Genomic DNA, 112,908 nt, shown 5'->3' on the forward strand with positions numbered 1-112,908 from the left:
GGGTCAGCTGCATCTGCACCGCCGGCCGATCATAGGTGCCGTGGCCGCTGGTCGGCAGCAACCGATAACTCTGCGCGATGGTGGTATTGGCCGCCGTTCGGAACTGCCGTTGCGGCGGCACCGATTCGATTCGCTCCAGCAATTCGCCGGGATCAGCGCCCTCGGTTTGCAGGGTGGCGTCGAGGCCGCAATTCAGCGTCAGCGTCCGGGTCAGCCGGTACAGATCGGGCCGGATATGTTCGAGTCGCAAAATCTCGTGGGCGTCGATCTGGTCGGCGGTCTGCCAGCTGTGTTCGATCGGCTTGAACACCAGGCATCGCTTGGTGCGATCGCTCGCGGCGAGATCGACATGGCGATCCCGCCGCGTGAAGGGTTCGATCAATCGGAGAATGTCGTGATGGGTGAGAGGATGGGCGGGCTTGTCGATACGCCCCGCCGCTCCCGTCAACAAATTTGCATAAGTCATTCCTGTTCACCGAATTCCAAAAGACCGCCTGAGTTGTATCTCCGGCCGGCCCGATCGATCAAATCATCTTAAGCTTTCTTTCGGGCCCGGGTGCAGCAGCCGCGTGCGATGCGGCAGATGTATCGGCCATCGTCGTCAGGGCGCCCAGGAACGAGTCGTATGAGCGTGTCACTTGATCGAGTACCTCAAAGTGTGGGAACGCACCTGTTTCGAATTGCTCTATGTGCCAATTGGCGCGATTCGCCACCCGGTCTTTGTGATGGTAGTCGACGAAATCGCCGCGCACGCCATGCGCCATCCACACCGGCAGCTGCAACGACTCGTAGACGCGAAGCGCGTCGGTGCTGAACAGATAGCCGGCCACGAAGTAATACGGGGCGTGACGCGCGCCGGGCTGTTGGCCGGTCTCGTAGTCATAGGCGAGCAGGGCTTCGTCGATGTTCTTCGAGCCCCAGGCCTTCTCGAGGAATTTGCGGATCACCGGACGCATCGTCAGCAGCCGGAAGATGCCGCGGTCCCACACCGACCAGTTCAGCGCGTTGAGCAGCCACGGCTTGCCGCGATTGCCGGGCACGCTGGCGTCGCGCGCCTTGCCTTCGAATCCGGTGGGACTGATCAGGGCAAGCGACCGAAACGCCGCCGGATTTTCCATCGCGGCGCGGGCGATAAATTCGCACGACAGCGACAGCGCCACGGCGTCGACCGGCTGGCCGCCATTGGCCTCTTGCAGCTTGGCGACGGTGGCGTGCACCGCGTCGGTCATCATCCGCGCGGTGTATTCGCGATCGTGGCGGTCGGATTGGCCGAAGCCCGGCAGATCGAGCGCATGGACCGGGCGCTTGTCAGCATAGTGATCGTAGAGCGGCTTGACCTCGAACGCCGACCCCACCGCATTGATGCTGTGGATTAGCAGCAGCGGATTTGCGGGGCCTTCAGCGGTCGCGGTGCCCGACGTATAGGTCGCGATTCGGCCGGCCGTGCTGGCGATGTCCGTTCTCGATCCGTGCAGCGGATTCGCCAGTCCTGGTCGCACATCGCCTCCGTGAGAAATGATCGATCGGTCAATTATCCGATCTGCCGAATCCGTCATCGCTTAACCTCCTCCAAGTGTGATCTGACTAGGTAATCAAATGTCAGCGATCTCAGATGGTTCCGTAAGGTTCCGCCGGCTCGGAGCGTGGCGGGCGTCGCGATTACTTGACGTCAGTTTCGAACTTCGCTGGTAGCTAGATACGCTTAGTTAGCGCGTGCGCGGCGTCCAGGATGTTTTGCGGCGAGGCAACGGTTACCGGCCACCGTATCGGCGGGCCAAAGCCGATCAATCGCGCGCGTGGCGGGCGCGGCGCGGGCGAAAATGAGCGCGATTGACGTCAAGCGCCGTGGCGGCGTTGACGCCGCGGCCGCGCCCCGTGCGATTGCGAGGTGTGGATAAATCGTCTGAAAAGTTAGAACGCCGGGCCGTTGGGCCTGATTCGCATGCCGCGGCGCAGCCTGGTCCAGGGCAGCGCGGCGGTGTCGGCGGGCATCGCGCCGGGCGCCGCGCAGATCAGCAGCGTCTCGGCGATCGGCTGGAAGTCGGCGCGGAAATGCACCGAGCTCTTATTGACCAGGATCGCTTGTTCGGTCGGCTCGATGCCGACAAAGCGGTACATCGCCTGGTCGGCGAGCTGCGCCTTGTGCGACGCCACGACAACGCGGACATCGCCGATCCGCAGGCAGGCCGACGGCCCCATCTCCATGTCGCGGCCGCCATAATACGGACCATTGGCGACGAAGCGGCCGTCGGACAGCGCCTCGACCACGAAGGATTCCTCATAGGGCGCGTCGCCCTTGATGCCGGACTTGCCGCCGAGCGCGAGCGCAACGGTGGCGCCGAGTCCGGCCGCATGCGCGGCCGCGGCCGAGGCCGGATCATAGATCGCGCCGATCGCGGCGCGCTGCGCATTGTTGCGCACCAGCGCCCGCAGCATCCCGGTGGTGTCGGAATCGCCGCCGGCCCCGGGATTGTCCTGGGTGTCGGCGATCACGATCGGCCTGGTCGCGGTCGTCGCCAACGCCATGGCGTGACGCACGCCGTCATCCGGAGTGTAGATCCGGCCGTCGAAATCGTCTTCGTGGCTGATCACCAGCGCGGCGACGCGATCGGCCGCGGCGTCGGCGTCGGCCTGGGTGCGACCATAGGCGAACACCGCGGGACCGCAATCGGGAAAGTCGGCGGCCGGAAAGCCCGGCGCGAAGGACAGCGTCGGCACCGCGTCGCTCTCCAGCGCCGCCATCTTGTCGTAGATGCCCTGGCAGGGCTGGTCGAAGGTGCACATCCAGCTGATCGGAATCAGGAACGGCAATTGCCGGAACGCCTTGGCGAAGCGCTCGCCGGATTGCAGCAGCAGGGCCAGATGCCGGGCGGCGGCGCGGCCGGTGTCGGCCATGTCGACATGCGGATAGGTGCGGTAGGCGATCAGCGCGTCGGCGTGCTGCACCATTTGCGGCGTCACATTGGCGTGCAGATCGAGGCTGACCACCAGCGGCATGTCAGGGCCGATGACGGCGCGGACCCGCGCCAGGATCTCGCCTTCGCCGTCGTCGAGATGTTCGGTGACCATGGCGCCGTGCAGGTCGAGATAGACCGCGTCGAGCGGCAGCGCCGCCTTGATGCCATCGACCATGACCTTGGTGATGCGCTCGAAGGCGTCCTTGGTGACATGGGCGGAGGGGCTGGCGCCGCAGGCGATGGTTGGGATCAAGTCCCAGCCGCGCGCTTCGGCGTCCTCGACAAAGCCGGCCAGCCCGACATTGATGCCGCGCATCACGGTGAGCATGTCGGGGCCCTGCGTCATCCCCGGCCAGCCACCGCCATGGACGAAATCGTCCCAGGTCGCCTTGGTGGGTGCGAAGGTGTTGGTCTCGTGCAGGAAGCCGCCGACGGCGATGCGGGTCATGATGGTGATCTCATGTTGATGTTTTCCGTTCGTCATTCCGGGGCGCGAGCAACGCGAGCGAGCCCGGAATCCATACTCCGCAGCATCTCGTCTTGGCCACAAGGGTTGAGGCGGCGGCCTACACGCAGGCCAGCGAATATGGATTCCGGGCTCGCTCGCAGCTATCGCTGCTCGCGCCCCGGAATGACAAGCGATGGTTGGTTCGAGCGGTCAAGTCGCCAACGTCGCCTGCGCGGCCGCATGGATCGGTCGGAAGTTTGCAAAATCCCAGTTGCGCCCGGGGGCAGCTTCGAGCAACTGGCGCGTATAGGCCTTTTTCGGATTGGTGAGGACGTCGGCGGCGGGGCCCTGTTCGACGATGCGGCCATGCTGCATCACCGCGACGTCGTCGCAGATCTGCGCCGCGACGCGCAGATCATGGGTGATGAACAACAGCGCGATGCCGAGCCGGGTCTGGATCTCGTCGAGCAGTTCGAGCACCTGCGCCTGCACCGAGACGTCGAGCGCGGACACCGCCTCGTCGGCCACCAGCACGTCGGGATCGAGGGCCAGCGCGCGGGCGATGGCGATGCGCTGGCGCTGGCCGCCGGAGAATTGATGCGGGAAGCGCGAGATCGCGTCGGCCGGCAGGCCGACCAGTTCGAGCAGGTCGCGGGCCTTGGCCAGCGCCTCCTCACGCGACATGCCGTAATTGATTGGGCCCTCGGCGATGGTCTCGCCGATGTTGATCCGCGGATTGAGCGAGCGATAGGGATCCTGGAAGATGATCTGGATCCGCTTGCGGTGCGGCTGCAGCAGCCGGCGCGACAATTCGGAGATCTCCCGGCCCATCAGGCGGATGCCGCCAGAGGTCGGGTCGATCAGCCGCACGATGCAGCGCGCCACGGTGGATTTGCCCGAGCCGCTTTCGCCGACGATGCCCAGCGTGCGGCCCTTGCGCAGCGTCAACGTCACCTCCTGGGCGGCGACGACTTCGCGGCCGCGGCCGAACATCGCCCGTTCGCGATAGATCTTGCCGAGCTCGTTGGCCTCCAGCACCACCGGCAGCTTCGCGTCGGTGCGCGGCGCGCGCGGCACCAGGCTCGGCACCGCCGCGAGCAGGTTGCGGGTGTAGTCCATCGTCGGCTTACGCAGGATGTCGTCGAGCGCGCCGGTTTCGACCAGCCGGCCCTGCCGCATCACCGCGACGCGATCGGCGATCTCGGCGACCACGCCCATGTCATGGGTGATGAACAGCACCGCGGTGCCGTGCTCCTGCTGCAATTCGCGGATCAGCGCCAGGATCTGCTTTTGCGTGGTGACGTCGAGCGCCGTGGTCGGCTCGTCGGCGATCAAGAGCTTCGGCTCCAGCACCAGCGCCATCGCGATCATGATGCGCTGGCGCTGGCCGCCCGAGAGCCGATGCGGATAGGACGAAAAGATCCGCTCGACATCGGGCAGGTGGACCTGCTCCATCATCGTCAGAATGCGCCGACGCCTGGTGCGGGGGTCGAGATCGGTGTGAACGCGCAGCACTTCGTCGATCTGGCGGCCGACCGTCACCACCGGATTGAGCGCGGTCATCGGCTCCTGGAAGATCATCGCCATGGTGGTGGCGCGCAACTGCCGCAGCCGGCGATCGCTGGCCCCCAGCACGTCCTCGCCGGCGAGCGTGATGCTGCCGCCGGCGACTCGCAGCGCGCCCTTCGGCAATAGGCCCATCACCGCCAGCGAGGTCACCGACTTGCCGGAGCCGCTCTCGCCGACCACGCACAGCGTCTCGCCGGCGCGGACACCGAGCGAGATGCCGTCGATCACCCGTTGACCGCCGGCGTTCCTGCCGAGTTCGACCACAAGATTTTTGATGTCGAGAACATTGCCCGTCACGTTGCTTGTCATCCCGTTTGTCACTTGGCGCCCTCCCGCTGCTTCATCCGCGGATCGAGCGCGTCGCGCGCGGCGTCGCCGATCAGATTGACGCTGAGGATCGCCAGCGAGAGCAACAGCCCGGGCCAGAAGATCAGCGACGGCTTGAGTTGAAAATAGGAGCGTCCCTCGGCCATGATGTTGCCCCAGGTCGGCGTTTCCGGGCTGATGCCGGTGCCGAGGAACGACAGGATCGCCTCGGTGAGAATCGCCGCCGCGCAGATATAGGTGCCCTGCACGATCAGCGGCGCCACGGTGTTGGGCATCAGGTGCCGCCACAGGATTTTCGGCAGGCTGGAGCCGACCGAGATCGCGGCCTCGACATAGGGCTCCTCGCGCGCGCTCAGCACCACCGAGCGAACCAGACGGGCGACTCTGGGGATTTCCGGAATGGTGATGGCGATCATCACCGTGGTCAGGCTGGCGCCCGACAGCGACACCACCGCGATCGCCAGCAGGATGCTGGGGATCGCCATCAGCCCGTCCATCACCCGCATCAGCACCGCGTCGACCCATTTGAAGAAGCCGGAGATCAGGCCGATGACGAGGCCGATGGCGATGCTGGCGACCGCGGCGCCGAGCCCGATCAGCAGCGAAATCCGTCCGCCATAGAGCACGCGGGACAGCACGTCGCGGCCATAGGCATCGGTGCCGAGCAGGAATTCCGCGCTGGCCGGCTTCAGCCGTTGCGACGGCACCAGCAGCATCGGATCGTGTGGTGCGATCAGCGGCGCGAAAATTGCCGATGCCACGATCAGCGTGAGGCAGATGGTGGCGGCGGCGATGATCGGCGTCGCGGTGAGAAATCCGAGCCCCGCGCGCGGCGATGCGGCGACCGGGATTACGGGCTCGGTATGGGTGTCGATCGCCATCAGCTTTTCACCTTAGTAACGGATTCGAGGGTCGAGCAGGGTATAGGCGACGTCGATCAGCAGATTCACTGCCACATAGATGCCCGAGGTCAGCAGGATCATCGCCTGGATCACCGGATAGTCGCGCGCCAGCACGGCGTCCACGGTGAGCCGGCCGATGCCCGGCAGATTGAAGACGCTTTCGGTAACGACGACGCCGGAGATCAGCAGCGCGAAGCCGGTGCCGATCACGGTGATGACCGGCACGGCGGCGTTGCGCAGCGCGTGGCGCAGCAGCACGCCGCTTTCGGCGATGCCCTTGGCGCGCGCGGTGCGGACGTAATCCTCGCCGAGCACGTCGAGCATCGCCGCGCGGGTCATTCGGGCGATCAGCGCGATATAGATGAACGACAGCGTCAACGTCGGCAGGATCAGCCGTTCGAAGAACGGGCCGAAGCCGGCGGCGAATTTGCGATAGCCCTGCACCGGCAACCAGCGCAGCTCGATGCCGAAAATCTGGATCAGCACATAGCCGATCACGAACACCGGCACCGAGAAGCCGATCACCGACAGCGCCATCACGAAGCGGTCGATCCAGGTGCCGTGCTTCCAGGCCGCGATCACGCCGAGCGGCACCGCGACGACCACCGCAAGGATGATGGTCGACAGCGCCACGGCGACGGTCGGCTCGATACGCCGGCTGATCATCTGCAGCACCGGAACCTGCGAGATCAGCGAGATGCCGAGGTCGCCGTGCAGCAGCCGCCCGATCCAGGTGAAGAACTGCGTGTAAAGCGGTTCGTTGAGCCCGAGCGTGGTGCGGATGCGGTCGAGCTGTTCGGGCGTCGCCATGTCGCCGGCGATGATCGCGGCGGGATCGCCGGGCGTGAGCCGCAGCAACAGAAACACGAACAGCGCGACCACGCCCATGACAGGAATGGCGGCCAGCACGCGGCGGATGAGATATCCAAGCATCGGATCGCGGTTCCTTGATCTTCAGTAAATTGACGAACGCGTTGTGAACTCAGCAAATCCTATGCCACGCCGGCAGCGTTGCGCTGTGCCGTTGGGACCAGACGAGTCCCAACCTTGGTACCAGAGCGGCGCCCTTGGCCGCGCCGAATGAGATTCGCCGCCTCATTCCAGCGTCGCCAGCAATCCGGCCATCAGGCGTCCGCGCTCGACCAGGCTGGCGACCTCGATGTGCTCATTCAAGGTGTGGGCGTCGGCACCGCGCACGCCCAGACCGTCCAGCGTGGGAATTCCCATCGCGCCGGTGAAATTGCCGTCGGAGCCGCCGCCGGCGCTGACATGCGGCAACTCAAGTCCCATCTGCTGCGCCACGCCGCGGGCCTTTTCATACAGAGCCATGGTGCCGGCGTCGGGCTCCCAGACCGGACGGGTGACGCCCCGCGTCACCTGGAAGGTCACGTCATTCGATGTGCCCGACAAGGCCAGCATGCGCTCCACCCCGCGGTCGAGATCGGCCTGGCGCTTGGCCATGCTCAGGGCTTCTCCGGTGCAAGTGGTGGCGACGCAATTGACCCATTGCCCGCCATGGACGATGCCGACGCTGAAGGTGCAATCCTCCGTCGTCAAGGCGTCGATCGCGATGATCTGCCGCGCCATCTCGCGGATCGCGGAGCGGCCCGACGACAGCGTGGCGCCGGCGTGGCTGGGTTTTCCGATCGCCTCCAGATTGAATCGCGCGATGGCGTAGCGGCCGGTGACGACGCCGTTATTGGGCCGGCCCGGCTCCGGCACCAGCACGTATTTGTTGCGCGCGGCCTCGGCTTCGACGACATCGCGCACGCTCGGCGTGCCGACTTCCTCGTCCGGCGTGAACAGCACGGTGATCGGCAGCGGCGTGGTGAACGACGCCCGCGCCAATTGCCGAATCGCTTCGAGAGACAGGTAGTTGCCGCCCTTCATGTCGAAGATGCCGGGGCCGTAGCATTTGTCGCCGTCGCGGCGAAAGGGCAGCTTTTGCAGCGTGCCGATCGGATGCACGGTGTCGAGATGGCCGGCGATCAGAATCCCCGGCTCGCCCTGGCGCGGATGCGGGAAGCGGGCGCGGACGCAACCGGCGAAGCCTTGCCGTCCGGCGATGCGCTCGATAGTTGCGCCCATGATCGCCATTTCGCGCGCCGCCAGATCGAGCATGCGTTCGACCGCGGATGCGTCCCAGGTCGGGCTCTCGCATTCAACCCAGGTGCGCAGCCCCTGCAACATAGTTTCGGAATCGAACGGGAGGTTGGTCGGATTCATTGCTCTCTCTTTTTTTGTGATCGCACTACGAGACTCACTGCGACGGGATTTGTAAAGCGAAACTCGCCACGCACCCGATACGCGGAAACACGATTGACGCCTGCTACGCGAGATGCAAGTCTCGATTACCAAGGACTTACAGCGTGTTAATCACACTGTAGCGCCTAAACTTCTGTCGTGATGCACAACCATTGACCGGCAGTTGATCAGTTTCCAGCCAGGAGAAAAACGAATGTTCCACAACTCACGTTGGCTCGGTTCAACAATCGCGTCCAAATTCGGCTTGCCCGCATTGGCGCTCGCGGCGGCATTGTCCTTGCCCGCGACGATGGCTGAGGCCAAGACCATTCACGCGGTGATGCATTCCAATCTGCGTGTCATCGATCCGGGCCTGACCACGGCATATATCACCCGCGACCATGGCTACATGGTCTACGACACCCTGCTGTCGATGAATTCCAAGTTCGAAGTGAAGCCGCAGATGGCGGACTGGAAGGTGTCCGACGACAAGCTGACTTACACCTTCACGCTGCGCGACGGATTGAAGTGGCACGACGGCAAGCCGGTGACGGCGGAAGATTGCGTCGCTTCGCTGCAGCGCTGGGGCCAGCGCGACGGCATGGGCCAGAAGCTGATGTCAGTCACCGCCAGCCTGGTGGCGACCGACGCCAAGACCATCACGCTGACACTCAAGGAGCCCTACGGGCTGGTGTTGGAATCGATCGGCAAGCCGTCGTCGCTGGTGCCGTTCATGTATCCGAAGCGAATCGCCGAGACACCCGCCGACAAGGCGATCCCGGAGCAGATCGGGTCCGGTCCGTTCAAATTCGTGCAGGCTGAATTCCAGCCCGGCGTGAAAGCGGTGTACGTCAAGAACACCGACTACGTGCCGCGCAAGGAGGCGCCGGATTGGACCTCGGGCGGCAAGGTCGTCAAGGTCGATCGCGTCGAATGGATCACGATGACGGACGCGCAGACCGCGATCAATGCGCTGCAGTCCGGCGATATCGATTTTCTCGAGGTGCCGTCCTACGACATGTTGCCGGTGCTCGCCCAGGATCCCGAGTTGAAGATCGAGATTCTGAACAAGCTCGGATCGCAGACCATCGGGCGGATGAATTTTCTCTATCCTCCCTTTGACAACGTCAAGGTGCGCCGCGCCGCGCTGCTGGCGATGAACCAGAAGCCGGTTCTCGATGCGATGATCGGCAATCCCGAATACTACAAGCTGTGTGGCGCGATGTTCGGTTGCGGCACGCCGCTGGAAACCGATGTCGGCTCTGCTCCCGTGCTGACGGGCGACGACATGGCCGAGGCCAAGAAGGAGCTCGCGGCCTCCGGTTATGACGGGACCCCGGTGGTGCTGATGGCGCCGACCGACGTCGCCGCGCTGAAGACCCAGCCGGTCGTCGCCGCGCAGCTGTTGCGCGAGGCGGGCTTCAAGGTCGATCTGCAGGCCACCGACTGGCAGACCGTGGTGTCGCGCCGCGCCAGCCAGAAGCCGCCGAGCGAGGGCGGTTGGAACCTGTTCTTCACCACCTGGGTCGCGCCCGACATCATGAACCCGGTCGCTAATGTGATGTTGAGCGGCAAGGGCAAGAGCGGCGGTTGGTTCGGTTGGCCCACCGATGCCAAGATGGACGAGATGATCGACCAATATGCGCGCGCGACCGCACCCGACGCGCAGAAGAAGATCGCCACCGATATCCAGGCCCGGGCTTATGAGCAGGTGACCTACATGCCGCTCGGTGCCTTCACCGCTCCGGCGGTGTGGCGCAAGACCCTCACCGGCGTGCTCGACGGTCCGGCGACCCCGGTGTTCTGGAACATGGAGAAGTCGGAGGACTAAAGCATGATCCCGAAAACCGGATCGCGGTTTTCGGAAAAGATCATGCTCAAATGACAGGCTGGAGCGGGATGACGATTCGAAGAGACGATTCGAAGATTAGTCATCCTGCTTTCGCCGACGGCGCATTGCGGCACGGCTGTCCAAATCAAACAAGAGGTCGGCGTCTCGGGAACGAGACGCCGGCCTTCTGATTCGCAGGATCGCCGATCGCGCCGATCGCGCCGATCTGCTTCAGGCGACGGCGCGCAGATCGGCCGATTTGACGGTTTCGAACTCGACCGTCGCGGCCTGCTTGGCGGCCTTCAGCACCGCGACCGCTCGGGCGATGTTGTCCTCGGAATGTCCCGCCATCACCTGCATCCGGATTCGCGCGGCGCCCTTGGGCACCGCCGGGAATTCCACCAGATTGGCGACCAGGCCGAGGTCGGGCAGACGCCGGCTCACCAGCCGGGCCAGGCCCTCGCTGCCCATCTTGACGCAGACGATCGCCGACGGGTCGCCGTAAAAGTCCATTCCGGCCTCGTGCAATTGCCCGCGCAGGCTGAGGACATTGCTCATCAGCGCCTTTCGCAGCGCCAGCCCTTGATCGGAGTCGATGATCTCGAACGCTTTCAGCACGATCGCTGACTGCACCGGCGACAGCGCGTTGGAGAACGTCGCCGGCGCGCTGTAGAAGCGCAGATATTCCTTCACGGCGCGGCTGTTGCAGGCCACGAAGCCGCCATTGGAGGCGAATGTCTTGGAGAAGCTGCCCATCACGATGTCGATGTCGCCCAGCATGTTCTGGATGCCGAGCTGGCCACGGCCGTCGTCGCCGAGGCAGCCGAGATCGTGGGCGACGTCGACCACCAGCGTGGCGTTATATTCGCGGCACAGCGCCTGTAGCCCGGCCAGATCCGGCGAGTCGGAATCCATCGAGAACAGTCCCTCGGTAATCACCAAAATGCCGTTCTCGGTGTCCTTGGCCCTGATCTTGGCGAGGATCTTGCGGCAGTACTCATTGTCGAGATGCCGGAACTGATGGACGTTGTGGGTCGCGGCTTGGGCGCCTTCCTGCAGACAGGAATGCGACAGCATGTCCATCACCACATGATCCGCCGAGCGAACCAGTCCCTTGATGACGCCGAAGCCAGCCGCCCAGCCGGTCGGATAGAGCACGACTTCCTGCATCTTGAGGAATTCGGCGATCTTGCGTTCGAGTGCTACCGAGTAGGTGGTGTTGCCGACCAGCGCCGGCGAGCCGGCGCTGTGCACGCCACAGCGCGCGATGACGTCCTGCGCCGTCGCCTTGATCTCGGCGTTCGACGCCATGCTGAGATAGTCCTGTGAGGCGAAATTGACGCCGCTCATCCTGTTGCCACGATCGTCCTGGGCCTCGCACACAGCCCCTGCGCCACCCTCCGTGGAACGGGAGAACGGCCAAAGGCCATTCTGGCGCCGCAGATCCTGCCACTTGAAAAAGCCCTCGGTGCGCGCCAGCAGATCGGCGCCGCCGGGCATGCGGAAGTCCCTCATGCTACCTGTGAGCGCGGCGGGCGGAATGGGAGGGCGCGACGACATTGGCATGATCACTCCTGTCAGTTGTGACTTGGTTGAAAGTGAGTGTTGGTCGACGCGATCATGCGGTATCAGTATTAATACGAGATAGACAACAAGGTTCGAATAGCACGCATTGTGGAACCATTTGGTGACTTGGTTAGCGAGAAATTTGGCCGCGCCGCGGATGACAGAAACGTGACGGTGCGGTGCTGATCAGCACGCTCGATAGATCTTATGGCCTTTGGTCGAGGATTCAGCCTTGCGGCGGGGCCGCGGCCTGCAGAACGGCATGGCCGGGCTCGGTCAATGACGGAACCAGGGTCGCCTCGGCGCGGCCGTCATCGTCGCCTGCTTGCGGCGCGGGCGGCAGCGGCAGCCGGATCGTGAAGCGGCTGCCCTTGTCGATTTGGCTTTCGACGATGATCTCGCCGCCCATCAGCCGGCAAAGCTTCTGACTGAGAGCCAGCCCCAGGCCGGGGCCGCTATATTTCGTGGTGGTGCTGTCGTCGATCGCGGTGAACTTCTCGAACAGCCCGGGGATCTGGTCAGCCGCGATTCCGATGCCGCTATCGATGATGTGAATCGTCAGCTCGTCGTTCGCCTTGAGAGCTCCGATCAATTCGATGGTGCCGTTCTCGGTGAATTTTGCGGCGTTGTGCAGAAGCTGGTCGAGCACGCTGCGCAATTTGCCGGCATCGAGCAAGGCGGTTCCGAGATCGTCGCCGACGCTGCAGGAGATTTGATTTCCGTTGTGCTCCGCCGCCGGCGTCGCGCGGTGAACGGCGTCGGTCAGCAGGCCCGCAACATCAGTCGGTTCCAGATGCAATTCCATCCGGCCGGCCTCGATTTTCGACAGATCGAGGATCTCGTTCACCAGCTTGAGAAGGTGCTGGCCCGCGCCGTGGATCTTGTTCAGGTCGGAGATGTCCTGGACGTCATCACCGGCGTCTTCGAGCAAGATCTGGCTATAGCCGATCACCGCATTGAGCGGGGTGCGCAGTTCATGACTCATTCGCGCCAGAAACTCGGATTTGGCGGAGCCGGCCCGTTCGGCCTCGATGGTCGCCAGCCGCAATTCCGAGGCGGTGGCGACGTGCTCGCGCATTTCGCTTTCGAGTTCGGTCTGCGAGGCCAGCACCTTGGCGTAATAGGTCGCCATCATCGCCACATAGATCGACGCGGCGATGGTCGAGACAATGCCGAGGCCCTGCATGCCCGCGCCCGGCAGCGGGTTCTTCACCACCGCGCCGAACTGATAGAGCGAGATGAAGATCGCCAGATTGACGGCGAACATCGCGATCACGATCAAGCGGAGCGATGCCGATGAGCCCAGATAGAAGAACGCCAACAGCGGAATCGTCAGCACCCAGGGCAGCGTCGGCGAGGTCACGCCGCCGTTGAAGTAGCAGCTCCACAGAATGCAGAAGATCAGATTCTGCACTGAGATGAGCGCCAGCGGATTGTAGGGCACGCCGGCCTTGAGCAGGAACGGAAACAGCCAGAACGCCGTGATCGACAGCGCCAGGATCGCGATCTCGAAGCCGGGATGCGGATCGAAAAAATAGATCGCGGCCGGGACGACGTTTCCGATGAAGGGGCCGAGAATATGACTGACGAGGAACACGTGGACGCGGTTGCGGGTCTCGCGGTCGGCCCGGAGCGCGGGTGGAATGAAATAGTTCACCAATCGATCGAATTGCGCGACAAACCGAGAAGACTTGTCTTTCACCATCAATTCCACCAGCGGTTGAATGTTCGAAAAGCAGATGGTCTTTGCCGGGCCCCAACCGTCGGGAACACCGTCTGCGCTGCCCCATATACTCAGTATTGGTTTAAGTTCATCTTAAGTGGGTGATCGCTAAACCCAAAATTAAAGGCAACTCATTAGCTTGTCTGGAACAAGTGCGGAGACTGATCGAGTGCTGGTCGTAAATATCCTGGTCAGTGTGATCGACTGGTTCATTCCGGAGGCAGCCAAGGCCGAACGCTCCGAGCGCAGCCTTGCGCGCAATTTCGTGTTCACGCACATCTTTGGACCCCTGCTGTCGCAGGGCATCAGCCTGTTTCTCTATCTGAGCGATCCGAATCCCGGCTATGCCTGCTGGACCATCATCATTGCGATCTGGCTGTTCTGGACGCTGCCCTTTGTCTACAAATTTACCGGCGACCTGCAGCTCGCCGCGGTGATCTCGACCGAGATGCTGGCGCTCACCTCGTTGTTCGGCGCTTATTTCTACGGCGGAGTCAGCTCGCCGTTCCTGCCCTGGCTGATCGTCAGTTTGCTTCTTGGTTTCTTTTATCTGTCCGAGCGCCCACTGCTGATTGTCGGTCTGTTCTCCTGCAACGTGTTCGGGTTTTGCGCCGCCTATGTGCGGTGGGGTTTCCCGGAACTGGTGCCGCCCGAACAGCTGGCGACGGTGGGCTGGATTTCGATCCTCTCGGCCACGACCTACATGTCCTGGATGGCGATCTACTACGCCCACATGATTTCGACCCGGTCCGATCTCGAGCGAGAAGCCGAACGACACCGTGAGACCACCGCCCGCATGCGCGAAGCCAAGCGCATGGCCGACGAGGCGAACCGGGCGAAGTCGATCTTCCTGGCCAAGATGAGCCACGAATTGCGCACGCCGCTGAACGCGGTGATCGGCTTCAGCGAGATTCTGCTCGAGGGCGTCGAGCCCGGCGAGCGCAATGCGCGCAAGAAGACCGATCTCGAACGCATCAATGCCGCCGGCAAGCACCTGCTGTCGCTGGTGGCCGACGTGCTCGATTTGTCGAAAATCGAATCCAACATGATCGAGCTGAAGATCGAGTCGTTCGATCTTGCCAAGATGGTTCAGGACGTGGTCGGTAATGTCGAGCCGATGCTGGCGGGCAAACACAACCGGCTGGTCGTGGATTGCCCGGCGGACCTTGGAATTGTCTCGACCGACCAGACCAAATTGCGGCAGGCCGCGCTCAATCTGCTGAGCAACGCGGCGAAGTTCACCGAGGCCGGAACGATCACGCTGTCGGTGCGGCGTCAAAAGTCCCTCGGCGCCGATTGGGTCGAGATCGCGGTGCGTGACACCGGCATCGGCATTTCGGAATCCGAACTGCCCCGCTTGTTCAAGAATTTCGGCCAAGCCAATCGCGAGACCGCGAGCAAGTATGGCGGCACCGGGCTCGGCCTGGCGATCAGTCAGAAGCTCTGCGCGCTGATGGGCGGGGGCATCTCCGCTGTCAGCGAACCGGGGCGCGGATCTTGCTTCACCATCCGGGTGCTTGCCGGGGCGGACGCCACCTCGGATGAGTCCGCGGCGATTCTGGCATTGTCGCCGGCCAATCGGCTGGCGCTCGGAAGGGCGATGTGATGTCGAGCGCGCATTCAGCGTCACATTGGTCCGCGCTATCGCCAACACAGTCGGGTGCCCACATCGGAACCGAAGGAAAAACTCAGCTGGCGCCGCGGATTTTGGTCGTCGACGACATCGAGGACAACCGAACCATCCTGACCCGCCGCTTCGAGCGGCGCGGCTTTCGCGTCGCCGAGGCGGTGAGCGGGTTGGAAGCGCTGGCCATGATCGAGAGCGAGCCGTTCGACCTCGTCCTGCTCGACGTCATGATGCCGGGGATCGACGGCTTCGAGACGCTGCGCCGAATCCGGCAGACCAAATCGCTGTCGGCCTTGCCGGTGATCATGGTGACGGCGAAATCCGAAAGCCAGAACATCGTCGACGCGCTGGATTTCGGCGCCAATGACTACATCACCAAGCCGGTCGATTTCGCCGTCGCGCTGGCCCGCGTCAATATCCAGATCGGCCGCAAGCAGATCGAGGAGCAACTCGCCGAGCGCACCGTCAGCCTGATCGAGGCCAATCAGACGCTGAAGGCCGAGATCGCCAACCGCGAGAAGTCCGAAGCCCATTCCAAATACCTCGCCTATCACGACTCGCTGACCGGGCTCGGCAATCGGCTGATGTTCAGGGAACAGCTCGAGCAGGCGATCAATGACGACGTCGCGGGCGACGTCGTGACGGATGCGGGTGAGTTCGCGGTGCTGTTCGTTGATCTCGACGGCTTCAAGGGCGTCAATGACAGCCTGGGGCATTCGATCGGCGATCTGCTGCTGAAGACCATCGCCAGCCGGCTGCGCGACCTGCTCGACCCGCAGGATAGGATCGCGCGGCTGGGTGGCGACGAGTTCGCGATCCTGCAAATCGGCGTGGCGCAGCCCGGTGCGTCGATCGCGCTGGCGGAAAAAATCATCGCCGCGATCGGTCTTCCCTGCAATATCGACGGCCATGACGTGTCGGTCGGCGGCAGCGTCGGCATCGCAATCGGTCAGTCCGGCACCAGCGACGCCGAGCGCTTTCTGAAGAGCGCAGATATCGCGATGTACAAGGCCAAGTCCGACGGCCGCGGCACCTACCGGATCTTCGATCCGGAAATGGACGCGATCGTGCAAGCGCGGCGCATCCTGGAGCGCGATATGCGCCAGGCGCTGGCGCAAGACGGCTTCCAGATGCACTATCAACCGCTGGTCAATCTTCAGAATGGCAATGTCAGCAGCTTCGAGGCGCTGATGCGCTGGCAGCATCCCGAGCGCGGCATGGTCTCGCCGGGCGAATTCATTCCGGCGGCGGAAGAAATCGGCTTGATCGTGCCGCTCGGCGAATGGGCGCTGCGGCAGGCCTGCGCCGATGCGATGGGATGGCCGGCCGAGATCGGGGTTTCGGTCAATCTGTCACCAATTCAGTTCGCCAAGGGCAATCTGGTGTCGACGGTGGTGAGCGCGCTGGCGAGGTCGGGACTGCCGGCATCGCGGCTGGAGCTGGAAGTCACCGAGTCGGTGGTGCTCGAGCGCTCCGATCGGAATCTCGAGATCCTTAGCCAGTTGCGTCAGCTGGGCGTGCGGATCTCGATCGATGATTTCGGAACCGGCTATTCGGGGATCGGTTATCTGCGCAGTTTCCAGTTCGACAAGATCAAGATCGACCAGTCCTTCGTCCGCGATCTGAACGAGGATCATGGCAGTCTCGCCATCGTGCGGGCGGTGATCGGCCTTGGCAACAGCTTCGGAATCACCACCACCGCCGAGGGCGTCGAGACCGAGGAACAGATGCGGCGGCTGAAGGCCGAAGGCTGCATCGAGGCGCAGGGTTATCTCTACAGCAAGCCGGTGCCGCCGGACGCGATCGCGCAACTGCTCGAGAGCTTGGCGGCGCGGCGCACGATGTCCCAGGACGCGGCCGGGCTGGACCTCGGAAGCACAGTGGGTAAAGGCTGAGTCGTCGTCGCGATCTTGGGCGCCCGGATCAGGCGGCCGCGATCACTGTCGCGCGCAGGACGCGACGATGCTGTTGGACGTCGCGTCGCAGGCTGCGGTCACCACACCATTGGTTGCCTGGAGCGAGCCGGACAGGCGTGCATTTTTGCCAGCGATGCAGAACGCCGAGACCATGGCCTCATCGGGTGAACAGCGCACCGGACAGCCGTCGCTGGAACAGGACGCCGACGTCACCAATCGGATCGGTTTGACGACCGGCGGGGGCGAAGCCGGCGCCGACGGGGCAGGCGGGGCAACCAGGGTTGCCACCGCCAGCGTTGCGCTCTCGGCGCGATCGCTTTGCAACCCGCCGAAAGTTGCGACCAGATACACCGTCGCTGCGGCCACGATGACCGCGATCACCATCACTGCCGTCTGCCACGACACGGAACCAAGTCGCGCTTTGGTCCGATCAAACAGGCCGGACCATCGCGAGAACTCGACAGGGCGGGCATCGTCCCAGATCAGATAGATCATGATGAGTCCGCCAGCGCCGAGTATCAGCGTGATGACCAACCCACCGATCGCGGATAGGTACTCCATATCGTCCTTTCCATCTGTTCCGAGCGCGGCGAAATACCATAGGTTTGCCGCGCCATTCGCTGCATTGTCGGAAATCAAAAGAACCCACGCCAGCAATGTTGCGTTGAGGTATATCAAAACCTCGCGAGTGAGTGGCGGCCCGATCGAGCCCGGCTTACGGCAGTTTCGGCACCTTGGCGTGATAGTCGGTGGCGCGCTGGAACGCGGCGCCGATCCGCAGCAGCATCGCCTCGGCAAAAGGCCGGCCGATGATCTGCATGCCGATCGGCGTGCCGAGGCGGGTGAAGCCGGTCGGAAACGCCAGCGATGGCAGGCCAAGATAGTTGACCGGCCGGGTGAAGCGAGTCAGCCGCTGGATCGCCGCTTCGGCGTCGGGGCCGTTGCCGACATCGGTCTCCTTGATGGTCGGCGCTGCGACCGGCGCTACCGGCGCCAGCACCGCGTCGACATCGGCGATCGCCGCCAGATAGGCCGCCAGCGCCGGGCCGCGCCAGCGCATCGCCTCGAGATAGCTGACCGCCGGAACGGCGAGGCCGTTCTGCAGCCGCATCAACACCTGCGGGCTGTAGTCCTGCGGCCGTTCGTCCATCCAGCGCTTGTGGAAGGCTGCGGCCTCGACCGCCAGCACCAGCTGGCAGGCCGCGCTCAGCAGCCGCTGATCGGGCAATTCGACGCTGACCACGCTGGCGCCCTCGCGCTTCAGCGTCGCGATGGTCTGTTCCAGCGCGCGGGTCACCTCGGAATCCAGATCGTCGACATAAAATTCCGATGGAATCCCGATCCGCAGGCCGGCGATCGATTCGCGCGTCGCCGCGTTGTAGTCGGGTAGTTCGCCGCGGATGCAGGTCGGATCTTCCGGATCGGCGCCCGCCATCAGCGACAATAGCAACGCGCAATCCTGCGCGGTCCGCGCCAGCGGCCCGACGGTGTCGAGCGATTGCGACAGCGGCATCGCGCCGGCGCGGCTGACCCGGCCGACCGTGGTCTTCAAGCCGGTGACGCCGCAGAAATTCGCCGGCATCCGCACCGAGCCGCCGGTGTCAGAGCCGAGCGCTGCGAAGGTCATCCGGGCGGCGACTGCGGAGCCTGAGCCCGACGACGAGCCGCCGGTGATCCGGAAGAAATCCCACGGATTGCACACCGGGCCGTAATGGGCGTTGTGGCCGGTCGGCCCATAGGCGAATTCCGCCATCTGCAGCGAGCCGGTGCGGATGGTGCCGGCGTCCTTCAGCCGCTGCAGCGCCGTCGATGTGGTGGTGGCGACCCAGTTGCGGCGAATGATGGAGCCGCAGGTGACGACATGGCCCTCATCGTAGAACATGTCCTTGTGCGCCAGCGGCACGCCGTGCAGCACGCCGCGGCTTTTGCCATTGGCCAGTTCGGTGTCGGCGGCGGTGGCGTCGGCGAGCGCCTGCTCGGCTTCGATCGCCATGAAGGCGTTGAGCCTGGGCTGCCAGCGCTCGACGCGGTCGAGGCAGGATTGCGTCGCCTCGCGCGAGGAAATTCTTTTCTTGGCAATGGCCTGGGCCACTTCGGTCAGCGATAGCAGCGCCGGTTCGATCGAGCTCATTTGCCGGCCCCGATGCTCTGCACCACCAGGAAGGTCGCGGGTTCGAGATCGAACGGCAGCGATCCGGCGACCGCCGCGAAGCCCGCGAAGGCCGGGCCGATCGAATTGGCGATCCGCGCGGCGACCTCGTCGTCGACCGGCAATCCCGCCAACGCGGCCATCTCCTTGATGCCCGCGGGCGTCGGTGTCGTGGTCATTCGGTCTTTGCTCCCTTTGCCGGCCCGCTTGGGTGATTCGATCGCGGGATCGTCATCCAACATGCCGCCGGATCGGCGATCCAACAAGATCACGCAGTGTCGGCGAGCCCGCGGGCTTCGTCAAATATCCAGCGCCCGGTAGACCGAGACTTCGCGCTCGCGCGCCAGACGCGCGTCGTCGCCGGCCCGGATGCCGCGCCAACCGTCGAAGAACACCACCAGGGTCGAGAACAATCCGGTGATCTTGCCGAGCAGGAAGCCGAACGGGAAGATCAGTCGCTCCACCGGGATGATGAATTGGGAGCCGAGAAAGATCGTGGCGGCGTTGAAGAAATAGCCGGAGCGATACAGCGTCTTCTCTTTCCAGGCGCTGCGCGCATAGGGGCGGGAGCTCTTTTTCACCGCCTTGTTGTAGCGCGGATTGGCAAACAGCCCCCAGAACCGGCGTTTGCGCGGCAGCGCATGGGGCCCCGCCAGCAGCGCGCGGAAATTCGCGCGCATCTCCGCATGGGCGATCGCGGCGAGGATCAGATTGCCGGCCACCAGCGCCAGTTTCAATTCCGGCAATGACAGCAGCAATTGCGCGCCGACATCGACGAACAGCAGATGGGTGGCGGCGTTGAGCACGAAGGCCGAGCGATGAAACGCGGCGCGGTTGATGTTGCCGACCTTCTCGTCGATGAATGGCGCCCCGTCCTTGGTGCGGCCGCGCTCGAGCAAAGCGTGGCGCTGCCGGTCGGTCAGGGTCCAGCGCTTGCCGAGTTCGGCAATGGTTTCCGACGGCGTGCCGCGCTTGATGCGGAAGGTCGCCTTGCCGACGACAGCCGATACCCGCGAGAACCAGCGCCGCGTGATCGCAAAGCGCGACGTCGCGGTATCGACCAGGCGGACGGGCTCTGCTTGCAATGGGTCCATGCGGGTCAGCTCGAGGGCTCTCAATCTGCGAAAAGCGGCGTCCGCGCAAGCTTGCGGCCGGCCTTGGCGGCGGATTTCAGCAACGCCTTGCTGTCCGCCCGGTTCTGCTCGGACAGCGATTCGATCGCCCGCGTCGCCGGCGGTGTCGGCGCATTCGGGGCATCGGCGAGCTTGCTGGCCAATCCGCCCTGCACCGCGATATCGTTGAGCGCGCCGAGCGCGTCAAGCAGCGCCTTCAGTTTTTTCTTGAAAGCGGTCAATTGCCTGGCCGGTTTCGGGTCCCCGAACAGGGTCTCGAAGAACCCGGTGGCGTAATACAGCTTCTTGGCCGCGATGCGTAATCTGTGGCGCTTTTCCACGCTCATCTGGTCGAGCCGCGCGGCCTTGTCGATCACCTGCGCGGCGCGTTTGGCCAGGACCCGCTTGGCGAACCGCTTGGCGTTGCGGCGTTTGCCGGGCGGCGGCGCGGCCCAGGCCCCGTGATCGATCCAGCGTGCGATCTCGCGCAGCAGGGCGCGGAAGCGCGGTTGCTCGACCGCGGCCCTGGCCTGGTCGAAGGCGGCGATCCGGCTCGCCGCCAATTGCTTCTGCAGCGCCCGCGCGCCGTCCAACTGGGCGACCTTCATCTGCATGACATGAAGGTCGCGCGCCGGCGCCAGGCGACCGGCCAGCCATTTCAGCTCCGCCTTGATATGGTCGGTCTGGTCGTCGTCGAGCAGGTCGCCGAACAGCGAGATCGCGGCGCGCATCCGCCGCAGCCCAATCCGCATTTGATGCACGCCGACCGGCTTGCGCTGCCGCACCGCCTGCTGCTGCGCGGCGATGGTCTGCAGCGTCCACCGGCAAATCGCCTGCAACGCCTCGACCGTGCCGGCATCGGGGTCGAGAACGAGCGCGCCAGGCGGCTTGGCGTTGACCGGCCGGCTTGGCCTGCGCAAGGCCGTTTGGGAGACTTTCGACGAGGCTTTTGCCTTGGAAACACGTTGCGGTGCCGTCCCCAGCCGCCGCTTGATTGCTTTACCCATCAGGTCCCCTTGGCCCGTCACCTGACCCGCAGGATAGCAGATTTCCTACGACCACATTATGCCGATTGGCATGACAGCCAGCCTCAAGGCCAGCGCTGGGCGACGGGGCAGTCGCCGCGCTGACATGCTGACGTGATGTTGTCAGGAGCGGCTCAGGCCCGTTTCAGCACCTGCAGCGGATAGCCGATCAGTTTCGCCGCCGCATAGGCGATCGCCATGCCGATCAGCGCGGCGACCGCCTGGCTGCCATAGAACCACATCGCTGAGTCCGGGAACGGCATCAGCCGCGTCGCCAAATCCAGGCACCACAGGATGGCGGCGACCCCGACGATCGTCACGACAAACAGCTGCATGCGCTGCACCGCCGCTTCGATCCGAGCCATTCGCGCTTCGAGATGTTTGTCGGGCGTGGTCATTGCGTCCTCACTCTGCGTCTCGCATTCAGCCATATCAAGATCGCGTCGCGATCAGTTCTATTTTGCTGTAATCGCCGCCGCATGGCGCCGAATTGACTCAGCACAAATGACAGAGGCAAATCCGTCGCGATCGGCGATCGTGCTGATAGCGATCCGGCGGTCCGTTGACGTAGCCCAAATACGTCCGACGGTAAATTTGGATTGGTGGTGGCGGCCGCTGGCCCCGGTGGTCTGCCGGCGATATGCCGCGCTGCGCAAGGCGGCCGCGTCGGCAATCTGCGCTATGTCGGGCAAAAACGTGCGGGTCAGCCGCGCCGTGATCCGGCAGATTTGATTTTCTGGCGAGCCCGATCCATGCGATAGCATCGCGAGCAGTTCCCTGTCGCCGAAGGATGCCGATGCCGCCTCACCGAATCCCCGCTGTTTGCCGTCATGCCATGAGGGCCGCGGCGCTGATCGCGCTCTGTGTCGTCGTCCTGCCGGGCGCCGGTCATGCCGCCACCGACACCGCATTGTTGCCGCGCAATCTGTCGCCCTGGGGCATGTTCGTCGGCGCCGACATCGTGGTGCGCGCGGTGATGGTCGGGCTGGCGGTGGCGTCGCTGGCGACCTGGACGGTGTGGCTGTCGAAATCGATCGAGCTGCGCCGCGCCACCAGGCAAGCGCGGCAGCGGTTGACGCTGCTGGAAACCGACACCACACTGGCGCAGGTTGCCGATAACAGCGGCGAGGCGCGCGACGCGGTGGCGCAGCTGGTGCAATCGGCGGCGCGCGAGGCCACCCTGTCCGCCTGGCAGCTCGACGATGATTTCAAGCAGCGCGTGGCATTGCGGCTGGAGCGAGTCGAGGCGGCGATGTCGCGGCGGATCGCGCGCGGCACCGGCATTCTGGCGACGATCGGCGCGGTGGCGCCGTTTGTCGGGCTGTTCGGTACGGTGTGGGGCATCATGAATGCCTTCATCGGCATCTCCGAGGCCCATACCACGAATCTTGCGGTGGTGGCGCCCGGCATCGCCGAAGCGCTGCTCGCCACCGCTTTGGGTCTGGTCGCGGCGATCCCCGCGGTGGTGATCTACAATGTGCTGGTGCGTCAGATCGGTGCCTATCGGGCGCTGCTGGGCGACGCTTCGGCGCAGGTGCTGCTGCTGGTCAGCCGCGAAAGCAGCCGGCCGCAGCGCGGACGCGTGCGGGCGGCGGAGTAGGGCGATGGCGATCAGGCTGGGCGGCGGGGCCGGCCGCGACGACGATCTGGTCGAGGCCCATGAGATCAACGTCACGCCATTCATCGACGTGATGCTGGTGCTGCTGATCGTCTTCATGGTGGCGGCGCCGCTGGCCACCGTCGATATCGGCGTCGACCTGCCGGCCAGCGCCGCGCAGCCGCAAAAGCGGCCGGACCAGCCGGTGTTCGTCACGGTGAAGCCCGATCTGTCTTTGGCGGTCGGCGAGGACGTCATCGCGCGCGACGCGCTCGGTGAGACGCTGGCGACCGCCACCAAGGGCAACAAGGACGAGCGGATCTTCCTGCGCGCCGACAAGGTCGTGAGCTATGGCGACCTGATGGAGGTGATGAACCTGCTACGCGACGCCGGCTATCTGAAGATCGCCCTGGTCGGGCTCGACGCCCGCAGCGCGCCGCAATGAACGCCTTTACGCTGCATCGGCCGAGCGATCAGTCCGGGGTGGCGCATTGGACCGTTTCCGCCATCATCATCGTGGCGATCCATGTCGGGGTGATCGCCGCTGGCGTGGCCTGGTATCAAGAGACGCCGCAGGCCGGGGTGGAAATTCCGGCAATCATGGTCGATCTGGCGCCGGCGGCATCGGCGTCGGCCGCGCCGGCGACCGATGCCGCGCCCGGCCCCGACATGCAGCAGGCCGACGACAATTCGCCGCCGCCCGAACCGGTCAAGCCGCCGCCAGTCGAGCCCGAACAGATCCCCTCGACGCCGGTGCAGGAGAAACCGGAGGTCGAGGCGCCGCCGGAACAGAAGGTCCAGCCGACCCCGCCCGAGCCCGCCAAAACCGAGCCCACCAAAGTCGAGCCTGCCAAGGTCGAGCCGGTCGAGCCCGAGCCGGTGGTGATGCCGAAGCCGAGACCGAAGCGCGAGCCGAAACCGCCGTCGCGGCAGCCGCCGGCACCGCGCACCAGCGCGCCGCCGCCCGCCGAGCGGCACGCCGCATCGGCCTCGCTCGCGACCAGGGGCGAGACCGCGGTCGCGGTGCTGCCGTCCTATCGCGACCGGCTCGCCGCGCATCTGCAGCGCTTCAAGCGCTATCCGTCCGGCGCCAAATCCAGCGGCGCCCAGGGCACCGCGCTGCTGAGTTTTACCGTGGGGCGCAACGGTCGTGTGCTCGGCAGCCGGCTGGCGCGTTCATCTGGAAATGCGGCGCTGGACGCCGAAACCCTGGCGATGATCCGCCGCGCCGAACCGCTGCCGGCGTTTCCGCCGCAGATGACGCAGTCTTCGCTCAGTTTTACCGTGCCGGTGCGGTTTTCGCTGCGCTGATCGTGGGCTGCCGCCCGCCAGCGGTTAATATCACCGATGAACGCCGCTTCTGGGCCTGATCTCACGCGACATCGCAGATCGACCGTCTGATCGGAAACCGTCTGATCAGAAAGAGACTCGGCATCCTGTTGGGTCGTCGGCAAGCGCCCTATATCGCAACGCGCGGGCGAGATTCCGGCTTTTGCCGCGAAAGTGGCGAAAGCGAGGAACCTAGCTGTTCCGAGCGAGTTGCTCGTATACAATTACCGGAGATTGATCATGGCAGACGACGCTCGTTCAATGGAAGACATCAAGCGGGACACCGAGCGTGCCCGGGCCGAACTCAGTCAAACCGTCGATCAGCTGCGGACCTCGGTCGAGGCCACCGCGAGCGACCTGCGTCAACGAGTCTCGCCCAGCGCCATCAAGGCCGAAATGAGCGAATATTTCGAGTCGCGTGGCGAGGAGCTGGTCAGCCGGGTCAAACATGCCGTGCGCAACAATCCGGTGCAGGCTGTCGCGGTCGGCGCGGCGCTTGGTTATCCATTGCTGAAGCTGCTGCGCGCCATTCCCACGCCGGTGCTGATGGTCGGCGCCGGACTATATTTGGCCGGCTCGAAATCGGGGCAGGCGGTGACGCAGCAGGCCTCTGACGCCGCGGTCGATTTCGCCGGCGAGGTCGAGCGGCGCGCCCGGCAATTCGGCACTGACGCCTCGGAGACGGCAACGGCCGCCGCGCAATACACCTCCGGCACGCTGCAGGCGGCCTCCGAAGTGGCCTCGTCGCGTGCGACGCAATTCCGGCAGGCCGCGGCGTCCAGCGCAGCCGAATTGCGGGACCGGGCCGATCAGCTCGGGAAGACGGTCGCCTCCAATGTCGACGATCTTCGCCGCAAGGCAGTGTCGGCCGGCGAAACCGTTGCAACCCAGGCCGGTGAGGTCGCCGATCGCGGCGCCGCGTTGTCCGATGCGGTGACGGGCTCGATCCGCGATGCCGCCGACCAGGTCCGGGACGTGGCGGCTTCGGCGCGCGAGGGCGCGGCCGATGCGGCCGCGAGGGTCCGCGAGGCTGCCGCCGCCGGTCGGGATGCTGCCGTCAGGGCGCGATATCGCGCCGAAGAATTCGGCGATCAGGCCGGCAAGACTTTCACTGCGACCGTCAGCAATCATCCGCTCTTGGTGGCGGGAGCGGGGCTGGTTCTCGGTGGGCTGCTTGCCAGCGCCATTCCGCGGATGCGGCGCTCCAGCGACCCCGTCGATGATGGCGAAGGGCGTTCCAGACGCGCCGTCGGTGGTCCGGACGACAACATCCGCTCGGCGCAGGATCCGGAATCTGCGCTCGATCGTGACAGCGGAAATGTTCGCGACATCGGTCCGCGTAGCCGCAAATTATCCGAAGCCACAGCGTCGTCATACGAGACGCCGTCGCAGAACAAGCACTGATAGTCAGGGACGGAGAACGAGTGATGGCCGAGCACGACACAACCAGCAATTTGAGCTCCGACGCCGGGGCGAAGTCCGCCTCCGGTGGCGGCCGAACCAAGCGTCAGCAGGTCAATGAAATGGCCGATCAGGCGGTCGAGGCAGGACGCGATCTCAAGGACGAGATCAAAGACCGTGTGGCGGATTTCAAGGACCAAATCGGCGATGCGGCCCAGGCCTCGAGCGAGAAGGTGAAGTCGCAAGCGGCTGACTTCGTCGAAACCGCCAAGGAGTTCGCGTCGCAAGCCGGCGAGACCATCAAGGACAAAGCCAACGCCCAGAAGAATGTGGGTGCGGATTATGTCGGACATCTGGCCGAGGCGATGCGCCGCGCAGCGCGCGAATTCGAAGGTGATTTGCCGATTGCCGCGGTTTATATGCGCAAGGCGGCCTCGCGCGTGGAAGAAGTGTCGGATGCCGTGCACCAGGGCGAGGTCCAGGACCTGGTCAAGGGGATGCAATCCTTCGCCAGGCGGCAGCCGACCGCGTTTCTCGGCCTGGCGGTGCTGGCCGGCTTCGGCGCGGTGCGCTTTTTGAAGAGTTCTGGCGGCTACGCAGCCGACGATCAGGACACGACGTCGCGCCGCGACATGGCGTCCAATTCCGACTAACGGGGATATCGTGATGAGTTCACCAAGTAATCGATCGATCCCCGACCTGATCAGCGACGCGTTTGGCCAGCTGGCCAAGCTGGTCAGCAACGAATTCGATCTGGCGCGGGCGGAAATGTCCGACAAGGCCAGTCAGGTCGGCCGTGCGGTCGCGATGATTGGCGCCGGGGCGGTGATCTGCATACCGGCGCTGGTAATGATCCTGTTCGCGATCGCGGCGGCGCTGGTCGACAACGGTTTGTCGCAGTCCATCGCCTATCTGGTCACCGGCGCAGGCGCGGCGCTGATTGCGCTGATCCTGATCTGGATCGGTCTCAATCGGCTGTCGGCCGGCGGTCTCGCCCCCGCGGTGACGCTTGACCAATTGCAGCGCGACAAGGTCGCCGCCAAGGAGATGGTTTCATGAATGACGAATCGTCAGCGGGGCAAAAGGCCACGCATTTCGTGCACGATCTGGGTGACGCCATGCGCCGCAATCCAGTCTCCACGGCGCTGATCGGCGCCGGACTGCTGTGGTTGTTCACCGGCGGCAAGACCGTCGATCGTGCTACCAGGCTGGCGCATGATGCCGGACTCGACCGCCTCCCCGATCGGGCCGCCGACGCGTTGTCGAAGGGCCGTTCGGCGGTGAAGCAGGGCGTCGATGCGCTCGGCGAGCGGCTGTCGGAGGTGTCCGGCGAGGCCAGCGCCATGGCGGATTCCGCGACCCGCGTGGTGCGCGAGAGGGGGGCTGAAGCCATCGACCGCGCCTCTCGTTACGGATCCGAATTCGCCGAGTCGGCCGCGCATCTTGGCCGATCGATCCCCGACAAGAGTGCCGGCCTGGCGTCCGATGCGCGCTCCCGTCTGACCGAATTGTTCGATGAGCAACCGCTGCTGCTCGGCGCAGTCGGCGTGGCGATCGGCGCCGGGATCGCGGCGTCGCTGCCCGCGACCAAGATCGAGGCCGAGGTGTTCGCCGCGGCCGGCGACCAAATCAAGACCGGAGCCAGCGGCTTGGCGATGCAGCAGGTGGCACGCGCCGCCGTGCATGTGGCGGAAGAGGCGCGGCGGGATGACGAAGCCCGGCCGGGCTGACGACGGCTGGATGCGATGAAGCGCCGTCATGGGTTTTTATCCTCGCTCACCCTTTTGGGCGTGGTCAACGCTGCCCGCCTAATCGCGCGGGCAGCCGATGGCGGCAATCCCATCGCGGCGTCAAGTCCCACCGCGGCACCAAGTCAGGCGCCAAGTCATACGACGCCACGGCAAGCAGCGCCGGCCGAGGACCGGCCGGAGTCGCCCGTCGATTCGCCGCTCCCGGTAATCCAGCGCCGATGGCAGGATGTGCTGCGCGGCATCTATAAACGGATCAATGACGACCGGCTGATGCTGGTGGCTGCCGGCGTGGTGTTTTACGGGCTGCTGGCGCTGTTTCCCGCGATCAGCGCGCTGGTGTCCTCCTATCTGCTGTTCGCCGATGGTGCGACCATCAACCAGCATCTGTCGACCCTGGCCACGCTGTTGCCGCCGGGCACATTCTCGGTGATCCAGGACCAGGTCGACCGCGTGCTGGCCAGAGGCGGGGCCAATCTCGGGACCGCCTTCCTGTTCAGCATGGTGCTGGCGTTGTGGAGTGCCAATGGCGGCGTCAAGGCGATCATCGATGCGCTCAACGTGGTCTATGACGAACGCGAGCAGCGCGGCTTCCTGATGCTCAACGCGGTGTCGCTGACCTTCACCTTGGCATCGCTCGCCGCCGTGCTGTCGGCGATCGGGCTGGTGGTGGCGGCGCCGATCGCGCTGTCCTATGTCGGGCTCGGCAGCCAGGTCGCGATGGTGATCGAGTATGGCCGCTGGCCGGCGCTCGCTTGTCTGACCTTGCTGGGGCTGGCCGTGCTGTATCGCTACGCGCCGAGCCGGCGCAATTTGCAGTGGCAATGGGTCTCGGTGGGAAGCGTGTTCGCCACTCTGACCTGGATCGCGGGCTCGGCGCTGCTGTCCTATTATCTGTCGAACTTCGCGGATTATGATGCGACCTATGGCTCGCTCGGCGCGGCGATCGGCCTGATGATCTGGATGTGGATGACGACGATCGTCATTTTGGTCGGCGCCGAACTGAATTCGGAAATCGAAGCCCACGCCACCGGCATCGGCCGGATTGAATCCGACAAAGCCTAGCCTTGGCTGTTGCGGCGCACAGCGACAAATTGCCCTCGCACCGCCGGCGCGCGTTGATGTCGGGCCGGCCGCGCCGCATCATGGGCCGATCCATTGTGCGGAAAAACCCGATGATCCCGCTTGCGCGTCTATCGGTCGTGGTTGCGTTGATGATGGCGACGGATGCCCATGCGGTCGATCGCGGCCAGTTCGGCGATGTGCCGGATGACATAAGGGCCTGGTTCAAGAGCATGCGCAGCCCGGCCGGGGTGCCGTGCTGCGACGTCTCCGACGGCCATCGCACCACATACGACGTGCGCGGCGGGGCCTATTGGGTGCCGATCGACGGCACGTGGTGGGAAGTGCCCGCCAAGGCGGTGATCCGCAACGCCGGCAATCCGGTCGGCGAGGCGATCGTCTGGTATGTCCATTACCGCGGCAGCATCGTGATCAACTGCTTCGTGCCGGCCGACGAGGTGTGAGGTTCGCACCCCAACGACACCGGCGATCCCCGACGATGTCATTCCGGGGCGCGAGCAGCTTTGCTGCGAGCGAACCCGGAGGACGATCTGGTACTCAGCTCAAAGTCTGACTGAAGGAGAAACCAATCCCATCAAACGTGATTTCGTCATTCGTGATTTCGTCATTGCGAGCCGAGGACGGCGCATCGCGCCGTCCGACCGCGAAGCAATCCAGGGGCCGCAAGCGAAGACTGGATTGCTTCGTCGCAAGAGCTCCTCGCAATGACGACCGTGAAGACTTGAGACGGCGCCGCTCAATTATCGCGCCGGCTGGTGGCGATGGCGGCGGCGGCGGTGCGGTTCTCGACGCCGAGCTTGGCGTAGATCTGCTCCAGATGCTTGTCGACGGTGCGCGGGCTGAGGCCGAGAATCTGCGCGATGTCGCGGTTGGTCTTGCCCTTGCTCAGCCATGACAGCACCTCGGCCTCGCGGCTGGTGAGGCCGAGCTCCTTGCTGAAGGTCTTCGGCGAATCCGAGCTGGTGTCGCGCGCCAGCCGCAGCAGGAATTCGTCGGGGCCGAGCTTGCCCATATATTGCAGCCGCAAATCGTCATTGCGCAGCAGCGAGGATTTCAGCGGTGTCTTCGGCTGGGCCAGGCCGCTATGCACCTGCTCCAGCCAGTCGAGCCAAGGCTTGGGCAGGTCGAGCCAGACGCCTTCCTCCGAGGCGGCGTCGCCGGCCAGCAGCTTCTGCGCCTGCGGCGTCGCCCAGATCACCTTGCCGCCGCGATCGACCGCGAGCAGGAAGCGGCCGGATACGTCGAGCGCGGCGCGGGCGCTCTGGCTCACCCTGGCATTGCCGAGATGGACTCTGATCCGCGCCAGCATCTCGACGATGACGATCGGCTTGGTGACGTAATCGACGCCGCCGGCCTCGAGGCCGCGCACGATGTGCTCGGATTCGGCAAGCCCGGTCATGAAGATCACCGGCACGCCGGAGAGGCCAGGATTGCGCTTGAGCCGTCGGCAAGTCTCGAAGCCGTCCATGCCCGGCATCATCGCGTCGAGCAGGATGATGTCGGGCGTGATCTGCTCGACGATCCGCATCGCCGCGGCGCCGTCCATCGCCACCATCACCGTCATGCCGGCGCCATCCAGCGCGTCGGTCAGCATCCGCAGCGTCTCGGGCGAATCGTCGACCACCAGGGCGATGTCCCGCTTTTTTGCGTCAATGTTCATGCTGATACAGGCTGTTCAGGGTTTTCATATATTGATCCAGATCGAACTGATCGATCAGCGCGCGCATTCGGGTGACGAACAAGGCGGCCTCCGGATAGTCGTTGTCGATCTGATCGAGCTTGGATTCGATGCCGCGGATGTAGCCGATCTGGCCGAGCTGGATCAGCTCCTCGACATGCTGCATCGGCGGCCCTTCGAAGTTCGGCGTGATCCCGGGAGTGTCGGCCGGGTCGTCCTTGTAGCGCCAGCTCAGCTTGAGCAATTGCCCGATCAACTCCAGCAGCCGCGGAATGTCGACCGGCTTCATCAGGTAGCCGTCGTGGAACGGTTGCGCCAGCGGCGTACCATGGGCCTCGATGGCGCTGGCCGAGACCATCAGGATCCGGGCGTGATGATGGCCGTTCATCCGCAGCGTCTCCGCCACGGTCCAGCCGTCGATCCCCGCCATGGTGATGTCGAGCAGGAACAGATCCGGTTGGCAGTGCTGGGCGAGATCAACGCAGGCATGGCCGTCCGGCGCGCTCAGCACGATGAAGCCGAGCGGCGCCAGCACCTCTTGCAGCATGTCGCGCTGGGTCGGGTCGTCGTCGGTGATCAGGATGGTCCGCCGTGGACCGTAATAGCCCAGAATCGGCGCCCGGATCGCCCTGGTGCGGGTCGGGTTGGTGACCTCGGACAGCAGCATCTTGACCGTGAAGGTGCTGCCCTGGCCGATCGTGCTGGTGACCCGCAGATCACCGCCCATCACCCCGGCCAAGAGCTTGCTGATCGTCAGCCCCAGTCCGGTGCCGGTGTGAGGCTGCGAGATGCCCAGCGCGCCGCGCTCGAACGGCGCGAAAATCCGCTCCAGATCGTCGGCATGGATGCCGGGGCCGGTGTCGCGGACCTCGAGCTCGGCGACCGGGTTGCGATAATGCACGATGAAATGCACGCTGCCGGACTGGGTGAACTTGATGGCGTTGGACAAAAGGTTGATCAGCACCTGGCGCAGCCGCTTCTCGTCGGCATAGATCACCGGCGGCAGATAGCTCGGCCGCTTGAACACGAATTCGATGTCCTTGGCGGCGGCCTGCAGCCGGAACATGCCGACCAGCTGATCGAGGAATTCGCCGAACCGGACCTCGTCGCGCGACAGATACAGCCGCCCGGCCTCGATCTTGGAGATATCGAGCAGCCCGTCGATCAGCCCGGACAGATGATCGGCGCTGCGGCGCACCAGCCGGATCTGGTCGCGCGGCCGCGGCGGCAGGCTGGTGTCCTGCTCGAGCAATTGCGCATAGCCGCTGATGGCGTTGAGCGGCGAGCGCAGCTCGTGGCTGAGCCCGACCACATAGCGGCTCTTGGCGAGGTTGGCGGATTCGGCGACTTCCTTGGCGCGCTGCAATTCGATGTCGGTGCGGTGATGGGCGGCGATCTCCTGCATCAGCAGCGTGGTCTGTCGTTTGGTCTCGGCCTCGGCGGCCTGCCGGCTCTGCCGCGCCAGCACGAACAGCCAGGTCACCACCCCGATGATGATGGTCAGGGCGAAGAACAGCTTGATCAGCACCTCCGACAGCAGCACCTCATCAACCCGGATCGCCGTCGCGGCCTGCAGATAGATCAGGCTCAGCGTCAAGCCGACCGATCCCGTCGCGATCAGGAAGACGCCGAGATAGCGGCCGAGCTGGGAGTTGATCCGGGCGTAGACCGGCTGCGGCAAAATCCTGCCGAGCACGTCGGAGACCTGCGCGTTGATCCTGGCGTGCGGCTTGCACAAATCGTGGCAACGGGCGTCGAGCGAGCAGCACAGCGAGCAGATCGGCCCCGCATAGGCCGGGCATGACGCCATGTCTTCCGGCTCGAACGAATGCTCGCAGATACAGCATTTGATCGCCGCCAGATTCTGCCAGCTGCGTTTCGGCTTGCGGGCGATGTAGTATTTGCCGTCGGTGGCCCAGGCGATCAGCGGCGCGGTGACGAACGCCACCAGCAGCGCCACGAACGGCGCCAGCGCCTTGGCGGTCGGCCCGAACATGCCGTAGAAGGCGCTGATCGACACCACGGTGGCGATCGTCATCGAGCCGACGCCGACCGGATTGATGTCGTAAAGGTGGGCGCGCTTGAATTCCATATGCTGCGGCCGCAGCCCGAGCGGCTTGTTGATCACCAGGTCGGACACCAGCGCCCCGACCCAGGCGATCGCCACGTTGGAATACAGCGCCAGCGTCTGCTCCAGCGCCTTGTAGACGCCGATCTCCATCAGCAGCAGCGCCACCATCACGTTGAACACCAGCCACACCACCCGGCCGGGATGGCTGTGGGTGAGGCGGGAAAAGAAATTCGACCAGGCGATCGAGCCCGCATAGGCGTTGGTGACGTTGATCTTGAGCTGCGACAGCACCACGAACACACCGGTCAGCGTCAGCGCGATCTCCGGCCGCGAAAACACATAGCGAAACGCCTCCGCATACATGTGGGCGGGTTCGGCGGCGTGCTGCGGGCTCACCCCGTGATTCAGTGCGAAATAGGCCAGGAACGAGCCCGCCAACAGCTTCACGGCGCCCGGCACGATCCAGCCCGGGCCGGCGCAGATCAGGGCGATCCACCACGCCCGTTTCGAGGTGCGGCGATCACGCGGCAGAAAGCGCAGGAAATCGACCTGCTCGCCGATCTGCGCCACCAGGGAAAAGATCACCGAGGCGGCGGTGCCGAACAGCAACAGGTCGAGGTGGCCGTCCGGACTGCCATGCGCGCCGGCAAAGCCGGTCCAGTCGTGGAACGACGCTGGGCTTTTGATGGCGATGGCGACGAATGGCACGATGTGGAGCAGGATCCAGAACGGCTGGGTCCAGACCTGAAACCGGCTGATCAGGGTGATGCCATAGGTCACCAGCGGAATAATCGCCACGGCGCTGACCAGATAGCCGAGCCATAGCGGGATTCCGAAGCACAGTTCCAGCGCAGTGGCGAGAATAACAGCTTCGATGGCGAAGAAGATGAACGTGAAAGAGGCATAGATCAGCGAGGTGACGGTCGATCCGATATAGCCAAAACCGGCGCCGCGGGTCAGCAAGTCGATATCGACGCCACAGCTGGCGGCATAATAGGCAATCGGAAGCCCGCAACAGAAGATGATCAGGCTGACGACAAGGATCGCTGCCGTCGCATTAGTCACGCCGTAATTCAGCGTGATGGTGCCGCCGATCGCCTCCAGCGCGAGAAACGAGATCGCACCCAGCGCGGTGTTGGCGACGCGGGCGGCGGACCAGCGCCGCGCGCTCTTTGCGGTGAAGCGCAGCGCATAGTCTTCCAGCGTTTGGTTGGCAACCCACTGATTATATTGGCGCCGAACGCGGTCTATGCGCTGCCGCCCTGCCACCTGCGTCTCCCTGATTGCCGTTCCGGTCCAGTGCCGAAAACCTACGTCGCGGTCTTGCGGTGCAACATACGTGATCTTGCGTATCGGTCCACCGCAATAATTCGGCAATCGTCACCGCACTGGAATTCGTCCTCGAAAAAAGCATGAAGGGGTAGTTATGGCAGACGATAAGAAGCGGGGCCTCGATTCACCGTTGCGGCGCAAGCTGCTGATGGGAATAGCGGCCATCCCGGCGATCTCGTTGATGGGACGTCCCTCCTTTGCCGCCGGACCTGCAACCTCGGCGGTCAACGCCACCGGCCTTGCGGTGACTGATACTGAAGTGACCGTGGGCATTCTGCATTCGGCCACCGGCACGATGGCGATTTCGGAAACCGGCTCGATCGAAGCCGAAAAGCTGGCGATCGCGCAGATCAACGAGGCCGGCGGCGTGCTCGGCCGCAAGATCAAGATCATCCAGGAAGACGGCGCCTCGGATTGGCCGACCTTCGCCGAAAAGGCCAAGAAGCTATTGGTCAACGACAAGGTCGCGGCGATTTTTGGCTGCTGGACCTCGGCGTCGCGCAAGGCGGTGCTGCCGGTCCTCGAGCAGTACAATGGCATGTTGTACTACCCGACCTTCTATGAAGGCCTCGAACAGTCCAAGAACGTGATCTACACCGGCCAGGAAGCCACCCAGCAGATTCTGGCCGGCCTGAACTGGATCAACAAGGAGAAGGGCGCCAAGTCGTTCTTCTTCGTCGGCTCGGACTATATCTGGCCGCGCACCTCGAACAAGATCGCCCGCAAGCACATCGAGGAGCATCTGACGGGCTGCAAGGTCGTCGGCGAGGAATATTACCCGCTCGGCAACACCCAGTTCAATTCGGTGATCAACAAGATCAAGCTGAAGAAGCCGGACGTGATCTTCGCCGACGTGGTCGGCGGTTCCAACGTCGCGTTCTACAAGCAGCTCAAAGCGGCCGGCATCGACCTGTCGAAGCAATTGCTGCTGACGATCTCGGTGACCGAGGACGAAATCGACGGCATCGGCGGCGAGAACATCGCCGGGGCCTATGCCTGCATGAAGTACTTCCAGTCGCTCAAGAACCCGAACAATGAGAAGTTCGTCGCCGCGTTCCACAAAATGTGGGGCGACAAGACGGTGATCGGCGACGTCACCCAGGCCGCCTATCTGGGCCCGTGGCTGTGGAAGCTGACCTGCGAGAAGGCCGGCTCCTTCGACATCGACAAGATCGCCGCGGCCTCGCCGGGGATCGAATTCAAGGGTGCGCCGGAAGGTTATGTCCGGATCCACGAGAACCACCATCTGTGGTCGAAGACCCGGGTCGGGCGCGCCAGGCCCGACGGCCAGTTCGATCTGGTGTTCGAAACCAAGGATCTGGTCGAGCCCAATCCGTTCCCGAAGGGCTACCAGTGAGTCCACGCCGGTCCTAGCGCGGCTCGCGCCGGCAACTCTCCCTGGCGTGGACGACCTATCCCCGCCCGACGACCCCGCGTCGCAAGCGTCTTTGCGACGCGGGACTTCCCGCGACTTCACAACGACAGAGGACGGATCGATGTTGGGCGACTATTCGATTGGTGATCTCGGCTCCATTTTCGTCATGCAGGGCTTCGCGGGTCTGATCCTGTTCTCCGTGTATGTCCTGATGGCGCTCGGTCTTGCGATCATTTTCGGCCAGATGGGGGTCATCAACATGGCCCATGGCGAGTTCATGATCCTCGGCGCCTACGTCACCTGGATGACGTCGAATTTTTTCCAGGCGTTTCTGCCTTCGCTGTTCAGCGGCTATTTCTTCGTCGCGATGATATTGGCCTTCATCGCCTCCGGCCTATTGGGAATGCTGGTCGAATGGGTGCTGATACGCCATCTCTACAAGCGCCCGTTGGATACGCTGCTCGCCACCTGGGGGCTGAGCCTGATCCTGCAGCAGGCCTATCGCTCGATCTTCGGCGCCCGCGAGGTCGGCGTGGAATTGCCGCAATGGATGCTCGGCTCGCAGAAGGTCACCGATAGCATCGAAGTGCCGATCAACGGCATCTTCGTGATGTGCCTGACAGTGCTGATCACCCTGGGGGTGGCCTACATCATGTACAAGTCGCGCTTCGGCCGCCAGGTCCGCGCCGTGGTGCAGAACCGGGTGATGGCCGGCGCCGTCGGCATCAACACCGAGAAAGTCGATCGCTACACTTTCGGGCTCGGCTGCGGCATCGCCGGCATCGCAGGCAGCGCCTTCACGATGATCGGCTCGACCGGGCCAACCTCGGGCCAGCTCTACATCGTCGACACCTTCCTGGTCGTGGTGTTCGGCGGCGCCGCCAGCCTGCTCGGTACCATCGCCTCGGCCTTCAGCATCTCGCAGACGCAATCGACGCTGGAATTCTTCCTGTCCGGTTCGATGGCCAAGGTGCTGACGCTGCTCGCGGTGGTCGGAATCCTGATGCTGCGCCCGCAGGGTCTGTTCGCCCTCAAAGTCCGCAAATAGAGGCTCACGCTCATGACCGACAATGCGCGCTTCGTTAATCGCAAAGAGCTGATGGGCATTCTGGTTCTGGCCGCCCTGCTGGTCGTCATCCTGCCGCTCAGCCTCGACGTGTTCAGGCTCAACCTGTTCGCCAAATATCTCACCTACGCCTTCGTGGCGCTCGGCCTGGTGATCTGCTGGGGCTATGGCGGCATTCTCAGCCTCGGCCAGGGCGTGTTCTTCGGCCTCGGCGGCTATTGCATGGCGATGTTTCTCAAGCTCGAAGCCTCCAGCATCGAGAACACCAAGATCCAGTCGACCCCGGGCATTCCGGACTTCATGGACTGGAATCAGATCACCTCGCTGCCGCTGTTCTGGAAGCCGTTCCACAGCCTGACCTTCACCATCATCGCCATCATCGCGGTGCCGGCGTTCTTCGCCTTCATCATCGGCGCGGCGATGTTCAAGCGCCGCGTCGGCGGCACCTATTTCGCCATCATCACCCAGGCGGTCGCCGCCATCCTGACCATCCTGATCGTCGGCCAGCAGGGCTACACCGGCGGCATCAACGGCATGACCGATCTGCGCACCTTGAAGGGCTGGGACATCCGGCCCGACCACGCCAAGATCGTCCTGTACTTCGTCGAGGTGGCGCTGCTGTTCGGCTGCATCTTCATCGCCCAGTTCATCCGCCGCTCCAAGCTCGGCCGCATCCTGGTGGCGATGCGCGAGAAGGAGGACCGGGTCCGCTTCTCCGGCTACAGCGTCGCCAATTTCAAGATCTTCGCCTTCTGCGTCGCGGCGATCTTCGCCGCGATCGGCGGCGCGATGTTCGCGCTCAATGTCGGCTTCATGTCGCCGTCCTTCGTCGGCATCGTGCCGTCGATCGAGATGGTGATCTACACCGCGGTCGGCGGCCGGCTGTCGATCCTCGGCGCGGTCTACGGCACCTTGCTGGTGAACTTCGCCAAGACCAGCCTGTCGGAATCCTTCCCCGAATTGTGGTTGTTCGGCCTTGGCGGGCTGTTCATTGCGGTGGTGCTGGCATTCCCGAATGGCCTTGCCGGAATCTGGAACGATTACATCCAGCCGCATATCGATCGCTTCTTCGCCAAGCGCACGCCGGGCAGCGACTCCAGCAGCGGCAAGTCGTTCGGACCGGTCGTCGACGGCGCCCCGGCGGAATAGGAGAGAACCATGCTGATCGGTCATCAACCCAAGGACTTCCTGCTCTCCGTCGAGGGGCTGACGGTGTCGTTCGACGGCTTCAAGGCGGTCAATGACCTGTCGTTCTATGTCGAGGAAAACGAGATCCGCGTCATCATCGGCCCCAACGGCGCCGGCAAGACTACGGTGCTCGACCTGATCTGCGGCAAGACCAAGGCGACCTCCGGGGCGATCCATTTCCGCGACAAGGATCTCACCAAGATGACGGAGAACCAGATCGTGCAGGTCGGGGTCGGCCGCAAGTTTCAGAATCCGTCGATCTATGACGATCTCACGGTGTTCGAGAATCTCGAGGTGTCCTATCCGCGCGGCCGCACCGTATTCGGCGCGCTGACCTTCACCCGCGACGCCGCGGTGCGCGACCGGGTCCACGAGGTCGCCGAGGCGATCTTCCTGAAGGACAAGCTCAACATGAGCGCCGACCTGCTCAGCCACGGCCAGAAGCAATGGCTGGAGATCGGCATGCTGCTGATCCAGGACCCGGACCTGTTGATGCTCGACGAGCCGGTCGCCGGCATGAGCGTCAGCGAGCGGGTGAAGACCGCCGAATTGCTCAACACCATCATCAAGGACCGCTCGGTGCTGGTGATCGAGCACGACATGAAATTCGTCGAGGACATCGCCCACAAGGTCACCGTGCTGCATCAGGGCCAGATCCTGTCGGAAGGCACCATGGAGCAGGTCAAGAACGATCCCAAGGTGATCGAAGTCTATCTGGGGCATTGAGGAGACTTCGGTGAATACGACCACGACTTCGTCATTGCGAGCGAAGCGAAGCAATCCAGGGGCGGCACGCGAAGCGCTGGATTGCTTCGTCGCTACGCTCCTCGCAATGACGCCTCGTTTCGCGTCGTCGGCAATTTGAGGAGCACGTCATGCTGTCAATCTCGGACCTACACGTCGCCTACGGCCAGAGCGAGGTGCTGCACGGGCTCAACGTCGCGGTGGCGCCGAACGAGATCGTCGCCATCATGGGGCGCAACGGCATGGGCAAGACCACGCTGATGAAGTCGCTGATGGGGATCATCCCGACCAAGAGCGGCTCGGTGGCGATGGAGGGCGCCGAACTCTCGGCGCTGAAGAGCTATGAGCGGGTCGCCAAGGGCCTGGCCTATGTGCCGCAGGGCCGCATGATCTTCTCCAGCATGACGGTGAAGGAAAACATCGAGACCGGGCTGGTCGCCTCCGGCGAGCGCGAGGTGCCGGGCGATATCTACGAGCTGTTTCCGGTGCTGCTGGAGATGAAGGGCCGCCGCGGCGGCAACCTGTCCGGCGGCCAGCAGCAGCAGCTGGCGATCGCCCGCGCGCTCGCCACCAAGCCGAAGGTGCTGCTGCTCGACGAGCCGACCGAGGGCATCCAGCCCTCGATCATCAAGGACATGGCCCGCACGCTGAAGCAGATCCGCGACACCCGCGGGCTGTCGATCATCGTCTCCGAACAGGTGCTGAGCTTCGCGCTCGACGTCGCCGACCGGGTGCTGGTGATCGAGAACGGCGAGATCGTCCGCGACGATCCGCGCGCCGCCGTCGATGCCGATCAGATCTCGAAATATCTGTCCGTCTAACCGCACGACCCGACCGCACGACTAACGTCCAAGTTCAACGACACGGCCACTGGTAACGAAGGGGAGCTCACAATGGTAGATACACTGATCAAGGTCGACCTCACGCAATCGGCCTACGACAACGAGAACATCCACAATCGCTGGCACCCCGACGTTCCGATGGTGGCCTGGGTCAATCCCGGCGACGATTTCATCGTCGAGACCTATGACTGGACCGGCGGCTTCATCAAGAACAATGATTCCGCCGACGACGTCCGCGATATCGACCTGTCGATCGTGCACTTCCTGTCCGGTCCGATCGGCGTCAAGGGCGCCGAGCCAGGCGACCTATTGGTGGTCGACCTCTTGGACGTCGGCCCGATGAAGGACAGCCAATGGGGCTTCAACGGCTTCTTCTCCAAGCAGAATGGCGGCGGCTTTCTCACCGATCACTTCCCGCTGGCGCAGAAGTCGATCTGGGATTTTAAAGGCATGTACACCTCGTCGCGCCACATCCCGGGCGTGAATTTCGCCGGGTTGATCCATCCCGGCCTGATCGGCTGTCTGCCCGATCCGAAATTGCTGGCAACCTGGAACGAGCGCGAACAGGCGCTGATCGACACCAACCCGACCCGCGTGCCCGGCCTCGCCAATCCGCCATTCGGCCCGACCGCCCATATGGGCCGGCTCAAGGGCGAAGCAAAGGAGAAGGCCGCGGCCGAAGGCGCCCGCACCGTGCCGCCGCGCGAACATGGCGGCAATTGCGACATCAAGGATTTGTCACGCGGTTCGAAAGTCTACTTCCCGGTCTATGTGCCGGGCGGCGGGCTGTCGATGGGCGATCTGCACTTTTCGCAGGGCGACGGCGAGATCACCTTCTGCGGCGCCATCGAGATGGCCGGCTGGCTGCACATCAAGGTCGATGTCATCAAGGACGGCGTCAACAAATACGGCATCAAGAATCCGGTGTTCAAGCCGTCGCCGATGACGCCGAACTACAAGGACTTCCTGATCTTCGAGGGCATCTCGGTCGACGAGGCCGGCAAGCAGCATTATCTCGACGTCCACATCGCCTATCGCCAGGCCTGCCTCAACGCCATCGAATATCTGAAGAAGTTCGGCTATTCCGGCGCCCAGGCCTATTCGATCCTCGGCACCGCGCCGTGCCAAGGCCATATCTCCGGCGTCGTCGACGTCCCCAACGCCTGCGCCACGCTGTGGCTGCCGACCGAGATCTTCGATTTCGACATCATGCCGAGCTCGGCCGGCCCGATCAAACACATCAAGGGCGACATCCAGATGCCGCTGTCGCAGGACAAGTAGTCGACGCGTCATTGCGAGCCGAGGGCGGCGCCATGCGCCGCCCGACAGCGAAGCAATCCAGGGGCCACGGTCTCAAACCCTGGATTGCTTCGTCGCTTCGCTCCTCGCAATGACGCGCGAGGGCTTCGTCAAAACTTCGCCGAAATGGAAAATCATCATGCCGGTCTATGAATATCTCTGCGACGCCTGCGGTCCGTTCACCGAGATGCGGCCGATGGCGGAATGCGACGAGCCGAATGACTGCCCGCAATGCGCGGTGTCGGCGCCGCGGGTGATCCTCACCGCGCCGAATTATTTCTGCATGGCGAGCGACAAGCGCAGCGCTCACGCCACCAATGAACGCAGCGCCAACGCGCCGAAGACGGTCGGCGAATACAAGGCCTCGCACGGCCCGGGCTGCGGCTGCTGTTCCTCGGGCAAGCCGTCGCGGCTGCAGAGCCGCAGCAAGAGCGGCGCCAAGGGGTTTCCCACCGCGCGGCCGTGGATGATCAGCCATTAGAGCGTTTTCGAGCGAAGTGGATACCGGTTCGCGTGAAGAAAACGCGTCAAAACAAGAATCTAGAGCTCCGGTTCTGATTCTATCAGAACCGGAATTGCTCTAGCCCGGTGACGGCGATCTGATCGGCTCACCTTAAAGTTCCCGGTTGCAAATTTCGGGGCGCGCGCAGCGAAGGCTGTGCGTGCCCCGGATTCGTTGGCGTCGACAGACCGCAGCTCCATCAGGATTCGACATCGAAAATCGCCGCGATTGGTCCTGCGCCGACCGCCCCGTGTCGCTCGAGGAAGATGTATTATATATCATAATAGCTATTATAGACATCAATGATGGCATTGAAACGTTAATCATTGATATGTACCTCTGGTTTCGGCTATCGATGCGCCAGGCCTGCCGGCACAGCCGCGGTCGATGACATCGCGACGTTGCGGCGACGCGATGCCAGAATTTCGGCACAGATGCCGGCCTGTCGGCGCCCGAAGCCGGCCAGGCGAATGTTCGGGATCGATGTGATGCAGTCAGGGCGAGGGTGATGGCGGCGGTCGCGGTGCAGCTTTGGTGCGTCGCCGCGCTGCTCGGCTTGGCGGTCTTGGCGATCCTGGCCATCGCGCTCGGCCGCTCCCGCGAGCTTGCCACGGCGGCGACCTATGGCGCCACGATGGCGGCCTGCGCCGTCGCGCTGCTCGGCGCCGGGGCCTTTCTGCTCGCACATCCCTCCGGCTCATCCGAGCTGACCCTGCCGGTCGGGCTGCCCTGGCTCGGCGCGCATTTCCGGCTCGATGCGCTGGCCTCGTTCTTTCTGGTGGTGGTCAATCTCGGCGGCGCGATGGCGAGCCTCTATGGCCTCGGCTATGGCCGCCACGAATCCGCGCCGCAGCGGGTGCTGCCGTTCTTTCCGGCGTTTCTCGCCGCGATGAATCTGGTGGTGCTGGCCGCCGACGCTTTCTCGTTTCTGTTGTGCTGGGAATTCATGTCGCTGGTGTCGTGGGCGCTGGTGATGACCCATCATCGCGTGCCCGGCAACGCCAAGGCGGGCTACGTCTATCTGGTGATGGCGAGCTTCGGGACGATGGCGCTGCTGCTGGCGTTCGGCTTCCTGGCCGGCCCCGCCGGCGATTATGGCTTCGCGGCGATCCGCGCCGCCCAACATACGCCGGCCGCCGCGACGCTGGTGCTGATCCTGATGCTGCTCGGCGCCGGCTCCAAGGCCGGCCTGGTGCCGCTGCATGTCTGGCTGCCGCTGGCGCATCCGGCCGCGCCCAGCCATGTCTCGGCGCTGATGAGCGGGGTGATGACCAAGGTGGCGGTCTACGGTTTCATCCGCGTGGTGTTCGATCTGCTCGGGCCGCCGATCTGGAGCAGCAGCGGCATCGTGCTGGTGCTGGGCGGCGTCAGCGCGGTGATGGGGATTCTCTATGCGCTGATGGAGAAGGATCTGAAGCGGCTCTTGGCCTATTCGACGATCGAGAATGTCGGCATCATCTTTGTCAGCCTCGGCCTGTCGCTGGCGTTCCAGGCCAATGGCATGGCGCTGCCGGCGGCGCTGGCCTTCACCGCGGCGCTGTTCCACGTGCTCAACCATTCCTTCTTCAAGACGCTGTTGTTCTTCGGCGCCGGCGCGGTGTTGACCGCGACCGGCGAGCGCAACATGGACCGGCTCGGCGGCCTCATTCACCGCATGCCGGTGACCAGCGTCGTGTTCCTGGTCGGCTGCGTGGCGATCTCGGCGCTGCCGCCATTCAACGGCTTCGTCTCGGAATGGCTGATCTTCCAGGCGGTGCTGCAATCGCCCAGCCTGCCGCAATGGGGCCTCAAGATCATGGTGCCGGCGGTCGGCGCCCTGATGGCGCTGGCCGCTGCATTGGCGGCGGCGTGTTTCGTCAAGGCCTATGGGGTCAGCTTTCTCAGCCGGCCGCGCAGCGTCGCCGCCGAAACAGCCCATGAGGTCGATCGCTTCTCGCTGGCCGCGATGGCGATCCTGGCCACTTTGTGCCTGCTCGCCGGCATTCTGCCCGGCGTGGTGATCGACGCGCTGTCGCCGATCGCCGTGGAGATGCTCGGCCATCGGCTGGCGCCGCAAGCCGGCATCGCCTGGCTGTCGATCGTGCCGCTCGCTGAGCCCAAGGGCTCTTATAACGGCCTGTTGGTGCTGGTGTTCATCGCGATCTCGACGTCGGCGCTGTTCGGCGCGATCTATCTTTACGCCTCGCGCGCGGTGCGTCGCGTGCCGGCCTGGGGCTGCGGCTTTGTCGATCCGGCGCCGCTGGCGCAATATTCGGCCGCCGGCTTCGCTCAGCCGATCCGCCGGGTGTTCGGCACGCTGCTGTTTCGCGCCGCCGATCACGTCACCATGCCGGCGCCCGGCGATGGCGCGCCGGCGCGGTTGCGGATCGAGCTGCACGATCTGGCCTGGGAGCGGATCTATCGGCCGCTGGTCGGCGCCGTCGGCTACACCGCCAACCGGCTCAATCAGATGCAATTGCTGACGATCCGCGGCTATCTCAGCCTGGTGTTCGCCACTTTGGTCACGCTGCTGCTGGTGCTCGCGATATGGTCGTGATCTCCGACATATTGGTCCAGGGCATGCAGATGCTGCTGGTGTTCGTGCTGGCGCCGCTGCTCACCGGCTTCATCCGCAAGGTCAAGGCGCGGCTGCTGCGCCGTCGCGGCCCATCGGTGCTGCAGCCCTATCGCGATCTGTTGCGGCTGCTGCGCAAGGAAGTGGTGCTGGCCGACAACGCCTCCTGGCTGTTCCGCGCCACGCCCTATGTCACCTTCGCGGCGATCTGGGTCGCGGCCGCTTTGGTGCCGACCTTCGCCACTGGGCTATTGTTCAACTGGGCCGCGGATCTGATCGTGATCGTGGCGCTGCTCGGCACCGCGCGGTTCTTCCTCGCTCTGGCCGGGATGGATGTCGGCACCTCGTTCGGCGGTATCGGCGCCAGCCGCGAGGTGATGATCGCAGCCCTGGCCGAGCCGGCGATGCTGCTGATCGTGTTCTGCGTCGCCCTGGTGGCGGGCTCGACGGAGCTTTCCACCGTCGCCAATTTCATCGCCTCGTCGCAGACCGGGCTGCGGGTCTCGCTCGGCATGGCGATGATCGCGCTGGTGATCGTGGCGTTGGCCGAGAACGCCCGGATCCCGGTCGACAACCCCTCGACGCATCTCGAATTGACCATGGTGCACGAGGCGATGATCCTGGAATATTCCGGCCGCCATTTGGCGATGATCGAGTTCGGCGCCTTCCTCAAATTGCTGCTCTATGTCTCGCTGATCGTCTGCCTGTTCTTCCCCTGGGGGATCGCGATCTTCGGTGCCGGGCCGCTGGCCTATGTGGCCGGCGCCGCAATCTATGTGCTCAAGGTCGGCTTCGCCGGCTTCCTGCTGGCGCTGTTTGAGACTGCCACCGCCAAGATGCGGGTGTTCCGGGTGCCGCAATTCCTCGGCGCGGCGCTGATGCTGGGCCTGCTCGGCACGCTGCTGCTATTCGTATCGACGAGCCTGTGATGCACAATCTCAATTTCGATATCTCGCATTCACTCGCCGGCGGCCTGGTGCTGATCAGCTTCATGATGCTGTATCAGGACCGGCTGTATTCGCTGCTCAACGTGTTCGCGCTGCACGCGCTGACGCTGTCGCTGGCGGTGGCCTGGCAGGCCTATATCCAGAATGCGCCGCATCTCTACGTCACCGCGGCGATCGCGCTGGTGTTCAAGGCGATCATCATCCCGGTGGCGCTGCATCGCATCATCAAACAGCTCGGCATTCACCGTGACATCGAGACCGCGGTCGGGATCGGCCCGACCATGCTGGCCGGGATGGGCCTGGTCGCGCTGTCGCTGGCGCTGATGCTGCGGGTCACCGCCGAGGCCGACGCGCTGGCGCGCGAGGATCTCGCCTTCGCGCTGTCGGTGGTGCTGCTCGGCCTGCTGGTGATGGTGACGCGGCGCAACGCGGTCAGCCAGGTGGTCGGCTTCATGGCGCTGGAAAACGGGTTGGTGCTGGCCGCGACTGGCGCCAAGGGCATGCCGCTGGTGGTCGAGATCAGCGTCGCCTTCTCGATCCTGATCGCCTTCATCGTGATCGGCATCTTCCTGTTCCGGATCCGCGAACGCTTCGACTCGGTCGATGTCGGCGCGCTCGACGATTCGCGCGGGGAGCGGCGATGACGCTTTCGGCCTTCAATCCGGTGGCCGGCGTGCTGCTGATCCCGATCGTCGCCGCGGCGCTGCTGGCGCTGCTGCCCGGCTATCGGCTGACCGCGCGGCTCAACGTCGTCGCCAGCCTGCTGACTTTCCTGTCCGCGGGCGCGCTGCTGCTGATTCCGCGCGCCGCGCCGGGACCCTATGTGCTCGTCGACGACCTCAACATCGTGTTCATCGTGTTGAATTCCTTCGTCGGCTTCACCACCAGCGTGTTCAGCGCCAGCTATATCGCCCATGAGCTCGAGACCGGGCGGCTGACCCCGGCCTATCTGCGGTTCTACCACGCGATGTACCAGATCATGATGTTCGGCATGAATCTCGCGTTCATGTCCAACAATATCGGCCTGATGTGGGTGGCGGTCGAATTGGCGACGCTGAGCACGGTGCTGATGGTCGGCATCTACCGCACCGAAGCCGCGCTGGAGGCGGCGTGGAAATATTTCATTCTCGGCAGCGTCGGCATCGCCTTTGCGCTGTTCGGCACCATCCTGGTCTATATGGCGGCGCTGCCGGTGATGGGCGAGGGGCCGGACGCGATGGTCTGGACCCTGCTGATGCAGCACGCCGCGCGGTTCGACCCGGCGCTGCTCAACGTCGCCTTCGTGTTCCTGCTGCTCGGCTACGGCACCAAGGTCGGGCTGGCGCCGCTGCACGCCTGGCTGCCCGACGCCCATGCCGAAGGTCCGACGCCGATCTCGGCGGTGTTGTCGGGGCTGTTGCTGAATGTGGCGCTGTACGCGCTGCTACGCTTCAAGATGATGCTCACCATCAATCCCGAGGCGATCGAGCCGGGCTCGCTGATGGTGATCATGGGGCTGGCGTCGCTATTGTTCGCGGCGTTCATGCTGTACCGGCGGCGCGACATCAAGCGGCTGTTCGCCTATTCGTCGATCGAGCACATGGGCATCATCGTGTTCGCCTTCGGGATGGGCGGGCCGCTGGCGAATTTCGCCGGACTCCTGCACATGGTGATGCACAGCCTGACCAAATCGGCGATCTTCTTTGCGGTCGGCCACATCGCCCAGGTCAAGGGCACGCAGTCGATCGCCAGGATCCGCGGCCTCACCGAGACCCACCCGGCGTTGGGCTGGGGGCTGGTGGTCGGCGTGGTGGCGATCGCGGGCCTGCCGCCGCTCGGCATTTTCATGAGCGAATTTTTGTTGGTCAGTTCGACCTTCGCGCGGCAGCCTTGGCTGGCGCTGGCGCTGGTGTTCGGCCTGCTGGTCGCCTTCGGCGCCCTGACGCTGCGGCTGACCGGCGTTGCCTTCGGCGAGCCGCGCGGCAGCCGCGCGCCGGTCGAGGCGTCCTATGTGCCGATGTTCGCCCATCTGGCGCTGGTGCTGATCGCCGGAGTCTATCTGCCGACGCCGATCGTGCTCTGGTTCCAGCATGTCGCCAAACTTCTTGGATAGAGCTTCTTGGCTAGAGAGAGAACAAACGCCCGATGCCGTCGCTGATCGATCTCAACCTGGAAGGCCAGCAGGTGCAGCGGCATCGGCCGTGGCCGCGCACCGTGATCGATTCCGCGGTGTGGGGCTTTGCCACGCGGCAATTGGCCGAGCGGCGCTGGAGCCTGCTGTCGCTGTGGGGCGAGCCCGCGATGGTGCATATGGCGCTGTTCGATTCGCGCAGCGCCGAGATCGGCGTGGTCAGCCTCGAATGCCCAGATAAGCATTTTCCGTCGGTGGCGGCCCATCACCCGCCGGCGCAGCGGCTGGAGCGCAGCATCCAGGATCTGTTCGGGCTGGTCGCCGATGGCGCGACCGACTCCAGGCCATGGCTCGATCACGGCCAATGGGGCGTGCGCGCGCCGCAAGGCGAGGCGGTGGCGATCACCGCGCCGGAGCCGCCATACCCGTTTCTGAAGGTGGAAGGCGAGGGCGTGCATCAGGCCGCGGTCGGTCCGGTCCATGCCGGCATCATCGAGCCCGGGCATTTCCGTTTCTCGGTCAGCGGCGAGACCGTGGTCCGGCTCGAGCAGCGGCTCGGCTACGTCCACAAGGGCACCGAGGCGCTGATGATCGGCGCCGATCCGATCCGCGCCGCGCGGCTCGCCGGCCGGGTGTCGGGGGACAGCACCGTGGCCTATGGGTTTGCCTTCGCGCGCGCCGTGGAGGCGGCGAGCGATCTGGCGGTGCCGCCACGCGCGGTCTGGCTGCGCGCCCTCTGCGCCGAGCTGGAGCGCCTCGCCAATCACCTCGGCGACATCGGCGGGATCTGCAACGACGCCGCCTTCGCGCTGCTGCTGGCGCATTTCGGCGCCTTGCGCGAAATCGTGCTGCGCGCCGCCGCCACAGCCTTCGGCCATCGCCTGATGCGCGACGTGATCGTGCCCGGCGGCATCGCCCGCGACATCGACGACGCCGGCAAGGCGGCGATCCGCGCCGCGCTGGCCACCATCCGCCGGCAATTTCCCGAATTGGTCGAACTCTACGACGACACCGCCTCGTTGCAGGATCGCACCGTCTCGACCGGCGTTCTCAAGCCGGAGCTGGCCGCGCAATATTGCGCCGGCGGCTTTGTCGGCCGCGCCTCCGGCCGCGGCTTCGACACCAGGCGAACCCTGGCCTATCCGCCCTATCAGGATCTGCGCTTCGAGGTGCCGGTGCTACAGCAGGGCGACGTCAATGCCAGGATCTGGATCCGGATCCGCGAGGTCGAGCAGAGCCTGTCGCTGATCGATCAGATCCTCGATCAATTGCCGCGCGGCCCGTTGCTGGCGCCGCTGCCGGTACAGGGGCAGGGCGAGGGCGTGGCGTTGGTCGAGGGTTTTCGCGGCGACGTGCTGGTCTGGCTGCGGCTGCGCGACGGCGTGATCGCGCGCTGCCATCTGCGCGATCCGTCGTGGTTTCAATGGCCGCTGCTGGAAGCTGCGATCGAAGGCAACATCGTCGCCGACTTTCCGCTCTGCAACAAATCCTTCAACTGCTCCTATTCGGGCGTGGATCTATGAAGCGAACTGTCGCAATGAAACCAAACGCCCGAGCCTTGCTTCACCTCTCCCATCGGGAGAGGTCGGATGGCGAAGCCATCCGGGTGAGGGGTTTTGGACCAACGAGACGGCGTACCCCCTCACCCCGACCCTCTCCCCATGGGAGAGGGAGCGCGCTTCCGATGACGCCCTGCTTCGACCCATTCGAACGATCCGGACGATAAGATGCGCAAGCTGTTGTTCAAAAGCCTGTTCCGCGCGCCGCTCAGCGAAGCCGCGCCGACCTTGGCCGACGCCGAAGTGCAAGAGTTGGCGACGCGGGTCGGCGGCGCGGCGCGGCGGCGCCTCGGCCGCAGCCTGGCGATCCGCGAGGTCGATGCCGGCTCCTGTAATGGCTGCGAGCTGGAAATCCACGCGTTGAGCAATCCCTATTACGACGTCGAACGCTTCGGCATCCGCTTCGTCGCCTCGCCGCGCCACGCCGACGTGCTGCTGGTGACCGGGCCGGTGACGAAGAACATGCGCGAGGCGTTGCTACGCACTTACGAGGCGGTGCCCGGACCGAAATGGGTGGTCGCGCTCGGCGATTGCGCCCTTGACGGCGGCTGCTTCAAGGACAGCTACGCGGTGGCGGGCGGCGTCTCGGCGGTGCTTCCGGTCGACCTGCACATCCCCGGCTGTCCGCCGCCGCCGCTCGACATCCTGCGCGGCCTGCTGGCCCTGCTCGACCGCGTCGCCGTCGGCACGGCCCGAGCGCCGGGCTGAAAAAGCTGTCCGACAGAACATGCGGGGCCAGGCGCATCGCGTCCCGGGCGCGGTGCAGCGCACCCGGGTCCGCGCTTCGCGCGGCCCGAGTACAGGCTCCGCGCTGCTCCGCAGAACCGGGACCCGGCTTTGGAGCGCCCAAACCGGGGCCCCGGCTCTGCAGCGCACCAGGCCGCAACGCGGCGCGTTGCGCTGCGTCCGGGGCACGCGGCGCATAGGTGGCTCAGATCCGGCGTTTCGGCAGATCGATTCTTGCGTCAACGAATTCCGGCGGGCCCTCGATCAGGCGGGCGATGCGGCGGTGACGTTCGTCGGAGGGGGCATCGGGGCCGATCAGCGCGCCGATCTGGGTGGCGGCCAATTCGATGGCGCGGTCGGTCCGCGCGGACCTGGCGGGCGACATTGCGGGGTCGACGGTTAGTCCCAACCGGATCAGCCGGCCGATCGCCTGCGCGCGCGTGATCATGTAGCGGGTTGCCCACGCGTCGAGCGCCTGCAGTGTCGCGTCGTCCAGCAATGCCGAGATCGCTCCGGCCTGCGGATGATCCAACACTTCGCGCGATGGCTCCGACGGATTGCTCATGTATCAGCACTATCGCAAAAACCCAACGTGCGAAAGTCCAACTTCGATTCCGCGGCGCGCGCGGCCGGCGTCGCGGCGCGCTTTGGCCGACTGATCGCAGCCCGAACTAATCGGATCCTTGCGCCCGATACCGTTCGCTTTGCGCCCGTCGCCGAGCGTCGTGAGCCGCCGCCGATGGCTTGGCCGCCCCGCCGGCGCTGCCGCGATGCGCCTACTCCTTCGCCCGCCACGGGCTGCGCCGCAGGCAGAACCGGAAATCGGTAAGCATATCCAAGGAGAATCTTATTGTGCTTCGGGGCTTAGTCAATTTTTAAGTCGGCCGGCGTAGGTTGCTATGGTGAGTTCAGTGGTTGAGAGTTTGTGAGTACGCCATGACAGAGCCCCATCGCCCGAGGGTAAAATATGTCATCGGGCCTGACGGTAGTCCGTTAACGATTGCGGATCTTCCGGCACCCGGGACAAAACGGTGGGTTATCCGCCGTAAGGCAGAAGTCGTCGCAGCGGTTCGCGGCGGACTTCTTTCCCTCGAGGAAGCTTGCAGCCGCTATACGCTGACCGTGGACGAGTTTCTGTCCTGGCAGTTTTCGATCGACCAGCATGGTCTTGCCGGCCTGCGCACCACCCGAATCCAGCAATACCGGCAATAGCACCCTTCAAAATCGTTAACACTTTGCAGAAAGCCGTACTCTTTTTGAGAGTGCGGCTTTCAGCATAATGGAACTTATTTACCTCCGTTAAGGAACGTTAACCTTATCGAAACCATCCCATAGGCAAGATTTGCCTAGTCGGCTCGTCATGCCGAATCCGAGGGGCTGGTCCGTTGCAGAGTTTGGTGAGCTTTCTGAAAGGCTTGGGCGCGGCCCGCCTGATGGCCATGATCGCCGTCACAGCTGCGCTGATCGGATTCTTCGCCTTTGTCATCATGCGCGTCACCACGCCGCAGATGACCACCCTCTTCACCGATCTCAGCATGGAGGATTCCTCCAGCATTATGAAAGACTTGGAACGCCAAGGCATTCCTTACGAATTGAAGAACGACGGTGCCATCATCATGGTGCCGAAGGACAAGGTGACGCGGCTGCGGATGAAGCTGGCCGAGGGCGGGCTGCCCAAGGGCGGCGGCGTCGGTTACGAGATCTTCGACAAGTCCGATGCGCTCGGCACCACCAGCTTCGTCCAGAACATCAACCATCTGCGCGCGCTCGAGGGCGAGCTGGCGCGCACCATCCGGGCGATCGACCGGATCCAGGCCGCCCGCGTCCATCTGGTGCTGCCGGAGCGGCCGCTGTTTTCGCGGGAAACGCCGGAGCCGTCGGCCTCGATCGTGCTGCGGGTGCGCGGCCAGCTGGAGCCGCAGCAGGTCCGCGCCATCCGCCATCTGGTGTCGTCCGCTGTTAACGGCTTGAAGCCGCAGCGGGTCTCGATCGTCGACGAGTCCGGGCAATTGCTCGCCGACGGCGCCGCCGGCGATCCGGCGACCGAGGGCGCCACCAGCGACGAACGCCGCGTCGGCCTGGAAAAGCGAATGCGCAGCCAGGTCGAGGCGATCGTCTCCTCGGTGGTCGGCGCCGGCCGGGCCCGGGTCCAGCTCACCGCCGATTTCGATTATAACAAAGTGACGCAGACCTCCGACACCTTTGACCCCGAAGGCCGGGTGCTGCGCTCCAGCCAGTCGCGCGAAGAGAGCTCGGTGACCGCCGGGCCGCCGGACGGCCAGGTCACCGTCAACAACGAGCTTCCCGGCAATCAGGGCCAGGGCGCCACCGCGACGGCGCGCGACCAGAGCAAGAAGACCGAGGAAACCAACAATTACGAGATTTCCCACACCACCAAGGTCGAGGTGACCGAAGCCGGCCGGATCAAGCGGGTCTCGGTCGCGGTGCTGGTCGACGGCATCTACACCAAGAACGAAAAGGGCGAGATGGTCTATTCCGAACGCACCAAGGACCAGCTCGACCGCATCGCGGCGCTGGTGCGTTCGGCGATCGGCTTCGACCAGAAGCGCGGCGACCAGGTCGAGGTCGTCAATCTGAAATTTGCCGAGGCCCCCGCGGTGATCCCGCTCGCCGAACCCAGCGGCCTGCTCGGCATGCTGCAATTCACAAAGGACGACGTGATGTATGTCATCGAACTCGGGGTGATGATGCTGCTCGGCCTGATGGTGATGTTCATGGTGATCCGGCCGCTGGTGCGGCGCATCCTGGCCTCCGAACCAACCCCCGAAGTGTCCAGCATCCCGGCGCTCGCCGACGGCAGCGCGCCGCAGATCGGCGCCGACGGCCAATTGGTGGCGCCGGGCGCCAATATGATCGACATCGCCCAGGTCCAAGGCCAGGTGCACGCCCAGTCGGTGCACCGGGTCGGCGAGCTGGCCGAGCGCAACCCCAATGAAACCGCCGCCATTGTTCGTCAATGGCTGACGGAGCCGGCGTAATGGCAGTTCCCCAGACCACAGGCGACAACACCAACGACATCGCCAGCGTTGTCGCCACGCTGGCGCAGCGCCAGGGCGGCCGTGCGCCGTCGAAGCCGATCTCCGGCCCCAAGCGCGCCGCGATCCTGATGCTGGCGCTCGGCGAGCAATATGGCGGCAAGGTCTGGAGCCTGCTCGACGACGACGAAGTGCGCGAATTGTCGGTGGTGATGTCGTCGCTCGGCACGATCGAGCCCGAGGTGGTCGAAGATCTGTTGCTGGAATTCGTCTCGCGGATGTCGGCGTCGGGCGCGCTGATGGGCACCTTCGACGCCACCGAACGGCTGCTGCAGAAATATCTGCCGAGCGACCGCGTCAGCGGCATCATGGAAGAGATCCGCGGCCCGGCCGGCCGCAACATGTGGGAGAAGCTCTCCAACGTCCAGGAAGAGGTGTTGGCGAACTACCTCAAGAACGAATATCCGCAGACCACCGCGGTGGTGCTGTCGAAGCTGAAATCCGAACACGCCGCCAGGGTGCTGGCGATTCTGCCGGAAGACATGGCGCTCGACGTCATCGGCCGGATGCTGAAAATGGAAGCGGTGCAGAAGGACGTGATCGAGAGCGTGGAAAAGACCCTGCGCTCCGAATTCATGTCCAACTTGTCGCAGACCAGGCGGCGCGACGCCCATGAGGTGATGGCCGAGATCTTCAACAATTTCGACCGCCAGACCGAGACCCGGTTCATCACCTCGCTGGAAGAGGACAACCGCGAGGCGGCCGAGCGCATCAAGGCGCTGATGTTCACCTTCGACGATCTGGTCAAGCTCGACGCCGGCTCGGCGCAGACCCTGATGCGCAATGTCGACAAGGACAAGCTCGGCATCGCGCTGAAGAGCGCCAATGAGGACGTCCGCGCGTTCTTCCTCGGCAATATGAGTTCGCGTGCCGGCAAGATGCTGCTCGACGACATGGCCGCGCTCGGTCCGGTGCGGCTGCGCGACGTCGACGAAGCCCAGGCGCTGCTGGTCAACCTGGCCAAGGACCTCGCCGCAAAGGGAGAAATCGTGCTGACCAAGAACCGCGCCGACGACGAGCTGGTGTACTGATGGCCGCGCCCGCCAAATTTCTGTTCGATCTGGATTTCGGCGTGCCGGACAAGGCTCGCGAAAAGCCCGCGACGCCTGCCGAGATCGCCGAAAAGGTCGCGGCCGCGGAGGCGCGCGGCCATCGCGCCGGCTTCGAGGCTGCCCAGCGCGAGGCCAAGGCGGAAAGCGACCGCCGCATGGCGGCGGCGCTGGAGCAGATCGGCGCCTCGATCGGCACCATCGCGCAGGGCGTGTCCGCCGTCGAAAGCCGGATGGAGACCGAGGCCGTCGACGTCGCGGTCGCGGTGGCGCGCAAGCTGTGCGCCGAACTGATCGCCGCCGAGCCGCTGGTCGAGGTCACCACGCTGGTCGCCGAGTGTTTCCAGCATCTGGTGTCGACGCCGCATCTGGTGGTGCGGATCAACAATGAATTGCTTGAAGCCGCCCGGGAGCGGATCGAGCGGCTGGCCAAGCAGAGCGGCTTCGAGGGCCGCCTGGTGCTGCTGGCGGAGCCCGAGATTCCGGCCGGCGATTGCAAGATCGAATGGGCGGACGGCGGCGTGCTGCGCGAGCGCGCGACGATCGACGCGAAAATCGACGAATTGGTGGGGAGCTACATGGCGTCCCGCGCCTCAGCCGGCCAGCCACGGCCTTAAGGAACGAATATGAGCGACAAAGACGGTCAGGTGCCGCTTCCCGATCTCAACGCCGCCGACGCGCCGCCGCTGGGCGACATCGGTTACAACGACGAAGAGCAGGTGTCGCGGATCGCCGCCGATCTCGAGGCGGTGTTCGACGTGCCGGTGCAGGTCTCGGCCGTGCTCGGCCGCTCCAAGATGGACGTCGGCGAATTGCTGAAGCTCGGCCCCGGCACCGTGCTGGAGCTCGACCGCAGGGTCGGCGAGGCGATCGATATCTATGTCAACAACCGGCTGGTGGCGCGCGGCGAGGTGGTCCTGGTCGAGGACAAGCTCGGTGTCACCATGACGGAAATCATCAAGGCGGAACGCGCCTAACATTTAGAGTTCGCGGACACCGCGGCAGGATTACAGGAGCGACCCATGCGGCTTCTCATCGTTGGTACCTTGAAGGGCCAGCTAACCACCGCCACCCAGATCGCCATGCAGAATGGCGCCTCGGTGACCCATGCGGAGAACAACGAGCAGGCGATGCGGGTGCTGCGCGGCGGCAAGGGCGCCGACCTGCTGCTGGTCGACGTCGCGCTCGACATCCGCGATCTGGTGATGCGGCTCGAAGCCGAACATATCCACGTGCCGATCGTCGCCTGCGGCATCGCCAACGACGCCCGCGCCGCGGTCGCCGCGATCCATGCCGGCGCCAAGGAATACATCCCGCTGCCGCCGGATCCGGAGCTGATCGCCGCGGTGCTGGCCGCGGTCGCCAATGATTCCCGCGAAATGATCTATCGCGACGAGTCGATGGCCAAGGTGGTCAAGCTGGCGCAGCAGATCGCCGGCTCCGACGCCTCGGTGATGATCACCGGCGAGAGCGGCACCGGCAAGGAGGTGATGGCGCGCTACGTCCACACCCGTTCCAACCGCGCCAAGAAGCCGTTCATCAGCATCAATTGCGCGGCGATCCCCGAGCATCTGTTGGAATCCGAATTGTTCGGCCACGAGAAGGGCGCCTTCACCGGCGCGGTGGCGCGCCGCATCGGCAAATTCGAGGAAGCCACCGGCGGCACGCTGCTGCTCGACGAAATCTCCGAAATGGACGTGCGGCTGCAATCGAAATTGCTGCGCGCGATCCAGGAGCGGGTGATCGATCGCGTCGGTGGCACCCGTCCGGTGCCGATCGACATCCGCATCATCGCCACCTCGAACCGCAACCTCGCCGACGCGGTGCGCGAAGGCAGCTTCCGCGAGGATCTGCTGTTCCGGCTCAACGTCGTCAATCTGAAGATCCCGCCGCTGCGCGAGCGCCCCGCCGATATTCTCGAGCTGGCGCAGCATTTCGCTCGCAAATATGCCGACGCCAATGGCGTGCCGGTGCGGCCGATTTCCGACGAGGCGCGCCGGGTGCTGAGCACCAATCGCTGGCAGGGCAACGTCCGCGAGCTGGAAAACACCATCCACCGCGCGGTGCTGATGGCGCAGGGCGACGACATCGGCGCCGACGCCATCCTCAGCCCGGAGGGCGACCGGCTCGATCTGCAAAAAACCCCACCGGCGGTGGCGCACGCCACCTTCGCGGCCGAGCAGGTGACCCGCGCTCTGGTCGGGCGCACCGTGGCCGATGTCGAGCGCGACCTGATCCTGGAGACGCTGAAGCATTGCCTCGGCAACCGCACCCACGCCGCCAACATCCTCGGCATCTCGATCCGCACGCTGCGCAACAAGCTGAACGAATATGCCGACGGCGGCCTGCCGGTGACCCCGGCCGGCTCCGGCGATCACCGGGCGTTCGTGGCGACGGCGTAAGGCGGAAGCTGACGGGGGAGGGCGGGTGCTGGTCCGGCGGTGGCGCAGCGCGTGGCCCGTTCTCGCCCGCACTGCAAGCGATGGCGCCGCACGGCTCCGCGGTGTGGTCGGATGAGTGATGCCCGCTTTTGGCGAACAACAGACCTTGCGTCTGATTTTTGCAATGTCCGCTCACGGCCAATAGCCGACAGACTTGGATCCGGCTGGAGATCCGCCGAGTTCCAGCAGGCCAGCTGGAGTCTTCGGAATGCCTGCGAAACGTTCAGGCGCGACATAGGTCCCCTTCATGGGCCTTGTGGTGGTGCACGACACGTTCGAAGCGGCAGACGGCGGCACCCGCTTCACCCGCATCCTCCGTACCCCCGCCCGCCCCAAGCCGCCGACGCCGGAGATGGTCGTGAGCGCGGAGGCGGAGCTCAGAATGGCTCAGTCACGACCGACGTTTGCGAAGGCTGCATCACGCCTGCACCACGACCGACATGCGCCCGTTCGGCGCCGCCCGCGATTTTCGACGGGACGCCGGCTTGACGGTGACCTGCACGTCCTGCCCGAGGATGGTCAGAAACTCCATCAGGCGCCCGATGGAAATCGACGTCGGCTTGCACCGCATCAAGGCCGAGACCTGCGGCTGCGTGGTGCCGAGCAGCTTGGCCGCGTCGGCTTGGGTCAGGCCGCGCTCGGAGAGCAGCCGGTAAATCTGAATGGTGAGCTTGGCCTTCATGAGCTCCTGCTCGGAGTCCTTGAGGCCGAGATCGGTGAACACGTTGCCGGTGCTGACTTCGTAGGTCTTGGTCATGGGCCCCGTTCCTTGTGCAAGGCTTCGGCGATTTTCAGCCGCGCTTTGATCAGTTCGATGTCGGCCTGAGCGGTGGCGATCCCGTGCTTGGACTTCTTCTGAAACACATGCAGTACATAGACCGCCGTATGAAAGCGCACCGTGTAGACCGCGCGGTAGGTCCCGCTTCGATCGTCCTCGATCAGTTCTACAACGCCGCCGCCACCGAAGCCCTTCAGAATTTTGGCGGTCGGCGGCGTAACGCCGAGCTGAGCTGCGAACAGCGCGGTGCCGAAGTTGCGCCTGACCCTGAGGGGCAACGCCCGGATGTCGCGCCGACTGGACGCGATCTACACCAGCTGTTTCGGTGCTCGTTCGGCCATGCGAATATTATATAAATTTCTGTATAGTCAAAGCAAGATGGAAAGCACAAGGAGAAACGCAGCGTCGCAACCTGTTTCTGGACCGGGAGATTCGACGTCGAACGGACAAGCCGCAGCGCAATATCGGCTTCACGTTTTGCCACGTCGGCCATCCTGTTTCCGCCGACAGGCTCCACATGCCGATCTGGTTCGCCTCACCACCGAGAGCGCAGGGCCGACCCAGCCGCTCTACCTTGTCTACCACCGCGACCTGCGTCATGCGCCGCACCTTCGCGCGGCGGTGAGATCCATTGAAGCCTATATTCGAGCCTTGCGTTGAATGACGCCTTCCGAGCCGCGATCACCCGGCTTGATCGCGCCATCGGCCGAGGAATATTTCGGCGCGTCGGGTTTTCGGAAGATGCGGATCGGCTCGCCCGGCGTCAGCCGCGGCGCGGTGAAGATCCGGTAGGCGTATAGCGCCAGATAGAGGCAGGCGAGCCCGCCGATGGCATAAGCGACCCAGGTCGCGACACGTTTCATGGCGCCGATCCTAAAGCAGGCCGGTGCCGGCGTCGCATGGCAAATCGGCGCATCGGCTATTTGCGGAAATCGATGCTGCGCAGGATGATGCCTGCGGGCTTGCCTTCTAGTTCGGAATTGGAGAATTTCAGCCCGGCCTTGGCCTCGATGTCGCCGCGCAGCCGCATGAACTGCTCCTCGCGCGCCGCCGCCGGCGTCCGCTTGGCGCCTTCCATATCGTCCATCGCGGTGGTGGAGATCGCGCAGGGAATTTCGGTGAGGTCATTCATCATCGAGAACAACACCACCGAGCGATCGATGTCGTAGCCGTGGAATTTGCCGCTGCTGAAAGCCATTGTGGGTCTCCCGAGGAGTGAAATGCAAATGAAGTGAGAGCGTCGTCGAGCGCAGGGAGCTCCGGTACTAGGCAGCCGACGTGGCGGCGTCCTGGCGTTGCGCTTCCGCCAGATCGGCGGCGTCGACCGAGATCATTTCCATCGACGACTGCCGCGGCGGCGCCGCTGGGATCGTGATCATGGTGGCGACGCGGCGGAACGAGGCGAAGGACAGCCCCTCGATCATCTCCTCATCGGTCACCACGTCATAGGCGCCGGCCGGCAATAGCCGATCGATGCCGGCGAGCCGAAACGGATGATGGAAGGTCAAAGTCTCGCGGCGGGTTCTGGTGGTCACGAACGCCTCCCTGCACGCCAAAGCGTGTCAGCGTGATGGCGCGGCTTGCGCGCGGTCGCAGGTAAGTTTGATCGATCGCCGCGCGGGATATTGGCAATCGCGATATGCTTGCGCTCTTTTGCCCGCAATAGCTATTCCAAACTGGACATAGGGCGCTTTGCGCCTGCAAACAGGGCACGCAACCTTGTCTTTGGGCAGCGCCATCGCCATTTGCTGATTATACTGACCGCTGCGCCGCGGAGCGCGGAAGCCGTGTCTGCTGCTCAGGCGATGATGGCGCTCGCCGTGGCGGAACGTTGGCCACCATCCGGCGTTGCCGTCGACCTATTGCATTCCAGTGAGGATATATTTGATGAAGCTCCGCGTCGGCTATGAGATGATTTACGACTTTCCGCAGCCGACTCCGATGCTGATGGTACTGGGCGTTCACTTCACCCGCGCCTCCGACGTCATCGTTCCGGACTTCCTCACCACCACGCCGGTGGTGCCGATCACGCCCTATCGCGACGGCTTCGGCAATTGGTGCAGCCGCATCGTGGCGCCGGCCGGGCGGATGGTGCTGTCGGCCGACGGCATCGTGCGCGATCTCGGCCCGCCCGACCCGGTGGTGCCGGACGCGATCCAGCACGCGGTCGAGGATCTGCCGGCGGAGACCATCGTCTATCTGCTCGGCAGCCGCTATTGCGACACCGACCGGCTGTCGGACATCGCCTGGCAGATGTTCGGCCAGACCGCGCCGGGCTGGACCAGGGTGCAGGCAATCTGCGATTTCGTCCACAACCACATCAAGTTCAATTACCAGGACGCCCGCGCCACCCGCACCGCCTGGGAAGCCTATGACGAAGGCCGCGGCGTCTGCCGCGACTACGCGCATCTGGCGATTGCCCTGTGCCGCTGCATGAACATCCCGGCGCGCTACTGCACCGGCTATCTGGGCGACATGGGCACGCCGAAACCCTGGGGCGTCGGCGATTTCGCCGGCTGGTTCGAGGCCTATCTGGGCGGCCATTGGCATACGTTCGATCCGCGTAACAATGTGCCCCGCGTCGGCCGGGTGCTGATCGCGCAGGGCCGCGACGCCGCCGATGTGCCGATCACCCACACCTTCGGCGCCAATAATCTGGTCAGCTTCAAGGTCTGGACCGACGAGATCGAGGACAGCGCCAGCGCCGCCTGACGGCGGCTTGCGCTGTCCGCCCGATTGGTTAGCTTGCGCCCTTGAGTCGCCGCGCGCCGCGCCGCCTGTCCACGAGATCCCATGCCGACTTTTTCCCCGCATCAGGATGCCGCGCTGAAGGCGGTGGCCGATTGGCTGAAGGCCAAGCCCGGCAAGGGCGATACGCCGCAGGTGTTCCGGCTGTTCGGCTATGCCGGCACCGGCAAGACCACGCTGGCGCGGCATATCGCCGACGACGTCTCGGGCGAGGTCAAATTCGCCGCCTTCACCGGCAAGGCCGCTTTGGTGATGCGCAACAAGGGCTGCGACGGCGCCTCGACGATCCATTCGCTGATCTATCGGGCGCGCGAGAGCGGCGTCGAGCAGCCGAGTTTCGAATTGTGGGACGACGCGCCGGCCTCCAAGGCCAAGCTGATCGTGATCGACGAATGCTCGATGGTCGATGCCGAGCTCGGCCGCGACCTGATGTCGTTCGACTGCCCGCTGTTGGTGCTGGGTGATCCGGCGCAGCTGCCGCCGATCCAGGGCGGCGGCTTCTTCACCAATGTCGAACCCGACGTGATGCTGACCGAGGTGCATCGCCAGGCCCAGGACGATCCGATCGTGCGGATGTCGATGGATGTGCGCGAAGGCCGCGAACTCGATATCGGCCGCTATGGCGAGAGCCAGGTGGTGTCGCGCGACGAGCTCGATCCGCAGCGGGTGATGCAGGCCGATCAGGTGCTGGTCGGCCGCAACGCCACGCGGCGCGCCTATAATATGCGGTTCCGGCACCGGCTCGACATCGACGATCCGCTGCCGGTGGCCGGCGACAAGCTGGTGTGCCTGCGCAACAACCGCAAGAAGGCGCTGTTCAATGGCGGGCTGTGGCGTGTCAAGGCGCGCGCGGCGTCGAAATCCAAGATCATCACCATGCGGCTGGCACCCGACGAGGATTTCGGCGGCAAGGTCACCAAGGTCTCGGTGCGCGGCGATTGCTTCGGCGGCGCGATCGAGGAGATCCCCTGGGAGCAGCGCAAACCCTATGACGAATTCGACTACGGCTATGTGCTGACCGTGCACAAATCGCAGGGCTCGCAATGGGACGACGTGGTGCTGTTCGACGAAAGCTTTGCGTTTCAGGAAAGCCGCGCCCGCTGGCTCTATACCGGCATCACCCGCGCCGCCAAGCGGCTCAGCATCGTGGTGTGAGCGGGGAAACCAAATAAACATGCCCTGCCTTTGTCCGGCAGGGCATGCGTTTGCGGCAGCCGTCAGGGCAGGATGAAATCGGAGACCTTGGTGTCGCCGGTCAGCACGTCCTGCTTCTTCAGCACGTCGACCCACCATTGCAGGTTCGCAGGCTCGAGCTTGGCCGCCAAATTGGGCATCCCGATCAGCGCCAGGGCTTGCGGCGGCAGCTTGGTGTATTTGGCCAGCACCGCCATCGCCAGCGGCTGATTCTCCTGCGCCAGCTTCATACCATCGGCGAGCGCCAGGCGGAACGCGGCCAACTCCTTTGGATGGGTTTCGGCCCAGGATGTGGTCGAGATATAGACCGCCAGCGACACCCCGGCCGGCGCTTTCGCGTAGACTTTGCCGGCGTCATATCCGACCCCTTGGGTGACCGCCGCGGTGAAGAACGGATCGGTCATCACGGCCGCGTCGAACTGGCCGCTTTTCATCAGATCGGTCATCTGCGGTGGCAGCACTTCCAGCCATTGCACCTTGTTGTAGTCCACGCCGTTTTCGGACAGCCAGTTGCGGGCCGCGAAATGCAGGATGCTGTTGAGGCCGGCGACCGCCACTTTCCGGTTCACCAGGTCGGCCGGCACCTTGATGTTGCTGCCGGTGCGGGCGACGATGCCGAGGTTTCCGAAGGTCGGAAGCACCGATCCGTTGGCCACACCGACCAGCGGCAATCCGGCGTCCACCGACTGGATCAGCGCTGGTGCCGAATTCGCCAGCACGTCGATCGATCCCGCCACCAGCGCTGCGATCTGGTTCGATCCGGCGGTTCCCGCCATCGACACCGGCGTCACCTGCAGGCCGCGTTTCTCGAACAATCCCTGATCGATGGCCATGTAGGCGGCGAGAAAATCCGAGGTGACCCCGATGCCGAGTTTCAGCGATTGCTGCGCCTGCGCCGAAACCGATCCGACAAGCAGCAGGCAGCAGATAGCTGCCAACATTGATTGCACGCGTTTGACCATGGGAATTCCTTTGCGCATTACGGTTGTTTCCATCTGAGCAGAGAGCGCTCCAATGCCGAAATCATGTTTGTGCTGACGAGCCCGAGCACGCTCAGCACAAGGATGCCGGCAAAGAGATTGTCCGAGCGGAAGGTGCGCCCGGCGTTCAAGATCCACTGCCCGAGCCCGCCGACGCCGGCCATCATTTCGCAGACAATGGTGAGGATCAGCGCGACCGTGATACTGATCCGCATGCCCGCCAGAATGTCCGGCATCGCGCTGGGCAAGGCGATTTTCCAGATCGTCTCGAACTTCGATAGACCGAGCGCCGCCGAGACCTCGTAGAGCCGCTCGTCGACATTCTCGAAGCCGTGCACCGTCGACAGCAGCGTCGGCCATATGGCGCCGAATGCGATCACGGTGAGCGCCATGCTTTCGTTGAGCCCGATCGCGATCGTGAACACCGGAATGGTCGCGGAGGCCGGCAGCGGCCGCATGAATTCCAGCGAAGGCTGCAGATAGGCCCGCAAGGCCGGCGAGCTGCCGATGATCGCCCCCAGCAGGATCGCCAGGCAGGATGCGACGAACCATCCCCAAAACAAATGCTCGATGGTCTGGATCGAGTAGGGTATCAGCGTTCCGTTCTGAAACGCTCGCACCAGCGCATTCCACACCCGTTGCGGGGTGGGCAGGAAGACAGGCGATATCAGCTTGGCTTCGGCCAACATGTGCCAGACTAGGATGATCGCGGCGAGAAACACGGCACTTGCCAGCCACCAGGCGATACGGGTCATTGGCGCGGCCCCGTGATGGCCGATGCCGGGAACACCAGATGTTCGAGGCGCGACAGAATCCGGCTCAGCGCCCAGCCGATGAAGCCGATCCAGATCAGCAGCGCCAAGGCTAGCGCCGGGTCGAGCGCATTTTGCGCAATCACCATGGCGTTGCCGAGGCCGAGCGGATTGGTGGTGATTTCCACCGTCACCGCGATGATCAATGCGAAGCCGACTGCAAGTCGGAACGCCAGGAACACCCGCGGCGCGATCGACGGCAGCACGATGGTCTGCACCCGCTGCCACCATGACAGGCCAAGCGCGTCGGCGACCTCGAACAGCCGCGGCTCGACGCTGCGAATCGCCGCCCTCGACATGATGAAGATCGGCCAAAGCGTGCCGAACGCGACGATGGTGATTTCGGTGCCGTAACCCAGGCCCGCGATCAGGATCACCAGCGGGATCAACGCCACCGTCGGGATCGGCCGGATCAGTTCGATCGTCAGCGCGAACAGCCGGTCCAATTGGCGAACCAGGCCGAGGGCTATGCCGAGCACCAGGCCGATCGCGGTCCCGACGGTGACTCCGATCACAACCGCGACCAGCGTCTGCGCGGTCGCGGTGGCGATCGAGCCGTCGACGACGGCCTTGCCGAAGGTCAGCACGATATTCGACGGGATCGCCAGCGTCAGACTGTCGAGACTGATGCTGCGTCCCCAGGCTTCGGTGAGGACCACGAGGCCGACCGGAATCACCAGCCCGCGCGACCGCTGGAGCAGCGCCATCGGCGTCATTGCTCGGCCTGCTTCACGTATTCGAACAGCTCACGCCGCAATCTCAAGAATGTCGGATGCTCCCGCGTGGAGATTTGATTGCGCTCGGCCGGCAAATCGACGTCGAAGACTTTTGCGATCCGCCCCGGATTGGCCTGAAGGGCGATCACCCGATCGGCCAGATAGATGGCTTCTTCGAGATCGTGGGTGACGAAGAACACCGTCATGCCGGTTGTGGCCACCAGCCGCAGCACTTCGTCCTGCAAGGTCTGTCGCGTCATCGCATCGAGCGCGCCAAACGGCTCGTCCATCAGCATCACCGACGGCGCCTGCGCCAGGCATCGGGCGATCTGCAGCCGCTGCTGCATCCCGCCGGACATTTGCGAGGGATATTTTTCGCCATGCGCGCCCAATCCCATCATCTGCAACAGCCGGGCGATCTCGCTCGGTCGCTGCTTGCGCGGAAGCTTTCGGGCTTCCATCGCAAGCTCGATGTTCCGGGCCGCATTGCGCCATGGCAGCAGCGCCCGACCGTAGTCTTGGAACACGATGGCGATGTCCTGCCGCGGCTTGCGAACGTCCTCCCCTCTGAACAGCAGACGCCCGGCGGTCGGGGCGATCAGGCCGCCGATGGTGCGTAGCATCGTGGTCTTGCCGCTGCCGGAGGGGCCCACCACGCAGATCACCTCGCCCCGGCGCATGCCGAAGTCGATGTTCTCTAGGATCATCTGCCCTTGGAGTTCGACATTCACCTGCCAGAAGCGCAGCACGTCGCCGTGCTGCTCGGACCCGCGGTCTGGGTTGGCGCGCTCACGCTCAACCCCCGCTGCTATTTGCTGTCTCAACGGTCCCCCGCTTAATTGTATCCAATTCAATCCCGTTATAGATGTGGATGCGATCCGCGCGGGTGCCAAATTTTGTGCAATCGTGCGTGCAGATCGATCAAAGAAATAGCAGGTTGTTCCGGCGATTTGCGTGTATTGCGTGTTCAGGAAATGTTGGCGCCGGCGGCTATCGATAGCTGTTGGCGCAGCCGCCGCTTGCGAAGCAGATGGCTTGATGGATACAATTCTGCGAAAAGGAGAGCTTGATGTCGACGAAATATCCCATCTTCAAGGCCGCGGCGGTGCAGGCCGGCCCAGTGTTTCTCGACCTCGACGCCACCGTGGAAAAGGCCTGTGGACTGATCCGCGAGGCCGGCGCCAACGGCGCCCGGCTGATCGGATTTCCCGAATCCTTCATTCCGGGATTTCCATTCTGGATCTTCAAGACCGGGCCGATGGGGTTCGGCGCGAAGCTGTACGGGCAATTGTATGAAAACGCCGTCGAGATTCCCAGCAAGGCGGTCGCCCGGCTCAGCAGTGCGGCGCGGGATGCCCAGATCTACGCCTGCGTCAGCGTGACGGAGCGCGAGCGGGGCTCGCTTTATCTGTCTCAATTATGGTTCGATCCCGCCGGCGACCTTGTTGCCAAGCATCGCAAGCTGAAGCCGACCGGACCAGAGCGATACATCTGGGGCGAGGGCGACGGCAGCATGATGCCAGTGATCGCATCGCCGATCGGCAATCTCGGCGGCCTGCTGTGCTGGGAGCATCTCGTCCCGCTCGCCTCCGCCGCCATGAGCTTCAAGAACGAACAGGTCCACGTCGCCTCCTGGCCGGTCGGAGCCTTCACCCGAGGCGGGCCGTTCGAGGCGATGTGGGATGTCCGCGAGAAGGTCAACGGCCCGACCAATCTGGAAGACAACCCGATCAACCCGCTGGAGATCATTAGCCGCAACTACGCGATGGCGACGCAAACCTTTGTGCTGATGTGCTCGCAGGTCATGTTGCAGGATGCGGTCGACGCGCTGGCGGAGTTCAGCGAGCCCGGCACCTATCGGGTCGGCGGCGGCGGCTCGCGGATCATCGCGCCGGACGGCACCTCGATCGGCAAAAACCTTCCATTTGGTCAGGAAGGCATCGTTTACGCCGACATTCCGCTCGAGATGGTAATCTATGCGAAGTACATGTGCGATCCGGGCGGACACTACGCCGTCCCCCACGTGCTGAGCCTTAATATGAACAGCCGGCCCGCTCCGGCGGTGTCGCAACTCGGGCCGGCGTGCGCGCCGCAGTCGCTCAGTTACGACGAACTTCAGTCGGTGGGCTAGCGCCGCGGTCATGACCAAGGTCAACAAAGCTGTGACGACCCGGGGGCAGGCAGTTCTGCGTTCGCTGCGCGAACTGGTGCTGGCCGGGCGGCTGCCGCCCGGCAGTCGCCTCAATGAAATCGAGCTGGCGGATTGTTTCGGGGTCTCTCGCACCCCGGTGCGGGCCGCGCTGACGGCGCTGGCGTCCGAGGATCTGATCAACTACACGCCCAACAGCGGCTACACGACAAGAGTCTACACCACGCGCGACCTGGAGAATGTATTCGAAGTTCGCGCCGTGCTGGAGGGCCTTGCCAACCGCCAGGCGGCGGAGTTCGGCTTGTCGCCCGACATGCAGCGCGACCTTGAAGCCAATCTGCGCGACACCAAGGATCTGGTCGACTCAGGGGTTTGGTCGCGCCAGATCTGCGATCAATGGGTCGATCTCAATGGGGATTTTCACAAGGCGATCGCGCGGGCCTCCGGCAATCAGCGGCTGGTCGCGGCGCTGGAAAAATCCCCGGTTCCCTTCATCCTCGAGGTCCGTCATTACTGGTTCACGCTCGAGATTGTGACCAAGGCCTATGACGACCACGTCGAGATGTTCGAGGTGATCAGGCGCCGCCAGGTCGGTCGTGCCGAAGCGATCGGCCGGGAGCATATTTATCGAACCACCAAGCCGTTGATCGACAAATGGCGGGAGCGAGAAAACGTCCGGTCGACGGACCTGCCTGGCAGCCGAATTTCGATTCCCCAGGCGCTGCGCGAACTCAATCCGCTCGAAGCCGATGCAATGGTCCGCCGCAATTGACGGCGTCGGAGGCCAGCTGCCGCGACGAACGCTTCGCGTGGCCGGCCAGGCGCGCTAGCCCGGCATCACTCGCGCCACGAAGGTCATTCGCGCCTGATTGTGTCCGATATTCTGCGGCGCGCGCGTCGCGCTGAAGCCGGCGGCTTTCAGCTTGGCGATGATCGCGGCCTCGTCATAGGTCTGCAGCCCGATCCGGGAGCGCAATTGCCGGTAATCCGATAGCGCGGTGCGCGCCAGCCCCCATAGCGCGTCCTTGAGAAAGCCGTGGGTGCGGGCAAAGCGCAGCAGCGCGGTGACGTCGCCGGCCATGCCGATATCGGGCCGCAGGATGTCGCCGAGCACCAGCCTGCCGCCGGGCTTCAGCAATCTGCGGATCACCGCGAAGGCGGTGTCGAGCTCGGCCGGCGTCATATATTGCGCCACCGAATTCATCACCGCCAGATCGACGGAGCTTTCCTCCATCTGCCTCAGCTCGTCGAGCGAGCGCACCCGGATCTTGGTGATCGGCGCGAAGCGGGAGATCAGCCGGCCGCGCACGCCGGGGGCGGGCTCCGCCAGGATCAGCTTGCCACAGGCGGCTGCGACCTGCGCCGCCGACAGCGCCTCGCCGCAGGCATAGTCCAGCACGGTGGCGTCGGGCGAGGCGATGTAGCCGATGATGTCCCGGGCGATTTCCTGAAAATGCACGTCGCGGTGCAATTTGCTGACGTAAATCGTATGCGCGGAATCGTAATAATCGATCCAGTCGTCCATCGGTGGCCTCGGTGGCTGATGTGGCGCGGCGTCAGCATCTGACGGCGTGCCGATTTTTTGGGCTGATATTGAAGGGAATCCTGTTCCGGATTTGGAACTGGGCTGAGTTTTTCGCGTTGGTGCAACGTCTAGAGGGTTTCGGACGATTGGGAAACATTATCGCGCGCGGTGCTGTCGCGCCGCAACGTCGGACGTCACCCGATACCGGATGTGCCGCTCGGCACTCCGCATCCGAAACCGCTCCTGTGTCCAATACTGTAAAGGAAATTATCGTGCCCAAAACCTCCGTCGATCCCAAACTGGATACCCCCTCCGATCTGCCGCAGCAGGCCACCGACAAGATTTCGTCGACGCTGAACGTGCTGCTTGCCGATGCTTTTGCGCTTTATCTCAAGACCAAGAATTTCCATTGGCATATCAGCGGCCGTCATTTCCGCGATTACCATCTGATGCTCGACGAACAGTCCGATCAGATCTTCGCCACCACCGACGCGCTGGCGGAGCGGGTGCGCAAGGTCGGCGGCACCACGCTGCGTTCGATCGGCCAGATCGCCAAGCTGCAGACCATCAAGGACAATGACGAGGCCTTCGTGCCGCCGCGCGAGATGCTGCGCGAGCTGATGGAAGACAACAAGAAGATGGCGGCGGCGATGCGCAAGGCGCACAAGATCGTCGACGATTGCGAAGACGCCGCGACCGCCGGGCTGCTGGAAAACTACATCGACGAAACCGAACGCCGCACCTGGTTCCTGTTCGAAGCCAGCCGCCAGGAAGGCGACAATGTCGGCTAGCCAAGTCGGGCTAGCCAAGCCTGGATAGTCAAGCCTGGTGCCCCGGACGCGCTGCGGCATGCAATGCCGCTGCGCAGATCCGGGTCCCCGGTTCATCTGGTCACCCGACGAATCTAAACGACTCTCGACTCTAGACAGCCGGGGTTCAGCGGAGCATCGCGGAGCCTGTGCTGGGGCCGCGCCCGGGAGTTGTCGATCCTTATCGACGGGGCGGGCGCGTAGGAGATCACGCTGGGCACTTGTCCCACAGCCGGAGCAGCTCGCCGTCCTGGCCGAACACCGGGTCAGTCTGCGGCAGTGCCACCTGCGGGATCGTTTTCAGCGCCATGCGGTAATTGTCCGGCGTCGGCCGCGTCACCTGCATCGTATTGCCGGGCGGATAGGCGCCGACCACGGAAAAATCATGGCTCGAGAACAGTGATTTGTGCCCGGTGCCGGCCGGCAAGATCGCGACATCTCCGGGGTTGAGCTCGATTGCCTCGCCGCGCTCGCCGCCGAACAGCACCAAAGCGCGGCCGCGCGCGACGCCAAGGGCTTCGTGCACCGTGGCGTGGTAATGCAGATAATCGAAGATGCCGTTGCGCCACAGCGCGGCCCAGCCATTGCGATTGAAGATGCTCTCGATGGCCTGTTCGGGATGGCCGCGCCCGACATCGACCGCGCGCTTATAGATGATCAGCGGCAGCGGGTTGTTGGGAACCAGACCATCATCCTCGAAGACGAAGGTCAGCGGCTTGATCTGGTCGCGCGTCAGCGACATGGGAACTCCAGCTTTGTCAATATGTTGCTGGATTCAACGTCAAGTTGGCGATGATGTTCCCGGAATCTCGAACACCAGACATGTGGTGGTGGCATGCGCCAGCAGCCGGCCCTTGGCGTCGGTGATGCGGGCCTCGGCGGTGGCGGCGCGGCGGCCAACATTGAGGGTTCGGCCCTCGGTGCGCACCGCGCCGCTGTCGGCGCTCATGCCCCTGATGAAGCTGACCTTGAATTCCAGCGTGGTGTAGCCTTGGCCCGGCGCCAGCATCGAATGCACCGCCAGGCCCATCGCCGAATCCAGCAGGGTCGCCGCATAGCCGCCATGGACCGAGCCGATCGGATTGTAGTGCCGCATCCCCGGCACCGAATGCATCACCACCACGCCGGACTCGGCGCTGCTGTCGAACGGCTCGATCGTCTGCATGATCGGCGGCGCCGGCAATCGGCCCTCGAAAATGGCGCGCACGAAATCGAGCCCCGGCATCGACGCCATGATTTGGGTGGGGGTGACGCCATAGCTGACGGTGGGGCGGGGGCGGTCATCCATCGGCATATGCTCCGGTCGTTAAGATGACGGGCATCATACGAAAAACCCGGCGTCACGCCAGCGCAAAAATTCGCCGCTGTTCTCCCCTCCCCCTTGCGGGGAGGGGGCGGGGGTGGGGGTGCCGCGGAAACTGGCGCGTCTGTTATGGACGATGCTGGCGTGCGGGGAGTTGAACGTGATGCACTGCGCCGCAGACCCCCACCCCCAACCCCTCCCCGCAAGGGGGAGGGGCGCGCGCTGCCGTTGGCGCGGCGTGATCCGACGCAGCCTGTTCGCCAACCGAACGTCATTCCGGGGCGCGAGCCGTCAGGCGAGCGAACCCGGAATCCTGCTGCAGGAAGATGGGTGATGACCGGCCGCGAGATTCCTGGTTCGCGCCCAGCTATCGCTGCTCGCGCCCCGGAATGACAGCGCCGGATTGGATTGAGACGCCGTGCAGCGACGGCCTATGCCGCGCTCTTGTTGGCCCGCATTAATTCGGCGAAGCGCCGGAACAGATAATGCGAGTCGCGCGGGCCTGGCGAGGCTTCCGGGTGATACTGCACCGAGAACACCGGCTTGTCGGCCAGCGCGATGCCGCAATTGCTGTCGTCGAACAGCGAGACATGGGTCTGGGTGACATTGGCGGGCAGGGTGGTCTTGTCGACCGCAAAACCGTGATTCATCGAGGTGATCTCGACCTTGCCGGTGGTGATGTCCTTGACCGGATGGTTGGCGCCGTGATGGCCCTGATGCATCTTCACGGTCTTGCCGCCGAGCGCGAGGCCGAGCATCTGGTGGCCGAGACAGATCCCGAAGGTCGGCACGCCGGAGGCGATCACCTGCTGGATCACCGGCACCGCATATTTGCCGGTCGCCGCAGGATCGCCGGGGCCGTTCGACAGGAATACGCCGTCCGGCTTCAGCGCCATGATGTCTTCGGCCGACGTCGTCGCCGGCACCACGGTGACCTTGCAGCCTTCGCCGGCCAGCAGCCGCAGGATGTTGCGCTTGATGCCGTAATCGATCGCCACGACGTTGAATTCCGGCTGATCCTGGCGGCCGAAGCCTTCGTTCCAGATCCACGGCGTTTCGTCCCAGCCAAAGCGCTGGCCGGAGGTCACCAGCGGCACCAGGTCCATGCCTTCGAGGCCGGGCCATTCGCGGGCTTCTTCATTCAGCGCGTGCAGATCGAACTTGCCGTCGGCGGCATGGGCGATCACCGCATTGGGCATGCCCTTGCCGCGGATCAGCGCGGTCAGCGCGCGGGTGTCGATGCCGGACAGGCCGATGATGCCGCGGGCGCGCAGCCAGGCGTCGAGATGGCGCGACGAGCGGTAATTCGACGGGTCGGTGATCGCGGCGCGCAGAATCACGCCGCGGGCGCCCGGCGTCGCCGCCATGTTCACCGTTTCGATGTCGTCGTCATTGGTGCCGACATTGCCGATATGCGGGAAGGTGAAGGTGATCAACTGCCCGGCATAGGACGGGTCGGTGAGGATTTCCTCATAACCGGTCATCGCGGTGTTGAAACAGACTTCGCCGACCGCGTAGCCTTCCGCGCCGAGGCCGAAGCCTTCGAATACGGTGCCATCGGCAAGCACGAGCAGCGCGGTCGGCTTGTGGTCCGGCCAGGCGGGATTGGTTTCTGAGTTCGTCATGAGCGCATTACATAGTCGTCGCATCGGGCGCCGTCAAAGCCGGAAGCCGGCGATTCACCGGGGTTTGTCGAAATTTGACAGGATAGGCCAGGCAATTAGGGTCGGCGCCGCGCCGGACGGCGAATTCGCCGCCGGGTTGGGAGGATTCATGACCGATTCACTGCCGATTCTGCTGGTTCCGGGCCTGGGCGGCTCGCCGCGGATCTATGCCCCGTTGCTGCCGGCGCTATGGCGCCACGGCCCGGTGAGCGTTGCCAATCACATCCGCGACGACAGTATCGCGGCCATCGCGGCGCGGATCCTGGCCGAGGCGCCGCCGCGTTTCGCGCTCGCCGGCCATTCGATGGGCGGCTATATCGCCTTCGAGATCATGCGGCAGGCGCCGGAGCGGGTGGCGCGGCTGGCGCTGCTCAACACCCAGGCGCGTCCCGATGACGACGCCGCCAAGGAGCGCCGCGGCGCCATGATCGCCCGCATCCAGGGCGGCGGCTACAGCGACGGGATCGCCAGCATGGTCGCCGGCTTCGTGCATCCGTCGCGCGTCGACGACGCCGAGCTGCGCCGTGTCATCTATGCGATGGCCGACGATGTCGGCCCCGAGGCCTTCGCCCGGCAACTCGTCGCCATCATGGGGCGGCCGGATTCGCGGCCCACGCTGGCTCAGATCCGTTGCCCGACCCTGGTGCTGAGCGGCGATCAGGACAACACCCTGTCCAACGCGCTGTCGGTCGAGATCGCCGAAGGGATTTCCGGCGCCAAATTGGTGATCGTGCCGGAATGCGGGCACCTGTCGCAGATCGAGCGGCCGGCGGCGGTGACCGAGGCGCTGCTGGACTGGCTGACCAACTGAGTTGTTTCCGAGGTCCAGAGCGCCTAAATCAAGCCCCGACGATTTAGACGTCATTGCGAGCCAGCGGATGGCGCGAAGCGCCAGCCGCTGAGCGAAGCAATCCAGGGCCGCACATCCGAACTGGATTGCTTCGTCGCAACAGCTCCTCGCAATGACGGGGCAAGCCTGCGATCGACCGTCCGTCGAACCGAGGAGATTGAGATGCTGCGCGAAAATATCAACAACGCGGTCAAGGACGCGATGCGGGCCAAGGACGAGCGCAAGCTGTCGACCCTGCGGATGGTGAATTCGACCATCAAGAATGCCGACATCGAGGTGCGCGGCCAGGGCAAGCCGCCCTTGACCGATGGCGAGATCCTGAGCGTGCTGCAGAAGATGATCAAGCAGCGCCAGGAATCGGTCGAGCTCTACGACAAGGGCGGCCGCGCCGAACTGGCCGACCAGGAACGTGCCGAGATCGCCATCATCTCCGCCTATCTGCCGCAGCAGATGTCCGAGGACGAGGTCAAGGCCGCGATTGCCGTAACCATCGCTGACACCGGCGCCGCCGGCATCAAGGACATGGGCAAGGTGATCGGCGCGCTGAAGGCGAAATATGCCGGCCAGATGGATTTCGGCACGGCCAGCGGCCTGGTGAAGGCCGCGCTGACCGCCTGAGCGCTCAAGCCGTCATTGCATCATTGCAGAGGGCACCGCGTCCCGGGCGCGGTGCAGCGCATTGCGCTGCTCCGCAGAACCGGGACCCCGCTTCCAGCGCCAACCGGGGCCCCGGCTCTGCGGCGCACCACGCCGCAAGCGCGGCGCGTTGCACCGCGTCCGGGGCACGTGCTCAATGCCCCATCGCCGGCTTGGCGCTGCGGTCGACGGTGCGCAGCGACAGCGCCAGCGGCACCATCAGCAGGGCGATGCAGGCCAGCGCCACGAAGACGTCGATATAGGCCAGCAGCGCCGACTGGTTCTCGACGATGCGGCCGATCACCGCCATTGCTGCGCCGGCATTATCGCCGGTGGCGTTCTGGCTCTTCAGATAGTTCTGGATGCCGTTGAGCGTGTCGTGGAAGAACGGATTCCAGGCGCCGATGTGCTCGGCCAGCCGGCTGTGGTGAAACTGTTCGCGCTGCGCCAGCACGGTCTGGCTGATTGAGACCCCGATCGAGCCGCCGAAATTGCGCGCCAGATTGATCATCGCCGAGGCCTGGTCGGTCTTGTTCGCCGGAATGCCGTCATAGGACGCGGTGGTGATCGGGATGAAGATCAGCGGCAGGCCGAGGCCGAGATAGATCCGCGACATCGCGAAGTACCAATAATCGGCGTTCGGCGACAGCCGCAGCAGATCGGCCATCGCGCCGACGCAGATGCAGGCGCCGGCCGCGATCAGCCAGCGCGGCTGGATCGCGCTGAGCCGGCCGACGACCACCATCATCACCATGGTGACGAGGCCGCCCGGCGAAATCACCAGCCCGGCCAGCGTCGCGGTGTAGCCGTAGCGCTCCTGTAACAGTTGCGGCAGGATCTGGGTGGTGGCGATCAGCAAAGCGCCGGTCGCCAGCATGATCGCAAAGCAGGTGCCGAACTGCCGCCCCGCCAGCATCCGGATGTCGATCAGCGGCTTGTCGCGGTGCAGCTCCCAGGGCACGAACAGCACCAGCCCGGTCAGCGACAGCGCCGAGAAGGTGACGATGAAACTCGAGTCGAACCAGCCGTCGATCTGGCCGCGATCGAGCACCACTTCCAGCGCGCCGAGAAACACCGCGACCAGGATGAAGCCGATGAAGTCGAAATTCGGCCCCTTGGCCCACAATTCGGCGCGGGCTTTCTTCTGCTGTTCGGAAGCCGGAATGATCAGATAGATCAGGATCAGCGACATCACGCCGACCGGCACATTGATCAGGAAGCACCAGTGCCACGACAGATTGTCACTGAGCCAGCCGCCCAGCGTCGGCCCGACCACCGGCGCCACCACCACGGCGATGCCGTAGAGCGCAAAACCCTGACCGCGCTTGGCCGGCGGAAATGCCGCCGCCAGGATCGATTGCGCCACCGGCGTCATGCCGCCGCCAGCCAGGCCCTGCAGGATGCGGAACACCAGCAGCGACTGCAGGTCCCAGGCCATGCCGCATAACAGCGAGCTGACGGTGAACAGCGTGATGCAGGCCAGGAAGAAGTTCTTGCGGCCGAACATTTCGGCGATCCAGCCCGAGGCGCACAGCACGATCGAATTCGCCACCAGATAGGTGGTGACCACCCATGAGGCCTCGTCGCTCGACACCGCGAGGCCGCCGGAGATGTAGCGCAGCGCCACATTGGCGATGGTGGTGTCGAGCACCTCCATGAAGGTCGCGACCGAGACCAGCACCGCGATCAGCCAGGGATTGGTGCCGTATTCTCCTTGCTCGCTTGCCATCGCGGCGCGCTCACGGCCGCACGGTGACGGTGGGCACCACCGACATGCCGGGGCCGAGTGCCACGTCGGGGCGCTGGTCGAAGGTGATCTTCACCGGCACGCGCTGCACCACCTTGACGTAATTGCCGGTGGCATTCTCGGCGGGCAGCAGGCTGAAGGCGGTGCCGCTGCCGGCCTGGATGCTGTTGACGTGGCCCGGAAAAGAACGGTCATAGGCGTCGATGTGAATATCGACGGGCTGGCCCACTTTCATCAATTCGAGCTGGGTCTCCTTGAAATTCGCCGTCACCCAGACCTCGAGCGGCACCAGCACCATGATGGCTTGGCCGGGCGCCGCCAGCGCGCCGACGGCGCCGGTCAGTTTGGCGATGCGGCCGTCGGTCGGCGCGCGCAATTCGGTGCGCTGCAGATTGGCGTCCGCCTGTTCCTTCTGCGCCTGCGCGGCCTTGAGTTGCGCCTGCGCCTGTTCTCGCTTGGCGCGCAGCACGTCGACCTGCCGGGTCGCCGCGACTTTGGCGGCCATCGCGGCATCGAGCGCCGCCTGCTTGCTGGTGAAGTCGGATTCGGCCTGCTGCGCGCGCTGCACCGTGCCGGCACCGTTCTTCACCAGCTGCTGATAGCGCTGGTTCTCGTCGCGGGCGAAGTCGAGCGCCGCCTGCGCCTCCTGCACCTGCTTGGTGGCCTGATCGATCTGCGCTTTCTGCGCCTGAATCTGCGCCTCGGTGTCGTCGATCGACGCCTGCGCCTGGCGGATCTGCGCCGCCGCCTGATCGACCGCGGCCTGGTAGTCACGCGGATCGATCTTGGCGAGCAGGTCGCCGGTCTTCACCACCTGATTGTCGGTGACATTGACCCCGACGATCGCGCCGGAGACCTGCGGGCTGATCAGCACCGGGCGCGAATCGATGAAGGCGTCGTCACTGCTCTCGTAGTGCCGCGCGTGCAGATACCAGGCGATCCCCGCCGCGATGCCGGCGACGAGCAGGACCGCGAGGACGATCGTCGCCGTCGGGTGCCGGCCAATGGTGGCCCTGAGCCCGCCCTTGGTCGGGGTTTGCGGCGGCTCGCTCGGAGCGTCTTGGCGCTGTTCCGGGGGCGCCGGCTTCGACCGCGCCTCCACTGTGGCCTCTGACTTCGAGGTGGATTCCGACTCCGATCTCGGTTCCGATTTGACCCCGTCGATCCGCTGCGGATTGCGCGCGAAAGAGCTGTCGTGGCCGCCGTCAGCCTTTTCAGCCATGCTTGACGTCACGTCAGCCGTGCTCATGTGCCTCACCATCGATCTGGAACCGAATTCCAAGAAACGAAAACAATCGGGTTGGTCGCTGGTTCCGCCGCGTTGTGCAGTGCAGCTTCAGCCGTGCTGCATGGCTGGGTGTGGCTGCCAGCAATATGTGTGCGGATGCAGTGAAGCGCGCCGCGCTTGCGACGTGGTGCGCTGCGGAGCCGCGGCCCCGGTTTGCAGATCAGCATCAGCGCGGGCTGCGGCTCAACGCCATGCTGCAGCGCAATGTGAGCCCGCGTAGTTAGCCGGCTGGCGCGGCGCTTGCGCGCGCAATCCGATTGACGTCCGCCGCGACGCGGTTCTTAATAGCCGCAACTAATAATGAACAACCACCAACAGGGGAGGAGCGACCATGTCGATCTCCGGTAAGGTTGATCCCGTCGTGCGGCAGATCACGATCGCCGACATCGCGGATGCGTTGGGTCAGGGCCTGCGTGATTTCCAGGCCGCGCCCCTCTACGGGCTGGCGTTCGGCGCGATCTACGCCGCCGGCGGGATGCTGATCCTGGCCTGTCTGACCGCCTTGCATATGGTGTATCTGGCCTATCCTCTCGGCGCCGGCTTCGCGCTGCTCGGGCCGTTCGTGGCACTCGGGCTTTATGAAGTCAGCCGCCAGCGCGAGCAGGGCAAAAGGCCGTCGATCCCGCATTTGATCGGGTTGATGCGCAGCCGCGGCGAACTCGGCTGGATGGCGTTCGTGACGCTGTTTCTGTTCGTGATCTGGATGTATCAGGTCCGGCTGCTGATCGCGCTGTTCCTCGGCATCAGCGCCTCCTTCACCAGCCTGCAGCAGTTCATCTCGGTGGTGCTGACCACCAATGAGGGGCTGGTGTTCCTCGCGGTCGGCAATTGTGTCGGCGCGGCGCTGGCGTTGGTGCTGTTCTCGCTGACCGTGGTCTCGTTCCCGCTGCTGCTCGATCGCGACGTCGACTTCGTCACCGCGATGGTGACCAGCGTCCGCGCGGTGGTGATGAGCCCGCTGCCGATGATCGGCTGGGCCGCGACCATCGTGCTGCTGTTGGCGATCTCGGCGCTGCCCTATTTCCTCGGGCTGGTGGTGACGCTGCCGATTCTCGGCCACGCCACCTGGCATCTCTACCGCAAGCTCGTGGTGCCCGTTGCGGCCGAGATGCCGGAGACGCTCCCCGAAACCGGCAACGACAATGTGGCGACGATGCCGCGCGCGGCATCGCGCAATTGAGGTCGATAGCCCAAGCCGGGAACCGAACCGGAAAAGCGGCTTGGCGGCGTCTCGAAGGCTCGTTCTGCGAGTCTGACTGAAGAAGAAGGATTTCGTCATTGCGAGCCGAGGACGGCGCATCGCGCCGTCCGACGGCGAAGCAATCCAGGGGCATCAAGCACAGACTGGATTGCTTCGTCGCAACAGCTCCTCGCAATGACGGCGTTGAAGGCCTCGTTTGTTCATCACTTTTTCGGTCAGGCTGTGAGGAGCGGCCGCTTGGCCGCATCGCGAAGCCTCATCCTGAGGAGCGGCCACTTGGCCGCGTCTCGAAGGATGAGGCTGTGCCGCGCCTCATGGTTCGAGACGCGCGCCAAGCGGCGCGCTCCTCACCATGAGGCTCGGCAGTGCCATTGCCCAACGCACAATGACGGCCTTGGGTGCGCGACGTCGGGCTTCCGTTGCTGCAGCGATCGTGCTTTATCGACGCGGTCCCGATCAGCCGCGAGTCTCAACATGTCGCTCCAGCTCTATCTCACTTATGTCGCCGCCTGCGTCGCGCTGGCGCTGTTGCCTGGCCCCGTGGTGACGCTGGTGATCGCCAACGGGTTGCGGCACGGCACAAGAGCGGCATTGACCAATATCGCCGGCGCCCAGCTCGGGCTCGGCGTGGTAATCGCGTTGGTCGCTGTCGGGCTGACCACGCTGATGGCGACGATGGGCTATTGGTTCGACTGGGTGCGCTTTCTCGGCGCCGCCTATCTGGTCTGGCTCGGCATCGCGCTGATCCGGGCGCCGGTCCATGCGCTGGCCGATGCCGGCGCGCCGCCGCCGCCGCCGCGCGGCGGGTTTTTCCTGCAGGGCCTGGTGGTGCTGCTCAGCAATCCCAAGGTGCTGGTGTTCTTCGGCGCCTTCATTCCGCAATTCGTCGACATGAACCGGCCGCATCTTCCGCAAGTCGCGCTGCTTGGCGCGATTTTCATGGCGATCACTGGCGTCACCGATGCGGCCTATGCGGTGCTGGCCGGCCGGGCGCGCACCTTCTTTTCGGCGCGACGCACCAGGCTGCTGTCGCGGATCTCCGGCGGCTTCATGATCGGCGGCGGCCTCTGGCTGGCGCTGTCGCGGGCGCGCTGAGCGCGCGCCTCAATGCGAGGCGGCGCAGTCATCTCCTGACAGCGTCGCCGCGATGCCGCGCAGCGCCCGCGCCAGACGCTGGGCCCATTCGATCTGGCCGGCTTGCTCCGTGATCAGATCCTGCCTGATCTCCAGGCCGCTATTGGGCAGGCCGCGTTGTTCGCCATGCACCGGAATGGTGTAGTCGGTGGCGTCGTCGACCGCATAGGGCTCGTTGTCGCCGACCACCAGGTCGGCCTCGGCGCGCAGCGCCGCCAGCAGCAGCGGCGGCAGCACGGTGTCGCGATGATACAGCGTGCCGATATGCCAGGGCCGCGCGATGCCGGCATAGACCGGGGTGAAGCTGTGCAGCGCCACCAGCAGGGTCGGCTGCCCCGCTTTGAGCCGGGCGTCGATCGCCTGCGCGATGCGCTGGTGGTAGGGATCGAAAATCAGCCGGCGCCGCTGCTCGGCCGCCGCCGGCGTCAGGCCCTGATTGCCCGGAACGCTGGTCGCTTCGCTGATCACCGGAATTGAACTCGCCGCTTCGGGCGGCCGGTTGCAATCGATCACCAGCCGCGAATAACGCTGCGCGATCAGATGGGCGCCCAGCAGCTCCGACAGCCGCTCGGCGACGCCGGCGATCCCGATATCCCAGGCAATATGGCGCGCAAGCTCGCTTTCCGGCAGGCCGAGATCGTCCAGTTCCGGCGGAATCACCCGCCCATAATGGTCGCAGGTCAGCAGGAACGGCGAGGCCCCGCCGGGGTTTTTCTCGATCACCGGAACATCCAGCGTTCCAAGACGTCGTTGTGGGTCGCGTGCGCCGCTCATCTGTGCCCGTGCCTGTCGAAATCGCATCCGTTCGAGCCGGCATCGGTATAGAGACCAGTGCCTAAAGTCACGTCACGAATAGTATTCGTCCTGAATACGCAGCCTGAATGCCCTGCAAATGCCGTTGCTGACGATCCATCACAACACCGAATATCGCTATGCCCGCCCGGTCGCGTTCGGTGAGCATCGCATCATGCTGCGGCCGCGCGACGGCCATGATCTGCGGATGCTGGCCGGCCAGCTGGATATTTCCCCGGAGCCGATGTCGCTGCGCTGGATCCATGACGTGTTCGGCAACAGCGTCGCGATCGCCACTTTCGACGAGCGTGCCACCACGCTGAGCTTCCGCTCGACCGCGACGGTGGAGCACAATCCGACCGAGGATTTCGCCCTGACCGCGCAGGATCGCGCCTATTTCTATCCGTTTCTCTATGAAGACGACGAGTTCCCCGATCTGGTCGAGTTCATCCGGCCGCAATATGGCGATCCCGACGGCGAATTGTCGGCCTGGGCGCGGAATTTCCTCGACGCCGAAGGCCCGACCCCGACCTTCAATATTCTCAGCGGCATGACCCACGGCATCCGCGCCGCCTTCACCTATCGCAAGCGTCACGCCCACGGCACCCAGCACCCGCTCGACACGCTGCAGACCGGGACCGGCACCTGCCGCGACTTCGCGCTGCTGATGATCGAGGCGCTGCGCCGGCTCGGCATCGCGGCGCGCTTCGTCTCCGGCTATCTGTTCGTGCATGGCGACCGCGGCCATGTCGGCGGCGGCTCGACCCACGCCTGGGTCCAGGTCTATCTGCCCGCCGCCGGCTGGATCGAATTCGATCCCACCAACGGCATTATCGGCAGCCGCGATCTGGTGCGCGTCGCGGTGGCGCGCGATCCGCGGCAGGCGATCCCGCTGCACGGCTCCTATCTCGGCGAGGCCGATGATTTCATCGGCATGGAGGTCAATATCAAGGTGCTGTCGGTGGCCGACGACGGCAATGCGCTACGCCACGCCATGACGTCGAGCGATATGGCGGCGAGCGACACGGCGACGGTCCCGCGCAATGACAAGGCCGAATTCGCCTAGTATAGGACAGCCCCCAATCCATCCTTCAGCGGGGCACGATGCTGGATCGTCTGTTCGTCTATGGCACCTTGATGCGCGGCTTCGACCATCCGATGGCCCGGCTGTTGTCGGGTCATGCGGACTATCTCGGCACCGCCTGCGCGCGCGGCCGGCTCTATCTGGCGCGGCACTATCCGGGACTGGTGACATCGGCGAATGGTGCCGATCTGGTGTGGGGCGAGTTGTTCCGGCTGCATCAGCCGCACGCATTGCTGGCGCAGCTCGACGACTATGAAGGCTGCGGCCCCAACGATCCCGCGCCCGCCGAATATCGCCGCGAGGTCTGTCCGGTCACGCTGGGCGACGGCGGCGAGCGGGCAGGCGAGGCGCTCGCCGTGGCGTCGACCGAGGCCTGGACCTACCTCTACAATTGGCCAGTCGCCCATCTGCCGCTGATCGCCTCCGGCCGCTTCGAGCTGGAGCAATCATAGCTCATCCCAAAGGGCACGGCCTGTCGCTTGTCATGCCCGGCCTTGTGCTTGGCATCCAAGCCTGGAAGTCGTGCTGGATCATAGACGTGGATGGCCGGGACAAGCCCGGCCATGACGCGTGGATGAGTCGAAGCCAAACGCCTTTGGTATCATCCGTCATTGCGAGCCGAGGACGGCGCATCGCGCCGTCCGACCGCGAAGCAATCCAGGGGCGCCAGGCACAGACTGGATTGCTTCGTCGCAAGCGCTCCTCGCCATGCCGACACGGCGTCCGGGGCAGGGCGCTCGATCGCCGCGCCGGCGGATCGCTCAGTGCGCCTGCATTGCCCGCGACTCGAGCTGGGCGTTCAAGGCCAGCGGCAGCAGCGCCAGCCAGTCCGGATCGTCCGGCTCGGTCAGGCAGAAGCTTGGAAAATCATAGGTCTCGACGCAGGCCATCGCGATATCGAGCTCGTGGCCGCAGGCCGTACACAGCCAGGAATGAATTTCATAGACGCCATCAAAGGCCTCGGCGCCCAGCGGCGTCATCAGCGTGTGGCATTGATTGCAGATTGCCATGGTCCCGCTCCTGTGAGTCTGGCGCGGCCTAGTCCCGTGGGAACGGCCGCAAAGCGAGCCCTGCCTGGATGGTCCGAATCTCCCTCGACATCGTTCGACATTGAAGTTGTGCCGCAATGGAGAACCAGTTTTGCTGCACCGCAATGCGCCAGATCAAACAAGCGCAGGTTGTGCTACATTCCTTCGTCGAAAGCTCACTCTCGTTGGAGGCAACGATGGATCATTCGGAGTTCAGAATCGGAATGGAGTTCATGACCGCAAGCGGCCGCTGGCGGTGCACAGATGTCGGCTCGCGCGTCATCGCGGCCATCCGGCTCGATCTCGATCATGACCCTGCCTGGTACAACGGTCCGCCCTATGCTGTGGTCGAGCATATCTTCGATGAATACGGCATGGAGGATTGCGACCCGGCGCCGGCCGAGCGCGCCTTTGACGACAGCGGCAAGGCGGGGATAGTGATCAGGCCGAGGCTGTCGCGTGGGCCATCGGCGCCAGAAGGTCGTTGAGCAAACGAATCAAGACGCGCTGCCCCCTGTGGATAACCGGCATAACCGGCCTCGCCATCGTATTTCCCGGCCGCAACCCTATATCCATGGTCGGTTGGCGGTCTGCCGCGCTCCCTCACGAATCGAAGTAAACTCGCGCCATGCGCTTCACGCCGCAATTTCTCGACGAAATCCGCGCCCGGCTTCCGGTCTCGGACGTGGTCGGCCGCCGCGTCAAACTGAAGAAGGCGGGGCGGGAGTGGAAGGGGCTGTCGCCGTTCCAGCAGGAAAAATCGCCGTCCTTCTTCGTCAATGACGAAAAGCAGGCCTGGTTCGACTTCTCCTCCGGCAAGAACGGCAGCATTTTCGACTTCGTGATGCTGACCGAGGGCGTCGGCTTTCCCGAAGCGGTGGAGAGGCTGGCCGCGATGGCTGGCCTGGCGCTGCCGGTGGCTTCGCCCGATGCCGCGCGGCACGAGCAGCACCGCAAGACGCTGTATGACGTGATGGAACTGGCGGCGAGCTATTTCGCCGACAATCTGGCGTCGCGGGCTGGCGCGCGGGCGCGCGGCTATCTCGCCGACCGCGCGATGACCCAGGCGGCGCAGCTGAAATTCCGCGTCGGCTATGCGGGCGCCGAGCGCTTCGCGCTCAAGGAGCATCTCGGCAAGGCCGGGATTCCGGTCGAGGACATGGTCGAGGCCGGGCTGCTGGTGGCCGGCGACGACATCCCGGTGCCGTTCGACAAATTCCGCGACCGGGTGATGTTTCCGATCACCGACATCCGCGGCCGCGTCATCGCCTTTGGCGGTCGCGCGCTGGAAAAGGACGTCGCGGCGAAGTATCTGAACTCGCCCGAGACCCCGCTGTTTCACAAGGGCGACAATCTCTACAATCTGCAGGCGGCGCGGAAGGCTGCCCATGACGGCGCGCCGCTGATCGTGGTCGAGGGCTATGTCGACGTCATCGCCATGGTCGGCGTCGGCTTTGCCGCCACGGTGGCGCCGCTCGGCACCGCGCTGACCGAAAACCAGCTGGCGCTGCTGTGGAAGATGGCCGACGAGCCGATCCTGTGCTTCGACGGCGACAAGGCCGGGCAGAAGGCGGCGTTTCGCGCCGCCGATCTGGCGCTGCCGCATCTCAAGCCCGGCAAGAGCCTGCGTTTCGCGCTATTGCCCGAGGGCCAGGACCCCGACGATCTGGCGCGCTCCGGCGGCCGGCTGGCGGTCGAGGAGGTGATCGGCGCGGCGCGTGGCCTGGCCGATCTATTGTGGACCCGCGAGATCGAGGGCGGCGTATTCGCCACCCCGGAGCGGCGCGCGGCGCTGGAGGCGCGGATCAATGCGCTGGCGGCGGGCATCCAGGACGAGGTGGTCCGACGGTATTATCGCCAGGATCTGACCGAGCGGCTGCGGCTGGCCTTCGCGCCGCCGGGCGGCTATGGCGGTCGCGGCGGCTTTGGCGGCGGTTTCCGCGGGCAAAGCGGGTTCGGCGGCGGATTCGGCGGTGATTCGGGGCGCCGGTTTCAGCCGCGCACCACCTTTACGCCCGGCGCGGCGGGCCGAATCGAGCCGCGGCGCGGCCAGGGCGCGGCCGGCAGCCAGACCATCAACCGCGCGCCCTACCAGGTCGCCAGCCCGTTCCTCGCCAATAGCCCGATCATGCGCGGCCAGCGCAGCGCGATGTCGCGCCGCGAGGCGCTGATCCTGCAGACGCTGCTCAACCATCCCTGGCTGCTGCACGACCATCTCGAGGAAATTGCCGCGCTGGAACTGGCGCATCCGGAGGCGCACCGGCTGCGCGCCGGGATCATCGCCGCCTTCGCCAATGACCACCATCACGGCGAGGCCGCCGCCGATTTCGCCGAAAAAATCCGCTCCGATCTCGTCAAGGCGGGTTTATCCGAGCAATTGCAACGGGTTGAGCAGGCGATCACGACCCATGCGGTGTGGGGCGCGCAGCCCAACGCGGCGCGCGAGGATGTTCTTTCGACCTGGCATCAACTTGTTGCCTTGCATCGACAATCCCACTCCTTACTTAGAGAATTGAAGGATGCCGAGTTGGCTTTGGGCGAGGACGGCAGCGAGGCCAACAATGCTTGGTTGCTCGACGTCAAGGCGCGGCTGTCCGAAGTGGACGGAACCGAGGCGCTGATCGAGGGATTTGGCGAATCATCCGGCCGGTTCCAGCGCAGCATGTGAGTCGAAAGCTGCGGACGGGATCGCCGGGAGCGGTTAAATGACTCGCCAAACCCCGGATTTGGCTGCAGAAATAGGGTTAATCTGGAGTTAAGGGCCTTCCGGTACAAGGCCGCGACGAGAGTTAGAACCAGCGAGATCATATCGGGTGGCGAAGTCATGCGCCGCCCTTTCCGCGTCGAGTTTGATCGAAGAGTTGAATGGCGGGGGCGGCGACGCTTCCTGCGTGAGCGCGTTTCAGGAGCATTGAATGGCCAGCAAGGCAAAGACGCTGCAGGTGAAAGACAAGGACGACAAGGCCGTGGACGCGCCGGAAAAGGACTCCGCTGACGCGCCGTCGCCGTTGCTGGACCTGTCCGATGCCGCCGTCAAGAAGATGATCAAGCAGGCCAAGAAGCGCGGCTTTGTCACTTTCGATCAGCTCAATGACGTGCTGCCGTCCGACACCACCTCGCCGGAGCAGATCGAGGACATCATGTCGATGCTGTCCGAAATGGGCATCAATGTGTCCGAGGCCGACGACGCCGACAGCGACGAAGAGGAAGCCAAGGACGAGGCCGAGGAAGAGCCCGACAACGAATTGGTCGAGGTCACCGCCAAGGCCGTCACCGAGACCAAGAAGAGCGAGCCCGGCGAGCGCACCGACGATCCGGTGCGGATGTATCTGCGCGAAATGGGCACCGTCGAGCTGTTGTCGCGCGAGGGCGAAATCGCCATCGCCAAACGGATCGAGGCCGGCCGCGAGGCGATGATCGCCGGATTGTGCGAAAGCCCGCTGACGTTCCAGGCCATCATCATCTGGCGCGATGAATTGAACGAGGGAAAGATCTTCCTGCGTGACATCATCGATCTCGAGGCCACCTATGCGGGCCCCGACGCCAAGAACGGCATGAATCCGGCGCTGATCGCCCCGCCCGCCGCCGGCGATGACGCCGGTGACGGCGAGGCCAGCGCTGCGGCGCCCGCGCATGTCGCACCGCCTGCCGCGCCGCCGGCAGCGACCCCGTTCCGCGCCGCGCCGCCGCGCCCCGCGCCGGCCGCCGCCCCCGCGGCCGACAGCAGCTCGGAATCCTCCGACGATGGCGACGACGACGAATTCGAAAATCAGATGTCGCTGGCCGCGATCGAGGCCGAGCTGAAGCCGAAGGTGGTCGATACTTTCGACAAGATCGCCGACAACTACAAGAAGCTGCGCCGCCTGCAGGAGCAGGACATCGCCAACCAGCTGCAAAGCGAGCAGCTGACGCCGTCGCAGGAGCGCAAATACAAGAAGCTCAAAGACGAGATCATCGTCGAGGTCAAATCGCTGCGGCTGAATCAGGCCCGTATCGATTCCTTGGTCGAGCAGCTCTACGACATCAACAAGAAGCTGGTGTCGTTCGAAGGCCGGCTGCTGCGTCTGGGCGACAGCCACGGTGTCGCCCGCGAAGACTTCCTGCGCAATTATCAGGGCTCCGAGCTCGATCCGCGCTGGCTCAACCGCGTCTCCAAACTCTCCGCCAAGGGCTGGAAGAATTTTGTCCATCACGAGAAGGACCGCATCAAAGAGCTGCGCCAGGAGATTCAGTCTCTCGCCGCGCTGACCGGGCTCGAGATCGGCGAATTCCGCAAGATCGTGCACGGCGTGCAGAAGGGCGAGCGCGAAGCGCGCCAGGCCAAGAAGGAAATGGTCGAGGCCAATCTGCGGCTCGTCATTTCGATCGCCAAGAAATACACCAATCGCGGGTTGCAATTCCTCGATCTGATCCAGGAAGGCAATATCGGCTTGATGAAGGCGGTCGACAAATTCGAATATCGCCGCGGCTATAAATTCTCGACCTATGCGACCTGGTGGATCCGCCAGGCGATCACGCGCAGCATCGCCGACCAGGCCCGCACCATTCGTATTCCGGTGCACATGATCGAGACCATCAACAAGATCGTGCGCACGTCGCGGCAGATGCTCAACGAGATCGGCCGCGAACCCACTCCGGAGGAGCTCGCCGAAAAGCTCGGCATGCCGCTGGAGAAGGTTCGGAAAGTTCTGAAGATTGCGAAAGAGCCGCTGTCGCTCGAAACCCCGGTCGGCGACGAGGAAGATTCGCATCTCGGCGATTTCATCGAGGACAAGAACGCGATCCTGCCGATCGACGCCGCGATCCAGAGCAATCTGCGCGAGACCACGACCCGCGTGCTGGCGTCCTTGACGCCGCGCGAGGAACGCGTGCTGCGCATGCGCTTCGGCATCGGCATGAACACCGACCACACGCTGGAAGAAGTCGGCCAGCAGTTTTCGGTGACGAGAGAGCGCATCCGCCAGATCGAAGCCAAGGCGCTGCGCAAGCTGAAGCACCCGAGCCGGTCACGGAAGCTGCGGAGCTTTTTGGATAACTAGGATCGGCGGCGATGCCGACCATTGCATGGTTCTATGGCATTGCGATCCGGATGTACGTCAGGGATCACCCGCCGCCGCATTTCCATGCGGTCTACGGCGAGTACGAAGCCTTCGTGGCGATCGATACGGGCGAGGTGATCGAGGGAGCGTTGCCGCGCGCGGCGGCGCGACTTGTCAAGGAATGGGCGCTGGCGCGCCGCGACCAATTGCGGGATAATTGGGATCGCGCCAGGGCAGGCCAACAACCCGAGAGGATCGCAGGTCTCGATGTTGACTAAGGTCACTCAGCTCGAAAAGGTCGGCGGCTTTCGGCTTCGCGTCCGTTTCAACGATGGCAGCGAGGGCGTGCATGACTTCGCCCGCGACATCGCCGAGCCCGGACCGATGCTCGAACCGCTGCGAGACCAAGCCTATTTCGCCCGCGTCTTTCTGGAATTCGGCGCGCCGACCTGGCCGAACGGATTCGATATCGCGCCCGAATGGCTGCGCCGTGAGATGCAACGCGCCGGCGAATTGACGCGCGTCGCGGCGGAGTAGGTAGGACGGTGGGCAAAGGCGCGATTGCGCCGTGCCCATCTTCCGGATCGAGCTGTGCTCCATCCAGGCCACGCTTGCTACTTCGCCGCAATTTCATTCCCGGTCATTCCGGGGCGTGCGCAGCGCCAGCTGCGCGCGAACCCGGAATCTCGCCGAGCGCGCCAACGGCCTCTCATCAGCTATCTGTCGCAAGATTCCGGGTTCGTTCGGCCTGCGGCCTCGCGCCCCGGAATGACAGGCGGGGGTGCGTCGGATGGGTTGAGCCCATTGCGAAACCCATGGCCACCGGCGAGATGGGGTTCGCTTCGCTCAACCCATCCTACGCGCTCATCCGTTTCGCTTGCTACTTCGCCGCAATTTCATCCCCGGTCATTCCGGGGCGTGCGCAGCGCTAGCTGCGCGCGAACCCGGAATCTCGCCGCGCGCGCCAGCGGCCTCTCATCAGTTATCTGTCGCAAGATTCCGGGTTCGCTCGGCCTGCGGCCTCGCGCCCCGGAATGACGATGCGAGTTCGTCGGATGGGTTGAGCCCTTTTTGAAACCGATGGCCGCCGGCGACATGGCTATCGCTTCGCTCAACCCATCCGACGGGCTATGGGCCGCCCAGGCGATCCGCCGCCGCGTTTGGGGCGCGGGCGCGACACCGTAAACCATTAGTGAAGCCTTCAGATTTTAGTCGTATTCGATGGTCTCGGCGCAACCGCGTGGCGCTGGGGCTCGCAACGACGGGCTGTTTCGCCGGGAGATGACACCAAGCACGATGCGCGCCTTCTGGAACCAGATTGCCACCAGCCTGAAGACGCGGGTTCTGGTGGTGACCGTCTTCGTGTTCGGCCTGATCGCCGTGCCGGCCTATCTGGCGTTCGAAGCTCTGACCCGGAACACCGTGGTGGCGCTCGGCACGCTGTTCGCCGAGAAGCAGGTGCTGTTCGATCGCTATCGCGGCCTCGAAGCGCTGATCCGCGAGGTGTCGCTGGCCGAGACGGTCGCGCGCTCGCCGGCGGTTCGCGAATGGGCGCAGGACGAATCCGATCCCGGCAAGGCGGCGCGCGGGCTGGCGGAACTCGAGCAATTCCGCTTGTCGTTTCACGACAAGAGCTATTTCTTCGTCGTTCACGCGTCGGGCAATTACTATTTCAACGATGCCGCCAACGCCTACCAGGGCAATCAGCTGCGCTATCGGGTCAGCCGCGACAATCCGCGCGACGGCTGGTACTTCAAGACGATCGCGGCCGGCGAGCCCTGCCAGCTCAACGTCGACCGCGACGATCATCTCGCCGTCACCAAGGTCTGGATCAACTGCGTCCTCACCGAGCAGGGCCGGGTTCTCGGCGTGATCGGCACTGGCGTCGACCTCAGCGAATTCATCCGCGAGGTGGTGGCGCTGCCGCAGACCGGCGTCACCAGCATGTTCGTCGATCGCTCCGGCGCCATCCAGGCGCACCGCGATCAGGGCATGGTCGATTTCCATAGCCTCACCAAGGACACCAAGACCAAGAAGACCATCTTCCAGCAGGTCGACAAGCCGGCCGACGCCGCCGCGCTCGCCGCCATGATGAAGCGCGTCTCCGCCGGGTCCAAAGCCGTCGAGTCGCGTTTCATGACGATCGGCGGGCACGAATTTCTGGTCGGGGTCGGCTATCTCGATCGGCTCGGCTGGTTCAACGTCACGCTGATGGACCTCGACGCCATCATCGATCGTCGGCTGTTCACGCCGGTCGCGCTGCTGCTGATCGTGATGATGACCGTGGCGATCGGGCTCGTCACCATCTTGTTCCGCCGGGTGGTGCTCGATCGTCTGGCGTCGGTCGAGTCCGCCGCCCGACGGGTCGAGGACGGTGACTTCGACCATATCGCGGTCGACCCTGGCCGCGACGAGATCGGCCGGCTGTCGCGCACTCTGTCGGGCATGGCCCGCGCCGTGCAAGACCATACCCGTGGTCTCGAGGATCTGGTCAACGAGCGAACCGAGAAGCTGCGGCGTCTCGCCAATATCGATCTTTTGACCGAAATTCCCAACCGCCGGGGGTTCACCCAAATGTTCGAGCAGGCGATGTCCGCGTCGCCGCTGGCGTCGAAATCGCCCGGGCTGCTGCTGATCGATCTGGATCAGTTCAAGGACGTCAACGACAGGTTCGGTCATCTGGCCGGCGATCGTCTATTGTGTGAAACCGCGCGGCGGCTGGAGCGGCTGCTGAGCGGCAACGACAGCTGCGCCCGGTGGGGCGGCGACGAGTTCGTCGCGCTGGTGGAGGATTGCGACCGCGACGGCCTGCGCAGGCTGTGCGAGCGCATGGTCGCGGCGATGAACGCGGCCCCGATCCGCTTCGACGATGGTCAGGACATCGCGCTGACGGTCAGCATCGGCGCCTGCCAGGCGGAGGCCGGAGGCTCGATCGACACCGCGATTGCCGAGGCGGATGCCGCGCTCTACGCCGCCAAGCGCGCCGGCCGCAACCGGTTCGAACTGTTCGAGCCCGTCGCGGCGCTCGACCAGGTGGTGAAGGCGCGGGCCTGAGCGAGGCGGCGTTGGGGGCGCGCGGCGCGGTCTCACACCCTGCGAAACCCATCGCCGCCGCGATACGGGCATCGCTTCGCTCAACCCATCCTGCGGGCCGGGCCCTTATCCGTTCCCCCAGCTGCTTCGCCACAATTTCGTCCCGGTCATTCCGGGGCGTGCGCAGCGCCAGCTGCGCGCGCCCCCGGAATCTCGCCGCGCGCACCCGCGGCCTCTCATCAGGTACGTGTGGCAAGATTCCGGGTTCGCTCGGCCTGGCGGCCTCCGCGCCCCGGAATGACCAGGGCGGTGGGTGAGCACGCAGGGCGGATCAGCGTAGCGTGATCCGCCATCACGCGAGCCGTCGCGCGGCGCAAGGTGCATTGCTATTCGGCCGCGCCCGCGTAGCGCGCAACTTTGATTTCGCCGGCGCGCTTGCGTGCCTGCGCGATGTCAAAACTGTTCTGCATCCGCATCAAGGCATCCATCGAGACGCCGAAGGCCTTTTCGATCCGCAGCGCCATTTCCGGCGACAGCGCGGCGCGCTCGTTCAGCAGGGCGGACAGCGCCGGGCGCGTGACGCCCAAAACCTTGGCGGCATCGGTGACGGACAGTTGCAAGGGATCGATGATCTCATGCCTGACGAAGCCGCCGGGATGCGCCGGGCTCTTCATGCGCATACTCACCGTCGCGCGCGTTGTCCGTCTCATGAGGCGTCCTAATGATAGTCCAAGCCGTGTCTCTTGGCCGCAGCCTTTCGGTTACCCCTCCCCCTTGCGGGGAGGGGCGGCCGAGCGAAGCGGAGGCCGGGGTGGGGGTGCCACAAGGCGAGGCTTCCGTTGTGGACCCCCACCCCCGACCCCTCCCCGCAAGGGGGAGGGGAGAAGACCGCTACTCGTCTAGACTTTTATATAGGACCGTAGGGTGGGTTAGGCGAAGCCGTAACCCACCACTCCGTTCGCGGCGGATTACGCCTTCGGTTAATCCGCCCTACGGGTCAAACCCATCCTGCGCCCCACGGGCCCTCATCCGTTTCACAGGCTGCTTCGCCGCAATTTCGTCCCGGTCATTCCGGGGCGTGCGCAGCGCCAGCTGCGCGCGAACCCGGAATCTCGCCGCGCTTGCCCGCGGCCTCTCCTCAGGTGCATGTCGCAAATTTCTGAGTTCGCTCGGTCTTACATCGGTGCTATCAAGGTGATTGCCAAATCGTGCGAGCAGTTTCGAATAGGGCGTTACCGCGCTTCTGGATGTCCTCCTCGTCCCAGTTCTCAGCGCGCATAAGCGTGCGATTAAGATGAAGGTTGGATTCAACGAAAAAGCGTTCACGTTTTTGTGGAAATGGTCCGTTCTGCAGTGATCGGTTCACACCGTAGTGGACCATGGTAAGGTTGCCGAGAGTTGCCTTTAGCCTTTCTCGAAGTAGAATCCTCTCGGTTCGGGCTGTTGGCGTCGACATTCCGAGGCTACTGAGAAGTGCATTTGATGCTTCGTCGGCGGTAACGGTTTCGCCGCGGAGGGGCCAATGATCGTACCATTTGTCTGGCAAAATGTGATCCACGTCGAGAGTGCCAAGCGTCGGCGTGAATGGCTCTTCGGTTCGCAGGGTCCGCATGGCATTTTCGAGTTCAGTAAGAACGGCGCGAACGCGGGAAACATCCCCGAAATTGCGGTGTGCGGGTTCATTCAGCCACGCTCTTCGAAACTCGTCGTCGCGTGGCCAGCGCGAAGCCTGACCGTCAAGAGCGGCCAGCGAGGTATGAAAGCCACTCGCCGTGGCCTCATCGCCCTTGAACTTCTTCAATAACTGCAAAAAAACATTATTATAATTCTTTGTCGTGAGGCCGCAAACCGTCCGGCGAACAATAAACGAAACAATGTCGTTATAAATCGAAGTTTGGGCGGCTTCCGGTAAGCCAAGAGATGCAACGCGAATGGCTAGGGAGTGCGTGGGGGACGCGTCCCACACAGCCATGCGCCTTCCAAATCGACCGATCGGATTATTGCCGTTGCCCGATATCAGTTCCCGGTATTGGTCCGCGTGGAGTGTTAGCATCCGGAGTTGCGTCTCGGCGGGGATGGGCGCCCGCCCACCAATTCCGTATCGCCGATAATTGTTGTAAAGGCGTCCGATCTCTACGGTGTCGGCCATTTCAGCTTGCAATGCCGTCTGCACAAACCATTCCAGTCGAGGTTTTCGCAATCGGCCCCTGCGCTGCTCCTCGATCCAAAATTGACCTTCGAACGGAGTCCAGAGCGTGTCATACAGGTTGCCTGCATCCACATCCTCTCGGTCCGCCCGCATGAAAATGAAATTGCGGATTAGGTCCGTCGCATTGAGTTCAGCGCCGCGTCCGTTTAGCGTCTCGAAGATCACCTGGGCATCGTCGTTCTCTTCCAGGGAAATAGCCACAACGCGGAAATCTCTAAGTGTCGCTTCGGCTAGATGTTCGAGAGCTCGCTCGCGTTCCGATCCGGCAAAAAGCGATAGCCACTCGTCGATTTGATCGGCGAAGAACCAGATTGCTTCGAGTGCTGCCGGATGGTCGACGCCAATCTTTTTTAGCGTCCCGCTTTGAGTAAAGCTCACCGCGAAACTCGAGCGAAGTTCATCTCGGTTCATTGCCTTAAGAGCCTCTTGGTACGGCTCCCGGTCCCTAAACGTCGGCCAGACTTTGAAGCATTCTATTTCGGGCTTTTCCATCGTATCGGTATTTGGATTCCAAAGGCAGCCATCGATGACGGTTTGGAGTGCCGCCACATCGTTAGCGCGCAGCGTCATTGCGAGTGCAGCCAGGAAGTACTGCAATGTTGTAAGGCGTTGCTGTCCATCAATGATGTGGTATGCCTCGACGCCCCTCAAACCGCGCCGCGGCTGGGGCTCAAGGACGATTGCCCCAAGAAAATGAGGTGTGGTGGTATCACTGTTGACCCGTAAATCAGCTTTGTCACGGATGTCATTCCACAGCGGATCCCATTGCTCTTCTTTGTCCCAAACATAGGCGCGCTGATAGAAAGGTACACGATATTGGCGGCGGTCTTGAAAAATCTGCTGAATATCTTGAGTTTCGGATTTCAAGCTGCAATCTCCTCAGGAATGATCCGCCAAATATGGCGGGTATTGCGCGAACGTTGAACGGTTAAAATGGCGCTTTATAATCTTGCCTCATCTACTGTACTTGAAATTACGCCGCACCCGCAGGATGGGTTGAGCGCTCTGCGAAAGCCCGCCGTCCTGGCGAGGCAGGTATCGCTTCGCTCTATCCCAACATGCTTCCTATGCGCGTGTTGACAATCTCCCCGTCCCGGTATATATTCCTATCCATCCCGCTCCATCAACGAGGGGCGGCTCGCGATCGTCTCGTGTCGCGGGGCGGGGTGCGGTGGACGCGGCAGCGTCGGGCGCGGAGGGATGGCGGCAGGGGATGCCGTGGCTGTGGGTCCGCAGGGCTCGGCCGCGGGATTTATGGAGCCGCCGGATCGAGGCGCCAGGACGACGACGCTGTGCGGTGCGGGCCGGGGCGGAGATGCGCTCCATCTGCATCGCCATTGCGCGCCGGCCCAAGTCGTGTGGTCCCGACGCCCGTCGCTGGCGTCAAGGGATAGAGCGCCCGTGAGCCGACCGGCCGCGGGAAACAACCGGTCCAGACCAGCCTGCGAACAGGCTCGCGTCTTCCGAACAGCTCAGTCCCGACGGTGACGAATCCAAGCGTATCAAACGCCACCGGGGAGAGCACGAAGCAAGCCGGAAGCCTCACCGCGTGCGGAACGCCGGACCTGTCGGTGCTTTCGTGGTGACTAACTCGTGCGCTTGTTTTCATCGCGCATGAGGCTGCGGACGCATCGCGCGTCCGGCGTTCCGCGCGCCCTCGTTGGGGCGCGGCGAAGGGGCAGGCGGCCCGTTCGCGCCAAACCGATCGGCGTCCCCGCGCCGTCCAAACAACGGGGCCGATGACTCATGTCCGTTCACGCCGAGATCATCGCCGCCGCGGCCGGGCTTGCCGCTGACGCGGGCGCGGCTTCACGCCGGCTCCTCCACCCGCGCATCCTCCTCGGTCGCCACAAATCCCTCCGGCACGCCGACCGACGGGTCGTCCGGGTCGAGCGTGCCGGTGGTGACCACGCCGCCGATCGACGCGGTGGTGACGAGATCGAAGCCGGTCTTGTCGGCGGGCTTCAGCGAGGCCTGCACCAGGATGCGGTAGAACACATAGGCGGCGAGCGCGGCCTCGACCAAGGCGGTGAACAGGAACAGACGGCGCGGGCCCTCCGGAGTGAGAAAGCCGGTCGCCAGCAGCGGGCCGAACACCGAGCCCAGCCCATTGGCCAGCAGCACGGTGGCGGCGGTCGCCACCATGTCGCTCACCGGGGTCTTGTCATAAGCGTGCGCGGCGGCGAGCGAATAGCCCGGCAGCGCCAGCGCGCCGAACGCAAAGCCGAACACCAGCATCAGCGTGCCGGTCGCCGCCAGCTGCCACAGCGCGACGCCGGTGGCGGCGGCGCCGACCAGCAGCACCAGCAGCACCTTGCGGCGGTCGACGCGGTCCGACAGCCGGCCGATCGGCCATTGCGCCAGGGCGCCGGCCAGGATCGAGACGCTCATGAACACCGCCACCGATTCATGATTGAGCCCGCTGCCTGCGGCCGAGACCGGGCCCAGCGCCCAGAACGCGCCATTGGCCAGGCCGATCGCGAAGCTGCCGATCAGCGCCACCGGCGCGGCTTCGTAAAGCTGCCGGGGCTGAAACCGGAACAGGGTGATCGGCGCCGGCTGCGCCGAGCTGGTCAGCGCCACCGGCACGATCGCCAGCGCCGACAGCAGCGCCGCCACCATGAAGGCGCTGTCCTGCTCGACCGGATACAGCGTGATCAGCATCTGGCCGCCCACCATCGCCAGATAGGTGACGGTGATATAGGCCGACATCACATAGCCGCGCATCGTGTTGCTGGCGCCGTCATTGAGCCAGCTTTCCAGCACCAGGTAGAATCCCGCCAGCGCGAAGCCGGTGCACAGCCGCAGCACGCACCACGGCAGCGGATAGGGCGCCAGCGCATAGGCCAAAGTGGTGGCGGCGGCGATTGCCACCATCGCGGTGAAGGCGCGGATATGGCCGGCGCGCAGGATCAGATAGGGGCCGAACAGGCAGCCGGCGACGAAGCCGACATAATAGGCCGAACCGATCAGGCCGAGCGCGAAGGTGGAAAATCCCTCGGCCTGGCCGCGCAACGGCAGCAGCGTGAACTGGGCGCCGTTGCCGGCGAGCAGCAGCGCCGCCGCCAGCAGCAGCGACGCGATCGGGCGCAACGTCTTCACCATCGGGGATGGGTCCTAGCGATATTGGAGGGCAACGATCACCGTCATCGCTCGAAGTCTGCCATGCGCTGCGTCGGCGTCATGGGTCAAACAAAATGTGGGTGGATCTCAGGGCTTGGTCACGAAGGCCCGGAAGGCCTCGGCATAGTCCGGATGCCACCGCGACAGCGGCGGCCGGTTCTCGATGATGTCGCCGATCGCCCAGGCCATCCGCTTCTCATCGAGCGCACGCGGCACGTCATTGTCCGGGCACAGAATGTAGAAATCGCCGCGCCCGAGGCTCTCGATCATGAAGTCGGCGGTCTGCTCCGGGGTCCAGGCCGCCGCCGGCTTTTCGCTGCGACTGCCCGCGGTCAGCGGCGTGAACACGAAGCCGGGGATCAGCAGATGAGCGCTGATGCGGCAGCCCTCAATGTTGCGCAATTCGTGCTGCAGCGCCTCGGTCAGTGCCTTCACGCCGGCCTTGGCGACATTGTAGGCCGGGTTGCCCGGCGGCGTGGTAATGCCCTGCTTGGAGCCGGTGTTGATGACGAGGCCGGGCCGGCCGCGCGCGATCATTCCCGGCGTGAACGCCTGGATGCCGTTGATCACGCCCCACAGATTGACGCCGAGCAGCCGCTCCCAATTGTCGCGCGGGCCGCAGGCGTCGGTGGCGATCTGGATCCCGGCATTGTTCATCAGCACATCGGTCCCGCCGAAGCGCGTGCGCACCGCTTCCTCCAGCCGCGTCACCTCCTCAAAGCGGCTGACATCGGTCTCCATCGTCATCACCGAATCGGCGCCGCGCGGCGCCGCCGCGCCGATCGTCGCGGCGGCATGCGCCAGCCGCTCGGCGCCGAGATCGGCGATGCAGACATTCATGTCGCGCGCCGCGAACCGCGTCGCGACGGCAAGCCCAATGCCGGAGGCGCCGCCGGTGATCACGGCGACGGAATGGTCGGACAAAGCAGGATGCGGCATGGTGAGGCCTTCAGGCAGGATCAATCGGGCAGGGCGTCGGGGCGCGCCGCGACATCACCACGCGATCATGACCACAATCCGGTGACCGCGGAATCAAGAGGGTTTATTCTGTGTCGGGCACCACGCGCCGGCCAGCCGAACAGGAGTAGCGACATGCGCAGCGGACATCTGCTCGGCGATCTGCCCGCGCCCGGACCCGACGAAAGCCTCGAGACGCTGCTGTCGCGCGGCGATGTCCGGATCGAACGCATCGTCTCGACCGGGCAGGCCAGCCCGCCGGGCTTCTGGTACGACCAGAGCGAACATGAATTCGTGGTGCTGCTGGCAGGCGCCGCGACATTGCGCTTCGAAGAGGGGGACCGCGTGGTGGCGTTGACGCCCGGCAGCTATCTGGAGATTCCGGCGCATTGCCGCCATCGCGTCGAGGCGACGCAGTCCGAGCAGCCAACGGTGTGGTTGGCGCTGTTCTGCCCGTGAGCGCCCGCTTAACCGTGCCCGCGCCCGTGGGCCGCGATCCGGGCGTAAGCGAGCTTGCCGCCGCCGCCATCGGGTTTCGGCGGCTCATAGCCCATCGCCATGATGGCGCTGCCCATCACGGCCGAACCGAACGTCACCACGAAGCCGAACAGCAGCAGCCCGAGCGCGGTGCCGGGCGAATCATCGGCCAGGATCAGGTCGCGCAGCCCGCCCGGATTGAGCGCCAACAGGGCACCGACAACGGCGGTCGCGATTCCGATGCCGATCGCCAGATTGATCGCCAGCAGCCGGAACAGCGGATGCTTCGGCAGCGGGAACCGGGTCCATGGACGCCATCGCTTGGTCATCGCATCACCTGCAAATTGAAATCAGACCTAATCCTAGCAATTTCCGTGCGGTGCGGAAAGCCGATTGCTGCAGGTCAGCCGTGCCGCGGTCTGCAGCCTGAGCGCCCCGGCGCCTGGAACCGAGCGCCGGAGCCGCTTCAAGATATTCGTTACGCAAGATCTTCTTTACGCAAACTATTCGTTACGTCAGTCAGTACGGCGAGGATTGAACGCCGCGATCAAGAAACGGCGGAAAAAATCGCACAGATCGCGATAGAATCCGTGTTGGCTTTCGAATTCGTCGTCGTCGAGCGACGTATGGGTAACCGTCGACACTTCAGAGCCTTCCATTGTTGGTGAGTGGTGATGGTGAATGGCCCGCGCGATGGCGCGAACAGTTCAACTTGCGGCGCGGCGGTTAACGCTTCGTTTGCATTGCCGGCGATTTCGCCGCCGCGACGACCGATGCGACGACCGCCGCGCGCAGCCGCTCAAGCCTGCGTGTTGTTCCCGGAACGATAGGAGATGCGGCCCATTAACCAGTCGGGGCATCGAGAACAGGAGACCAATATGGCAGCACAGAATTTGTCAGGACAAATCGGCGGCAAGCGCATCGCCATTCTCGCCACCAATGGTTTCGAGCAGTCGGAACTCGAAGTGCCGCGTGATGGGTTGCGCGAAGCCGGCGCCCAGGTCGACATCGTGTCGCCGGAGCAGGGCGAGATCAAAGGCTGGGACAAGAAGGATTGGGGCCGCGCCGTGAAGGTCGACAAGGCCCTAGGCCAGGCCAGGGCGGATGATTACGACGCCATCGTGTTGCCCGGCGGTCAGATCAATCCCGATCTGCTACGCGTCAATGCCGATGCGCTGAAGCTGATCAAGGCGTTCTTCGAGGCCGGCAAGCCGGTGGCGGCGGTGTGTCACGCGCCGTGGCTGTTGATCGAGACCGGGATCGCCAAGGGCCGGCGGATGACTTCATATCATTCGATCAAGCAGGACGTGATTAATGCGGGCGCCAAATGGGAGGATTCCCAGGTGGTGGTCGACAATGGCGTGATCACTTCGCGCAACCCCGGCGATCTGGAGGCATTCTGCAACAAGATCATCGAGGAAGTCCGCGAGGGCAAACATCAGCGCCGCGCCGCCTGATCAGCCTCGCCGTGGGGAGGGCGCTTTCACGCGGCCTCCCCGCCGGCCTCGCCCGCGACACGGGGGCAATGGCGCCGTCGTTGTTCGGACACAGATTGCGTGCCATCATGGCTGCTCGCTTCTCCCAGCCAGGGTCATTCATGATGTTTCGCGTGTTCGCCGGCGTTCTGCTCTCCGCCATCTTCGCTCTGCCCGCTCACGCCGCCCGCTGTGGCGGCGATTTCAATTCTTTCGTGGCGGCGATGTCGGCCGAGGCCAGCGCCGCCGGGATTTCACAAAGCGTGATTTCCCAGGCGCTGGACGGCGTGACCGAGGATGCGAAGGTGCTGCAGTTTGATCGTCGACAGCGCGGCACCTTCGACAAGACTTTCGAACAATATGTCTCGACCAGGGTTGGCGCCGGCCGGATCAAGGCCGGCCGGGCGATGCTGCTGCGCCACGCCTCGCTGCTGTCGCGGATCGAACGCCAGTTCGGAGTACCGCCGCAGATCCTGGTGGCGATCTGGGGATTGGAGAGCGATTTCGGCAAGGGCGACATGGGCAAGATGCCGGTGGTCCGCACCCTGGCGACGCTGGCGCATGATTGCCGCCGCACCGAGCTGTTTCAGGGCGAATTGCTGGCCGCGTTGAAAATCCTGCAGCGTGGCGATCTGCCATTGCGGGATCTGGTCGGCGCTTTCGCCGGCGAGATCGGCCAGACCCAGTTTCTGCCGTCGTCCTACATCAAATACGGCGTCGATTTCGACGGCAACGGCCATGTCGATCTGCGCCACAGCGTACCCGACGTGCTGGCCTCCACCGCCAACCTGCTGCACACCGCGGGCTGGCACCCCGGCGGCTCCTATGAGGAAGGTTCGGCGAATTTCCAGGTGATGCGCGAATGGAATCGGGCGACGATCTATCGCAAGACCATCGGCTATTTCGCCGACCGACTGGTCGGGCAGTAGCGGAACCTTAAGTCCCGGCGCGCACCACCTTCTTGACCTGGTCGAGGGTGAAGGTCTGGCCGCCGATCGACAGTTTCGGCGGGGTCGTGGAGAGGTCGGCGGAATCCACCACGCCGTGGATCTCGCTCGAGACCGCGACGTTCTGGCCGGCAGCGTCGGTGCCGACCGCGGAAATCGTGTAATTGCCGTCCGGCCATTGCGTGCCGTCATTGCCCTTGCCGTCCCACACGAACGACTGGTCCTTTCCGGCGCTCATCGCGTAATTGCCCTGGAAAACTGTCTGGCCCGTCGAATTGCTGATCGTCAGCTTCACCGAGGATGGTTTGTCGAGGCTCAGGCCCCACGCCGCCACGCCCTTGTCGAGCGACGTCGTGGAGCCGTCGACTACCGCGGTGGTGCCGACGAAATTCAGCGCCTGGGTGCTCTGCGCGGCAGATTGCAGTTTCACCAGCGACGCCAGCGCGTCGTTGGATTTCAGCTGCTGTTCGACGCCGGCGAACTGCACCAGCTGCTGGGTGAACTGATTGGTGTCGAGCGGATCGAGCGGATTCTGGTTCTTCAACTGCGTGGTCAGCAGCGTCAGAAAGGTCTGGAAATTATCGGCGATTCCCGCCGTCTTGGTGGTGGTGTCGGTGCTCGAGGTGACGGGGCTGACTCCCGAAACCGGCGGGGGGACGGTGGTTGCATCGATGGCCATGGCTGGTTCCTCAGATCCTGATATCGACGCCGCTGCTCGCACCGAGCATCCGGCCATAGCTGCGTCCCGCGACGGCCGCAGGCACGATTTCCTCTTCGCTGATGACCAGGCGATGGGAGTTGCGCCCTTGCTCTTGGCCGCCATTGTTCTGGCCCGACGAGGATTGGTCGCGCAGGCTGAATTGCAGGCCGCCGTCACCGGTGCGCAGCCCGGCATCATCCAGTGCGCGCTGCAGCTGCGGTGAATCCAGGCGCAGCATCGCCAGCGTCTCGGGCTTTTCCACCGTCAGATGCGACGTCACCTGGCCGTGCTTGTTGACGTCGATCCGGACATCGATGCGGCCGAGATCGGCGGGATCAAGTCGGATCTCGAAGCGGCTGTTGCCGGCGCGCGCGGTGGCTGCGATCTGCACCGCCAGATCGCGCAGCGCCACCGGGGCGCCGGTGGCGGCGGCGACGTTGAACTGCGTTGCCGGCGCCGGCAGGGTCGCGGGATTTGGCGATTGCGGCTGCTGCGCGGTGTTGACCGCGGTCTGATTCAATGCCGACGGATCAAGCGCCGCTTGCGCCGCGGTTGCGGCCTTGTGGTCGCGGTCCGTAGCCGCGGCTTTCGGCGCCGCCGATTGGGCGGTCACGTCGGGTAGCGCCGTCGCGGTGCCGGTGCTCTTGGCGTTGCCGTCGCCGGTGGGCGACGCCGTTTCTGTCTGCGTCGATGGGGTCCCGGTTGAGGCCTGGGGTGCCGTGGCGTCGGCGTCGGTAGCAATCGATGCGGCGGGTCCGGCCGCCGTCGCGGATTTCGCGGCGGGCTCGGCCGGTTTGGCGCCGGCAAACGCTGCTTTAAGTTCGGCAAGCGCCGCGGCGTCGGTGGTTTCGCCGGTCGTGGGGGCGCTGGCGTCAGCCGTCGCTGCCCCAGTCGCCGGCTGACCCGCCGTCTGCGCGTCGTCGGATTGGCCGCTGATCGCCGCCTGGGCCTTCAACGCCGCCGCCGCCGCGATCGCCAAGGGGGACGTTGACGACGTCGTCACAGCCGTGTCGGTTGCTGCGGCATCGCTCGGGGCGACGGTCACCGGCACAGCGATCACGATCGGCGTAGTGGTTCCCTCATCGGTCGCCGCCGCGGTCGTGGCCCCATCGGTCGCCGCATCGGCCTTGTCAGGGGGCGCGTCTGCCTTGTCGGGGTCGGAATTCTTGGCGTCGCGGCGGGTGTCGGCCTTAGCCGATGAATCTTTGGCGGGCGCATCCTTGGCGGGCGCATCGGGCTTCGCGTTCGACTTGGCGTTGGCGTCGGCTCGCGCATCTGCGGCAGCTTTCGCGTCGGCGCTGGCATTGGCATTGCGGTCGGCGGCACGTTGCGCGTCCTCATTGCGCTCGCGCGCCAGGTTCGCTGCGTCGGATCGATCGTTGCGCGACGAAAGGCTGTCGGCCTTGGCCAGATCGTCGGCCTGGCTGCGTTGCGGACGCGGATCCGGCGCCTGCCCACGGGAATTGTCGGGCGCAGCCTTGCTGTCGACAAGCGAAGCGAAACTGTCCGAGGCCCGCTCCGATCGTGCGGGGGCCCGGGTATTTTGTGCCGGAACCGTTGCGGCGATTTCTGATGTGGCGTTGAACACGCGTGTCCCGAATCCGAAGTTCGCGATACTCTGCAGCGCCCCTTGCGCGAACTTCGAAGACAAGGGACGCCAGAAACGATGTTTTCAGTGCGGTCCTGCTTAGGACTTCTCTCGAATGGTTTGCCGGCACCTGGAGACCGCCGGCCGGCGAATGTCCGCCGCTCGGGCGATCATCCCGATTCCTGCAGCAAGGACCGGGCCATCCCGGGGCCCGAAATAAAATAATGATATTTCAATGGGTTGGTGGAATTTGCTGGGCCGGTGGCGGGCCGCCGGCCGAGCCTTTTCTGCCTCTCCCGGCAAGATTTGCCGTTCCAGGTCCCGTTATTCCACTGTCGATGATTGCTTCGACGGAATGCGGCCTATATTAAAGGTCGGCATTCCATATCTTGCGGATTATGGCTCCACGATCTCCCGCGAAACACACCCAAGGTCGATGCCGCGACCGCATCGAATGACCACAGCAATGCTCAACAGCCTGGATCTCGAAGGTCGTCCGCAGGACACCCGCGTTGTCGTCGCGATGTCGGGCGGCGTGGATTCCTCGGCCACCGCGGCGCTGTTGAAATCCCAAGGCTATGACGTCGTCGGCATCACCCTGCAGCTCTATGATCACGGCGCCGCCACCCACCGCAAGGGCGCCTGCTGCGCCGGGCAGGATATCCACGACGCTCGCGCGGTCGCCGAGCGGATCGGGATTCCGCATTACGTGCTGGACTATGAAAGCCGCTTCCGCGAATCCGTGATCGACAGCTTCGCGGATAGTTATGCCTCGGGCGAAACCCCGGTGCCGTGCATCGAATGCAACCGCTCGATCAAGTTTCGTGATCTGTTGGCGACGGCGCGCGAACTTGGCGCCTCGGCGCTCGCCACCGGCCATTACGTGTCGTCGCGCCGGCTGAGCGATGGCTCGCGCGCGCTGGTCTGCGCCGCCGATGCCGATCGCGACCAGAGCTACTTCCTGTTCGCGACCACGCGCGATCAGCTCGATTTTCTGCGCTTCCCGCTCGGCGACATGACCAAGCCGCAGACCAGGGAGCTGGCGCGCGGCTTCGGCCTGTCGGTTGCCGACAAGCACGACAGCCAGGACATCTGTTTCGTGCCGACCGGACGCTACACCGATATCGTCGAACGGCTGAAGCCGAATGCGATGGAGCCCGGCGACATCGTCGATCTCAACGGCCGCGTGCTCGGCACCCACCCCGGCATCGTGCATTTCACCGTCGGCCAGCGCCGCGGATTGGGCATCGCGTCGCGGGCACCGCTTTATGTGGTGCGGCTCGATGCTGCCAGCCGACAGGTGGTGGTCGGCTCGCGCGAGGCGCTGCGGATGGATCGCATCATCCTGCGCGACGTCAACTGGATTGGCGATGGCCCGCTCGACGAAGCGGTCGGCGACGGCCTGGAACTGTTCGTGCGGGTCAGGTCCACCCGCGCGCCGCAGCCGGCCTGGCTGCGTGCGGCCAATGGCGGCTATGAGATCGAGCTGATCGCCGGCGAGGAAGGCGTTTCCCCCGGCCAGGCCTGTGTGTTTTACGACGCGGCACACGGGCAGGCGCGCGTGCTCGGCGGCGGCTTTATCAAAAGCGCGATGCCGCGCAGCAGCGGCGAACGTCCGGCGCATGACCGCGATGCGGCCACCTCGCGCACGCTTGTCGCCGGACTGCGCGGATAGGAATCACCGGGGCAAGCCATGGGGAACGATATCGATCGCGCCGGCGTCGCGAAGGCCTATGCGCGCTGGGCGCCGGTCTACGATCTGGTGTTCGGCAAGGTGTTCGACAGCGGACGACAATCCACCATCGCGGTGGCCGATGCGATCGGCGGGCGGGTGCTGGATGTCGGCGTCGGCACCGGCCTATCATTATCGGACTATTCGCCCACCACGCGGCTATGCGGCGTCGATATCAGCGAGCCGATGCTGCGCAAGGCGCATGAGCGCGTGCGCGCCTTGAAGCTGACCAATGTCGAAACCCTCGCCGTCATGGACGCCAAGAATCTGGCGTTTCCGGAAGCGTTTTTCGACGCCGTGGTGGCGCAATATGTGATTACGGCGGTGCCCGATCCCGAAGCCACGCTGGACGATTTCATCCGGGTGTTGAAGCCCGGCGGCGAGCTGATCCTGGTCAACCATATCGGCGCCGAAAGCGGGCCGCGGCGTTTGTTTGAGCTGGCCTTCGCGCCATTGGCGCGGCGGCTCGGTTGGCGCCCGGAATTCCCCTGGGGAAGGCTGGTCGATTGGGCCGCCGGCCATGGCGGCGTGGAACTGGCGGAGCGGCGACCGATGCCCCCGATGGGGCATTTTTCGCTGATCCGCTATCGCAAGCTCTGATTTAGCCTGCGGTTGCGCGGCTGGAACCGTCGCATGGCAGCGATCCTTTTCCGACAACCGCACAGCGCAGCCCGGAACGACAATAAGCCCTTTGCGTTGGTCGATCATGATGACCAAAACTCTGATCGCAACCTGTTGTCTCGTTTTCGCCGTCTGTCACCAGGCGAGTGCTCAGACGCCCCCGGCCGCGCCACCCACAGCGGCAAATCCGTCCGGCTGCGCGCCCGCGGCGATCGCGCCGGGCCAGAGTGGCTCGGCCAAGCCAGGGATCACCACGGGCCAGGGTCGTCCGCTCGGCGAAAAGCTCGCCGACTCCAATGGGGTTCTGTGTCCGCCGACCGGGATTGACCCGGAAATGCGCGCTCCCACCCCGCAGACCGGAACAATGCGGGTGATCCCGCCCCCCGGGACCCCCGGCGGCGATCCCACGGTCCAGCCTAAATAGGTCGTTTATCGCGTCACTCGGCGTGCTTTGCTTGACATGCCCGCAGCCGACTTCTTATATGCCGCGCGTTCATAAGGGACCGGATCAACGTCCGTTGGCCCTTGGGTGAACGCCGTGGCGGGGTAGCTCAGCTGGTTAGAGCACGGGAATCATAATCCTGGGGTCGGGGGTTCGAGTCCCTCTCCCGCTACCACCTTTCCCCACACTCCCCGAACCTTGTTCGGATATGCTTGTTCTCCGAGCAGCGTGTTCAACCGTCCGGCGATTTCGACCATCACCCCGCCTAGTCGTGTCGGGTCTCGGAAAACCGTCACTGTCTCCACAAGCTCTCTGATCGCTTCAGCAGCCTCAGAATCTCCCGCATTGATTCCTTGGGACAAGGCATCCCGCAGAGTGGCGAGCTGCCGTTCATAGCGCGCCAATACGGCCGGGTCACGGCACGCATGCTTGGCTTGCATCCGCTCGAATTTCTGCCCGTTCGGTATTGTGCATCTTCAGGCGCCGGGAACGTCCGAATGGCGCTCCTACTCGATGGCCAATGCGCCCCGCGAGGACCGCATCCTGCAGCTCTATATCCGTCTGCTCGATGGTGGCGCGATGTCGCGATATCTGACCGAGCGGGCTGCGGGGGGGGGATGTCATCCATGCCCGCGGCCCGCAGGCACATTCTGTCTGCGCAACGGCACGCGGCCGCTCCTGATGGTGGCGAGCGGAACAGGCGTGGCGCCGATGGTTTCGATGTTGCAGCAGATGATCGCGACAGCGGACGATTGTCCGGTGACGCTCTCCTTCGGTTGATATTCTGGACCGCGGGATAGATCGAAGCCAAAAAGCCTCGATCAGACTGACCGTGACGTTGTTGCGATAGACGTTGTAGCGCTTGGTCGCCGCCTTTCCGCGGGGGCCGGTGACGCAATCCGGCGTGGCGCGATCGGGATCCAGCAAAGCCGCGCAGAACGGGGCTGCACCGTCCGGCGGTTGCCTGCGGCGCCAGGGGGTGTCAGCGCACGGCCTGGCGCGATTCCGATGCGAATGACTGGGCGTGACGATCAAGGATCGCCTGCGCCGCCGCAGCCTCGGCCTTGAGGACCGGCCAATCGGGTCTATTGCTGTCTCATTCGACAAGGGTCGGGATCGGACCGCAGCGCCCGGCGACGATGTCGAACAGCGACCACACCGCATCGGCGACGGGGCCGTCATGGCTGTCGATCAGAAGCAGTTCACCCTCGTCATCCGACTGTTCGGCATGCCCCGCAAGGTGGATCTCGCGCACCTGTTCGAGCGGGAAATCCGCCAGATAGTCCAGCGCGGAGAAGCCGTGATTGGTGGCGGATACGAACACGTTATTGACGTCGAGCAGCAGCCCGCAGCCCGACCGTCTGGCAAGTTCGCGAATGAAATCGGTCTCGCTCATCGTCGAGTCGCGAAACAGCACGTAGGTGGAAGGATTTTCCAGCAGGATAGGACGGCGGATCGCCTCCTCGTCGTGGCGAAGTTGCGGTGGAGTTTCTCGAACCGTGCGGTCTGGCCCGACGGCCACGGCAAGCAGCGACCGGTGCGATCGCGAGACGGAGCTGAAAGTCGAAGGTGGGCCGAGCGAGCTACCAGACCGATGCCGGTGGTCGGGCCTGCGATACTTGACTGCGAGGCGGAACCGGGCCCGCTATTCAGTTCTCGACGACAGGATCGCCACCAGCGCGGAGAGTTGGCTGATCCGGTAATCCGGAAGATGGCCCAGTTCGTCCATCTGGGTCCGAAGCGCGCGAAACATCGTAATCGGCGCGATCAGATCGCTGCTCAGGCAGGCCTCGGCCATGGCCGTCGGGGTGACACGCTCGATCCACGCCACTTTCAACCCAAAGGCTTTGGCGCCGCTCACGTCGAACGGATTCGACGATACGAACAGCACCTCAGCGGGGGCGACGCCGAGGTTGGCTTCGATCAGTTTGTAAGCCTCGGGGGCCGGTTTGAAGACCTTCTCGGAATCGACACTGATCGTCGCATCGAGCAAGCGGGCCAGCCCGGTGTTGAGAACCAGCGAGTGCAGCATGCCGGGGCTGCCGTTCGACAGGATCGCCAACTTTCGACCCTTGATCGCGGCGAGAGTGGCCGGAACGTCGGGATAGGGAGCAAGATGCGCGTATTGTGCGATGATGCGCTCAAACACGATCGGATCGCTGTTCAAGCCGAGACATCGCAGCGTGTAGGTCAGTGAGTCGCGGGTGATGAGCGAGAAATCTTCGTAGCGCTGCATCAGCGACCGCAACCAGGTGTATTCCAACTGCTTCAAGCGCCAGATCTGGGTGATGATTTCGCCATATCCGGGGAAGGCGTCCTCGGTGACCGCAGCGACCGACTGGATGTCGTAGAGAGTCCCGTAGGCATCAAACACCACAGCTCTAATCGTCACGGGGGCACTCTTTCGGCTGGCTTACGACTGGGAAGATTGATTGATTGTTCGCGTGGGAACGGAGGCTACGATCGGTCAACGCGCATAGCTGCCGATGCGATCCGCCGCGCATCGACGATTGCGGCGGCTCGGCCTGCTCCTATCGGCGCAAAGCGGACGTCGGGACTTTACGGATGTCCGTCGAAGTGACAAAATGAATATTAGCAATGATCGATATCGTAATTCGCGATTTTGGAGGTGTCTGTGAACTTCGATATCGACTGCCTGCGTTCGTTTCTTGTCATTGCCGACACCATGAGCTTTTCGCGCGCAGCCGAGACCGTCGGTCGGTCGCAGTCCACCATTAGCCAGCAGATCGCGAAACTCGAGACCCAGGTCGGCAAGCCCCTGTTGACGCGGCGCAAGGGGCGGGTGCTCGAATTGACCTCGGAGGGTAGCAAGCTCGTGCAGTACGCGCGAAAGATCCTGCAGCTCAACGACGAAGCCTATGCCTCGATGTCCGACGAAGTGTTGAGCGGACTGGTTCGGCTCGGCGTGCCGCTCGATTTCTTCGGGCGTGATTTCACGACCTGGCTGGCGCGCTTCAAGAACAAGCATCCGATGGTCGGCCTGGAAGTCGAAGCCAACCAATCCGAAAGCCTGATGCGGCGTAGCGTGCGCGGCGAGTTCGATCTCGCTTTCTTCAAGCAGGAAACCGGCAGCGGATACGGCACCGTGGCGTTGCGGGAGCAGTTGGTCTGGGTCAGCGGACCGAACTTTCCGGGCGAAGCGGGTGAGTCAGTCCCGCTGGTGCTGTTTCCTGAAGGCTGCGCCTATCGCCGCTGCGCCATCGCCGCGCTGAAGGACCATGCCCGCTCCTGGCATCTCAGTTTCGTCAGTCCCAGCTTCGAATGCCTCAAGACGGCCGCGGTGGAAGGAATGGGCATCACGGTGCTGGCGCGCGCGCTGGTGGCGCCGCCGCTGCGGATCGTCCATCATGGCATGCGGCTGCCGCAGTTGCCGACGGTGGAACTGGTGTATTCGCTCGGCCGGCGCGGCAATTCTCGGCTCATCAGCGAGCTGGCCAATTTTCTGGCAGACAGCCTGATTAACGCCAGGCCCTCGGCGCCGGCGAGCCTGGCTGTGTAGCCTCCACACTCGCAAATTCGGGCGCCGACGTCGCCATGCAACGTCTGCGAAGCTGCAGACGTGAAGTGATCGTTAGCGAGTGATCTGATCGTGCGCGCTATCGACTTCCGAAGTGGCAGGTCCCGAGCCGCATCGACCGTTCATCATCGGCGATGCCGATTGGCATAACCGAATCTTCTCATTTTGCCTGACATGACGGGCGTGCTCAGATTGCTGCAGTGCAAATGACCTGTGATCGCGACCGCGGTCTGCGGCCAGTTTGCTTCTGATCTGAAGGCAACCGTGCGCGCGGGGGCGCTGGGCGTTTGATTTGGGCTGCTTTGATCGCCATCATCGCCATCATCGGATTGGCGGCCCTGTTTCTCAATCGCTTCTATATCAAGGCGAGCCGCGAGCTTGCGTTGGTCCGTACTGGTCTGGGCGGCCAGCGGGTCGTGCTCGACGGCGGCGTGCTGAGCCTGCCGATCGTGCACAAGGTCGCCGAGATCAACATGCGCACGGTACGACTGGAGACCGTGCGCGCGGGCGAGCGTTCGATCATTACCCAGGATCGTCTCCGGATCGACGCGACGGCGGAATTCTACGTCCGGGTCGAACCCACCGATGAGGGTGTTGCGACCGCCGCTCAGGCGCTCGGCAGCAAGGGGTTCCGCGCCGCAGACCTTGCGGACATCCTCGAAGGCAAGCTGGTCGACGCGCTGCTGAGCGTGGCAGCGCAATACACCATGGATTCGCTGCAGGACAATCGCGGCAAGTATGTCGCGGAGGTCGCGGCGGCCCTTTCCGCGCGGCTGAAGCAGAATGGGTTGTTGCTGGAGGCGGTTTCGCTGACTCGGCTCGACCAGACGCCGTTTCATGCGCTCGACCAGGACAATGCCTTCAACGCAGTCGGCATGCGCCGGCTTGCCGAAGTGATCGCGACCAACAAGCGGGAACGCGCCGAGATCGAAAACAATGCCGACGTCGCGGTCCGCCAGAGCCATCTCGACGCCACCAAGCGGCGGCTGGTGATCGACCAGGAGGAGGAAGAAGCCCAACTGGCGCAGCAGCACTCGGTCGAGATCTATCGTGCCCGCACCATGGCCGAAACGGCCGAGGCACAGGCCACAGCCGAAGGACGCCGCGAGTTGGCGCGGATCCAGCGCGATTCTGAGGTGAGGGGTCGGCAGATCGAGCACGACCGCGGCATTCGCGAACTCGAACTGATATCCGATTTGTCCGTCAAGCTGTCGAAACACGATACCGAAATCAAGCTCGCCGCCAAGAAGGCCGAGGAAGCCGCAGCCGAAGCGCTGGCCTATTCAAGCCTCGCCAAGGCCGCCTCGGCGCGCGAGTCGGTCGAGACCGCGCGCGACATCGCTGTTGCCGAGAGAGGCAAGGAACTGGCTGTGATCGAGGCCAGGATGGAGGCTGAGGTCGACGACACCCGGGTCGAATCACAGGCCGGCACCGTGCGTGCCCTGGCGGCTGCGGAGGCCGAAGCGACCGAGACCAAGGCGCGTGCCCTGCTGGCCGAAATGCTGGCGAAGGCGGAAGGCGACGCGGCGATCTTCGCCGCCGAGAACCGGCAGTCGGACCTCATCATTCGAATGAAGACCGACCTCGCCAAGATCGACGCGCTGCCGAACGTCGTGCGCGAGATGGTGAAGCCGGCCGAAAAGATCGACTCGATCCGCATCAATCACGTCACTGGCTTCGGTCCGAGCGCAGGCAGTGCTGCAAACGGTGCGAACGGTCCGGTGGTGAACCAGGTGATCGACGGCATCCTGTCGATGGCGTTGCAGTTGCCGGCCGTGCAGAGGCTTGGCGAGGAAATCGGAATCAACATCTCCGAAGGGATCCATCGGGTCGCTGAGGGCTTGGCGCAGGATCCGCCGAAGTCAGGGAATAGCAAGTCCGCCGACAAGGAATGACATCAGCCGGCTGGGCGAGGAGAGCCTCCAACTCGGCATCACACGGGAGCGACAGATGGTCACCAGCCGCCGAACCTTACTGAAGAGCGCCAGCGCCGCATCTCTCGCCTTGGCAGCGCCGGGGTTGATGCGCACGGCTTGGGCCGCCGAACCGATCAAGATGGCGGCTTTGCTCGACCAGTCGGGCGGGCTCGAATTGCTCGGCACGCCGATGCTCGAGGCGACCAAATTCGCCGTCAAGGAGATCAACGATGCCGGCGGCCTGCTCGGACGTCAGATCAAACTGACGACCTACGATCCGCAGACGACGATTCAGTTCTACACCCAGTTTGCGACCCAGGCGGCGGCCGGCGAGCATGTCGACGTCGTCCATGGCGGCATCACCTCGGCCTCGCGCGAAGCCATTCGGCCGGTCCTGGACCGATTCCAGACCCTCTATTTCTACAACACCTTCTACGAAGGGGGCGTCTGCGACTTCAACACTTTCTGTACCGGATCGACGCCGGCGCAGACGGTGGAAAAGCTGGTGCCCTATGTGATGAAGAAATGGGGCAAGAAGGTCTATGTCGTGGCGGCCGATTACAATTACGGGCAAATCACGTCGGACTGGGTGAAGAAATACGTCCACGACAATGGCGGCGAAACCGTCGAGGTGGAATTCTTTCCGCTCGATGTCACCAATTTCGGCCCGACCATCAAGAAGATCCAGGCCGCCAAACCGGACTTTGTGATGTCGGCGCTGGTCGGCGCTGCGCACATTTCGTTCTATCGTCAATACGCGGCGGTCGGCCTGACCAAGACTATTCCGATCGCGTCGACGGTCTTTACGGTGGGCGGCGAACACAAGCTGGTCGCAGCCGAAGAATCCGAAGGAATGATCGTCTGCTTCGCCTATTTCGAGGAAATAGATACCCCCGCCAACAAGAAATTCGTTGCCGACCTCCGGGCAAATGCGAGCAGCAAGATCAACTACGTGTCGGAAGTGACAGCGCGGTCTTACGAAGGCGTGCATCTGTGGGCTGAAGGCGTCCGCAAGGCAGGGACCACCGACCGCGCCGAAGTGATCAAGGCCCTGCGCAGCCCGGTGAGCTTCGCCGGCCCAAGCGGCACCGTCACCATCGAACCGAAGACCAATCATCTGCTGCAGAACATCTATCTCGCCGAAGTGCGTAACCAGAAGCTGAACATCATCGAATCGTTCCAGGCGCAGCCGCCGACCGATACGCTGCTGGTCTGCGATCTGAACGCCAATCCGAACCAGTCGAAATTCTATTTCGAGAACGGCCTGAAGGCTGCCGGAATAAAGTAGCAGATCGGCGCCACCGGGTCGAACACAGGATTGATGGTTTTGGACTTCTTCCTCGCGCTGCTGTTGCAGATCATTTACGGGATCGCCAACCTGGCTCTGATCGGGCTTGGTCTGGCGATCATCTTCGGCATGATGCGTGTGATCAATCTCGCGCATGGCGAATTTTTGATGCTCGGAGGCTACACGGTCGTCGTATCGACAAATCTGGGCGCCAACATATGGATCGCGATGCTTGTGCTGGCGCCGGTCGTGGTCGGCATCGTCGGCGTCATCATCGAGCGACTTCTGATCAGATTTCTGTATGGCCGGACGGTCGATACGCTGTTGGCGACATGGGGGCTTAGCCTGCTGCTGGTCGGGCTGGTCACGGCGATTTTCGGACCGCAAACCGCGACGACGATTTCTGCACCGATCGGTGCGATCGAAATTGGAGGCTATGCCTCCAGCGGTTACGAACTGTTTCTGATCGTGCTGACGTTCGCCGTATTCGCAACGGTCTACGCGGTTCTCAGATATACCAAGCTCGGGCTGCTGGCCCGTGGCACGATGCAACGAGCAGACATCGCGGCGACCTTGGGTGTCTCCACCAGCCGGATCTACATGATCACGTTTGGACTGGGCTCGGCGGTCGCCGGATTGGCCGGCGGCGTTCTGGCACCGATCACTGGCGTGGTCCCGACGATCGGCGCCACCTATATTGCCAAAGCCTTCATCACGGTGATCAGTGGCGGCACTGCGATCCTCGCCGGCACCGCCGCGGCAGCCAGCTTGCTCGGGGCGATGAACGGTGTCGTAACCTTCCTGACCGGTCCAACCGTCGGCGAGGTCGCCTTGCTCGGCGCGGCGGTGATCCTGCTGCGACTGATGCCGAGCGGCATCACCGGCCGATTCTTTCGAAGAAGCCTATGAGGCGAAGGCACGAGAACATTGCGCTGGTCGTGCTCGGGCTAATCGGGCTCGTGGTGATGTTCGGCGCGCCGCACGTCCTGCAGCTCTTCACCATCATCAATCTGACGACCGCGATCGGTCTGGCGCTGCTTGCTCTCAGCCTCGGACTCGTCTGGGGCCATGGCGGCATTTTGTGTTTCGGCCAGACCGCGTTCTTTGGCGTCGGCGCCTACGTCTATGCGGTGGCGGCGCAGAATTTAGGCGAGACCACGGGCGCGGCGTTGCTGGCGATTGCCGCGGCCGCAGCGGTCGCCGCCATTCTCGGCTACTTCATGTTCTACGGCCGCATCAGCGATGTCTATCTCGGCGTGATCACGCTGACGGTGACACTGATCTTCTTCAACCTGTTGCGGCGAACGTCCGGGCCCGAATACAAGGTCGGCACCGCGCTACTCGGCGGATTCAACGGCACCACCGCGCCGCCGCTCACCTTGCCGTGGGACAGCAGCGTCATGATGCTTCCCCAGCAGGTGTTCTATGTGGCGATGGGCGTGCTCATCATCGCCTATTTCGGTTGCGTCTGGCTGACGCGCAGCCAGTTCGGTCGGGTGTGCATTGCGATCCGGGAAAACGAGACCCGGGCGGAGCTGCTCGGATACGATGCGCGACTCTCCGCGAGTTGCGCACGATCTGGGACGATCTCGCCGACGACCATGCGGTCAACGTCGTCGTGCTGACGGGTGCCGGCGAGTTCTTCAGCGTCGGCGGCGACGTCAAGGCGATGTCGGAGCGGCCGGGCGGCGACGTGCTGGAGGAGGGCGAGGTCCACGACCCGATGATCAGCCGGCGCGGCGTGACCCGGCAGCTCGAACTCGACAAACCGATCATCGCGGCGATCAACGGCGACGCCATTGGGCTCGCCGCAACACACGCGCTGCTGTGCGACATCACCGTGATGGCCGACGACGCGCGGATCGGCGACACCCATGTGTCGCGAGTCGGTCTGGTTGCGGGCGACGGCGGCACGATCATCTGGCCGCTGCTGGTCGGCATCAACAAGGCGAAGGAATTCCTGATCCGCGGCACGCTGCTGAAAGGCCACGAGGCCGAGCGGATCGGGCTGGTCAACCACGTCGTGCCGCGCGCCGAAGTGCTGGGCAAGGCGCGCGAAATTGCCCTCGAACTCGCCAACGGCCCGACCTGGGCGATCCGCTGGACCAAGCTGTCGATCAACCAGATCGTCAAGGATCGGGTCAATATGATGCTCGAGGCGTCGATGGCGCTCGAGCAGGTGACGTTCGAGACCTCCGACCACAAGGAGGCGACGATGTCGTTCAAGGAAAAGCGCAAGCCGAAATTCGGCCAGGCTTAGCCCGGGAAGGGTTGCGCCGTGGCGGCGGACGACGACATCGGCGAGATGCTGCGCACGTCCGTGCGCGGCCTGCTCGGCGCGGAATGGAGCGACCGCGCGGCGCGATCGGCGGATGCCGCGGCGGTGCGCGCGTTCTGGAATCAGCTGGTCGCGCTCGGCATCACGTCGCTCGGCGCGGCGGCAGACGGCGGCGGGCTGCGCGAAGGCCTGATCGTGCTCGCGGAACTCGGCCGCGCGGCGTGCCCGGCGCCGATGCTATCCGCGTTGCTGGCCAATCTCGCGCTGTTGGGCTGCGAACACGAGGCGGCCCGGCAATTGCTGCACGACATCGGCGATGGCACCGCGCGCGTGAGCTTCGCCTTCGGCACCTGCGATCCAGATCCGGGGGCGGGATCGATCCGGATCGAAGGCGCTACCGCCAATGGCACGCTGCGTTTTGTCGAGGCGGCGGATGCCGGCACGCATCTGCTGGCCGCCGTCGGCGCGAGCGAATTGGCGTTGGTGCCGACGACGGCAGCGGGCGTCGATATTGTTCGGACACGTGCGATGGGAGCGCCCGTGCTGTGCGAAATCCGGCTGCGCGACGCGCCGGCAGCGATCGTCACGCTCGACGAGGGCCGGATCGGCGATCTGCTGCGGATCGCCAGGCTGGCGCTCGTTGCACGGGCGCAGGGCGCAGCGCGACGGGCGTTCGATCTGGCGACGACCTACGCCAAGCAGCGCCATCAGTTCGGCCAGCCGATCGGTCGCTTCCAGGCGGTCCAGCACAAGCTCGCCGACGGCCTGATCGCGCTCGAAGGCGTGCGGCTGATCGTCGATCATGCCGCACGCCTACACGACCAGGGGGATCGCGACTGGCGCTATTTCGCCGATGCCGCCGTGGCGTTCGCCGGCGGCGCGCTGCGGCGGGTGTCGCTCGAAACCCAGCACGTGTTCGGCGCGATTGGCTACGCCGACGAGCACGAGGCGCCGCTGCATTTCAAACGGGTGCATCTCGACACCATCGCGCTCGGCGGCGCGCGGCAAGCGAAGCTCGGGCTCGCCGCGCATCTGTTCGACGGCGGCGGCGCGGCGTTGCCGACGTATGATCTCGGCCCGGCCGGCAATGCGCTGCGCGACGAGGTTCGTGGCTGGCTCGATCGCAACTGGGCCGGCGAGCGCAAGGCAGAATTCGACCGCCGGCCGTTCGCGAAGCGCGAGTTCGATGCCGGCTTCGCCCGCGTTATCGGCGCCACCGGCTGGATCGGCCTCGGCTGGCCGGAGCGCTTCGGCGGTCAGGCGCGGTCTCCACTGGAGCAGATCGCCTTCATGGAAACCATGGAGCAGGGCGGAGCGCCGCGGATCGGCGCGGCCATCCAAGCCAACGCCCTGATGATGTTCGGGACCGAACAACAGCAACGCAGCTATCTGCCCGAGATCCTGCGCGGAGAGGCGATGCATGGTATGGGCTATAGCGAGCCGCAGGCCGGCTCCGACCTCGCGGCGCTGCGTACCAGCGCCGTCCGCGACGGCGATCACTGGGTGATCAACGGTCAGAAGATCTGGACGACGACGTGGTGGGGCAAATACATGTTCCTCGCCGCGCGGACCGACCGTGACGCCAAGCCGCCGCACGTCGGCATCAGCATGTTCATCGTGCCGATGGATACGCCGGGCATCAGCATCTGCCCTTCCACCACGATGTACGACGGCAGCTTTGCCAACATCTTCTACGACGATGTCCGGATTCCGCTCGACCATCTGGTCGGTGAGGTCAATGGCGGCTGGAAGGTGCTGACCGGCGCTCTGGCGTTTGAGAGGGGCCTTGTCGGCGGCGGCATCGTGCTGAAGGTCGCGTACGCGTTCGAACAGCTGCGGTGCCGTGTCATGGCTGCGGACGAATCCGGGCAGTCGCTCGCCGACGACCCGGTCGTGCGCGACCGGATGGCGACGCTGGCCTGCGAAATCGAAGTCGGCCGTCAGTTGATGATGCACTGCGCAGAGCTCGCCGCAGACGGTCCGACGCCGCCCGAATACGGCGCGATCAGCAAGG

106 protein-coding genes, 1 tRNA gene and 1 pseudogene (2 of these 108 only partly in view) are annotated in these 112,908 nt (G+C 64.3%); 63 read left to right on the top strand and 45 right to left on the bottom strand.

Annotation, left to right across the window (positions count from 1 at the left end):
• The 7 genes from RBJ75_RS25790 to RBJ75_RS25820 all read right to left on the bottom strand — a co-directional run.
• Positions 1 to 466, bottom strand: partial view of a hypothetical protein gene (locus tag RBJ75_RS25790; protein WP_044405229.1) — the start only. 611 nt of this gene lie to the left of the window's left edge; 466 of the gene's 1,077 nt are visible here — the first part of the coding sequence; it begins with the start codon at positions 464 to 466; its stop codon lies beyond the left edge, outside the window.
• A gap of 58 nt (positions 467 to 524) precedes the next feature.
• A complete protein-coding gene (locus RBJ75_RS25795) occupies positions 525 to 1,556 on the bottom strand; it encodes an alpha/beta fold hydrolase (RefSeq protein WP_080900840.1) in 1,032 nt (343 codons plus the stop codon).
• A gap of 355 nt (positions 1,557 to 1,911) precedes the next feature.
• Positions 1,912 to 3,405 carry a M81 family metallopeptidase gene (locus RBJ75_RS25800; RefSeq protein ID WP_276156781.1) on the bottom strand — a complete coding sequence of 498 codons (1,494 nt, stop codon included), beginning with the start codon at positions 3,403 to 3,405 and terminating at the stop codon, positions 1,912 to 1,914.
• Between the two features lie 210 nt (positions 3,406 to 3,615).
• The gene (locus RBJ75_RS25805; RefSeq protein ID WP_044417763.1) at positions 3,616 to 5,271 is read right to left on the bottom strand and encodes an ABC transporter ATP-binding protein; all 1,656 of its coding nucleotides are present in this window, start codon (positions 5,269 to 5,271) and stop codon (positions 3,616 to 3,618) included.
• Between the two features lie 20 nt (positions 5,272 to 5,291).
• Positions 5,292 to 6,182 carry an ABC transporter permease gene (locus RBJ75_RS25810; protein WP_044417757.1) on the bottom strand — a complete coding sequence of 297 codons (891 nt, stop codon included), beginning with the start codon at positions 6,180 to 6,182 and terminating at the stop codon, positions 5,292 to 5,294.
• A gap of 12 nt (positions 6,183 to 6,194) precedes the next feature.
• The gene (locus RBJ75_RS25815) at positions 6,195 to 7,136 is read right to left on the bottom strand and encodes an ABC transporter permease (RefSeq protein ID WP_044417759.1); all 942 of its coding nucleotides are present in this window, start codon (positions 7,134 to 7,136) and stop codon (positions 6,195 to 6,197) included.
• A 162-nt stretch (positions 7,137 to 7,298) separates the two neighbouring features.
• On the bottom strand, positions 7,299 to 8,429 hold the full coding sequence (locus RBJ75_RS25820; RefSeq protein ID WP_276156782.1) for a M20/M25/M40 family metallo-hydrolase: 1,131 nt from the start codon (positions 8,427 to 8,429) through the stop codon (positions 7,299 to 7,301).
• Between the two features lie 232 nt (positions 8,430 to 8,661).
• Here RBJ75_RS25820 and RBJ75_RS25825 point away from each other — a divergent pair, with 232 nt between their 5' ends.
• Positions 8,662 to 10,278, top strand: coding sequence for an ABC transporter substrate-binding protein (locus RBJ75_RS25825; RefSeq protein WP_044410959.1), 1,617 nt, complete (start codon positions 8,662 to 8,664; stop codon positions 10,276 to 10,278).
• A 231-nt stretch (positions 10,279 to 10,509) separates the two neighbouring features.
• Here RBJ75_RS25825 and RBJ75_RS25830 read toward each other — a convergent pair whose 3' ends face one another.
• Positions 10,510 to 11,778, bottom strand: coding sequence for an aminotransferase class I/II-fold pyridoxal phosphate-dependent enzyme (locus RBJ75_RS25830; RefSeq protein ID WP_201776314.1), 1,269 nt, complete (start codon positions 11,776 to 11,778; stop codon positions 10,510 to 10,512).
• 292 nt (positions 11,779 to 12,070) lie between these two features.
• Entirely contained in the window at positions 12,071 to 13,501 is a 1,431-nt protein-coding gene (locus RBJ75_RS25835) for a sensor histidine kinase (protein ID WP_276156783.1), read from the bottom strand.
• A 235-nt stretch (positions 13,502 to 13,736) separates the two neighbouring features.
• On the opposite strand from RBJ75_RS25835, the gene RBJ75_RS25840 reads away from it, so the two are divergent.
• Positions 13,737 to 15,173: a sensor histidine kinase gene (locus tag RBJ75_RS25840; RefSeq protein WP_052629041.1), complete on the top strand. Its 1,437-nt coding sequence runs from the start codon at positions 13,737 to 13,739 to the stop codon at positions 15,171 to 15,173.
• Positions 15,174 to 15,274: 101 nt separating this feature from the next.
• On the top strand, positions 15,275 to 17,089 hold the full coding sequence (locus RBJ75_RS25845) for a putative bifunctional diguanylate cyclase/phosphodiesterase (protein WP_052629042.1): 1,815 nt from the start codon (positions 15,275 to 15,277) through the stop codon (positions 17,087 to 17,089).
• A 42-nt stretch (positions 17,090 to 17,131) separates the two neighbouring features.
• On the opposite strand, the gene RBJ75_RS25850 is transcribed toward RBJ75_RS25845, so the two are convergent.
• The 7 genes from RBJ75_RS25850 to RBJ75_RS25880 all read right to left on the bottom strand — a co-directional run bounded on the left by RBJ75_RS25850 (position 17,132) and on the right by RBJ75_RS25880 (position 22,160).
• Positions 17,132 to 17,788 carry a hypothetical protein gene (locus tag RBJ75_RS25850; protein ID WP_152647864.1) on the bottom strand — a complete coding sequence of 219 codons (657 nt, stop codon included), beginning with the start codon at positions 17,786 to 17,788 and terminating at the stop codon, positions 17,132 to 17,134.
• Positions 17,789 to 17,825: 37 nt separating this feature from the next.
• Positions 17,826 to 19,241 carry an Asp-tRNA(Asn)/Glu-tRNA(Gln) amidotransferase GatCAB subunit A gene (locus RBJ75_RS25855; protein ID WP_044417027.1) on the bottom strand — a complete coding sequence of 472 codons (1,416 nt, stop codon included), beginning with the start codon at positions 19,239 to 19,241 and terminating at the stop codon, positions 17,826 to 17,828.
• Positions 19,238 to 19,438 carry a hypothetical protein gene (locus tag RBJ75_RS25860; protein WP_044417040.1) on the bottom strand — a complete coding sequence of 67 codons (201 nt, stop codon included), beginning with the start codon at positions 19,436 to 19,438 and terminating at the stop codon, positions 19,238 to 19,240. Before RBJ75_RS25860 ends, RBJ75_RS25855 begins: the two co-directional genes overlap by 4 nt.
• 120 nt (positions 19,439 to 19,558) lie before the next feature.
• Positions 19,559 to 20,353: a hypothetical protein gene (locus RBJ75_RS25865; RefSeq protein ID WP_044417029.1), complete on the bottom strand. Its 795-nt coding sequence runs from the start codon at positions 20,351 to 20,353 to the stop codon at positions 19,559 to 19,561.
• A 20-nt stretch (positions 20,354 to 20,373) separates the two neighbouring features.
• Complete coding sequence (locus RBJ75_RS25870) at positions 20,374 to 21,378, bottom strand: CHAD domain-containing protein (RefSeq protein WP_152647865.1); 1,005 nt, start codon at positions 21,376 to 21,378, stop codon at positions 20,374 to 20,376.
• 152 nt (positions 21,379 to 21,530) lie between these two features.
• Positions 21,531 to 21,794, bottom strand: a complete 264-nt coding sequence (locus RBJ75_RS25875) for a hypothetical protein (protein WP_044417042.1) — start codon at positions 21,792 to 21,794, stop codon at positions 21,531 to 21,533.
• A gap of 57 nt (positions 21,795 to 21,851) precedes the next feature.
• Positions 21,852 to 22,160 (bottom strand): hypothetical protein, encoded by a 309-nt coding sequence (locus tag RBJ75_RS25880; RefSeq protein WP_152647866.1) that lies wholly within the window; start codon positions 22,158 to 22,160, stop codon positions 21,852 to 21,854.
• A 71-nt stretch (positions 22,161 to 22,231) separates the two neighbouring features.
• Between RBJ75_RS25880 and exbB the strand changes: the two genes are divergently transcribed.
• From exbB to RBJ75_RS25925, 9 genes are all read left to right on the top strand, one after another.
• A complete protein-coding gene (gene exbB / locus RBJ75_RS25885; protein ID WP_317528557.1) occupies positions 22,232 to 22,996 on the top strand; it encodes a tonB-system energizer ExbB in 765 nt (254 codons plus the stop codon).
• 4 nt (positions 22,997 to 23,000) lie between these two features.
• Entirely contained in the window at positions 23,001 to 23,438 is a 438-nt protein-coding gene (exbD, locus tag RBJ75_RS25890; RefSeq protein ID WP_317528558.1) for a TonB system transport protein ExbD, read from the top strand.
• Entirely contained in the window at positions 23,435 to 24,304 is an 870-nt protein-coding gene (locus RBJ75_RS25895; RefSeq protein ID WP_317528559.1) for an energy transducer TonB, read from the top strand. The genes exbD and RBJ75_RS25895 overlap by 4 nt, the downstream gene beginning before the upstream one ends.
• Positions 24,305 to 24,562: 258 nt before the next feature.
• On the top strand, positions 24,563 to 25,726 hold the full coding sequence (locus RBJ75_RS25900) for a DUF3618 domain-containing protein (protein WP_044417600.1): 1,164 nt from the start codon (positions 24,563 to 24,565) through the stop codon (positions 25,724 to 25,726).
• Between the two features lie 23 nt (positions 25,727 to 25,749).
• Entirely contained in the window at positions 25,750 to 26,376 is a 627-nt protein-coding gene (locus RBJ75_RS25905) for a YtxH domain-containing protein (RefSeq protein WP_044417598.1), read from the top strand.
• Between the two features lie 13 nt (positions 26,377 to 26,389).
• Positions 26,390 to 26,782 (top strand): phage holin family protein, encoded by a 393-nt coding sequence (locus tag RBJ75_RS25910; protein WP_044417595.1) that lies wholly within the window; start codon positions 26,390 to 26,392, stop codon positions 26,780 to 26,782.
• Positions 26,779 to 27,453 (top strand): hypothetical protein, encoded by a 675-nt coding sequence (locus RBJ75_RS25915; protein ID WP_052629053.1) that lies wholly within the window; start codon positions 26,779 to 26,781, stop codon positions 27,451 to 27,453. The genes RBJ75_RS25910 and RBJ75_RS25915 overlap by 4 nt, the downstream gene beginning before the upstream one ends.
• Positions 27,454 to 27,702: 249 nt before the next feature.
• A complete protein-coding gene (locus RBJ75_RS25920; protein ID WP_317528560.1) occupies positions 27,703 to 28,536 on the top strand; it encodes a YihY/virulence factor BrkB family protein in 834 nt (277 codons plus the stop codon).
• Between the two features lie 110 nt (positions 28,537 to 28,646).
• Positions 28,647 to 28,997 carry a hypothetical protein gene (locus tag RBJ75_RS25925; RefSeq protein ID WP_044417601.1) on the top strand — a complete coding sequence of 117 codons (351 nt, stop codon included), beginning with the start codon at positions 28,647 to 28,649 and terminating at the stop codon, positions 28,995 to 28,997.
• Between the two features lie 293 nt (positions 28,998 to 29,290).
• Here RBJ75_RS25925 and RBJ75_RS25930 read toward each other — a convergent pair whose 3' ends face one another.
• Positions 29,291 to 30,214 carry a response regulator transcription factor gene (locus RBJ75_RS25930; RefSeq protein ID WP_276156603.1) on the bottom strand — a complete coding sequence of 308 codons (924 nt, stop codon included), beginning with the start codon at positions 30,212 to 30,214 and terminating at the stop codon, positions 29,291 to 29,293.
• Positions 30,204 to 33,572, bottom strand: a complete 3,369-nt coding sequence (locus RBJ75_RS25935) for an ATP-binding protein (RefSeq protein WP_044406813.1) — start codon at positions 33,570 to 33,572, stop codon at positions 30,204 to 30,206. The genes RBJ75_RS25930 and RBJ75_RS25935 overlap by 11 nt, the downstream gene beginning before the upstream one ends.
• A gap of 157 nt (positions 33,573 to 33,729) precedes the next feature.
• Between RBJ75_RS25935 and urtA the strand changes: the two genes are divergently transcribed.
• From urtA to RBJ75_RS26000, 13 genes are all read left to right on the top strand, one after another.
• Positions 33,730 to 34,992 carry an urea ABC transporter substrate-binding protein gene (gene urtA / locus RBJ75_RS25940; protein ID WP_044406816.1) on the top strand — a complete coding sequence of 421 codons (1,263 nt, stop codon included), beginning with the start codon at positions 33,730 to 33,732 and terminating at the stop codon, positions 34,990 to 34,992.
• Positions 34,993 to 35,131: 139 nt separating this feature from the next.
• Positions 35,132 to 36,058, top strand: a complete 927-nt coding sequence (urtB, locus tag RBJ75_RS25945) for an urea ABC transporter permease subunit UrtB (RefSeq protein ID WP_044406818.1) — start codon at positions 35,132 to 35,134, stop codon at positions 36,056 to 36,058.
• A gap of 12 nt (positions 36,059 to 36,070) precedes the next feature.
• Entirely contained in the window at positions 36,071 to 37,225 is a 1,155-nt protein-coding gene (gene urtC, locus RBJ75_RS25950) for an urea ABC transporter permease subunit UrtC (protein WP_276156602.1), read from the top strand.
• 9 nt (positions 37,226 to 37,234) lie between these two features.
• Positions 37,235 to 37,990: an urea ABC transporter ATP-binding protein UrtD gene (gene urtD / locus RBJ75_RS25955; RefSeq protein ID WP_044405253.1), complete on the top strand. Its 756-nt coding sequence runs from the start codon at positions 37,235 to 37,237 to the stop codon at positions 37,988 to 37,990.
• A gap of 149 nt (positions 37,991 to 38,139) precedes the next feature.
• Positions 38,140 to 38,829 carry an urea ABC transporter ATP-binding subunit UrtE gene (gene urtE, locus RBJ75_RS25960; protein WP_044405256.1) on the top strand — a complete coding sequence of 230 codons (690 nt, stop codon included), beginning with the start codon at positions 38,140 to 38,142 and terminating at the stop codon, positions 38,827 to 38,829.
• 72 nt (positions 38,830 to 38,901) lie between these two features.
• Complete coding sequence (gene fmdA / locus RBJ75_RS25965) at positions 38,902 to 40,131, top strand: formamidase (protein WP_044405259.1); 1,230 nt, start codon at positions 38,902 to 38,904, stop codon at positions 40,129 to 40,131.
• A gap of 157 nt (positions 40,132 to 40,288) precedes the next feature.
• Positions 40,289 to 40,630 (top strand): FmdB family zinc ribbon protein, encoded by a 342-nt coding sequence (locus RBJ75_RS25970; RefSeq protein ID WP_044405262.1) that lies wholly within the window; start codon positions 40,289 to 40,291, stop codon positions 40,628 to 40,630.
• A 529-nt stretch (positions 40,631 to 41,159) separates the two neighbouring features.
• Positions 41,160 to 43,187: a hydrogenase 4 subunit B gene (gene hyfB / locus RBJ75_RS25975; protein ID WP_044416641.1), complete on the top strand. Its 2,028-nt coding sequence runs from the start codon at positions 41,160 to 41,162 to the stop codon at positions 43,185 to 43,187.
• Complete coding sequence (locus tag RBJ75_RS25980; protein ID WP_276156323.1) at positions 43,178 to 44,134, top strand: respiratory chain complex I subunit 1 family protein; 957 nt, start codon at positions 43,178 to 43,180, stop codon at positions 44,132 to 44,134. Before hyfB ends, RBJ75_RS25980 begins: the two co-directional genes overlap by 10 nt.
• A complete protein-coding gene (locus RBJ75_RS25985; RefSeq protein WP_044410759.1) occupies positions 44,134 to 44,796 on the top strand; it encodes a hydrogenase-4 component E in 663 nt (220 codons plus the stop codon). The genes RBJ75_RS25980 and RBJ75_RS25985 overlap by 1 nt, the downstream gene beginning before the upstream one ends.
• Positions 44,793 to 46,244 (top strand): hydrogenase 4 subunit F, encoded by a 1,452-nt coding sequence (locus RBJ75_RS25990; RefSeq protein WP_276156324.1) that lies wholly within the window; start codon positions 44,793 to 44,795, stop codon positions 46,242 to 46,244. The genes RBJ75_RS25985 and RBJ75_RS25990 overlap by 4 nt, the downstream gene beginning before the upstream one ends.
• Before the next feature lie 32 nt (positions 46,245 to 46,276).
• Positions 46,277 to 47,785 carry an NADH-quinone oxidoreductase subunit C gene (locus RBJ75_RS25995; RefSeq protein ID WP_044418247.1) on the top strand — a complete coding sequence of 503 codons (1,509 nt, stop codon included), beginning with the start codon at positions 46,277 to 46,279 and terminating at the stop codon, positions 47,783 to 47,785.
• A 204-nt stretch (positions 47,786 to 47,989) separates the two neighbouring features.
• Positions 47,990 to 48,529 carry an NADH-quinone oxidoreductase subunit B family protein gene (locus RBJ75_RS26000; RefSeq protein ID WP_044418249.1) on the top strand — a complete coding sequence of 180 codons (540 nt, stop codon included), beginning with the start codon at positions 47,990 to 47,992 and terminating at the stop codon, positions 48,527 to 48,529.
• Between the two features lie 223 nt (positions 48,530 to 48,752).
• Here RBJ75_RS26000 and RBJ75_RS26005 read toward each other — a convergent pair whose 3' ends face one another.
• Complete coding sequence (locus RBJ75_RS26005) at positions 48,753 to 49,046, bottom strand: hypothetical protein (RefSeq protein WP_152647710.1); 294 nt, start codon at positions 49,044 to 49,046, stop codon at positions 48,753 to 48,755.
• Positions 49,047 to 49,483: 437 nt separating this feature from the next.
• Between RBJ75_RS26005 and RBJ75_RS26010 the strand changes: the two genes are divergently transcribed.
• The 6 genes from RBJ75_RS26010 (at position 49,484) to RBJ75_RS26035 (ending at position 55,054) form a co-directional block, all read left to right on the top strand.
• Positions 49,484 to 49,759 (top strand): DUF1153 domain-containing protein, encoded by a 276-nt coding sequence (locus tag RBJ75_RS26010; RefSeq protein ID WP_002714638.1) that lies wholly within the window; start codon positions 49,484 to 49,486, stop codon positions 49,757 to 49,759.
• A gap of 173 nt (positions 49,760 to 49,932) precedes the next feature.
• On the top strand, positions 49,933 to 51,546 hold the full coding sequence (gene fliF / locus RBJ75_RS26015; RefSeq protein WP_044410934.1) for a flagellar basal-body MS-ring/collar protein FliF: 1,614 nt from the start codon (positions 49,933 to 49,935) through the stop codon (positions 51,544 to 51,546).
• Complete coding sequence (gene fliG / locus RBJ75_RS26020; RefSeq protein WP_044410927.1) at positions 51,546 to 52,634, top strand: flagellar motor switch protein FliG; 1,089 nt, start codon at positions 51,546 to 51,548, stop codon at positions 52,632 to 52,634. The genes fliF and fliG overlap by 1 nt, the downstream gene beginning before the upstream one ends.
• A complete protein-coding gene (locus tag RBJ75_RS26025; protein ID WP_044410924.1) occupies positions 52,634 to 53,269 on the top strand; it encodes a FliH/SctL family protein in 636 nt (211 codons plus the stop codon). Before fliG ends, RBJ75_RS26025 begins: the two co-directional genes overlap by 1 nt.
• 9 nt (positions 53,270 to 53,278) lie before the next feature.
• Positions 53,279 to 53,629, top strand: coding sequence for a flagellar motor switch protein FliN (gene fliN, locus RBJ75_RS26030; protein WP_044410922.1), 351 nt, complete (start codon positions 53,279 to 53,281; stop codon positions 53,627 to 53,629).
• A 45-nt stretch (positions 53,630 to 53,674) separates the two neighbouring features.
• Positions 53,675 to 55,054: a sigma-54 interaction domain-containing protein gene (locus RBJ75_RS26035; protein WP_044410919.1), complete on the top strand. Its 1,380-nt coding sequence runs from the start codon at positions 53,675 to 53,677 to the stop codon at positions 55,052 to 55,054.
• A gap of 457 nt (positions 55,055 to 55,511) precedes the next feature.
• Here RBJ75_RS26035 and RBJ75_RS26040 read toward each other — a convergent pair whose 3' ends face one another.
• From RBJ75_RS26040 to RBJ75_RS26060, 5 genes are all read right to left on the bottom strand, one after another.
• On the bottom strand, positions 55,512 to 55,850 hold the full coding sequence (locus RBJ75_RS26040; RefSeq protein ID WP_044410916.1) for a helix-turn-helix domain-containing protein: 339 nt from the start codon (positions 55,848 to 55,850) through the stop codon (positions 55,512 to 55,514).
• Positions 55,847 to 56,149, bottom strand: a complete 303-nt coding sequence (locus RBJ75_RS26045; RefSeq protein ID WP_249762017.1) for a type II toxin-antitoxin system RelE/ParE family toxin — start codon at positions 56,147 to 56,149, stop codon at positions 55,847 to 55,849. Before RBJ75_RS26045 ends, RBJ75_RS26040 begins: the two co-directional genes overlap by 4 nt.
• Before the next feature lie 360 nt (positions 56,150 to 56,509).
• The gene (locus RBJ75_RS26050; protein WP_052628920.1) at positions 56,510 to 56,734 is read right to left on the bottom strand and encodes a hypothetical protein; all 225 of its coding nucleotides are present in this window, start codon (positions 56,732 to 56,734) and stop codon (positions 56,510 to 56,512) included.
• A gap of 56 nt (positions 56,735 to 56,790) precedes the next feature.
• On the bottom strand, positions 56,791 to 57,069 hold the full coding sequence (locus RBJ75_RS26055) for a DUF1488 domain-containing protein (protein WP_044410914.1): 279 nt from the start codon (positions 57,067 to 57,069) through the stop codon (positions 56,791 to 56,793).
• 67 nt (positions 57,070 to 57,136) lie between these two features.
• On the bottom strand, positions 57,137 to 57,406 hold the full coding sequence (locus tag RBJ75_RS26060) for a hypothetical protein (protein ID WP_044410912.1): 270 nt from the start codon (positions 57,404 to 57,406) through the stop codon (positions 57,137 to 57,139).
• A 352-nt stretch (positions 57,407 to 57,758) separates the two neighbouring features.
• Between RBJ75_RS26060 and RBJ75_RS26065 the strand changes: the two genes are divergently transcribed.
• Positions 57,759 to 58,583, top strand: a complete 825-nt coding sequence (locus tag RBJ75_RS26065; RefSeq protein ID WP_044410911.1) for a transglutaminase-like domain-containing protein — start codon at positions 57,759 to 57,761, stop codon at positions 58,581 to 58,583.
• A gap of 81 nt (positions 58,584 to 58,664) precedes the next feature.
• Positions 58,665 to 59,774 carry an ATP-dependent RecD-like DNA helicase gene (locus RBJ75_RS26070; protein WP_276156325.1) on the top strand — a complete coding sequence of 370 codons (1,110 nt, stop codon included), beginning with the start codon at positions 58,665 to 58,667 and terminating at the stop codon, positions 59,772 to 59,774.
• A 62-nt stretch (positions 59,775 to 59,836) separates the two neighbouring features.
• Here RBJ75_RS26070 and RBJ75_RS26075 read toward each other — a convergent pair whose 3' ends face one another.
• The 4 genes from RBJ75_RS26075 to RBJ75_RS26090 are packed head-to-tail and all read right to left on the bottom strand — an operon-like array spanning position 59,837 to position 63,214.
• The gene (locus tag RBJ75_RS26075) at positions 59,837 to 60,775 is read right to left on the bottom strand and encodes an ABC transporter substrate-binding protein (RefSeq protein ID WP_160297922.1); all 939 of its coding nucleotides are present in this window, start codon (positions 60,773 to 60,775) and stop codon (positions 59,837 to 59,839) included.
• 17 nt (positions 60,776 to 60,792) lie between these two features.
• Positions 60,793 to 61,548 (bottom strand): ABC transporter permease, encoded by a 756-nt coding sequence (locus RBJ75_RS26080; RefSeq protein WP_044407748.1) that lies wholly within the window; start codon positions 61,546 to 61,548, stop codon positions 60,793 to 60,795.
• Positions 61,545 to 62,312 carry an ABC transporter permease gene (locus RBJ75_RS26085; protein ID WP_044407760.1) on the bottom strand — a complete coding sequence of 256 codons (768 nt, stop codon included), beginning with the start codon at positions 62,310 to 62,312 and terminating at the stop codon, positions 61,545 to 61,547. The genes RBJ75_RS26080 and RBJ75_RS26085 overlap by 4 nt, the downstream gene beginning before the upstream one ends.
• Positions 62,313 to 62,317: 5 nt before the next feature.
• A complete protein-coding gene (locus RBJ75_RS26090; RefSeq protein WP_234707344.1) occupies positions 62,318 to 63,214 on the bottom strand; it encodes an ABC transporter ATP-binding protein in 897 nt (298 codons plus the stop codon).
• A 176-nt stretch (positions 63,215 to 63,390) separates the two neighbouring features.
• On the opposite strand from RBJ75_RS26090, the gene RBJ75_RS26095 reads away from it, so the two are divergent.
• On the top strand, positions 63,391 to 64,452 hold the full coding sequence (locus RBJ75_RS26095; RefSeq protein WP_044407743.1) for a carbon-nitrogen hydrolase family protein: 1,062 nt from the start codon (positions 63,391 to 63,393) through the stop codon (positions 64,450 to 64,452).
• 10 nt (positions 64,453 to 64,462) lie between these two features.
• Entirely contained in the window at positions 64,463 to 65,242 is a 780-nt protein-coding gene (locus RBJ75_RS26100) for a GntR family transcriptional regulator (protein WP_044407740.1), read from the top strand.
• 54 nt (positions 65,243 to 65,296) lie between these two features.
• Here RBJ75_RS26100 and RBJ75_RS26105 read toward each other — a convergent pair whose 3' ends face one another.
• Positions 65,297 to 65,995, bottom strand: coding sequence for a class I SAM-dependent methyltransferase (locus tag RBJ75_RS26105; protein ID WP_044407737.1), 699 nt, complete (start codon positions 65,993 to 65,995; stop codon positions 65,297 to 65,299).
• Between the two features lie 266 nt (positions 65,996 to 66,261).
• Here RBJ75_RS26105 and RBJ75_RS26110 point away from each other — a divergent pair, with 266 nt between their 5' ends.
• The gene (locus RBJ75_RS26110; protein ID WP_044407757.1) at positions 66,262 to 66,786 is read left to right on the top strand and encodes a Dps family protein; all 525 of its coding nucleotides are present in this window, start codon (positions 66,262 to 66,264) and stop codon (positions 66,784 to 66,786) included.
• 226 nt (positions 66,787 to 67,012) lie between these two features.
• Here the strand turns inward: RBJ75_RS26110 and RBJ75_RS26115 are convergent, their stop codons facing one another.
• The 3 genes from RBJ75_RS26115 to carA all read right to left on the bottom strand — a co-directional run bounded on the left by RBJ75_RS26115 (position 67,013) and on the right by carA (position 69,732).
• Entirely contained in the window at positions 67,013 to 67,546 is a 534-nt protein-coding gene (locus tag RBJ75_RS26115) for a hypothetical protein (protein ID WP_044407734.1), read from the bottom strand.
• Between the two features lie 39 nt (positions 67,547 to 67,585).
• Positions 67,586 to 68,092: a PaaI family thioesterase gene (locus RBJ75_RS26120; protein WP_044407754.1), complete on the bottom strand. Its 507-nt coding sequence runs from the start codon at positions 68,090 to 68,092 to the stop codon at positions 67,586 to 67,588.
• Between the two features lie 446 nt (positions 68,093 to 68,538).
• Entirely contained in the window at positions 68,539 to 69,732 is a 1,194-nt protein-coding gene (carA, locus tag RBJ75_RS26125; RefSeq protein WP_276156793.1) for a glutamine-hydrolyzing carbamoyl-phosphate synthase small subunit, read from the bottom strand.
• A 148-nt stretch (positions 69,733 to 69,880) separates the two neighbouring features.
• On the opposite strand from carA, the gene RBJ75_RS26130 reads away from it, so the two are divergent.
• Together RBJ75_RS26130 and RBJ75_RS26135 are read left to right on the top strand one after the other, a co-directional pair.
• The gene (locus RBJ75_RS26130; protein ID WP_044412985.1) at positions 69,881 to 70,582 is read left to right on the top strand and encodes an alpha/beta fold hydrolase; all 702 of its coding nucleotides are present in this window, start codon (positions 69,881 to 69,883) and stop codon (positions 70,580 to 70,582) included.
• A gap of 201 nt (positions 70,583 to 70,783) precedes the next feature.
• Positions 70,784 to 71,239 (top strand): GatB/YqeY domain-containing protein, encoded by a 456-nt coding sequence (locus RBJ75_RS26135; RefSeq protein WP_044412982.1) that lies wholly within the window; start codon positions 70,784 to 70,786, stop codon positions 71,237 to 71,239.
• Positions 71,240 to 71,411: 172 nt separating this feature from the next.
• Here the strand turns inward: RBJ75_RS26135 and RBJ75_RS26140 are convergent, their stop codons facing one another.
• Both RBJ75_RS26140 and RBJ75_RS26145 read right to left on the bottom strand, forming a co-directional pair.
• Positions 71,412 to 72,986 (bottom strand): DHA2 family efflux MFS transporter permease subunit, encoded by a 1,575-nt coding sequence (locus RBJ75_RS26140; protein ID WP_044412979.1) that lies wholly within the window; start codon positions 72,984 to 72,986, stop codon positions 71,412 to 71,414.
• 10 nt (positions 72,987 to 72,996) lie between these two features.
• A complete protein-coding gene (locus RBJ75_RS26145; RefSeq protein WP_276156792.1) occupies positions 72,997 to 74,253 on the bottom strand; it encodes an HlyD family secretion protein in 1,257 nt (418 codons plus the stop codon).
• Positions 74,254 to 74,623: 370 nt separating this feature from the next.
• On the opposite strand from RBJ75_RS26145, the gene RBJ75_RS26150 reads away from it, so the two are divergent.
• Together RBJ75_RS26150 and RBJ75_RS26155 are read left to right on the top strand one after the other, a co-directional pair.
• Positions 74,624 to 75,472 carry a DUF2189 domain-containing protein gene (locus RBJ75_RS26150; RefSeq protein WP_044412976.1) on the top strand — a complete coding sequence of 283 codons (849 nt, stop codon included), beginning with the start codon at positions 74,624 to 74,626 and terminating at the stop codon, positions 75,470 to 75,472.
• A gap of 495 nt (positions 75,473 to 75,967) precedes the next feature.
• A complete protein-coding gene (locus RBJ75_RS26155; protein WP_044415505.1) occupies positions 75,968 to 76,588 on the top strand; it encodes a LysE family translocator in 621 nt (206 codons plus the stop codon).
• A gap of 9 nt (positions 76,589 to 76,597) precedes the next feature.
• Here the strand turns inward: RBJ75_RS26155 and RBJ75_RS26160 are convergent, their stop codons facing one another.
• Positions 76,598 to 77,401 carry an N-formylglutamate amidohydrolase gene (locus RBJ75_RS26160; protein ID WP_044415507.1) on the bottom strand — a complete coding sequence of 268 codons (804 nt, stop codon included), beginning with the start codon at positions 77,399 to 77,401 and terminating at the stop codon, positions 76,598 to 76,600.
• Positions 77,402 to 77,519: 118 nt separating this feature from the next.
• On the opposite strand from RBJ75_RS26160, the gene RBJ75_RS26165 reads away from it, so the two are divergent.
• Positions 77,520 to 78,485 carry a transglutaminase N-terminal domain-containing protein gene (locus RBJ75_RS26165; protein WP_044415509.1) on the top strand — a complete coding sequence of 322 codons (966 nt, stop codon included), beginning with the start codon at positions 77,520 to 77,522 and terminating at the stop codon, positions 78,483 to 78,485.
• Between the two features lie 38 nt (positions 78,486 to 78,523).
• Positions 78,524 to 78,955, top strand: a complete 432-nt coding sequence (locus tag RBJ75_RS26170; RefSeq protein ID WP_044415511.1) for a gamma-glutamylcyclotransferase — start codon at positions 78,524 to 78,526, stop codon at positions 78,953 to 78,955.
• Between the two features lie 309 nt (positions 78,956 to 79,264).
• On the opposite strand, the gene RBJ75_RS26175 is transcribed toward RBJ75_RS26170, so the two are convergent.
• A complete protein-coding gene (locus RBJ75_RS26175; protein WP_044415659.1) occupies positions 79,265 to 79,513 on the bottom strand; it encodes a hypothetical protein in 249 nt (82 codons plus the stop codon).
• A 116-nt stretch (positions 79,514 to 79,629) separates the two neighbouring features.
• Between RBJ75_RS26175 and RBJ75_RS26180 the strand changes: the two genes are divergently transcribed.
• From RBJ75_RS26180 to RBJ75_RS26205, 6 genes are all read left to right on the top strand, one after another.
• On the top strand, positions 79,630 to 80,019 hold the full coding sequence (locus RBJ75_RS26180; RefSeq protein WP_234707497.1) for a hypothetical protein: 390 nt from the start codon (positions 79,630 to 79,632) through the stop codon (positions 80,017 to 80,019).
• Between the two features lie 140 nt (positions 80,020 to 80,159).
• The gene (dnaG, locus tag RBJ75_RS26185) at positions 80,160 to 82,199 is read left to right on the top strand and encodes a DNA primase (RefSeq protein WP_044415660.1); all 2,040 of its coding nucleotides are present in this window, start codon (positions 80,160 to 80,162) and stop codon (positions 82,197 to 82,199) included.
• Between the two features lie 247 nt (positions 82,200 to 82,446).
• On the top strand, positions 82,447 to 84,570 hold the full coding sequence (rpoD, locus tag RBJ75_RS26190) for an RNA polymerase sigma factor RpoD (RefSeq protein WP_276156616.1): 2,124 nt from the start codon (positions 82,447 to 82,449) through the stop codon (positions 84,568 to 84,570).
• 11 nt (positions 84,571 to 84,581) lie between these two features.
• Complete coding sequence (locus RBJ75_RS26195) at positions 84,582 to 84,848, top strand: DUF4160 domain-containing protein (protein WP_044416394.1); 267 nt, start codon at positions 84,582 to 84,584, stop codon at positions 84,846 to 84,848.
• A complete protein-coding gene (locus tag RBJ75_RS26200) occupies positions 84,838 to 85,107 on the top strand; it encodes a DUF2442 domain-containing protein (protein WP_044416391.1) in 270 nt (89 codons plus the stop codon). Before RBJ75_RS26195 ends, RBJ75_RS26200 begins: the two co-directional genes overlap by 11 nt.
• Positions 85,108 to 85,866: 759 nt before the next feature.
• Positions 85,867 to 87,624 (top strand): sensor domain-containing diguanylate cyclase, encoded by a 1,758-nt coding sequence (locus RBJ75_RS26205; RefSeq protein WP_044418828.1) that lies wholly within the window; start codon positions 85,867 to 85,869, stop codon positions 87,622 to 87,624.
• A gap of 365 nt (positions 87,625 to 87,989) precedes the next feature.
• Here RBJ75_RS26205 and RBJ75_RS26210 read toward each other — a convergent pair whose 3' ends face one another.
• From RBJ75_RS26210 to RBJ75_RS26225, 4 genes are all read right to left on the bottom strand, one after another.
• A complete protein-coding gene (locus tag RBJ75_RS26210) occupies positions 87,990 to 88,313 on the bottom strand; it encodes a HigA family addiction module antitoxin (RefSeq protein ID WP_044418313.1) in 324 nt (107 codons plus the stop codon).
• A 479-nt stretch (positions 88,314 to 88,792) separates the two neighbouring features.
• The gene (locus tag RBJ75_RS26215) at positions 88,793 to 90,679 is read right to left on the bottom strand and encodes a DUF262 domain-containing protein (RefSeq protein WP_044418373.1); all 1,887 of its coding nucleotides are present in this window, start codon (positions 90,677 to 90,679) and stop codon (positions 88,793 to 88,795) included.
• Between the two features lie 942 nt (positions 90,680 to 91,621).
• Positions 91,622 to 92,917 (bottom strand): MFS transporter, encoded by a 1,296-nt coding sequence (locus tag RBJ75_RS26220; protein WP_044418375.1) that lies wholly within the window; start codon positions 92,915 to 92,917, stop codon positions 91,622 to 91,624.
• Positions 92,918 to 93,022: 105 nt separating this feature from the next.
• Positions 93,023 to 93,874, bottom strand: a complete 852-nt coding sequence (locus tag RBJ75_RS26225) for an SDR family NAD(P)-dependent oxidoreductase (RefSeq protein WP_044418377.1) — start codon at positions 93,872 to 93,874, stop codon at positions 93,023 to 93,025.
• A 153-nt stretch (positions 93,875 to 94,027) separates the two neighbouring features.
• Here RBJ75_RS26225 and RBJ75_RS26230 point away from each other — a divergent pair, with 153 nt between their 5' ends.
• Positions 94,028 to 94,351, top strand: a complete 324-nt coding sequence (locus RBJ75_RS26230; protein WP_044418379.1) for a cupin domain-containing protein — start codon at positions 94,028 to 94,030, stop codon at positions 94,349 to 94,351.
• An 8-nt stretch (positions 94,352 to 94,359) separates the two neighbouring features.
• Here the strand turns inward: RBJ75_RS26230 and RBJ75_RS26235 are convergent, their stop codons facing one another.
• A complete protein-coding gene (locus RBJ75_RS26235; RefSeq protein WP_044418381.1) occupies positions 94,360 to 94,698 on the bottom strand; it encodes a hypothetical protein in 339 nt (112 codons plus the stop codon).
• 549 nt (positions 94,699 to 95,247) lie between these two features.
• Here RBJ75_RS26235 and RBJ75_RS26240 point away from each other — a divergent pair.
• Entirely contained in the window at positions 95,248 to 95,826 is a 579-nt protein-coding gene (locus RBJ75_RS26240; RefSeq protein ID WP_044418383.1) for a type 1 glutamine amidotransferase domain-containing protein, read from the top strand.
• Between the two features lie 140 nt (positions 95,827 to 95,966).
• On the top strand, positions 95,967 to 96,773 hold the full coding sequence (locus RBJ75_RS26245) for a lytic transglycosylase domain-containing protein (RefSeq protein WP_044418385.1): 807 nt from the start codon (positions 95,967 to 95,969) through the stop codon (positions 96,771 to 96,773).
• Positions 96,774 to 96,780: 7 nt separating this feature from the next.
• Here RBJ75_RS26245 and RBJ75_RS26250 read toward each other — a convergent pair whose 3' ends face one another.
• Positions 96,781 to 97,470: a flagellar hook assembly protein FlgD gene (locus RBJ75_RS26250; protein WP_044418387.1), complete on the bottom strand. Its 690-nt coding sequence runs from the start codon at positions 97,468 to 97,470 to the stop codon at positions 96,781 to 96,783.
• A gap of 10 nt (positions 97,471 to 97,480) precedes the next feature.
• The gene (locus tag RBJ75_RS26255) at positions 97,481 to 99,079 is read right to left on the bottom strand and encodes a flagellar hook-length control protein FliK (RefSeq protein WP_044418394.1); all 1,599 of its coding nucleotides are present in this window, start codon (positions 99,077 to 99,079) and stop codon (positions 97,481 to 97,483) included.
• 466 nt (positions 99,080 to 99,545) lie between these two features.
• Here RBJ75_RS26255 and mnmA point away from each other — a divergent pair, with 466 nt between their 5' ends.
• From mnmA to RBJ75_RS26280, 5 genes are all read left to right on the top strand, one after another.
• Positions 99,546 to 100,754 carry a tRNA 2-thiouridine(34) synthase MnmA gene (mnmA, locus tag RBJ75_RS26260; RefSeq protein WP_080901266.1) on the top strand — a complete coding sequence of 403 codons (1,209 nt, stop codon included), beginning with the start codon at positions 99,546 to 99,548 and terminating at the stop codon, positions 100,752 to 100,754.
• Positions 100,755 to 100,772: 18 nt separating this feature from the next.
• Complete coding sequence (locus tag RBJ75_RS26265) at positions 100,773 to 101,411, top strand: class I SAM-dependent methyltransferase (protein ID WP_044418392.1); 639 nt, start codon at positions 100,773 to 100,775, stop codon at positions 101,409 to 101,411.
• A gap of 106 nt (positions 101,412 to 101,517) precedes the next feature.
• Entirely contained in the window at positions 101,518 to 101,856 is a 339-nt protein-coding gene (locus tag RBJ75_RS26270) for a hypothetical protein (RefSeq protein WP_080901267.1), read from the top strand.
• Between the two features lie 116 nt (positions 101,857 to 101,972).
• A tRNA-Met gene (locus RBJ75_RS26275) sits at positions 101,973 to 102,049 on the top strand.
• Positions 102,050 to 102,387: 338 nt separating this feature from the next.
• Positions 102,388 to 102,654: a hypothetical protein gene (locus RBJ75_RS26280; RefSeq protein ID WP_411194485.1), complete on the top strand. Its 267-nt coding sequence runs from the start codon at positions 102,388 to 102,390 to the stop codon at positions 102,652 to 102,654.
• Positions 102,655 to 102,856: 202 nt separating this feature from the next.
• Here the strand turns inward: RBJ75_RS26280 and RBJ75_RS26290 are convergent.
• Positions 102,857 to 103,339: pseudogene (locus RBJ75_RS26290) on the bottom strand (DUF692 family multinuclear iron-containing protein); the annotation flags it as partial.
• Between the two features lie 180 nt (positions 103,340 to 103,519).
• Complete coding sequence (locus RBJ75_RS26295) at positions 103,520 to 104,266, bottom strand: haloacid dehalogenase type II (protein WP_044414018.1); 747 nt, start codon at positions 104,264 to 104,266, stop codon at positions 103,520 to 103,522.
• A gap of 243 nt (positions 104,267 to 104,509) precedes the next feature.
• Here RBJ75_RS26295 and RBJ75_RS26300 point away from each other — a divergent pair, with 243 nt between their 5' ends.
• The 7 genes from RBJ75_RS26300 to RBJ75_RS26330 all read left to right on the top strand — a co-directional run.
• Entirely contained in the window at positions 104,510 to 105,394 is an 885-nt protein-coding gene (locus RBJ75_RS26300) for a LysR substrate-binding domain-containing protein (protein ID WP_044414039.1), read from the top strand.
• Positions 105,395 to 105,714: 320 nt separating this feature from the next.
• Positions 105,715 to 107,307 (top strand): flotillin family protein, encoded by a 1,593-nt coding sequence (locus RBJ75_RS26305; protein ID WP_160297946.1) that lies wholly within the window; start codon positions 105,715 to 105,717, stop codon positions 107,305 to 107,307.
• A gap of 55 nt (positions 107,308 to 107,362) precedes the next feature.
• A complete protein-coding gene (locus RBJ75_RS26310; protein ID WP_044414012.1) occupies positions 107,363 to 108,616 on the top strand; it encodes an ABC transporter substrate-binding protein in 1,254 nt (417 codons plus the stop codon).
• A 39-nt stretch (positions 108,617 to 108,655) separates the two neighbouring features.
• Complete coding sequence (locus RBJ75_RS26315) at positions 108,656 to 109,525, top strand: branched-chain amino acid ABC transporter permease (RefSeq protein ID WP_152647767.1); 870 nt, start codon at positions 108,656 to 108,658, stop codon at positions 109,523 to 109,525.
• Complete coding sequence (locus RBJ75_RS26320) at positions 109,522 to 110,241, top strand: ABC transporter permease subunit (RefSeq protein ID WP_080901104.1); 720 nt, start codon at positions 109,522 to 109,524, stop codon at positions 110,239 to 110,241. The genes RBJ75_RS26315 and RBJ75_RS26320 overlap by 4 nt, the downstream gene beginning before the upstream one ends.
• Entirely contained in the window at positions 110,184 to 110,876 is a 693-nt protein-coding gene (locus tag RBJ75_RS26325) for an enoyl-CoA hydratase/isomerase family protein (RefSeq protein ID WP_234707446.1), read from the top strand. The genes RBJ75_RS26320 and RBJ75_RS26325 overlap by 58 nt, the downstream gene beginning before the upstream one ends.
• Positions 110,877 to 110,894: 18 nt before the next feature.
• Positions 110,895 to 112,908 carry the 5' portion of an acyl-CoA dehydrogenase gene (locus RBJ75_RS26330; protein WP_234707445.1) on the top strand. 212 nt of this gene lie beyond the right edge of the window, so 2,014 of the gene's 2,226 nt are visible here — the first part of the coding sequence; its start codon is at positions 110,895 to 110,897; the stop codon falls past the right edge of the window.

This window comes from Rhodopseudomonas sp. BAL398, assembly GCF_033001325.1.
In the GTDB taxonomy this organism is placed as follows: domain Bacteria; phylum Pseudomonadota; class Alphaproteobacteria; order Rhizobiales; family Xanthobacteraceae; genus JARJEH01.

What these genes read in the sequence shown, in the direction of transcription:
- RBJ75_RS25795 (WP_080900840.1), bottom strand. Translation starts at nt 1,556, where the DNA reads ATGACGGATTCGGCAGATCGGATAATTGACCGATCGATCATTTCTCAC.
- RBJ75_RS25800 (WP_276156781.1), bottom strand. Translation starts at nt 3,405, where the DNA reads ATGACCCGCATCGCCGTCGGCGGCTTCCTGCACGAGACCAACACCTTC.
- RBJ75_RS25810 (WP_044417757.1), bottom strand. Translation starts at nt 6,182, where the DNA reads ATGGCGATCGACACCCATACCGAGCCCGTAATCCCGGTCGCCGCATCG.
- RBJ75_RS25815 (WP_044417759.1), bottom strand. Translation starts at nt 7,136, where the DNA reads ATGCTTGGATATCTCATCCGCCGCGTGCTGGCCGCCATTCCTGTCATG.
- RBJ75_RS25820 (WP_276156782.1), bottom strand. Translation starts at nt 8,429, where the DNA reads ATGAATCCGACCAACCTCCCGTTCGATTCCGAAACTATGTTGCAGGGG.
- RBJ75_RS25825 (WP_044410959.1), top strand. Translation starts at nt 8,662, where the DNA reads ATGTTCCACAACTCACGTTGGCTCGGTTCAACAATCGCGTCCAAATTC.
- RBJ75_RS25830 (WP_201776314.1), bottom strand. Translation starts at nt 11,778, where the DNA reads ATGCCCGGCGGCGCCGATCTGCTGGCGCGCACCGAGGGCTTTTTCAAG.
- RBJ75_RS25855 (WP_044417027.1), bottom strand. Translation starts at nt 19,241, where the DNA reads ATGAGCTCGATCGAACCGGCGCTGCTATCGCTGACCGAAGTGGCCCAG.
- RBJ75_RS25860 (WP_044417040.1), bottom strand. Translation starts at nt 19,438, where the DNA reads ATGACCACGACACCGACGCCCGCGGGCATCAAGGAGATGGCCGCGTTG.
- RBJ75_RS25865 (WP_044417029.1), bottom strand. Translation starts at nt 20,353, where the DNA reads ATGGACCCATTGCAAGCAGAGCCCGTCCGCCTGGTCGATACCGCGACG.
- RBJ75_RS25870 (WP_152647865.1), bottom strand. Translation starts at nt 21,378, where the DNA reads ATGGGTAAAGCAATCAAGCGGCGGCTGGGGACGGCACCGCAACGTGTT.
- RBJ75_RS25875 (WP_044417042.1), bottom strand. Translation starts at nt 21,794, where the DNA reads ATGACCACGCCCGACAAACATCTCGAAGCGCGAATGGCTCGGATCGAA.
- RBJ75_RS25880 (WP_152647866.1), bottom strand. Translation starts at nt 22,160, where the DNA reads ATGCTATCGCATGGATCGGGCTCGCCAGAAAATCAAATCTGCCGGATC.
- exbB (WP_317528557.1), top strand. Translation starts at nt 22,232, where the DNA reads ATGAGGGCCGCGGCGCTGATCGCGCTCTGTGTCGTCGTCCTGCCGGGC.
- exbD (WP_317528558.1), top strand. Translation starts at nt 23,001, where the DNA reads ATGGCGATCAGGCTGGGCGGCGGGGCCGGCCGCGACGACGATCTGGTC.
- RBJ75_RS25895 (WP_317528559.1), top strand. Translation starts at nt 23,435, where the DNA reads ATGAACGCCTTTACGCTGCATCGGCCGAGCGATCAGTCCGGGGTGGCG.
- RBJ75_RS25900 (WP_044417600.1), top strand. Translation starts at nt 24,563, where the DNA reads ATGGCAGACGACGCTCGTTCAATGGAAGACATCAAGCGGGACACCGAG.
- RBJ75_RS25905 (WP_044417598.1), top strand. Translation starts at nt 25,750, where the DNA reads ATGGCCGAGCACGACACAACCAGCAATTTGAGCTCCGACGCCGGGGCG.
- RBJ75_RS25910 (WP_044417595.1), top strand. Translation starts at nt 26,390, where the DNA reads ATGAGTTCACCAAGTAATCGATCGATCCCCGACCTGATCAGCGACGCG.
- RBJ75_RS25915 (WP_052629053.1), top strand. Translation starts at nt 26,779, where the DNA reads ATGAATGACGAATCGTCAGCGGGGCAAAAGGCCACGCATTTCGTGCAC.
- RBJ75_RS25925 (WP_044417601.1), top strand. Translation starts at nt 28,647, where the DNA reads ATGATCCCGCTTGCGCGTCTATCGGTCGTGGTTGCGTTGATGATGGCG.
- RBJ75_RS25930 (WP_276156603.1), bottom strand. Translation starts at nt 30,214, where the DNA reads ATGAACATTGACGCAAAAAAGCGGGACATCGCCCTGGTGGTCGACGAT.
- urtA (WP_044406816.1), top strand. Translation starts at nt 33,730, where the DNA reads ATGGCAGACGATAAGAAGCGGGGCCTCGATTCACCGTTGCGGCGCAAG.
- urtB (WP_044406818.1), top strand. Translation starts at nt 35,132, where the DNA reads ATGTTGGGCGACTATTCGATTGGTGATCTCGGCTCCATTTTCGTCATG.
- urtC (WP_276156602.1), top strand. Translation starts at nt 36,071, where the DNA reads ATGACCGACAATGCGCGCTTCGTTAATCGCAAAGAGCTGATGGGCATT.
- urtD (WP_044405253.1), top strand. Translation starts at nt 37,235, where the DNA reads ATGCTGATCGGTCATCAACCCAAGGACTTCCTGCTCTCCGTCGAGGGG.
- urtE (WP_044405256.1), top strand. Translation starts at nt 38,140, where the DNA reads ATGCTGTCAATCTCGGACCTACACGTCGCCTACGGCCAGAGCGAGGTG.
- fmdA (WP_044405259.1), top strand. Translation starts at nt 38,902, where the DNA reads ATGGTAGATACACTGATCAAGGTCGACCTCACGCAATCGGCCTACGAC.
- RBJ75_RS25970 (WP_044405262.1), top strand. Translation starts at nt 40,289, where the DNA reads ATGCCGGTCTATGAATATCTCTGCGACGCCTGCGGTCCGTTCACCGAG.
- hyfB (WP_044416641.1), top strand. Translation starts at nt 41,160, where the DNA reads ATGGCGGCGGTCGCGGTGCAGCTTTGGTGCGTCGCCGCGCTGCTCGGC.
- RBJ75_RS25980 (WP_276156323.1), top strand. Translation starts at nt 43,178, where the DNA reads ATGGTCGTGATCTCCGACATATTGGTCCAGGGCATGCAGATGCTGCTG.
- RBJ75_RS25985 (WP_044410759.1), top strand. Translation starts at nt 44,134, where the DNA reads ATGCACAATCTCAATTTCGATATCTCGCATTCACTCGCCGGCGGCCTG.
- RBJ75_RS25990 (WP_276156324.1), top strand. Translation starts at nt 44,793, where the DNA reads ATGACGCTTTCGGCCTTCAATCCGGTGGCCGGCGTGCTGCTGATCCCG.
- RBJ75_RS25995 (WP_044418247.1), top strand. Translation starts at nt 46,277, where the DNA reads ATGCCGTCGCTGATCGATCTCAACCTGGAAGGCCAGCAGGTGCAGCGG.
- RBJ75_RS26000 (WP_044418249.1), top strand. Translation starts at nt 47,990, where the DNA reads ATGCGCAAGCTGTTGTTCAAAAGCCTGTTCCGCGCGCCGCTCAGCGAA.
- RBJ75_RS26010 (WP_002714638.1), top strand. Translation starts at nt 49,484, where the DNA reads ATGACAGAGCCCCATCGCCCGAGGGTAAAATATGTCATCGGGCCTGAC.
- fliG (WP_044410927.1), top strand. Translation starts at nt 51,546, where the DNA reads ATGGCAGTTCCCCAGACCACAGGCGACAACACCAACGACATCGCCAGC.
- RBJ75_RS26025 (WP_044410924.1), top strand. Translation starts at nt 52,634, where the DNA reads ATGGCCGCGCCCGCCAAATTTCTGTTCGATCTGGATTTCGGCGTGCCG.
- fliN (WP_044410922.1), top strand. Translation starts at nt 53,279, where the DNA reads ATGAGCGACAAAGACGGTCAGGTGCCGCTTCCCGATCTCAACGCCGCC.
- RBJ75_RS26035 (WP_044410919.1), top strand. Translation starts at nt 53,675, where the DNA reads ATGCGGCTTCTCATCGTTGGTACCTTGAAGGGCCAGCTAACCACCGCC.
- RBJ75_RS26040 (WP_044410916.1), bottom strand. Translation starts at nt 55,850, where the DNA reads ATGACCAAGACCTACGAAGTCAGCACCGGCAACGTGTTCACCGATCTC.
- RBJ75_RS26050 (WP_052628920.1), bottom strand. Translation starts at nt 56,734, where the DNA reads ATGAAACGTGTCGCGACCTGGGTCGCTTATGCCATCGGCGGGCTCGCC.
- RBJ75_RS26055 (WP_044410914.1), bottom strand. Translation starts at nt 57,069, where the DNA reads ATGGCTTTCAGCAGCGGCAAATTCCACGGCTACGACATCGATCGCTCG.
- RBJ75_RS26065 (WP_044410911.1), top strand. Translation starts at nt 57,759, where the DNA reads ATGAAGCTCCGCGTCGGCTATGAGATGATTTACGACTTTCCGCAGCCG.
- RBJ75_RS26070 (WP_276156325.1), top strand. Translation starts at nt 58,665, where the DNA reads ATGCCGACTTTTTCCCCGCATCAGGATGCCGCGCTGAAGGCGGTGGCC.
- RBJ75_RS26075 (WP_160297922.1), bottom strand. Translation starts at nt 60,775, where the DNA reads ATGGTCAAACGCGTGCAATCAATGTTGGCAGCTATCTGCTGCCTGCTG.
- RBJ75_RS26080 (WP_044407748.1), bottom strand. Translation starts at nt 61,548, where the DNA reads ATGACCCGTATCGCCTGGTGGCTGGCAAGTGCCGTGTTTCTCGCCGCG.
- RBJ75_RS26085 (WP_044407760.1), bottom strand. Translation starts at nt 62,312, where the DNA reads ATGGCGCTGCTCCAGCGGTCGCGCGGGCTGGTGATTCCGGTCGGCCTC.
- RBJ75_RS26095 (WP_044407743.1), top strand. Translation starts at nt 63,391, where the DNA reads ATGTCGACGAAATATCCCATCTTCAAGGCCGCGGCGGTGCAGGCCGGC.
- RBJ75_RS26100 (WP_044407740.1), top strand. Translation starts at nt 64,463, where the DNA reads ATGACCAAGGTCAACAAAGCTGTGACGACCCGGGGGCAGGCAGTTCTG.
- RBJ75_RS26105 (WP_044407737.1), bottom strand. Translation starts at nt 65,995, where the DNA reads ATGGACGACTGGATCGATTATTACGATTCCGCGCATACGATTTACGTC.
- RBJ75_RS26115 (WP_044407734.1), bottom strand. Translation starts at nt 67,546, where the DNA reads ATGTCGCTGACGCGCGACCAGATCAAGCCGCTGACCTTCGTCTTCGAG.
- RBJ75_RS26120 (WP_044407754.1), bottom strand. Translation starts at nt 68,092, where the DNA reads ATGGATGACCGCCCCCGCCCCACCGTCAGCTATGGCGTCACCCCCACC.
- carA (WP_276156793.1), bottom strand. Translation starts at nt 69,732, where the DNA reads ATGACGAACTCAGAAACCAATCCCGCCTGGCCGGACCACAAGCCGACC.
- RBJ75_RS26130 (WP_044412985.1), top strand. Translation starts at nt 69,881, where the DNA reads ATGACCGATTCACTGCCGATTCTGCTGGTTCCGGGCCTGGGCGGCTCG.
- RBJ75_RS26135 (WP_044412982.1), top strand. Translation starts at nt 70,784, where the DNA reads ATGCTGCGCGAAAATATCAACAACGCGGTCAAGGACGCGATGCGGGCC.
- RBJ75_RS26140 (WP_044412979.1), bottom strand. Translation starts at nt 72,986, where the DNA reads ATGGCAAGCGAGCAAGGAGAATACGGCACCAATCCCTGGCTGATCGCG.
- RBJ75_RS26145 (WP_276156792.1), bottom strand. Translation starts at nt 74,253, where the DNA reads ATGAGCACGGCTGACGTGACGTCAAGCATGGCTGAAAAGGCTGACGGC.
- RBJ75_RS26150 (WP_044412976.1), top strand. Translation starts at nt 74,624, where the DNA reads ATGTCGATCTCCGGTAAGGTTGATCCCGTCGTGCGGCAGATCACGATC.
- RBJ75_RS26155 (WP_044415505.1), top strand. Translation starts at nt 75,968, where the DNA reads ATGTCGCTCCAGCTCTATCTCACTTATGTCGCCGCCTGCGTCGCGCTG.
- RBJ75_RS26160 (WP_044415507.1), bottom strand. Translation starts at nt 77,401, where the DNA reads ATGAGCGGCGCACGCGACCCACAACGACGTCTTGGAACGCTGGATGTT.
- RBJ75_RS26165 (WP_044415509.1), top strand. Translation starts at nt 77,520, where the DNA reads ATGCCGTTGCTGACGATCCATCACAACACCGAATATCGCTATGCCCGC.
- RBJ75_RS26170 (WP_044415511.1), top strand. Translation starts at nt 78,524, where the DNA reads ATGCTGGATCGTCTGTTCGTCTATGGCACCTTGATGCGCGGCTTCGAC.
- RBJ75_RS26175 (WP_044415659.1), bottom strand. Translation starts at nt 79,513, where the DNA reads ATGGCAATCTGCAATCAATGCCACACGCTGATGACGCCGCTGGGCGCC.
- RBJ75_RS26180 (WP_234707497.1), top strand. Translation starts at nt 79,630, where the DNA reads ATGGAGAACCAGTTTTGCTGCACCGCAATGCGCCAGATCAAACAAGCG.
- dnaG (WP_044415660.1), top strand. Translation starts at nt 80,160, where the DNA reads ATGCGCTTCACGCCGCAATTTCTCGACGAAATCCGCGCCCGGCTTCCG.
- rpoD (WP_276156616.1), top strand. Translation starts at nt 82,447, where the DNA reads ATGGCCAGCAAGGCAAAGACGCTGCAGGTGAAAGACAAGGACGACAAG.
- RBJ75_RS26195 (WP_044416394.1), top strand. Translation starts at nt 84,582, where the DNA reads ATGCCGACCATTGCATGGTTCTATGGCATTGCGATCCGGATGTACGTC.
- RBJ75_RS26200 (WP_044416391.1), top strand. Translation starts at nt 84,838, where the DNA reads ATGTTGACTAAGGTCACTCAGCTCGAAAAGGTCGGCGGCTTTCGGCTT.
- RBJ75_RS26205 (WP_044418828.1), top strand. Translation starts at nt 85,867, where the DNA reads ATGCGCGCCTTCTGGAACCAGATTGCCACCAGCCTGAAGACGCGGGTT.
- RBJ75_RS26210 (WP_044418313.1), bottom strand. Translation starts at nt 88,313, where the DNA reads ATGAGACGGACAACGCGCGCGACGGTGAGTATGCGCATGAAGAGCCCG.
- RBJ75_RS26220 (WP_044418375.1), bottom strand. Translation starts at nt 92,917, where the DNA reads ATGGTGAAGACGTTGCGCCCGATCGCGTCGCTGCTGCTGGCGGCGGCG.
- RBJ75_RS26225 (WP_044418377.1), bottom strand. Translation starts at nt 93,874, where the DNA reads ATGCCGCATCCTGCTTTGTCCGACCATTCCGTCGCCGTGATCACCGGC.
- RBJ75_RS26230 (WP_044418379.1), top strand. Translation starts at nt 94,028, where the DNA reads ATGCGCAGCGGACATCTGCTCGGCGATCTGCCCGCGCCCGGACCCGAC.
- RBJ75_RS26235 (WP_044418381.1), bottom strand. Translation starts at nt 94,698, where the DNA reads ATGACCAAGCGATGGCGTCCATGGACCCGGTTCCCGCTGCCGAAGCAT.
- RBJ75_RS26240 (WP_044418383.1), top strand. Translation starts at nt 95,248, where the DNA reads ATGGCAGCACAGAATTTGTCAGGACAAATCGGCGGCAAGCGCATCGCC.
- RBJ75_RS26245 (WP_044418385.1), top strand. Translation starts at nt 95,967, where the DNA reads ATGATGTTTCGCGTGTTCGCCGGCGTTCTGCTCTCCGCCATCTTCGCT.
- RBJ75_RS26250 (WP_044418387.1), bottom strand. Translation starts at nt 97,470, where the DNA reads ATGGCCATCGATGCAACCACCGTCCCCCCGCCGGTTTCGGGAGTCAGC.
- mnmA (WP_080901266.1), top strand. Translation starts at nt 99,546, where the DNA reads ATGCTCAACAGCCTGGATCTCGAAGGTCGTCCGCAGGACACCCGCGTT.
- RBJ75_RS26265 (WP_044418392.1), top strand. Translation starts at nt 100,773, where the DNA reads ATGGGGAACGATATCGATCGCGCCGGCGTCGCGAAGGCCTATGCGCGC.
- RBJ75_RS26270 (WP_080901267.1), top strand. Translation starts at nt 101,518, where the DNA reads ATGATGACCAAAACTCTGATCGCAACCTGTTGTCTCGTTTTCGCCGTC.
- RBJ75_RS26280 (WP_411194485.1), top strand. Translation starts at nt 102,388, where the DNA reads ATGGCCAATGCGCCCCGCGAGGACCGCATCCTGCAGCTCTATATCCGT.
- RBJ75_RS26310 (WP_044414012.1), top strand. Translation starts at nt 107,363, where the DNA reads ATGGTCACCAGCCGCCGAACCTTACTGAAGAGCGCCAGCGCCGCATCT.
- RBJ75_RS26320 (WP_080901104.1), top strand. Translation starts at nt 109,522, where the DNA reads ATGAGGCGAAGGCACGAGAACATTGCGCTGGTCGTGCTCGGGCTAATC.